General features: G+C 32.6%; 85 protein-coding genes and 4 pseudogenes. 17 read left to right on the top strand and 72 right to left on the bottom strand.

What is annotated here, in order from left to right; genetic code table 11:
- Positions 1-542 precede the first annotated feature (542 nt).
- Positions 543-2,690 carry an ATP-dependent helicase gene (locus CLORY_RS08735; protein ID WP_079423338.1) on the bottom strand — a complete coding sequence of 716 codons (2,148 nt, stop codon included), beginning with the start codon at positions 2,688-2,690 and terminating at the stop codon, positions 543-545.
- Positions 2,691-2,916: 226 nt separating this feature from the next.
- On the opposite strand from CLORY_RS08735, the gene CLORY_RS08730 reads away from it, so the two are divergent.
- Positions 2,917-3,366 (top strand): ferritin-like domain-containing protein, encoded by a 450-nt coding sequence (locus tag CLORY_RS08730; protein WP_079423336.1) that lies wholly within the window; start codon positions 2,917-2,919, stop codon positions 3,364-3,366.
- A 141-nt stretch (positions 3,367-3,507) separates the two neighbouring features.
- On the opposite strand, the gene CLORY_RS08725 is transcribed toward CLORY_RS08730, so the two are convergent.
- The 10 genes from CLORY_RS08725 to CLORY_RS08685 form a co-directional block, all read right to left on the bottom strand.
- Positions 3,508-4,041: an ADP-ribose-binding protein gene (locus CLORY_RS08725; protein WP_079423334.1), complete on the bottom strand. Its 534-nt coding sequence runs from the start codon at positions 4,039-4,041 to the stop codon at positions 3,508-3,510.
- A 253-nt stretch (positions 4,042-4,294) separates the two neighbouring features.
- Complete coding sequence (locus CLORY_RS08720) at positions 4,295-5,056, bottom strand: PHP domain-containing protein (RefSeq protein ID WP_079423332.1); 762 nt, start codon at positions 5,054-5,056, stop codon at positions 4,295-4,297.
- A gap of 138 nt (positions 5,057-5,194) precedes the next feature.
- Positions 5,195-6,169 (bottom strand): DUF4367 domain-containing protein, encoded by a 975-nt coding sequence (locus tag CLORY_RS08715; protein WP_079423330.1) that lies wholly within the window; start codon positions 6,167-6,169, stop codon positions 5,195-5,197.
- Complete coding sequence (locus CLORY_RS08710; RefSeq protein WP_079423328.1) at positions 6,162-6,719, bottom strand: ECF subfamily RNA polymerase sigma factor, BldN family; 558 nt, start codon at positions 6,717-6,719, stop codon at positions 6,162-6,164. Before CLORY_RS08710 ends, CLORY_RS08715 begins: the two co-directional genes overlap by 8 nt.
- A 254-nt stretch (positions 6,720-6,973) precedes the next feature.
- Positions 6,974-7,207 carry a DUF3892 domain-containing protein gene (locus CLORY_RS08705; protein ID WP_079423326.1) on the bottom strand — a complete coding sequence of 78 codons (234 nt, stop codon included), beginning with the start codon at positions 7,205-7,207 and terminating at the stop codon, positions 6,974-6,976.
- 148 nt (positions 7,208-7,355) lie between these two features.
- On the bottom strand, positions 7,356-8,732 hold the full coding sequence (locus tag CLORY_RS08700; RefSeq protein ID WP_079423324.1) for an alanine/glycine:cation symporter family protein: 1,377 nt from the start codon (positions 8,730-8,732) through the stop codon (positions 7,356-7,358).
- A gap of 253 nt (positions 8,733-8,985) precedes the next feature.
- Positions 8,986-9,936: a fibronectin type III domain-containing protein gene (locus CLORY_RS08695; protein WP_079423322.1), complete on the bottom strand. Its 951-nt coding sequence runs from the start codon at positions 9,934-9,936 to the stop codon at positions 8,986-8,988.
- Positions 9,937-10,201: 265 nt separating this feature from the next.
- Entirely contained in the window at positions 10,202-10,345 is a 144-nt protein-coding gene (locus tag CLORY_RS23255; RefSeq protein ID WP_169911573.1) for a hypothetical protein, read from the bottom strand.
- Positions 10,346-10,372: 27 nt separating this feature from the next.
- Positions 10,373-10,897: a 3-isopropylmalate dehydratase small subunit gene (gene leuD / locus CLORY_RS08690; protein WP_079423320.1), complete on the bottom strand. Its 525-nt coding sequence runs from the start codon at positions 10,895-10,897 to the stop codon at positions 10,373-10,375.
- 15 nt (positions 10,898-10,912) lie between these two features.
- Positions 10,913-12,199 carry a 3-isopropylmalate dehydratase large subunit gene (locus CLORY_RS08685; protein WP_079423344.1) on the bottom strand — a complete coding sequence of 429 codons (1,287 nt, stop codon included), beginning with the start codon at positions 12,197-12,199 and terminating at the stop codon, positions 10,913-10,915.
- Positions 12,200-12,668: 469 nt separating this feature from the next.
- Between CLORY_RS08685 and CLORY_RS08680 the strand changes: the two genes are divergently transcribed.
- Positions 12,669-13,319 carry a Crp/Fnr family transcriptional regulator gene (locus tag CLORY_RS08680; RefSeq protein ID WP_079423318.1) on the top strand — a complete coding sequence of 217 codons (651 nt, stop codon included), beginning with the start codon at positions 12,669-12,671 and terminating at the stop codon, positions 13,317-13,319.
- A 64-nt stretch (positions 13,320-13,383) separates the two neighbouring features.
- Here the strand turns inward: CLORY_RS08680 and CLORY_RS08675 are convergent, their stop codons facing one another.
- The 4 genes from CLORY_RS08675 to CLORY_RS08660 all read right to left on the bottom strand — a co-directional run bounded on the left by CLORY_RS08675 (position 13,384) and on the right by CLORY_RS08660 (position 16,240).
- Positions 13,384-13,815, bottom strand: a complete 432-nt coding sequence (locus CLORY_RS08675; protein WP_079423342.1) for a threonine/serine exporter family protein — start codon at positions 13,813-13,815, stop codon at positions 13,384-13,386.
- A 37-nt stretch (positions 13,816-13,852) separates the two neighbouring features.
- Positions 13,853-14,602 carry a threonine/serine exporter family protein gene (locus CLORY_RS08670; RefSeq protein WP_079423316.1) on the bottom strand — a complete coding sequence of 250 codons (750 nt, stop codon included), beginning with the start codon at positions 14,600-14,602 and terminating at the stop codon, positions 13,853-13,855.
- A 141-nt stretch (positions 14,603-14,743) separates the two neighbouring features.
- Positions 14,744-15,133: a DnaA N-terminal domain-containing protein gene (locus CLORY_RS08665; protein ID WP_169911572.1), complete on the bottom strand. Its 390-nt coding sequence runs from the start codon at positions 15,131-15,133 to the stop codon at positions 14,744-14,746.
- A 168-nt stretch (positions 15,134-15,301) separates the two neighbouring features.
- A complete protein-coding gene (locus CLORY_RS08660) occupies positions 15,302-16,240 on the bottom strand; it encodes a tRNA dihydrouridine synthase (RefSeq protein ID WP_079423313.1) in 939 nt (312 codons plus the stop codon).
- 373 nt (positions 16,241-16,613) lie between these two features.
- Here CLORY_RS08660 and CLORY_RS08655 point away from each other — a divergent pair, with 373 nt between their 5' ends.
- Positions 16,614-17,135, top strand: coding sequence for a cell division site-positioning protein MapZ family protein (locus CLORY_RS08655; protein WP_079423311.1), 522 nt, complete (start codon positions 16,614-16,616; stop codon positions 17,133-17,135).
- A gap of 115 nt (positions 17,136-17,250) precedes the next feature.
- On the opposite strand, the gene CLORY_RS08650 is transcribed toward CLORY_RS08655, so the two are convergent.
- Together CLORY_RS08650 and CLORY_RS08645 are read right to left on the bottom strand one after the other, a co-directional pair.
- Positions 17,251-19,020, bottom strand: coding sequence for an oleate hydratase (locus tag CLORY_RS08650; protein ID WP_079423309.1), 1,770 nt, complete (start codon positions 19,018-19,020; stop codon positions 17,251-17,253).
- Positions 19,021-19,147: 127 nt separating this feature from the next.
- Positions 19,148-19,729 carry a TetR/AcrR family transcriptional regulator gene (locus CLORY_RS08645; RefSeq protein ID WP_079423307.1) on the bottom strand — a complete coding sequence of 194 codons (582 nt, stop codon included), beginning with the start codon at positions 19,727-19,729 and terminating at the stop codon, positions 19,148-19,150.
- A gap of 266 nt (positions 19,730-19,995) precedes the next feature.
- On the opposite strand from CLORY_RS08645, the gene CLORY_RS08640 reads away from it, so the two are divergent.
- On the top strand, positions 19,996-20,460 hold the full coding sequence (locus tag CLORY_RS08640; protein WP_079423305.1) for a redoxin domain-containing protein: 465 nt from the start codon (positions 19,996-19,998) through the stop codon (positions 20,458-20,460).
- Positions 20,461-20,744: 284 nt separating this feature from the next.
- Here CLORY_RS08640 and CLORY_RS08635 read toward each other — a convergent pair whose 3' ends face one another.
- Positions 20,745-22,112 (bottom strand): MATE family efflux transporter, encoded by a 1,368-nt coding sequence (locus CLORY_RS08635; RefSeq protein ID WP_079423303.1) that lies wholly within the window; start codon positions 22,110-22,112, stop codon positions 20,745-20,747.
- Between the two features lie 442 nt (positions 22,113-22,554).
- Here CLORY_RS08635 and CLORY_RS08630 point away from each other — a divergent pair, with 442 nt between their 5' ends.
- The gene (locus tag CLORY_RS08630) at positions 22,555-24,789 is read left to right on the top strand and encodes a leucine-rich repeat domain-containing protein (RefSeq protein WP_079423301.1); all 2,235 of its coding nucleotides are present in this window, start codon (positions 22,555-22,557) and stop codon (positions 24,787-24,789) included.
- 262 nt (positions 24,790-25,051) lie between these two features.
- Here CLORY_RS08630 and CLORY_RS08625 read toward each other — a convergent pair whose 3' ends face one another.
- The 7 genes and pseudogenes from CLORY_RS08625 to CLORY_RS08600 form a co-directional block, all read right to left on the bottom strand.
- Positions 25,052-25,426 (bottom strand): hypothetical protein, encoded by a 375-nt coding sequence (locus CLORY_RS08625; RefSeq protein WP_079423299.1) that lies wholly within the window; start codon positions 25,424-25,426, stop codon positions 25,052-25,054.
- A gap of 16 nt (positions 25,427-25,442) precedes the next feature.
- A pseudogene (locus CLORY_RS08620) lies at positions 25,443-25,625 on the bottom strand (nucleoside triphosphate pyrophosphohydrolase family protein); the annotation flags it as partial.
- A 30-nt stretch (positions 25,626-25,655) separates the two neighbouring features.
- Positions 25,656-27,008 carry a TldD/PmbA family protein gene (locus CLORY_RS08615; protein WP_079423297.1) on the bottom strand — a complete coding sequence of 451 codons (1,353 nt, stop codon included), beginning with the start codon at positions 27,006-27,008 and terminating at the stop codon, positions 25,656-25,658.
- A 16-nt stretch (positions 27,009-27,024) separates the two neighbouring features.
- Positions 27,025-28,404 carry a TldD/PmbA family protein gene (locus CLORY_RS08610; RefSeq protein WP_079423295.1) on the bottom strand — a complete coding sequence of 460 codons (1,380 nt, stop codon included), beginning with the start codon at positions 28,402-28,404 and terminating at the stop codon, positions 27,025-27,027.
- A gap of 207 nt (positions 28,405-28,611) precedes the next feature.
- Positions 28,612-29,619 (bottom strand): AAA domain-containing protein, encoded by a 1,008-nt coding sequence (locus CLORY_RS08605; protein ID WP_242954376.1) that lies wholly within the window; start codon positions 29,617-29,619, stop codon positions 28,612-28,614.
- Positions 29,620-29,933: 314 nt separating this feature from the next.
- The gene (locus CLORY_RS23960; protein ID WP_278335309.1) at positions 29,934-30,068 is read right to left on the bottom strand and encodes a hypothetical protein; all 135 of its coding nucleotides are present in this window, start codon (positions 30,066-30,068) and stop codon (positions 29,934-29,936) included.
- Positions 30,069-30,157: 89 nt separating this feature from the next.
- Positions 30,158-30,733, bottom strand: coding sequence for an RQC-minor-1 family DNA-binding protein (locus CLORY_RS08600; protein WP_079423294.1), 576 nt, complete (start codon positions 30,731-30,733; stop codon positions 30,158-30,160).
- Between the two features lie 477 nt (positions 30,734-31,210).
- Here CLORY_RS08600 and CLORY_RS08595 point away from each other — a divergent pair.
- A pseudogene (locus tag CLORY_RS08595) lies at positions 31,211-33,442 on the top strand (DEAD/DEAH box helicase family protein); the annotation flags it as partial.
- On the opposite strand, the gene mutT reads toward CLORY_RS08595, so the two are convergent.
- The 3 genes from mutT to CLORY_RS08580 form a co-directional block, all read right to left on the bottom strand.
- On the bottom strand, positions 33,440-33,823 hold the full coding sequence (mutT, locus tag CLORY_RS08590; protein WP_079423291.1) for an 8-oxo-dGTP diphosphatase MutT: 384 nt from the start codon (positions 33,821-33,823) through the stop codon (positions 33,440-33,442). The pseudogene CLORY_RS08595 and the gene mutT overlap by 3 nt on opposite strands.
- Positions 33,824-34,000: 177 nt before the next feature.
- Positions 34,001-34,303 carry a ribosomal maturation YjgA family protein gene (locus CLORY_RS08585; RefSeq protein ID WP_079423289.1) on the bottom strand — a complete coding sequence of 101 codons (303 nt, stop codon included), beginning with the start codon at positions 34,301-34,303 and terminating at the stop codon, positions 34,001-34,003.
- Positions 34,263-34,613, bottom strand: coding sequence for an MmcQ/YjbR family DNA-binding protein (locus tag CLORY_RS08580; RefSeq protein ID WP_079423287.1), 351 nt, complete (start codon positions 34,611-34,613; stop codon positions 34,263-34,265). The genes CLORY_RS08585 and CLORY_RS08580 overlap by 41 nt, the downstream gene beginning before the upstream one ends.
- Before the next feature lie 55 nt (positions 34,614-34,668).
- On the opposite strand from CLORY_RS08580, the pseudogene CLORY_RS24195 reads away from it, so the two are divergent.
- Positions 34,669-34,820 (top strand): annotated as a pseudogene (locus CLORY_RS24195) (type II toxin-antitoxin system YoeB family toxin); the annotation flags it as partial.
- Here CLORY_RS24195 and CLORY_RS08570 read toward each other — a convergent pair.
- A complete protein-coding gene (locus tag CLORY_RS08570) occupies positions 34,821-36,584 on the bottom strand; it encodes a BglG family transcription antiterminator (protein ID WP_079423285.1) in 1,764 nt (587 codons plus the stop codon).
- Positions 36,585-36,802: 218 nt separating this feature from the next.
- Between CLORY_RS08570 and CLORY_RS08565 the strand changes: the two genes are divergently transcribed.
- The 4 genes from CLORY_RS08565 to CLORY_RS08550 all read left to right on the top strand — a co-directional run bounded on the left by CLORY_RS08565 (position 36,803) and on the right by CLORY_RS08550 (position 40,261).
- A complete protein-coding gene (locus CLORY_RS08565; protein WP_079423283.1) occupies positions 36,803-37,114 on the top strand; it encodes a PTS sugar transporter subunit IIB in 312 nt (103 codons plus the stop codon).
- A gap of 22 nt (positions 37,115-37,136) precedes the next feature.
- The gene (locus tag CLORY_RS08560) at positions 37,137-38,390 is read left to right on the top strand and encodes a PTS sugar transporter subunit IIC (RefSeq protein WP_079423281.1); all 1,254 of its coding nucleotides are present in this window, start codon (positions 37,137-37,139) and stop codon (positions 38,388-38,390) included.
- Positions 38,391-38,421: 31 nt separating this feature from the next.
- Positions 38,422-38,757, top strand: a complete 336-nt coding sequence (locus tag CLORY_RS08555; protein ID WP_079423279.1) for a PTS sugar transporter subunit IIA — start codon at positions 38,422-38,424, stop codon at positions 38,755-38,757.
- A gap of 61 nt (positions 38,758-38,818) precedes the next feature.
- The gene (locus CLORY_RS08550) at positions 38,819-40,261 is read left to right on the top strand and encodes a glycoside hydrolase family 1 protein (protein WP_079423277.1); all 1,443 of its coding nucleotides are present in this window, start codon (positions 38,819-38,821) and stop codon (positions 40,259-40,261) included.
- 602 nt (positions 40,262-40,863) lie between these two features.
- On the opposite strand, the gene CLORY_RS23250 is transcribed toward CLORY_RS08550, so the two are convergent.
- The 23 genes from CLORY_RS23250 to CLORY_RS23745 form a co-directional block, all read right to left on the bottom strand.
- Positions 40,864-41,028 (bottom strand): hypothetical protein, encoded by a 165-nt coding sequence (locus CLORY_RS23250; protein WP_169911571.1) that lies wholly within the window; start codon positions 41,026-41,028, stop codon positions 40,864-40,866.
- A gap of 497 nt (positions 41,029-41,525) precedes the next feature.
- Positions 41,526-42,434 carry a DUF4351 domain-containing protein gene (locus CLORY_RS08540; RefSeq protein ID WP_079423275.1) on the bottom strand — a complete coding sequence of 303 codons (909 nt, stop codon included), beginning with the start codon at positions 42,432-42,434 and terminating at the stop codon, positions 41,526-41,528.
- Between the two features lie 129 nt (positions 42,435-42,563).
- Positions 42,564-43,331: a phage replisome organizer N-terminal domain-containing protein gene (locus CLORY_RS08535; RefSeq protein ID WP_079423273.1), complete on the bottom strand. Its 768-nt coding sequence runs from the start codon at positions 43,329-43,331 to the stop codon at positions 42,564-42,566.
- Positions 43,332-43,578: 247 nt separating this feature from the next.
- Positions 43,579-44,013 carry a hypothetical protein gene (locus CLORY_RS08530; RefSeq protein WP_079423272.1) on the bottom strand — a complete coding sequence of 145 codons (435 nt, stop codon included), beginning with the start codon at positions 44,011-44,013 and terminating at the stop codon, positions 43,579-43,581.
- A gap of 126 nt (positions 44,014-44,139) precedes the next feature.
- Positions 44,140-45,123 carry a helix-turn-helix transcriptional regulator gene (locus CLORY_RS08525; protein ID WP_079423270.1) on the bottom strand — a complete coding sequence of 328 codons (984 nt, stop codon included), beginning with the start codon at positions 45,121-45,123 and terminating at the stop codon, positions 44,140-44,142.
- A 145-nt stretch (positions 45,124-45,268) separates the two neighbouring features.
- Positions 45,269-45,442: a hypothetical protein gene (locus CLORY_RS23245; RefSeq protein ID WP_169911570.1), complete on the bottom strand. Its 174-nt coding sequence runs from the start codon at positions 45,440-45,442 to the stop codon at positions 45,269-45,271.
- 377 nt (positions 45,443-45,819) lie between these two features.
- Positions 45,820-46,764, bottom strand: coding sequence for a hypothetical protein (locus CLORY_RS08520; protein ID WP_079423268.1), 945 nt, complete (start codon positions 46,762-46,764; stop codon positions 45,820-45,822).
- Between the two features lie 87 nt (positions 46,765-46,851).
- Complete coding sequence (locus CLORY_RS08515) at positions 46,852-47,160, bottom strand: hypothetical protein (RefSeq protein WP_139376000.1); 309 nt, start codon at positions 47,158-47,160, stop codon at positions 46,852-46,854.
- 115 nt (positions 47,161-47,275) lie between these two features.
- On the bottom strand, positions 47,276-48,793 hold the full coding sequence (locus CLORY_RS08510) for a UvrD-helicase domain-containing protein (RefSeq protein ID WP_079423264.1): 1,518 nt from the start codon (positions 48,791-48,793) through the stop codon (positions 47,276-47,278).
- Complete coding sequence (locus tag CLORY_RS08505) at positions 48,790-50,475, bottom strand: ATP-dependent nuclease (RefSeq protein WP_079423262.1); 1,686 nt, start codon at positions 50,473-50,475, stop codon at positions 48,790-48,792. Before CLORY_RS08505 ends, CLORY_RS08510 begins: the two co-directional genes overlap by 4 nt.
- Positions 50,476-50,711: 236 nt before the next feature.
- On the bottom strand, positions 50,712-52,727 hold the full coding sequence (locus CLORY_RS08500) for an ATP-binding protein (protein ID WP_079423259.1): 2,016 nt from the start codon (positions 52,725-52,727) through the stop codon (positions 50,712-50,714).
- 121 nt (positions 52,728-52,848) lie between these two features.
- Entirely contained in the window at positions 52,849-53,505 is a 657-nt protein-coding gene (locus CLORY_RS08495) for a hypothetical protein (RefSeq protein ID WP_079423257.1), read from the bottom strand.
- A gap of 48 nt (positions 53,506-53,553) precedes the next feature.
- Positions 53,554-56,502, bottom strand: coding sequence for a type III restriction-modification system endonuclease (locus tag CLORY_RS08490; RefSeq protein WP_079423255.1), 2,949 nt, complete (start codon positions 56,500-56,502; stop codon positions 53,554-53,556).
- Between the two features lie 11 nt (positions 56,503-56,513).
- Positions 56,514-58,373: a site-specific DNA-methyltransferase gene (locus CLORY_RS08485; RefSeq protein ID WP_079423253.1), complete on the bottom strand. Its 1,860-nt coding sequence runs from the start codon at positions 58,371-58,373 to the stop codon at positions 56,514-56,516.
- Between the two features lie 43 nt (positions 58,374-58,416).
- A complete protein-coding gene (locus CLORY_RS08480; RefSeq protein ID WP_079423251.1) occupies positions 58,417-59,175 on the bottom strand; it encodes a DUF4391 domain-containing protein in 759 nt (252 codons plus the stop codon).
- 11 nt (positions 59,176-59,186) lie between these two features.
- A complete protein-coding gene (locus CLORY_RS08475; protein WP_079423249.1) occupies positions 59,187-62,441 on the bottom strand; it encodes a helicase-related protein in 3,255 nt (1,084 codons plus the stop codon).
- 482 nt (positions 62,442-62,923) lie between these two features.
- Positions 62,924-63,253 (bottom strand): hypothetical protein, encoded by a 330-nt coding sequence (locus tag CLORY_RS08470; RefSeq protein WP_079423247.1) that lies wholly within the window; start codon positions 63,251-63,253, stop codon positions 62,924-62,926.
- Between the two features lie 101 nt (positions 63,254-63,354).
- Positions 63,355-66,600, bottom strand: a complete 3,246-nt coding sequence (locus CLORY_RS08465) for a DEAD/DEAH box helicase (RefSeq protein WP_139375999.1) — start codon at positions 66,598-66,600, stop codon at positions 63,355-63,357.
- 37 nt (positions 66,601-66,637) lie between these two features.
- Positions 66,638-66,820: a hypothetical protein gene (locus tag CLORY_RS08460; RefSeq protein ID WP_079423243.1), complete on the bottom strand. Its 183-nt coding sequence runs from the start codon at positions 66,818-66,820 to the stop codon at positions 66,638-66,640.
- A gap of 132 nt (positions 66,821-66,952) precedes the next feature.
- A complete protein-coding gene (locus CLORY_RS08455; protein ID WP_079423241.1) occupies positions 66,953-67,318 on the bottom strand; it encodes a hypothetical protein in 366 nt (121 codons plus the stop codon).
- A gap of 141 nt (positions 67,319-67,459) precedes the next feature.
- A complete protein-coding gene (locus tag CLORY_RS08450; protein ID WP_079423239.1) occupies positions 67,460-69,034 on the bottom strand; it encodes a tetratricopeptide repeat protein in 1,575 nt (524 codons plus the stop codon).
- Positions 69,035-69,195: 161 nt separating this feature from the next.
- Positions 69,196-69,435 carry a hypothetical protein gene (locus tag CLORY_RS08445; protein ID WP_079423237.1) on the bottom strand — a complete coding sequence of 80 codons (240 nt, stop codon included), beginning with the start codon at positions 69,433-69,435 and terminating at the stop codon, positions 69,196-69,198.
- 127 nt (positions 69,436-69,562) lie between these two features.
- On the bottom strand, positions 69,563-70,363 hold the full coding sequence (locus CLORY_RS23745; protein ID WP_079423235.1) for a YecA family protein: 801 nt from the start codon (positions 70,361-70,363) through the stop codon (positions 69,563-69,565).
- A 496-nt stretch (positions 70,364-70,859) separates the two neighbouring features.
- Between CLORY_RS23745 and CLORY_RS08435 the strand changes: the two genes are divergently transcribed.
- Positions 70,860-71,672 carry an AAA family ATPase gene (locus CLORY_RS08435; RefSeq protein ID WP_079423233.1) on the top strand — a complete coding sequence of 271 codons (813 nt, stop codon included), beginning with the start codon at positions 70,860-70,862 and terminating at the stop codon, positions 71,670-71,672.
- Positions 71,673-71,842: 170 nt separating this feature from the next.
- On the top strand, positions 71,843-72,226 hold the full coding sequence (locus CLORY_RS08430) for a MerR family transcriptional regulator (protein ID WP_079423231.1): 384 nt from the start codon (positions 71,843-71,845) through the stop codon (positions 72,224-72,226).
- A 229-nt stretch (positions 72,227-72,455) separates the two neighbouring features.
- On the opposite strand, the gene CLORY_RS08425 is transcribed toward CLORY_RS08430, so the two are convergent.
- The gene (locus CLORY_RS08425) at positions 72,456-74,396 is read right to left on the bottom strand and encodes an NAD(P)/FAD-dependent oxidoreductase (RefSeq protein WP_079423229.1); all 1,941 of its coding nucleotides are present in this window, start codon (positions 74,394-74,396) and stop codon (positions 72,456-72,458) included.
- 184 nt (positions 74,397-74,580) lie between these two features.
- On the opposite strand from CLORY_RS08425, the gene CLORY_RS08420 reads away from it, so the two are divergent.
- Positions 74,581-75,801, top strand: a complete 1,221-nt coding sequence (locus CLORY_RS08420) for a PucR family transcriptional regulator (RefSeq protein WP_079423227.1) — start codon at positions 74,581-74,583, stop codon at positions 75,799-75,801.
- 36 nt (positions 75,802-75,837) lie between these two features.
- Here CLORY_RS08420 and secA2 read toward each other — a convergent pair whose 3' ends face one another.
- From secA2 to CLORY_RS08400, 4 genes are all read right to left on the bottom strand, one after another.
- The gene (gene secA2, locus CLORY_RS08415) at positions 75,838-78,189 is read right to left on the bottom strand and encodes an accessory Sec system translocase SecA2 (RefSeq protein ID WP_169911569.1); all 2,352 of its coding nucleotides are present in this window, start codon (positions 78,187-78,189) and stop codon (positions 75,838-75,840) included.
- 33 nt (positions 78,190-78,222) lie between these two features.
- The gene (locus tag CLORY_RS08410; RefSeq protein WP_079423223.1) at positions 78,223-78,633 is read right to left on the bottom strand and encodes a peptide deformylase; all 411 of its coding nucleotides are present in this window, start codon (positions 78,631-78,633) and stop codon (positions 78,223-78,225) included.
- Positions 78,634-78,838: 205 nt separating this feature from the next.
- Positions 78,839-79,294, bottom strand: a complete 456-nt coding sequence (locus CLORY_RS08405; protein WP_079423340.1) for a GyrI-like domain-containing protein — start codon at positions 79,292-79,294, stop codon at positions 78,839-78,841.
- Between the two features lie 65 nt (positions 79,295-79,359).
- Entirely contained in the window at positions 79,360-80,268 is a 909-nt protein-coding gene (locus CLORY_RS08400) for a helix-turn-helix transcriptional regulator (RefSeq protein ID WP_079423221.1), read from the bottom strand.
- Between the two features lie 130 nt (positions 80,269-80,398).
- Between CLORY_RS08400 and CLORY_RS08395 the strand changes: the two genes are divergently transcribed.
- On the top strand, positions 80,399-80,725 hold the full coding sequence (locus tag CLORY_RS08395) for a hypothetical protein (protein ID WP_079423219.1): 327 nt from the start codon (positions 80,399-80,401) through the stop codon (positions 80,723-80,725).
- Positions 80,726-80,778: 53 nt separating this feature from the next.
- Here CLORY_RS08395 and pepF read toward each other — a convergent pair whose 3' ends face one another.
- A complete protein-coding gene (pepF, locus tag CLORY_RS08390; protein ID WP_079423217.1) occupies positions 80,779-82,587 on the bottom strand; it encodes an oligoendopeptidase F in 1,809 nt (602 codons plus the stop codon).
- A gap of 324 nt (positions 82,588-82,911) precedes the next feature.
- Here pepF and CLORY_RS08385 point away from each other — a divergent pair.
- Positions 82,912-83,643 (top strand): annotated as a pseudogene (locus CLORY_RS08385) (MerR family transcriptional regulator).
- Between the two features lie 35 nt (positions 83,644-83,678).
- On the opposite strand, the gene CLORY_RS08380 reads toward CLORY_RS08385, so the two are convergent.
- The 12 genes from CLORY_RS08380 to CLORY_RS08325 all read right to left on the bottom strand — a co-directional run bounded on the left by CLORY_RS08380 (position 83,679) and on the right by CLORY_RS08325 (position 99,649).
- Entirely contained in the window at positions 83,679-85,424 is a 1,746-nt protein-coding gene (locus tag CLORY_RS08380) for a methyl-accepting chemotaxis protein (RefSeq protein WP_079423215.1), read from the bottom strand.
- A 231-nt stretch (positions 85,425-85,655) separates the two neighbouring features.
- Positions 85,656-86,627 (bottom strand): LacI family DNA-binding transcriptional regulator, encoded by a 972-nt coding sequence (locus CLORY_RS08375; protein WP_079423213.1) that lies wholly within the window; start codon positions 86,625-86,627, stop codon positions 85,656-85,658.
- Between the two features lie 107 nt (positions 86,628-86,734).
- Positions 86,735-88,198, bottom strand: a complete 1,464-nt coding sequence (gtfA, locus tag CLORY_RS08370; RefSeq protein ID WP_079423211.1) for a sucrose phosphorylase — start codon at positions 88,196-88,198, stop codon at positions 86,735-86,737.
- 20 nt (positions 88,199-88,218) lie between these two features.
- On the bottom strand, positions 88,219-89,178 hold the full coding sequence (locus CLORY_RS08365; RefSeq protein WP_079423209.1) for a carbohydrate kinase family protein: 960 nt from the start codon (positions 89,176-89,178) through the stop codon (positions 88,219-88,221).
- A 36-nt stretch (positions 89,179-89,214) separates the two neighbouring features.
- Positions 89,215-90,888, bottom strand: a complete 1,674-nt coding sequence (locus CLORY_RS08360) for a glycoside hydrolase family 13 protein (RefSeq protein ID WP_079423207.1) — start codon at positions 90,886-90,888, stop codon at positions 89,215-89,217.
- A 46-nt stretch (positions 90,889-90,934) separates the two neighbouring features.
- Positions 90,935-91,762, bottom strand: coding sequence for a carbohydrate ABC transporter permease (locus tag CLORY_RS08355; RefSeq protein ID WP_079423205.1), 828 nt, complete (start codon positions 91,760-91,762; stop codon positions 90,935-90,937).
- A gap of 1 nt (position 91,763) precedes the next feature.
- Positions 91,764-92,648 carry a carbohydrate ABC transporter permease gene (locus tag CLORY_RS08350; RefSeq protein ID WP_079423203.1) on the bottom strand — a complete coding sequence of 295 codons (885 nt, stop codon included), beginning with the start codon at positions 92,646-92,648 and terminating at the stop codon, positions 91,764-91,766.
- An 89-nt stretch (positions 92,649-92,737) separates the two neighbouring features.
- Positions 92,738-94,045 carry an ABC transporter substrate-binding protein gene (locus CLORY_RS08345; RefSeq protein WP_079423201.1) on the bottom strand — a complete coding sequence of 436 codons (1,308 nt, stop codon included), beginning with the start codon at positions 94,043-94,045 and terminating at the stop codon, positions 92,738-92,740.
- Between the two features lie 258 nt (positions 94,046-94,303).
- Entirely contained in the window at positions 94,304-95,275 is a 972-nt protein-coding gene (locus CLORY_RS08340; protein WP_079423199.1) for a carbohydrate kinase family protein, read from the bottom strand.
- 56 nt (positions 95,276-95,331) lie between these two features.
- On the bottom strand, positions 95,332-96,939 hold the full coding sequence (locus CLORY_RS08335) for a glycoside hydrolase family 172 protein (RefSeq protein ID WP_079423197.1): 1,608 nt from the start codon (positions 96,937-96,939) through the stop codon (positions 95,332-95,334).
- A gap of 45 nt (positions 96,940-96,984) precedes the next feature.
- Positions 96,985-98,475 carry a glycoside hydrolase family 32 protein gene (locus CLORY_RS08330; protein ID WP_242954375.1) on the bottom strand — a complete coding sequence of 497 codons (1,491 nt, stop codon included), beginning with the start codon at positions 98,473-98,475 and terminating at the stop codon, positions 96,985-96,987.
- Positions 98,476-98,665: 190 nt separating this feature from the next.
- Positions 98,666-99,649 (bottom strand): LacI family DNA-binding transcriptional regulator, encoded by a 984-nt coding sequence (locus tag CLORY_RS08325; protein ID WP_242954377.1) that lies wholly within the window; start codon positions 99,647-99,649, stop codon positions 98,666-98,668.
- A 380-nt stretch (positions 99,650-100,029) separates the two neighbouring features.
- Between CLORY_RS08325 and CLORY_RS08320 the strand changes: the two genes are divergently transcribed.
- A complete protein-coding gene (locus tag CLORY_RS08320) occupies positions 100,030-100,365 on the top strand; it encodes a hypothetical protein (protein WP_079423191.1) in 336 nt (111 codons plus the stop codon).
- A 141-nt stretch (positions 100,366-100,506) separates the two neighbouring features.
- Here the strand turns inward: CLORY_RS08320 and CLORY_RS08315 are convergent, their stop codons facing one another.
- Positions 100,507-100,752: a hypothetical protein gene (locus tag CLORY_RS08315; protein WP_079423189.1), complete on the bottom strand. Its 246-nt coding sequence runs from the start codon at positions 100,750-100,752 to the stop codon at positions 100,507-100,509.
- 147 nt (positions 100,753-100,899) lie between these two features.
- Positions 100,900-102,345 (bottom strand): hypothetical protein, encoded by a 1,446-nt coding sequence (locus tag CLORY_RS08310; protein ID WP_079423187.1) that lies wholly within the window; start codon positions 102,343-102,345, stop codon positions 100,900-100,902.
- Between the last annotated feature and the right edge of the window lie 229 nt (positions 102,346-102,574).

Genomic DNA, 102,574 nt, shown 5'->3' with positions numbered 1-102,574 from the left:
ATAGGATATAGTCATAATGCCGTTATGCAACAAATAATCTCAACAATAATTTCGTTTCTATTACTAAAATTAATACAACAAGAAAAACCAGAATATTCACTTACTAATATACATCGAAAAATAAAGCATTGTATAAGCAAGCAAATTGACGACAAATTGTTCTCGTGGAGAACATACTTAGGTAGTTAATCAAAAAATATCCAATATACATTAAAGTATTTTATTGGACAACTATACTCTTTTCTTATGGCAATATATTGATAAATATATCTAATATTCATGTTTATATAATTTGTGGTTACTGCATTACTTTTTTTAAACAATGTTTTCCATTCTCTGAACACCAGTGTAGTTTCCTATAGACTAAAAAATGGTTACACCTTATGTCGGCTAGTTCCGCTGCGTTAAGCAATTTCACCGCATCTTTTGGACAAACTGCTTAAGTCACAAAACGTAAACTAAATAAAATATACGATACCATATAATGAAATTGGCTCCTTAAGGAGGCTATTTCTTCCTTCTCTTTACTCTTTACTCTTTATTTACTCCTCTATAGGCGTGATGATTCCGCTATTTACTGTTAATTTTAATAAAAACTTTTTAACTCCATAGTGTTCTTCATTGAACCTAATAGCAATAGATTCTTTATCTAATTCTACTATCGTACCTTCCCCAAACTTCCTGTGAAAAATCCTGCTTCCTTCAGTCATACCTTCTACAGACTCTCTTTGCTTTTGCCTGAATTCATTTTCCACTTGTTTTACGTCCACATTTCTCTCTTCAGCAGGCTTTATTAATTTAATTGATTCATAAAGGAACCTTGAATAAACTACTCTTTTAAAACTTTTTCTTTTAATTCCAAATAGAGTTAGTTTCTGTTTAGCCCTAGTTATAGCTACATAATATATCCTTCTTTCTTCTTCCATATCTTCAAATTTTCCTTCTTGAAAACTTTTGATTGCTTCCCTTCCTGGAAAAATATCATCGATAAGATTTACTAGATATACTTGCTCAAACTCTAATCCCTTAACGGAATGTATCGTAGAAAGTGTTACTGCATTTTTGCTTTTATTAAATTTACTGTCGCTCATCTTATGCTGAAGTTCCTCAAGTCTATTAATAAAATCCTCTAAACTATCGGTCTGCTCGGCAATAAGTTCTAATGTATTTAATATCTCAGTTAAAGTATCAATAGAATAGCCAAACTTTTCTGCATTCTTTTCGATATATTTACTATAGTTAAGGGAGGATTCAATATGCTGAATCGCTTGAACAGGCTTTAAATTATTAAGTCTTTCAAAACCAGCCCTAAGTTTTTTCACCTGTGAAAGCATCCTCCAGTTTCCTTCATAGTACTTGTCCAAACTGTCAAATACTATGTCGTCACAGTGTTCTTCAACATATCTAATAGCATCTCTTTTAATATAATTTTCGGTTTTAGCATAAATTCTGCTATAAGATTCTACATCTTTAGGGTTCAATACTACGTTCAAAAAAGCAATAATGTCTTGTGTTACCCAATGCTTAAAAAATAGGCTTTTAAAATCCCTCAGATAAAAAGGTACATTATTCCTATCAAGTAGATCAGCCATAGCTATAGATGATATATTATTTCTATATAAAACTGCATAATCGTTTAAATTATCTCTTTGTTTTATTTCCTTTAGTATGTACTGAAATTGAGTGTCCTCGGCAAGTTCTACTAACTCAACAGCTGGACCCTCCTGATTATTCGTAATAATATTTTTATCGTATCTGTTAAGATTTGATTTTATAATATTATTAGCATGCTTAACAATATTCTTTGTCGAACGAAAGTTTTCATCCATATAAAATATCTCTGCATTACTAAATTTCTTTGGAAAATCTAATAAATATTCTGGACAAGCACCTCTAAAACTATATATGGCCTGATCGTCGTCGCCAATAAGAGTAATATTGTAATTAGGATATGCTAACTGTTCTATTATTTCATATTGAACTTTACTAGTATCCTGAGCCTCATCAACAATAATATATTTGAAATGCTTTCTATATAAATTTAGTAGTGATTTATCCTTTTTAAGATAATCATTTGCTAAAGTTAGCATATCGTCAAAATCTATTAAATCATGCTGCCTTTTATAGCTTTCGTATTCAGAATAAATTGCTGAAAAATTCTTAATATCTTTATCATATTTTTCAAATTGCTCAGATGTAAGCAGCATATTCTTGCAATATCCTATCCTGCTTATAAGTTCTTCAAGTTTATCATCATTAATAATTCTGTTATTTATCTTTCTATACAACTCTTTAATAAGTGAAGTTTTTGAAACTGTCGAGTCTTCACTTTCGATAAATTGAAATTTAATTTCATGTCTGCCACTATAATTTCTAACAATCGTATAAGCAAGTGAATGTATTGTGGAAAACTTCACCGATTTTTCGATTATATTACTAAACATCTTTTTAAATCTGGATCTCATTTCTATTGCAGCTGCTTTACTAAATGTAACAGAAAGTATGTTTTCGGCATTAATTCCATGTTCTATAATTAAATTTGCACATTTTATTATATTAACTGTGGTTTTACCACTCCCCGCACAGGACAATACCAAAGCTGGTCCATCAGTGTGTTCTGCTATAGCTTTCTGTTTATCTGTTAATTTAATTTTGTATGATTTTTCTAAACTGTCAATAAATTTACTCATGTGTATTATCTAAAGCCTCCAATAATTTTGAATTATAATTTTATGCTGCAATATACTATTGTATCATAATTACTATAAGAAATGTTGAAATTTCTAAATTGGAAGGAAGATAACTTACCGAAATTCAGCACAGCTCACCTACCCTTTTCTCTTTACTCTTACAAGTGTCACATCTGAAAGTATAACATATACTAAAATTGCGGAAATAAATTTGGAGGTAATTTATTTGTATTATACTAACCCTTTCTACAGATGTTCAGACGACGATTATGAAACTCCTGAAATCATAGATTTAATTACGGAGGCACTGCGTGATGAGAGGAGTGACAGAGCAAAATACGGAATGATGATGGATATGACCGATGATCCGGAAGTGCAGCGACAAATTAGATTTGCTTATGATGATGAAGGCAAGCATTATAAACTTTTTCAAAACTTGTATGAAGAGCTTACCGGAAGTACAATAGATATGCCAATGCCAGAGCCTAAGAAATATCCTACTCTATTAGATGCTATTCAAACAAGCATTAATGGAGAACTTGCAGCTGTAGAACTTTATAGAAAGATAAAAGCTATGCTGCCCACTCAAGTTATGAGAGATACACTATATGAAATAATTACCGATGAACAGGAGCATGCTACCAGATTCACATATCTATATGCCATGCTAAAATAATTAAGGGCGGGAGACCTTCGGCTAAAAATACCTTTTCCGGTCTCTCGCCCTTAATCTAACTCTACACTTCTATTCTATGTTACTGTTTCAATTATTTAAATAAAATAATCAACCAAACAATTTAACATGTTCAATATATAATTAGACAGTTGCAATTAATAATGCGATATAGAGATTGTATGTTTCCTCGTCGAAGCAGATAAACCTTACCTCGTCTATTTCTTTATACGTATTAAGGCTTTGTAATACCGTAGAGAATGCTACTTTAGCTGCTTGTTCCTTAGGATACCCGTACACTCCAGCGCTTATACACGGAAATGCAATAGTCTTTATTCCCTGCTCTGCTGCCAGCTTTAAACTATTTTTATAAGCGTTAGTTAAAAAAATTTCTTCGTTACTGTTTCCACCTCTCCATATAGGCCCTACAGTATGAATTACATATTTAGCTTTAAGGTTTCCGCCAGACGTTATTACAGCTTCGCCTGTTTTTAGTGAACCAATCTTACTTATTATTGCCTTACATTCTTCTAGTATCTTTCTGCCGCCTGCTGCATGAATTGCACCATCCACCCCACTTCCGCCGAGTAAACCGTTATTAGCAGCATTGACGATTGCATCAACCTCCTGCTTAATAATATCGCCTTTTACAATACGAATTTTATCTCTATCGAGCATAGCTTTATTCCTCCCAATTAACAATACATTGTGTATTAAGATTACATCCTTGTATTAACAGTATATCCCTGCTAAGTTTATTCATACCATTTAATCTATATAAGTTGCAATAAGGTTCTTACATCGTGGCTTCTAAAATATCACTACTGAATCGGTTCGACCCTAGGATCTTTTAGAAGTCAGAATGTATTAGAACTTTCACAACTTATATATAAACACTTGAATAAACTTAGATAGTCTCATTTTTACTGTTTTATATCTCGTAAGATTTACCTAAAACCACCCTGTTGAAACATCCTACCCATTCTCCTGTGATTCTATTGAAATCCTCGGCATTTTTTCCTTCTGCTATCAATTGCTTTATAAGTTTTTCTCTTTTTCGCACTTTTTCATTAAAACTATTTATTCTCTGTTCATCTTCCCCAATAATAATTTCCTCATTAAGAAGTGTATTAGCAAGTTCTTGCTCGCTCTTTGGACTTGAAGATAATACGTTGTAGAACAATCCAGTATGTAAGTACGAATGAGCATCTGAATTTCCAATAAGTTTACTGCCTAATCTGGCCGCTAGTGTTTTTATTAAGTTGCCATCACATCTTCCTATATTAGTTGAATGTATTTCAATAGCATCCGGCACAAATGTAGCTATGTCAATATTAACCGTATTTTCATATCTATAAGGATGGCACAGTGCTATGAACCCTCCCCTTGCTTTTACATACTTATATAGCTTCTCGTAACTCCATTTTTGTTCTTCTAATATGCTATCTATTACTCCTATTACAAGAACATCATCGCCATGTGGTTCTGTTGTGACTTCTATTCCTCCAAATATTCTAAATGGATAATATTTCTTATTTAGTTCCTTTAAATGCTCCTCCGGTACTAACTTATTATGGTCTGTGATCACTATCGCATCTAGACCATGCTCAATAGCTGATTCTATATGCTCCTGTTCTGTAGAAATAGAACAATTTGAACGTTCACTGCAATGGACATGCATATCTATCTTCATCATAATCCTCCTGACCTATTTATCTTTTACAATCAACATTTTATCATTTTTTTCACATATTAACTATCTATTTACTGCAGAAGAAAAGCTGCCCTCATAATAATATGCGGACAGCTTACAAACAGGCATAATATGCAGTTATTTAACAGGTATAGATTCAGCTACCTTTTTAGCTTCATCTGCTGAAATTCCATGTGCGTTCATTCCAAAAAGAACTTTATCAGTCTGCCAATCAATGTTTATACAGTTTTCTAATGTCATCAATGAAGCATCCAAATCGTTAATTTTAATCTTTTCAACAGGTGCATCAGAGCCATCAACGTATGCTGTTTCTTTACAATTTAAACGTTCTTGAATATATATATCTTTGCAAGTTTTAATATTAGTAAAATGTATATCGATATACTTGCCGCTGACTTTTCCTTTTTCATCTTTATAGAACTCAGCGCGATCAAACACATAGCCATCAGGTAAATAGGAAGGAACAACGGCTTTAAATTCCGTATATTTGTTAATATCATTTATATCCTTAGTTACTAATCTGCTGTTTTTCTCTTGCGCCTCAGTCATTATTGAACCATCAGCAGAAAAATATGCGATTTTTTCTCCCTTAGCCGTATAGACATTATTATAATTTTCCTTTGTAAGTTCTTTTACTTCCTTACCATCTTTGTCAAATAATTTTCCCTTTAATGCATCAGGTACTGGATAACTTTGCTTACTTTCATCAACATTCGGTTTCTTATCTTGGACAACAGTTATATTACCTAAAGGTATTATTTTTTCAAATTGATCCGATATATCCTTTGCGAAAGGCGTCTGCATAATAGCTGTTCCTGCTACAACAATAACTATGCAAGCGGCAGCAATTTTTGAAGCTATTTTAATCTTTTTCATAATATTATCTCCTTTATCTCCATTAATTCTCTTTAACCATTCTCTATAAACAGTATCATTATTAATATTTTTACTAAAATCTTGATTGGCTAGAGACTTAGCTACTCGAAAAAGCTCGTTATACTGTTCATCTTCAGATACCTTAATCTTTTCTATACCATCAAGATAATCATCAATATCTGATGAAAAATTCTCTTCTATACTATTTCTATTCATACATATAACCCTCTTTCTCCATCAGAATTTTCAATTTTTTTATTATACGAAACAGCATTACCCCAACGTTATTACTGCTTGTGCCTAAAACTTCAGCTATTTCAACATTTTTCAGGTTAGCACCAAATTTTAGTGCAATAATATGCCTTTCTTCTTCACTTAAGCTCTTTAAGCAATTTAGAAGTTTATTATTAGCTTCATTAGCTATCATTTTTTCTTCTGGGCCAGGCTGCTTTGATATCAAATCTCTAATTATATCAAGAGAGAAAAATGTATGCCTTTTTAAACTTCTAAAATGATCGTTTAAAACGTTTCTAGCTATAGCGAATAACCAAACTTCGAAGGAGGCTTTCTTTTCCGAGTAAGAATCTATTTTAAGCATTATTTTTTCAAAAACCGTACTCATCAAGTCTTCTGCTGTATAATGACTGTTGACACGGTAATAGATGTAATTATAGACTCTTTGAGAATAATTCTCAAAGATATACGTAAACATTTCTTCTCGGTTAGCACTCTTATTCAGATAACCATGTATATCTATGTGTTCCATTGTTTTATCAGCCTTCCTTCTATTTACTTAGCTAAGTAATTTCACTAGTTAATACGCTCAACTTCCAATTCCATTACACGCATTTTCAAAAATAATAGATTGTAATGCTAACTTTACCATGCAAAACCAAAGTTGTAAAATAAAAAAGTGGAGCAATCTCTATCGGCAAAACCGCCTTCTTTGATTGCTCCACTTTAATTTAACCCTAAATTAATTAGCACAGTTAATTTTATAAAAAATCAAGTAATTGTCTTTTAAAATTTAGGCATGCTATCTAAATTGTCATTCTCCTCGTCGTTAGGATTACTTCTTAAATACTCTCTCCCATTTTTTGCTTTTCCAACATTGACGCCTTCTATTAAATGGTCTTTTGTCATCATAATAGCCTCATCAATAGAATAAACATTTCCGTTTTCAAGCATTACATCTGTAATATCGCCATCATTGTTCTTTTTAACCTTAATAATTTTTGATTTGTTGTTTTCCATGAATATCACCCCTAAATATATTATTTGTATTATCTTTAGTGATATACATGTAACACAATATCAGTGCTATTTCTTAGTCATAGTAAAAATTAAATTAAAAGCTCAAGCCTCTTTCTGAAAGTCTCCTCTTCTTATAATTATATACTCTCTATGATGCCTTTTCAACCATCGGCACCTTCTCATCCGAGGGTTTTTCTATGTCATTAATATACTTCTTAGTCTCTGCAGCAATAACACCACTGAGAAATAACATTGCTATCACATTCGGAATTACCATTAACGCATTTAATATATCTGCTATGGTCCATACAAGATCAAGACTCATAAGTGTCCCTATTAATGCAACTATCACCCATAAAATTCTATAAGGTTTTATAATCTTAGGCCCGAATAAGTATTCTGCAGCTCTTTCACCGTAGTATGACCACCCTAAAACAGTAGAAAGTGCAAATATAGCAAGTGAAATTGATAATACAACAGAGCCAACTATCGGGATTTGATGCCAAGCTGCATTAGTAAGAAGAGAGGAAGTTTTTGTATCAATTGCAGGATTTTTAATTACACTGCTCACAATTACAAGGCCAGTCATTAAGCAAATCACTACTGTATCCCAAAATGTTCCTGTCATAGAAACAAGCGCCTGCTTTACAGGATTCTTTGTTTGTGCAGCTGCCGCTACAATTGGAGCAGAGCCCATGCCTGATTCATTTGAGAACAGACCTCTTGCAGTACCATAGCGACATGCTACTGCTACTGTGGAACCTACAAACCCTCCGCCTGCTGCTTTTGGAGTAAATGCTGCTTGAACTATAGTTACAATGGTTTGCCCTAATACATCAGCATTCATAATTAATATAATAAAACATCCTACTAAATAAAATATAGCCATAAATGGCACTAAAGCTTCACATACTTTAGTAATGGACTTTACACCGCCAATGATAACAGCACCTACAAATAAAGTAACAACAATTCCTGTTACCCAAACTGGTGTTCCAAAACTATCCTTTAGAGTTGAAGCAATTGAATTTGTTTGTGTAGAACAGCCTATGCCAAAGGCAGCAACTGCAGTGAAAATAGCAAAAATGACACCAAGCCATTTCATCTTTAATCCTCTTTCAAGCGCATACATAGCTCCACCAAGCATAGTCCCATTTTCAGTTTTCACTCTATATTTTACTGATATAAGTGCTTCACTATACTTTGTAGCTATACCAAATACTCCTGTAAGCCACATCCACAATACTGCACCAGGCCCTCCTAATGTTATTGCTGTCGATACACCGATGATATTACCAGTACCCACTGTAGCTGCAAGTGCAGTACTGAGAGCTCCAAACTGAGATACATCACCTTCACTATCTTTATCTTTAGCAACAGATAATTTGATAGCAGTAAAAATTTTCCTTTGAATAAATCCAGTTCTGAAAGTTAAAAAAATATGAGTTCCAAAAAGAATAACTATCATTGGCACACCCCATAAAAGACTATCAGTACTTTTAAGAAAACTAATTAGATATTCCACTTACTCCACCTCTTTTATAATAAAATTTTAGAAATAGCAGAAATTATTGGGCAATTTATCAATAATTTCTCTGCCCTATTATTAATTTATTTTATTATATCATCATTTTCTAAATAGTTTAATATATGTAGTTGATTGCATAACTTTTAACAAATTAATAATTTATTTAGAACTATTTTAAAAAACTTCACATAATAAAAAGCATTGGCAATTCCTATTTAAGAATTACCAATGCTTATCAGTCAACTATTTATTATTGCCATAATGACCCATATATTATGAAATACGTATCATCGTAAGCTATGTATATTTTTTTGCTTCCGTTACTATAAATATAGATTTTAAATCCATCACTTTCCTGCTTATCTACATAAGACCATCCATTATCCTGCAATAAACTATCGTAATTCGATACAGTATTTCCTGTCAAATCTGATACCTTGTATTGATAATATACTGTTGTTCCGTCTTCTGAATACTTTGTTGTATATTTCTTATTAGGTATCACTGGAACATTAGAAAGCTTTGGAAAGCATTTTGCTTTATCTTTTTCTATTTTGACAGAGGTACTAGAGCTTTTCTTAGATTCCATTTTATCTTTTACAGCTGTAACTCTAAAATGCCAAGTTTCTCCTTCATACATTCTGAAGTTTTGAGCCTTTAAAACAGCTGATGTCTTTTTAAATTTCATTGGCATGCCTTTTGAGTCGCTGATTATTTTGTATCCTAAACTTTTATTTGAGGAACAGTACACATAATAACTGCTAGCCTTACTAACTTTCTTCCATTTTATAGTTACCTTACCGGTAGATTTGCTGTATGTAGCCTTTAACTTTTTAGGAGCACTTGGACAACTTTTTATAACTATACTAACAACTTTACTAAAAGCTGAAGAAGTTCCGCCTTTGAATGCTTTTACTTTAACATACCATTTTTCACCCTTTTTAACTCCAGAAAGACTTCTACCTGTAGAAGATAATTTTATGCCTTTATGATATTTTCCATGTAAGCTATGGCTATAATATACACAATATGAACTAGCTCCTTTTACGCTATTCCAGTATACTGATAAAACTCTTTGTGAATCAGCAGTAACAGTGACTCCTTTTGGTGCTGCTAACTTTGTTTTTGCAAACGTGTCCACTTTAAACGTACATAAGAACAGCAAGCACATAAACATTGCAATTGACTTTCTTAATTTCATTTTTACATTCCCCTTTCTTTTGTTGGTACTATAATCTACAACAAGAAAATAGTAGAAATATCGTACCCATGTTCTATTTTAAGCAATATATAGCAATAATGTCAATGCTTAAATATAAAAGAATTAAAATCAAAATTAAATTTCTATTATAAGTATAATTTTATTCATATTTACTTAATATTTATAAGAAATACATTTTATATAGAAATAAGTAGTTAAATAGAGTTTTTATTCCTTGGAAGGTTCAAACGCTGCTAAAAGCTAGCTACATGACGTCTTCAGATTTAAGTATGTTTTGTTCTTTTACAATTATCTTAGCTTCTTTTTCCGTAAATCTTTTAGTCAAATTTACTAAAGAGCAAACAAAGAAACTCTGTAAAGTTTCAAACTTTACAGAGTTTCTTTTCATTTGCTATAATCTTTTGATTACTACATATTAATAATTCTTATCAGCGTATCCAACCCAGCCGCCTTCTTTAACAAGTGTTTTGTCAAAATCACCTACTTTGAAGCCGATGGTTTCTGATTTCTCTGTTGATGTTACTATAATCTTATCATTCTCAACATCAACCTCTATTGAAGTATCTTTACCTGCATAGTTATCGAAAAGATAATCTATCTTATCTTTTGGCAATTCGATTGCAAGCATGCCGCAGTTATACATATTCTGTCTGAATATTCTAGCAAAATTTTCTGCTATAACCACATTGATACCATTTACTTCAAGAGCCCATGGCGCATGTTCTCTTGAGGAACCACAGCCAAAATTTTCTCTAGTTACAATCACGGCCTTGTCCTTAACATCTTTACTGTTCTTGAAATTAGGAAGAGACAAGTCTTCTAGCAAATAAGGCTTTAATGCCTCTTTTGTGATTTCTGTAAGATACTTTGCCGGAATGATTTCATCAGTATTTATATCACTTCTATCTAAGAATAAAACTTTTCCGCTAAATTTCTTCATATTATCCTCCACTATCTAACCTTTATAAATTTCAGAGTTAGTTATTTTTCCTTCAATTGCTGAAGCTGCAGCGGTTGCAGGACTCATAAGATGAACTTTACCGCCCTTACCCATTCTGCCGTTAAAGTTACGGTTCGTTGTAGAAGCACAGGATTCACCGCTAGCAAGGACACCATTACTCATGCCAAGACAAGCTCCGCAGGTTGGGTTGGTAACACAGAAACCAGCATCCTGGAAAATTTCAATAATTCCCTCTTTTAATGCTTTTGAATAAATAGCTGGCGTTGCTGGACTCACAATTGCACGAACGTCATCGCTTATTTTCTTACCCTTAAGAATGCTTGCCGCAATTCTTAAATCTTCTATACGCCCATTAGTACAACTTCCAATATAGATCTGATTAATTGGAGTACCAGTCATTTCTCTAACTGACTTTACCTGATCAGGCTTATAACCAAAAGTAACCATCGGCTCTAAATTTGAAACATCATATTCACATACTTTTTCATATTCTGCATCCGCATCAGAAACCCATTTTGAGTATTCCTTTAATGCATCTTCCTTAGAAGCAAATTCATCTTTAATGTACTCCCATAAGTACTCCACTGTTGTCATATCTGGATAACATACTCCACAAGTTCCACCAGCTTCTATAGCCATATTGCAAAGTGTCATACGGGATTCCATCGACATCTTGTCGATGACTGGCCCTGTGAATTCTATTACCATGTTGGTTGCACCGTTAACTGTAAGCTCTTTAATGATGAAAAGTATAAGGTCTTTTGCATAAACCCCTGGCTTTAACTCTCCGTTAAGAACAATCTTTAATGTTTTGGGAAAGTGAAATGCACAGACTCCTTTTAATATTCCAACTTCAAGGTCTGTAGTACCTACACCTGCTGCAAAAGCTCCAAAGGCTCCATGTGTACAAGTGTGAGAATCACCCATGATAACTGTATAGCCTGGTCTTACAAAGCCTTTTTCAGGGAAAATAGCATGACACACACCATTTTTTCCTACATCAAAAAAGTCTTTGATACCATTCCTCTTAGCCCAATCACGAAGTATCTTGCCTTGCTCTGCAGTTTTTGAATCTTTTGCAGGCGTTACATGGTCAATAACAGCCTTTATCTTTGTTGGATCAAAGACTCTATCCATACCTCTTGCCATAAGGTCTGTAATCGCAATAGGAGTAGTAATTTCATGACAAAAAACCCTGTCCAATTTTAGAACATGCGTATCCGGAAATGGATTGTCTACTCTGTGCGCATCAAATATTTTTTCAGCTAATGTCTTACCCATATTATTCTCCTTTTTTCCATAAATTTTTTTATTATAAAGTTTCAGTATTTTGTATACGTTTAGCATAATTTATTTGAATAAATAACTAAAAACCTCTTTTAATCGTAACAGAAATCTGCAAAAGCTATCCTTAAAGATGAAACCTGTCACGAGCAAATACTGAAATAGGTTTCTTCTTAATAGACAAAACGTTAAAAACTAAATAGCTTTCCAAGGTCATCTCTATTAAAAAGAAAGTTAAATTTCAGTAATCCTTATATAAATGCCCCCCAATAATAGTGCTTCATATGCTTATTATTACATAAAACTTTGATAAAGAATGTATACTATGATACAATTGTAAATAAACATTACAAAAACTTAATACACAGATGCTGAAATATCAAATTTTTACAGGTTCCTGAGCACCTTTAGATTAATAGCTCAAATTGGTTGACTTTATAAAACAATTATTAGGGAGATGCTTACGTTGAATAAATGGGAATTGTTTTTAGATCATAAAATAGACATGCCTTCTGAACTATTTCATGCCTTCAAAGCCAAACCTGCACAAAAATATAAAAGTAATCAAATAATTTACAGACAAGGTGAAATGCCTAAATACTTTTATTATTTAAAGAAGGGCATAGTTCAGGCTTTTGTAAACTCACCGGAAGGTATGGAAAAGGTTTTGAATACCTATAAGGAAGGTGACATTTTTGGAGAAGCTTCTTTTTTTGACGGATTTCCAAGGATATCCTCAGCTAAGGCTTTTTCAGATTCAGAAATAATTTCTATAAGTAAAGCTGATATCATATCCTACTTTCAGCAGGAGCCCTTTCTTGCTTTGAATTTCATAGAGTTTTTAGCACGTAAAGTCCGAATGTTATCAAATGAAATAGACAATATCTCCTTTTTACCTGCAGAGAAAAGAATCGCTCAATACCTTTTGAATATGAATGTAAATAGTGATTCTTCAGTGAACTGCACTCATGAAAGCATCGGAAGAGCTGTAGGTGTTGGCAGAGTTACGGTAAGCAGAACACTAAGTAAATTTTCAAATTATGGATGGATTGATACTAAATATAGAAAAATTGTTATAGTGAATAAGGAAGCTGTATTAAAATTTTTAAATGAGTAATTATATATTTTTCTAAGAGTAAAAAACACCTGCCTCCAAATTATAAATGACTAAACGGATGCTTCTAACTATTAACGCAGTATTTTCGCAGCTTAAATATATATTCGATTACAGAAGATGATATCAAAATTCCAAATCCTATAGCACCGGCAATGCCAAGCGTTAAAAGTCCCTTGCTCTGAGCCATATTAAAATTTTTATCAACAAAATATGTGATTGCACTATAGGCTGTTATTCCCGGAACAAGTGGAAAGATTCCAGGTATGCAGAACATTGAAGCAGGAGTTTTTAAAATACGTGCCATGCATTCACTGTATATATTGAGTGCCAGCGCACCAAAAAATGAAGCCATAATTGCACTTCCTGTTTTATCAAAAACGATGCTATAAGCAATCCAGCCTAGCGCACCTGCTATTCCTGTAAAAATAATTTTCTTTCTGTCTATGTTAAACAATACAACAGGAAAAGCACTGCCGAAAAAAGCTAGTAAAACCATTTTGATCAATTTAACGTTCCCCCTTATAAGTACCTTATCATCTGATTCTAAAAAACAAAGCAGTTCCAACACCTGCAGCAATGGCAGCAATTATTACGATTGCTCTGAAAAAATCCGATATTCCAGAAGAAAAATGTCCATAAATAACATCCTTAATTCCATTAGTAAGCAATACACCCGGAAGAACGATCATAATTGAACCTGTTATCACATTTCGTTCGCTTATATACGAAAACGACATACTGGCAAATAAACTCGCAAAACCTATAACTGCTCCAGCTATATAATACTCTGTAAACTGAAATAATCCAAGTTTTGAAAGCTTGTCTATTAATATATAGGTAAACAGACAAATAACTATTGAACAGATACCATCAGCTATGGAGCCGTTAAAAAACAGTGTATAAATAAATCCAGTCATGCAGGAAGCTGCAATCCTCACAGGCAGGTTAAAATTCGGTGCATTTTTAATATCATCGAGAACTTGTTTTGCTTCATCGAAGGTAAGCGGAGTTTTTTTTAGGTTTCTTGAAAAAGAATTAATGAGTTCTATTCTATATAAATCGATATTCCTATTGTCCACTTTCTTCATTGACGTTATGCATTTTGAATCCTCACCTTTTATAGATAGAATAACTCCATTTGATATAGCCAAGCATTCTGCTTCGATTCCATATGCATCACAGATTGAAGAGATAGTTTTTTCTATTCTGTAGGTCTCGGCACCATTTTCAAGCAGTATAGTGCCTGCAGTAAGCGCAATTTCACTTACATTCTCTATATTCATATTAAGTAACCTCTTTATTTCAAAATAATTTCGTAAATTTCACACTTTTAAGCTAAAAGTTTATAATATCAAAAATTCATTTTTTATTTAATGGCACAAAGTAAGAGAGAGCCTCTGGTGCTCTCCCATAGTTTCTGCTGTCTATTTTATTAAAAACTTCACGCTATCTATAAGCTTATTATCAAAATTAACAGCTGTTACTATTAAATCTTTATATCTAGTTTCCATCATTTCCTTCTGCATAACAGTCTGAGTCGTGAATACTAATGTTCTGCCTTCCAATTTATAAATTTCTAAAGGTGTTATTAAGGAATTGTAGGAGCCTTCAGTCATTTCAGCTTTAATTAATTTCTTTGCTTTCTCCCAACTTTCCATAATTGCATTATTTATCCCATTATGTACAAGATTCTCTTGTTGCCTATCACTAATAACCTTACTCTTAATCGCTCCATTATTCAGATTAAGAGCTTTTTCTATCCCCTCAACCTTTTGAAGGATTTCTTCTAACATACTTATCATTTGTTCACTCATTAAATGTTTTCCCCTTTCGTATATATTGCAATATAATATTATCATTTTTAATTATAACAACTAAAAATGTTAATTTCTACTATAAAATACAAAAAGGCCTCTATTCCTCCAGATTCTATACAAAAACCTTAGCACAAAGGTTAATATTGTCCAGCGCTTATTCTAATATTATACGATATCCTGTTCTCTAAATAAGCTTAAAACAGCTAAATCGTAATCAGTTAATCTTTCTGCTTTTCTAATTTTTTTAGCATATTTTTCACTATTGGAAAACATCTGAATCATATAGGTCCATATATGTTTCATTTTGTATAGCACATTTCTATCTCCAGAAAGTATTTGCCTATAGTCCTGATAAATTTTATCATGAAAATGCTTTAATAATTCTTTTTCCAGTTTAATGCTGCTTGTAATACTGTTAATGAGTCCTGGATTAGTTATTAAGCCTCTTCCAATCATCATTTTGTCTACACTTCCGAACCCCTCGGTAAAATCTTTATAATCCTTAACCGTAAAAATATCACCATTATAACAAACAGGATTTTTACTTAAAGTCAAAGCTTCCTTAAAAATCTTTAGATTAGGCTTATTGTTATAAAAATCTTTTTGAATTCTCGGATGAATAATAAGCTCTTCCATAGGGTATTTGTTAAATATTTCGATCAATTTATAGAACTCTTCCGGCTGATCTCTGCCTATCCTAGTTTTCACTGATATTTTAGCTCCTGAGCAAGAAAAAATTTCATCTAAAAATGCATCAAGTTCTTCTAGTTTTGAAAGGAATCCCGCTCCTCTATTTTTTGCAACCACTGTCCCAGACGGACAGCCTAAATTCAAATTTATCTGATCATACCCCAGTTGAATTAATTTATTTGAAGTGTTTATAAAATCTTTTGCATTATTGGTTAGTAACTGAGGGATCAAAATTAACCCCTGATTGTTCTCAGGTAAAATATCGTTCAACTCTTTTGTCTTAAAACTTTTACTTTGATTTGCAACAATAAAAGGTGAAAAATATTTATCTATGGTATTATTAAAAAAAGCGTTATGAGCATTTCTGTAAATATACCCAGTCAAGCCTTCCATAGGTGCGAAATAAAAATTCATAATTATAGCTCCTTATTGAAATTTACACTATCATGATGTTATACCTAGTTTTTTCTACTATTATATCACTCAACTTCTAGAAGTTTGTCAAGCGTATTAAAATGGTATATCCCATACTTTACCTCTAAATTATTTTGTCTTTTGATTATATTATTTATCTTCTCATATTCTGCCTTTCCTTTGCAATACTTTTATATTCATACATGCGTTCATCTTCAAATTTTACTAGTTATTTGAAAAATATACTATAAATATCCTCTTAGTATGTTATAATTGTACAATACTAATAAATATCACTTATATAGGAAATGTATGACTGCAGTAATTATAAATGATATGAACTAATATTTTTTACACAAAGGAGGACCAAAAAATGAAAAAAATCATCCCACTTTTGTTAAGTATTTGTTTGCTGACTCTATGCTTAACATTTAACTCCACAGAAGCTCAAGCTGCAAGCTATGACAAAGCCTATGCAGCAGAATCTCTTACAGTAAAATCTTCAGCAGGAACATCGTATAAAACATTAGGAACAATTAATGCCGGTACAACAGTGAAGGTATATGGCGGTGTAGCTATCGGTAAGGATCAAAACGACTGGTATTCTTGTAAACAATATGGCTGGTCCAAAATCAAATATAAAAATAAATATGCCTGGGTCAAAACACATGAACTAAGCTTTGCTAATCCATATAGTTGGGTGCCAGGAATTAAATCAAAAACAATCAATAAAATTATGAAAGACTATGTTTCAAAAAAAGATAAAACAAAATTAGAAAAGTCCTATGTATCCTCAAATCAAGGCTACTACACTCTGTATATAAAATTTAACGGAAAAGGCGAATGGAACCAGCTTGTGGTTATTAATTGTAAGACAGGCTGGTATCACGGATAATTTTTTAAATGTCAAGTGCCAAATGTCAAGTGCCAGGCACTTGACATTTGGCACTTGACATTTAAAATACATTTTAATCAAAATAACTTTTTGCTAAATCAATAATGGTATCAAATTAAATTACATTATAACGTCTCAGCAAATCTTCAATAACTGTTCCTGATACCTTCTTCATAGCTTTTTTTTCAATTAAATTCAATATAAATGGAAGCTTCATATCAGTAAGCTTTTTGCCATCCATCATTTTTGATGTAGAATCCAGAAGCACACGGATATCATAACAGGAGTTAAATACCTCAGGTACTCCCCTGTCTACATTAAGCAAAGTATAAACTGCTTCCATAGCTGTTCTTACAGAATATTCAGTAGTAAATACAGTATCTCTAACAGTGTCAGCAAACTGTCCTATAAAAGCAAAATTCACACTTCCATCTGGAACAACCTTTGGCCTGTCACCTTTCGTTCTCGGCATGAAAAATGCTGTAACATATGGCATCATGCATGGAACACATCGAGCAGATTTTGCCGCCATATCATGTATTTTAGCTTCAGGTACCCCCATGTGATATAGCCATTCTTCAGTAATCTCCATACCTGTACATTCTTTCATAGGCTTTTTAATAAAATCACCTGGTACATCCGTAAACAAAGCATATACCCATACCACAAGTTGATTTCTAGATTGTTCTTTAAAATGCGGCTGACGATTTAAAGTATAACTCATAAGCCACTTTGAATCTTTCACTGTAATAATACCTCCAGTTACTACTTTACCACTGAAAGGATCTCGCTTACAAATTTTCTCAATGTATGGAGGAATTCTATCGTCAAGAGTAGTAATTGTTGCAGATTCCCAGTTTGTTGCCTTGGTATTTGTACAGAATTTATCCGGATGTCCAAAGGAAGAATCCTGTTTAGCAATATTTCTCCACAGCTCCCAGCATCCGCCCAGAGAATTATTAAATTTAGGTGCATGATTATTGTCTCCTAGAGAAGAATTCTCGGTGCAGCTGCCATTTGTAATAAATACTAAATCCTCCTCAATTAGATCAATGCATTCTTCCTGATTATTATGCTGACAAATAATTTTCGTAGCAACTTTCTTATTACCTTTAATATTAAAAATAATATTCTTTACTCTTGTATCATACTGAAACTGAACATTATGTGATTCGAGATATTTTATCATGGGTAAGATTAGTGACTCATATTGATTATACTTTGTAAACTTTAATGCAGAAAAATCAGGCAAGCCACCAATATGATGAATGAATCTTTGAATATATAGTTTCATCTCTAAGGCGCTATGCCAGTCTTCAAAAGCAAACATAGTTCTCCAATAAAGCCAGAAGTTAGATGAAAAAAATTGTTCTGTGAAAACATCAGAAATCTTTTTATCATATAAATCCTCATCACGAGTCATAAATAATTTAACAATTTCCATTGACGCTTTCTCACTCAATCCAAACTTTCCATCAGTATGAGCATCTTCGCCTCTATTTACAGTTGCTCTTATAAGCGAATAGTTTGGATCCTTTTTATTAAGCCAATAATATTCGTCTAAAACAGAAGCACCCCCTTTCTCAATTGAAGGTATAGAACGAAATAAGTCCCACAGGCACTCAAAATGATTTTCCATTTCTCGTCCACCACGAACAATGAACCCTTTTTGAGTATCCTTAACACCGTCACAAGCACCTCCTGGGAGATTAAGCTCCTCCAAAATATGAATATGTTCACCTTTCATCTGACCATCACGCACTAAAAAACAGGCAGCAGCCAAAGCTGCTAAGCCAGAGCCCACAAGATATGCTGACTTTTTATCTACACCTTCAGGTTTTTGTGGTCGTGCAAACGCTTCATAGTTTCCATTACTATAATACATTGTATCTACCCCCGATACCTTAATTTATACTTATATACTATAAAATACTTGAAACGTACTCAATAGACAATATAAGCCATGTGTTGAAGGTTTCAACACATGGCTTATATTGTAAAAATTTTGCACATCAGCATTGGTTTGTGTAAACACCATGATCGACTCTAAAGTTTTCAAGTGCCTTTGTAATATCACCATGAATAATAATATTTAATCGTTCTACAATAAGGGCTGGCTTTTCTTTCATGCCTGTCCGAATCCATTCAAACATAAGTCCTACAAATGCGCATTTATAAAAATTGGCTATGAAAGCCTTATCATCATCCCTAACAGTCATATGTTGTGCCTTTTCTTCTATAACATCAATTAAAAGATTATATGTCTCATTGTAAAGAAAGCGCTCCAAATGCTCTCTGCTAATTGAATGATAAGTGCTAACTACAAAAGCCTTATTTTTAAGTACATATTCAAAAATCTGCAAAATACCTTGCTGCCAGGTTTCATAAGTTTTTTTACCGTCAAGAGCCTTACTGGCTTCACTAGTATAAATCCATTCAACGAGATCGAATATATCTTTAAAATGGTAATAAAACGTCTGTCTGGTTACTTCGCAATCCTCTACGATATCAATAACTGTAATTTTATCAAATGATTTCTGCATAATTAACTTTTTAAACGATGATGCAAGTGCTTTTTTAGTCGTTTGTGCCATAAACTCCCCTCCAATTCAAACACATATACTCTCTAGAAAGTATCAGTGCTGCTTAAAACATAAAAATGATGGACAAGTATTATTTCACCTATAGGAAATTGTTTCCAATAGTTATATTATATCATTTTTAAATTTATTTTCATCTTAGACACTTTCAAAATAGAATATTTATTTACTTTTGGAATTCTACTCTTTTGTAAAAATTTTTGTTTAGGGAATCCTATATGAATGAATGGTAAATAACTAAAAATGAAAGGAAGATTACAATGAATCCAATTCAAATAGGTGCTGATGCCCCAGACTTTACTGCAAAAGATAATAAAAACCAAAATGTAAGCTTATCTGCTTATAGAGGAAAAAAAGTACTTCTTTCCTGGCATCCATTAGCGTGGACTCCGGTATGTACTGATCAAATGAGAGCATTAGAAACAAATTTAGAGAACTTTCAAAATCTCAACACCGTTCCCCTCGGATTTAGTGTAGATTCTCAACCTTGTAAAGAGGCATGGGCAACAGCACTGCAGATTAAAAATGTTAGCCTCCCAGCTGATTTTTGGCCTCACGGCAAAATAGCCCGTGATTATGGAATATTCGATGAAACTGAAGGGGTATCAAAGCGGGCAAATATCATTATCGATGAAAATGGTACGGTACAATGGATTAAAGTTTATCCAGGGGAACAGCTGCCAGATATCAACGAAGTTCTGCAGGTTTTATCCAGCAGTAAATAAAAGAACAATTTACGCAGTAAGAATATATAATAAAATTTCATTATCTGTATACCAATAGTGCTGGTAATTTGTATTTACCAGCTCATAATTATAATATCTTCTGTCATATCATAGAAGGAGTAGATACCAGGATATTTCCATTCATCTGCAATTTCAAGGGCAGTCTTTTGATCCATTTTTTCTATTTTAAACATTCATACTCACCATCTTTTCTCTTTTTAATATTTGAACTTTAAATCAACTTTTGCAATAGAAGGTCAATTTAATATTTAAAATTTACACTCCTACTGTCTTAAATTCAGCGCTGGATGCCTCCGAATCTGGCGCCTTGCGTAAAAGAAGATACCTACTTGTCCAATTCCCGCTAATGCCCAAGTGACTGGATAGCAGGTAAAAAGCATAATCTCTGTAGGATGCCAAGCAAAAACCGTATCTAGCCAAACTATCCTCATAATGCAGGCACCTACCAGTGTAGAAATCATAGGCATTATTGAATAGCCCATCCCACGCGTAATACCCGGATATACGTTCATGACGCCGCAAGTGAAGTATGCAGCCATCATGATATTCATTCGAAGCTTTCCTAGTTCAATTACTGACCTATCAGAGGTATAAATACCAATCATCTGTCCTCCAAAAAGCAGTATTGCACCGCCCAAGAGAATCCAAGTAGCAAAGATCAATACAGTACATACCTTTGCAATAGTGTCAATTCTATCATACTTCCTCGCACCCATATTCTGCCCGGTAAAAGCGATAGCCGAGTTATAATATGCATTCATTGTAGTGCCAACATAATTTTCCACATTGGACGCAGCAGAACTAGCCGCTACCATAGTAGAGCCGAAGGAATTGATAGCAGACTGAATCAAAACATTTGAAATAGAAAACATCAATCCCTGCATTCCAGCAGGCAGCCCAATTCTTACAATAACCTTTAGCTTATTAACATCTATATGCAGCTTCCGTGGAACGAAGCGTATAGCTCCATCACACCTGTACAAGCAGAGCATAATAAGAAGTACAGAAAGATACTCTGAAATAACCGTAGCGCATGCTACACCAGCTACGCTCATGTGAAACACTATTACAAAGAGTAAGTTGAATATCACATGCAAAGTTCCTGTAACCAAAAGATAATACATGGGGCGTCTACTGTCACCTGCAGCACGTAATATACCTGCAGCAAAATTGTACACCATGGTTGCAGGAGTGCTTATAAAATATATTTTCATGTACAGTACCGACAATCCGATAATATCCTCAGGAGTACCCATCATGTTCAGCAAGGGTTTACAGAGAACTATGCCCATTATCATAACAATCAACCCGCCGATGATGCTAATGGCAATGGAAGTATGAACGGATTTGCTTACATCAGCTAGCTTGCCAGCACCGTAATCTTGTGCCACGATAACGGTGGTACCTACCGATAAACCCATAAACAGATTGACGATCAGGTTAATAAGAGCGCCTGTAGAACCTACTGCAGCCAGCGCCTTGCTGCCCGAAAAATGTCCTACTACTACCATATCAGCAGTATTGAACATCAGCTGCAAAATATTCATTGCCATGATAGGCAAAGCGAAGATCAGTATTTTCTTGAACAGTGGACCGCTGCTCATATCCATGTTACGATTTCGTGAAGTCATAATAGCATTCGCTTCCTTTTCATTCCATTCTTATGTTTGTTAGAAAAATTTAAAACCATTTGTATTATTACAGTACACCAATCATAAATTTCTGTGGTGATTTATAATTCCTATACTAATTGTACCAAAATTTCTTAATCATACAAACAAGAAAACAGTCATAAGACATTATCTACTATTTATAAGCCTTATGACTGCTATTAGCTTCTAAGTTCTGTCTTAGATTTTTCATCAATTTTTTTCGCCGCATTTCAAAGTGGCGGCTATTATGATTTTACAATTTTGAGACAACTTGCAGATATTCATTCCAAATCTGTATGATACAATAATTTCGTATAATTTACACCTGGGAGATTTTCCGTTAAGAACTTTTTAAGATTATTAACGTATTAAAATGTGATATTATATATTTACAAGCAATATCAGTAAAGGAGACAATCAAATGAGAAACAAAAAACTACTCAGAAAAGTAGGCATAACTTTATTAGCAGGAATGCTTATTTTTCCAACCTCAGTAAACGCTGTTTCGCTAAATGGACATGACAGCTTTATAGTTGAAAATGGTATATTAGTCAAATACGTAGGAAGTGAAAAGAATATAGTAATTCCAGATGGAGTTAAAAAGATAGGTGCAGACGCATTTTCTTATGATTCTTCCATACAAAGTGTTACTGTTCCAAAAACAGTAAAAGAAATTGGATTTGATGCATTCGCAGATTCAAACGTAGAAAAAGTGACTATAGAAGATGGAGTTCAAACTATTGATGATGATGCTTTTTACAACTGCAAAGAGCTTAATTCAATTTCCATTCCAAAGTCAGTAACCAAAGTCGGAATTCAAGCTTTTGATAATACAAAGTGGTTTGATAATTTTACCAATGATTTCTTTGTTGTCGGAGATGGCATTCTTCTCCAATACAAAGGAACAAGTTCAGAAGTTACTCTCCCTAATAATGTTAAAACTATATATGAAGACGCCTTTAAGGATAATACGAAGCTCACAAAAGTCACACTACCAGACGGTGTCACTGAAATTGGTACAAATGCTTTTTACGGCTGCAGCAATCTAAAATCAGTTACTATTCCAACTTCAGTGACTTCTATCGGAGAAAATGCCTTTAAAAATACACAATGGTTAAGCAAGAATACAGATGAGTTTCTTATTGCAGGCAACGGTATTCTAATGAAATATAACGGCACTTCAAAGGATGTAACTCTGCCAGCTAATGTAAAAATAATAACCAAATCAACTTTCTATAACAATAAAACCCTGCAGAAAATCAATTTACCACAAAGCTTAAAGAAGATAGATGAATCTGCCTTCAGCGGCTGCACCAATCTGCAAACAGTTGTATTTCCAGCTTCAATAGAGACTATTGGAAATAGCAGTTTTTCAAACTGCACCTCTCTTTCTAAAGTCAGCTTTGAGAATAATTCAAATTGCAAAGAACTGGGTGGTGCAGTATTTATAAACTGTAAAAAGCTTAAGAGCATTAAGCTTCCCAATAAATTAACTATAATCTATGGCAGCCTTTTTTATGGTTGCTGCAATTTAAATAATGTTGAAATACCAGCTTCAGTAACATCTATTGGTGAAAAAGCTTTTAGTGGATGTGAAAAGCTTGCTTCCATTATACTTCCTTCTTCACTAAAAAGTATCGAATTTAATGCTTTTGGCAATTGTAAAAGCATTAAATCATTAAACATTCCAAATGCAGTCAAGACTGTCAATTCAGATGCATTTAAAAACTGCAGCAGCCTTAATAGAATCACAGGTGGAAAAGGACTAACCACAGTAGATAAATACTGTTTTGATGGAACTAGTTGGCTAAAGAATTACAAAGGAGATTTTGTCATTCTAAGCGGAAAACTTCTTAAATATAAAGGAACTAAAGCATGTGTGAATATACCTTCAACTGTTTCAGCTATAAGCCGCTATGCTTTTTCAGAAAACAAAAAAATTACTAAAGTAACTATTCCCGGAAGCGTTAAAAACATTGGTGAGGAAGCTTTTATGAACTGCAGTAATCTAAAAAGCGTATCTATAAAAAATGGAGTAAATACCATAGGTGCTATGGCCTTTTACAAATGTCCAAAGCTTGTATCTATAACCTTACCTAACTCCTTAAGAAAGCTTGAAGGTGCAGCTTTTATGGATTGTACAAAGTTAAAATCTGTGAAGCTGCCAAACTCCGATGTAGATTATAAGGACGGTATTTTCAAAGGAACAGCATGGCTTAAAAACTATAAAAAGGACTACGTAATCGCGAGCAACGGAACCTTACTTAGCTACAAGGGGAATTCTTCCAAAATAACATTACCATCTAGCATAAAAAGAATAGCTGCTGAAGCATTTTCAGATGCAAAAGGTGTAAAAGAAGTAATAATCCCTTCTTCTATAAAAGTTATTAAAGATGGTGCTTTCTCAGGTACAAATATTAAAAAGGTTACAATCCAAGATGGAGTAAAGGAAATTGAAGCAGGAGCCTTTGTTAATTGTTACATGCTAACTGACATAACAATCCCAGCTAGCGTATCAAAAATTGATACAAGCTCTTTTGGTTCTGATGAAGAACAGTATATGACTATTAACTGCAAAAAGGATTCTACTGCTTATCAGCTTGCTTTGTATTACTCAAAAGATTCTGGAAATAAAATTATTATTAATACAATTTAACAGATTTCTATTTAAAAAAAGTCAGGTTGAAATTGTTCAGCCTGACTTCTCTATCTATCACAGATATTATAAACACTTTTAACTCCGTTCACTTTCTGATTATCTAGGATGCTTTCATATAGGATTAAAATACTTTTCAAATCACTCCATCATATTTTTTAACAAAAAATAGAAGGAATTTTCCCCTCTATTCTTATCTACTGTTTATCGAACATACTTGCTTATGTTTTGTGAGTTTGCTTAAAGCTGCAGCTGCTTAATTCTAATAAGGAGCTTTATCAATATAATCAGTAAAAACAACTCCACAAGAAGCACAAAAGCTATCATTTTCTTTAATCTTCCTATTGCCGCAATTTTGACATTCTAAAATACCGTCCTCTAATTGCATTTTAGAATTTCTATGATTTTTGTAGAACATATCTAATTTTCTATCCTGTCTAAATTCGATAATTAATATTATGATGGAGAAAAAAGAAATACATCCACCTATTACCAAACTTATAATTATCAGTATTCTAGCTGGTATAAAACCAAATAATTTTCTTAGCAAATAGCAGAGCACTGGAACTATAAAGCAAAACATAACAATAACCCCAACTACTTTCCCACCAAGATCATTTGAGTTTATTTTTTTCATTTTAACACCCCAACATGTATCCTAAAGCATTAGCAAGTCCAACTGCAATCTCTAATACATCGGCTAATTCCTCTAGATTTTTATCTTCTAGGAATTCTCCAACTTCCTCTTGAAGCTTTTTCTCTAACAGCTTGTATTTTTCTTCCTTAGATACTATTTCAATATTGCATTTCCTGGTGATTAATAATAGTGAAGCCATACTGAAATGGTACTTCGTCAACACTCATTCCTACTCTCCAGCTATAGAAAGTTCCTTAACTATTAAGGTCGGACTACCAAAATATCCTTTTCCTGAAGGAATGCCGAATCTTATATCTGAACCTACTTCCTCAATATTTCTCAAAAGTTCATAAAAGTTTCCCGAAACTGTAATTTGCTCTACAGGTCTTTCCACGCTTCCATCCTTTATTAATAAACCTTTAGCAGCCAATGAAAAATCTCCGGATACAGGATTTGCACCTGAATGAAGTCCCTGGAGCTCTGTAATAAGGATTCCATTCCCTAGAGCCTTAAGCATTTCTTCATAACTGTTATTCCCTGGTTTAAAGTAAAAATTCGAAGGTGCAACCTCAACTGGTGAAGAATAAGTCACTTTTGAGGCATTTCCTGTGCTTTTCACTCCTTCTTTAGCTGCAGTGGTTAAATTATGAAGCAAGGTCTTAAGCTCTCCTTTTTTAACGATTTCCTTAGTGTAAGTTGCAACTCCTTCAGCATCAAAGGGTCTGGAATTTAATCCTTCCCTAAGAAGCGGATCATCCATAATTGTTACTGCCTTGCTTCCAATTGTTTCTCCTAGTCTGTCCTTTAATAGAGACATTCCTTTTTGCGCATTATCCGCACTAAATATACCCGAAAAGGTTTGAAGAAGCTTTGCTGCTATATCATTTTTCAGAGCGACTCTATACTTGCCTGATTTTACTGTTTTAGCTCCCTTGTATGCTAATGCCTTGTCAACTGCTTCTTTTGCAAGCAACTTAGAATCTATTTTCTCAAGATCTCTAACTGCTTTGAAAGCATAGTCTGAATTCATTCTTTCACCATCTTTAACAACTGCCTCAACAACACCAAATATAACATTTGATTTAAAAGATAAATTAAGTCCCTTAGAATTTATTATCTGAGTAAGGTCCTCTCCTTCCTCGATTTCGCTTTCTACTCTTATAACGCTCTCATCCTGGTTCTTAGCTTCAGCTTCCAAGTCATAAGCAAGCTTTATCTTTTCACTCACCGCAGTTTTAGAAAGTTTCTCTCCAAAGCCTTCAAACTGAGTGTATTTTTCATCTCCTGCATATATTATTTCTTCATCCTCTTTTTCGATAATAAGAGCATTTTCCTTTGCCGAATTTACAACAAAATAAGCAGCCGACTCGTCCAATATCTCAGTATACGCATAGCCCATTTTGCCGTTATATAATCCTCTAAAACTTAGTCCCTGACTTCCGCTTACAGTGTACTTATCAATTTCTCCTTCAAATACTTGTACACCAAGAGAAGTTCCATTTGAATAATATATTTCATATTCACTAAAGCCATTTTCCGCTGCCAATTTAAATACCATTTCTTTAAATCCATCTAATGTCATCTTAAAACCCCCTTTCTTACCTTCCGCCAACAGTTATTTCAGAAACTCTTATCATAGGCTGTCCAACATTAGTAGGAATGCTTCCACTGCTGGAACCGCACATTCCTTGACCTTGCTGCATATCTTTTCCTACCATATCTATATTCATAAGAATCTCGTCGCCTTTACCTATTAACGTAGCGCCTCTAACTGGCTTATCAATTTTTCCATTCTTTACAAGATATCCTTCAGCTACTGCGAAGTTGAATTCTCCAGTGACTGGATTTACAGAACCCCCACCCATCTTTTTAGCATAGAGTCCGTTATCTATAGAAGCTATAATATCCTCATTAGAATCCTCACCGGCTGCAATAAAAGTATTGGTCATTCTTGAAGTAGGGGCGAATTTATAAGACTGCCTTCTACTACTTCCTGTGGATTCCATGTTCATTCTTCTTCCATTAAGTTTATCTACCATATATCCTTTTAATATGCCCTTTTCAATAAGAATCTTTTTCCTTGTAGGTGTTCCTTCGTCATCAATATTAAGTGAGCCCCAAAGATTTGGCATAGTCCCATCATCGATTGCTGTTACCTTTTCTGAGGCTATCTTTTGTCCTAATTTTCCTGCAAAAATAGAATTTTCTTTAGCTACAGATGATGCTTCTAAAGCATGTCCACAAGCTTCGTGGAATATTACTCCCCCAAAGCCATTATCAATTGCAACAGTCATTTTGCCAGCAGGGCACGCATCTGCATGGAGCATAGTCACCGCAGTTTTACTTGCTTCCCTAGCATAAAAAACAGGATCTATAATTTCAAACATTTCAAAACCCATTCTTCTTCCTGGTCCTTCAAAGCCTGTCTGGTTTTCATTTCCACTGCTGGCAACAGAGTTTATCCCAAGCCTTGTTCTTACTCTTCTGTCCTCTGTTAATAAGCCTTCACTATTTGCAATAAGCACCCTTTGCTCCTCATCAAAATAAAATATCTCTACCTGAGCAATCTCACTGTTGTAATCCTTAGCAGCTCCATAAGCCTGCTTTACTATATTTACTTTTTTAGAATTTGTTATTGAGGAAGGCATATATATTATTGGGTGAATATTTGAGTTTATTCTTTCGATAAGATTAATTTCCTTTTCTTCCTTACCTTCTCCTAAAGCGCTGGCCGCCCTATAAGCAGCTTCCAGCAAACCTTCCCTGCTTTTATCGTTAGTGTAGGCATATACGCATCTCAAGCCTTTGAATATTCTAATTCCAACACCAAAATCTCTGCCTGAAACGGCATTTTCAATTTTACCATTAATCATATTTATAGTATTTTTTATGGTATCTTCAACAAATATTTCAGCGAAATCCCCGCCGCTTCGTAATGCCTTTGATAATACTTCTCGAAGTATATCTTTTGAAATCATACTAGCATCCCCTTTCTACTTCCAATATTAATATTCTGTATATTGTTGTGAAATTCCTTCCAAAATTTTTTATCTGTTTTCAACAAATAGCTATTCAACAGATTTTATTAGCCTCGTGCAGTTGTTTCACCTTATTTATAAGTTGATCAAATTTTATTATAGCTAATCAACCAAAGGACCAAGCTGCAACAACACTTTCATTCTTACCTAAAGAGATATCTCCATCAGTGAAGACGCATACTTTTTTTCGAAATGACCATTTTCAGTGATTAAATTTGATTTTTTCATATTCAAAAGAGCTAATCTATTCTTCTCTTCTAGCTTTTCTTCAAGTGATTTTTGAGAATTTACTAGATCATCTTTTATCTTTTGACCCTTTTCACCATCCAATTTATAACTGCTAATATCAGGATACTTACCACCCTGATTCTCAAAAAATTCAGTCCTATTTTGCTTATTTCCTAAATATGCTGCTATAAAATCAATCTTATATTTCTTAAGCTTTTCAAAAACATTTAAAGTAGCAGAACTATTGTTAGAAACAACTGCCACTGTTTTCTCTTCCATAACAGCATTTGCAATAATATTTAATATAGTCTGAGTCTTCCCAGTCCCAGGAGGTCCTTCAATAACACTAATTTGATTAGTCAAAGCCTTTTCAGCAGCTCCCTTTTGGCTTATGTTAAATCCAAAATGGAAGACTATCTGACTAAAATGCGTTATGCTTTTAATTGTCCCATGCTTCAGGTACTTATATAAAACACTATCAGGACTTATAGCTGTCATATTCTGATACTGCCTGCTTATAAAATCATTATCATTTTGGAAATCAATACTACCTGCAAGTTCTTTTAAATAGGAAAAGCAATCTAAGCAAACTGAATCCTCAAGACTATTCTTTTGTATCACTAGCTCCGCTTTACGATATAACTTATGATATCCAGTTTTAAATATTAACCTAATGTAACTAAGTTCTTCAAATTTAATAATTTTAGTAATTCCTGAGATTGGAATACCTTTTTCATAAACAATTATTGTTTTAGGATTAATTTCTATGCAATTTCTACTCCATTGAACATTGTAGCTGCTGTAAGTATAAGTTTTATTGTTTTTAAACGTTATGTTACGCTTACCACTAGTTGTTGGGCTGCAATTTATGATTTCTTCTGTTTTATCTTCATTTCTTATTAGGATTAGGTTCTTTTCTATGTTCAACGTTGATACGTCTTTAAGTTACATTTATAGATATATATTTAATAAAACCTTTAACTGAAAATAATATTGATACTTTATCCACTTAAGATAGTTATTTATTAACTTTTATTAAAAGTAGCCATTAAAATATAATCATTCTTCTTTACAATTATACCATAAAACGAGTTATACATCCAAAATATGTAATATGTGTTTGCATTATGATTAATTATAATATAAAATCTATTACAGTAGAAAATCTTGAAGAATATAGAAAATTAGTTCTTAAGGCTAAAGATTTATCTTAAATAAATAGCAGCCATATAAGTTATAACTCATATGGCTGCCACTATATATTCCTGAATTTTATAGTTTTTTCTCTTTTTAATGCTGTCTCTTTTTTTCCTTTTCTCAGTTCTAGCCTTTAAAAAGCTCTTCTTCACTATATCCCAAAGCGTCAGCAAGTCCAACAAGAACCTCTAATACATCGATTAATTATCAATGTATTTTTGTGTTGTATCTTTATTTATATTTTCAAACTGCAGTTTATTTTCTTTCCCTAGATAGATTTCAAACTTAAAATAGTTCTATCAATCATTAATCTAACTTTTTTTACCTCATTTATTTGCCATCTTGTTAAAAATCGAATAAACCCTATATTTTTGCTTTCTCCAATTTTAGATAAAAGCATGATAACCACCTGTCTATTAGTTTGTTTAAGTTGTTCAATAAAATCCCAAATAGCATTTGCCTCTAAATTTAATATGCAATTATAAAGTTCATCCACATAAACTGGTTTATAAGTTTCCCAACCGAACTCTGAGAATATAATCATAGGCAACCTTCCATTATATTCTATATGTAAATAATCATTTATAATCATCCAATCTACGATTTTTGTTATTTCCTCTATCGATAATTGCTTGTAGTATCCATAGCTTGGGCATTTGTTAAGCTCTTTCTCCAGAAGTTTCTTATCTTTTGATCCCTTAAGTATCTTGGCTAACATTGTCCTACCACCTGTAAAAATAATTTCGTCCGCTGCTCGAAGTATACTATTGATTTCTTCTCCAGATGGAGATTTAACTCCTCTTAAATCACTTAATTCATAATGCACCCTTGGCTTTCTGCTCATAATTATCAAACCTCATTTATTTCAATTGAATTTTTCCACACGGCAAAGCGGTTTTATAAACCTCCTCACTTTTCAACTCATCTACTTCTACGCTGACAGTTCCATTTTTCATATTTGCTATAAAGTGAAATTCCATATTTTTGTTCATAATTTACATTATATTCAACGTATAAAAAATCCCATTTCGTTTTTCTTACTCCTATTCACAATTCTTTTATTTATGTTAAAAGCACACAGCTTAAATAAAAGAATAATATTAACATTATTTTATTACTTATCTAAAAAATTAGCAATAGCATATTTTTCAATTTTATTCCAAATATCTGGCTTCCCAAGAACTTCCATGAATCATGTCGTAATTTTACATATGTAATTACTCTTTTATTCTACTGAAACAAATTTCTTTTTTGGTGATATAATAAAAACAGCTTATGCTACAATATCAATAGATACAATTTTCTACAAGGAGATACTCATATGGATAACAAGATAGATAATAATAGAAGTTTCTTAGAAGCTGCAATTGATTCAAAATCCATTGATGATGCATCCTCACCAGTCATTGATGATATCATAAAGGCAAGTGAGACTGGTCTTATAAATAATTTAATAGATTCTAATCTTGCACTTAGACCTAGGCTTATTATAAATAATTACAGTAAAGGTGAGAAAGTATTAAGTGAAATAATCTCAGAACTAACAAAATGTACTGAGTTTATGATATCAGTAGCTTTTATCACAAGCAGCGGTATAGTCCCTCTTTTAGAGACCCTTAAATATTTAGCTCAAAAGGGAATTAAGGGCAGTATTTTAACAACTGATTATCTTAATTTCAGTGAACCGAAAGCACTTAAAAAGCTGCTGAAATTTTCAAATATCAGTTTAAAAATGTATAGTAAAGACAGTTTTCATACTAAGGGATATATTTTTAAACATAGCAATCATTATAAACTAATAGTTGGAAGTTCTAATTTAACTCAAACAGCACTGACAAAAAATAAAGAATGGAACATTAAAATATCTTCTTTAGAGGAAGGTGAGTTAACAAAGTCTGTATTAGATGAATTTGAAAATATGTGGCTTGAGGCTGAAGATTTAACCATTGAATGGATTGAAGCCTATGAAAAAATCTATAAAAAGCAGAGACAATCTGTCAGAGAAAGCAAAGTTCCTAGACTTTCTCAATATAAATTAAGACCAAATAAGATGCAGGTTTCTGCTATTCAATCTTTAGATAACCTTAGAGAAAAAGGAATAAATAAAGCATTATTGATTTCCGCTACAGGAACAGGGAAAACTTACTTGTCAGCCTTTGATGTAAGAAATTATAATCCAAGGCGTGCGTTATTTATTGTGCATAGAGAACAGATAGCTAAACAGGCTTTAAACAGCTATCAAAATGTTTTTGGTGATACTAAAACCATGGGAATTCTTTCGGGTACTTCTAAAGATATGGACAAAGATTTGATCTTCTCAACTGTTCAAACATTATCTAAAGAAGAAGTATTGCATAGCTTTGATAAAGATGAGTTTGATTATATTATTATCGATGAGGTTCATAAGGCTGGTGCAATGAGTTACCAGAAGATCGTTGACTACTTTAAGCCTAAGTTTTTATTGGGTATGACTGCTACACCAGAAAGAACTGATGATTTTGATATATTTAAGATGTTTGATTATAATATAGCTTATGAGATACGTCTGCAGCAAGCATTAGAAGAAAATCTGCTATGCCCTTTTCATTACTTTGGCATTACGGATATTTCTATAGACGGAAAAGTTTTGGACGATACTACCGATTTTAGATATTTAGTCAGTGACGAACGAGTTAACCATATAATCAAGAAACTCAATTTTTATGGTTACTGCGGCGATAAAGTAAAAGGACTGATATTTTGCAGTGATAAAAAAGAAGCAAGAGAATTATCTGATAAATTTAATAAACGTGGTTATAGAACAGTTGCATTGACTGGAGATAATAGTCAGCCAGAACGTGAAGTTGCCATCGAGCGTTTAGAACAGGAGGAAAATAGCAATTGTCTAGATTATATCTTTACCGTTGATATTTTTAATGAAGGTGTAGATATACCTGCCGTCAACCAGGTAGTAATGCTAAGACCTACCATGTCCTCCATAGTTTTTATACAGCAGTTAGGTCGAGGACTTAGACGCTTTGAAAACAAGGAATATGTTGTCATTATCGATTTTGTGGGAAATTATAATAAAAATTTCTTAATACCAATAGCACTTTCAGGTGACAGGAGTTATAACAAAGATACAATAAGAAAATATGTGATGGAAGGTAACAGAATTATCCCAGGATGCTCCACTGTTAATTTCGATGAGATCTCAAAAAAACGTATTTTTGAATCCATTGACAAAGCCAATTTTAATGATATAAAACTTATAAAAGAAAGTTATAATGCATTAAAACAGAAGCTAGGAAGAATTCCTAGACTAAAAGACTTTGATATACACGATTCTATTGATCCTGTAAGAATATTTAACAGCAACAGTTTGGGTTCCTACCATAGATTTTTAACCAAGTATGAAAAAGAATATAATATACAGCTTACCCCTACTCAGGAGTCCTTTATTGAATTCATTTCAAAAAAGCTTGCCTCAGGAAAAAGAGTTCATGAATTAGAGCTGATTAAATATACAATTAATAACAAAGTCAAGCTGATAGCTGGATTAAGACGAATATTACATTTCTTTAATTTTCTTAACAACCAATATATCCGCTGGTACCCATCTTAGGTTGTCCAATTCTTCTATCATCACCCATTTTACAGCATTGTGAGCATTTAAATGCATTTCTCCACCACATACATCGCACATAAAACAATGCATTGTAAGATGGAAATTCGGATAATCATAATCAACCGTTGTTATGTACTTAGAAATCTTAATATCAAGTTCTAACTCTTCTTTGATCTCACGAATAAGAGCTTCTTCTCTTGTTTCCCCAGCTTCAATCTTTCCACCTGGGAATTCCCACATGTTTTCAAAATCTCCATAACCACGACGTGTAGCAAATATTTTATTCTCGTGTTTTATAACAGCTGCAACTACTTCTATTGTTTTCATATATATCATCACCTCGAACATGTATATAATTATACTATAAGTTAGTGAGAAAATAAAATTGCAGGATAATTAGCTTCTTTGAGGTTAATCCCAGATAACTTAATCAGATAGTTTTTTGTATTGTAAACTTGTACCTGTAAAAATTTTCACCCCTGGGCACTTGGGCGTGACTGAAAGTCATTCCCTTGCTAACAATGTATTATCTTCCACACCAAGAATTTGCACCAGTTTAAAGTACTGCAAGCACTCAACAAATGCAGCAAATAAGAATATCCACAGCGGAATCAGTTTATTCTTATTCGGAATAATAACTCTGACTGCACAATACAACACCATGACCACCAGCATATCTCCCACATATGGTCTAATAAATGCATCATGCACGTAAATTGCAATCACCGTCTCAATACACATGAACGTAGCAAATACAATCAGATATTTAATTCTTTCTTCTCTTCTGTTTCCCTTTTGTAAGTTCATAACTCTCCTTAATCATTGTTTCTATATCCCTGTTTGATATAGTTCCATCTAGAATAATAGAATTCCAGTGTTCTTTATTTAAATGATACCCTGGCACCACCGATTTAAAAGCACTTCGCCAAAAATCCCGCCACTCTGGATCACATTTTACATTAATCCAGATATGACCCTCTTTTTCATATATCCATGCAAATACTTTCTTATTTTCGCTATGCCGCATCACAGTCCAGTTTGGATCATGAAACGGATAATCTTCATATACATTTTCAAACTTACTGCAAAACGCAATTACTTCTGCTCTTTCTAACATTTCTTCATCTACTCCTAAATGAAATAGTTACCTCTTACCTATTGTACCATATAAGATGAATAAAATTTTTACTGCGAATGGCTGGAAAGACTATGTCTACTGGCAGACGGAAGATAAAAAAACATTAAAAAAAATCAATCAATTAATTGAGGATATTGCTAGGAACGGAAATATAGGAATGGGAAAGCAGAAGCATTAAGTGGAAATTTATCTGGATTCTGGAGCAGAAGAATCAATGATAAAGACAGGCTCATTGACAACTACAAACATACCTGTCCTTATAGCATTCATATGCATAGAATGTGGTATTGCTATACCATTAAATGCTGTAGATGACATAGCTTCTCGTTCAAATACCTCTTGCTTAAAATAAGGATTTATATAGCCCTGTGCTTCCATTTCGCTACACATAAAATCAATTGCTTCTTTTTCATTTTGAAATTCCCTATCTTTTTGAAACAAGGATTTATTAAAAATAGAATGCAAATTTCCCAAAAACTGAAGTTTGTGTTTATGCTTCTTTACCTCTTCTATTTTGTTAGAAATGAGTTTTCGATCTCTTTCAGTTAGAAAGGTATTTATAATGACGAATGGTAATGTAGTAAAATTAGTAAATCGAACTGTAGAAATAATAAAATCAACATTTATATTCTGTAATTGTTTTTCCTTAGTTACTATATTTTTTATTAATAATGAATCACTAAATAATGACGACAAACTCTCTGCTAATTTTATATCCAAATCGTAATATTGAGGAAATAGAATAGCACAGGTGATTTTAGTTTCTAAGTTTTTCTGATTTACCAAAGCAGAGCCGATATGCAATGTAATATAGGCTATTTCATCCTCATTAATTGGGCTGCCCGTGTAGGTTTTTATTATATATGATATATTGACCGCACAATTATAAATGAATGGATAACTGTTTTTTATAGAGTCTTTTAAAGGATTCTTACTATAATGTTTGCTTTTAATACGAATAAGGAGATTTTTTATATGCAAAGCAAAGCGTACCAAAAACTCTGGTTGATTAAAATCAATGTAGTATTCGCTTCTAATTTCTTGTGTCAAATCGTTTACAAGTTTCATACACTCCTCTCCAACTAATTGATCTATATTAGGGTTATTTCCTTTTTCATAATCTATATTCGTTGCATGGCTGATAATTAATAAACTTAGTTCGTAGATCTCATTTTCATTATACTTAATGTCATATGCCTTTTCTAGCTCCCCAGCAATATCACAAGCTATCTCATATTCATGTTGTTTAATTAACATTTTACTGTTTTCCTCTATATAATCATAAATATAATTGTGTTTTACACGATCAATTGAAATAACAACATGCAAAACTAAGTTCATCAGTGAATAACTATTTATATAATAGTGATACTTTTTAAATTCACTTAATATGATTGCTTCAATTTCTTCTATATCATAGTCTACAAATGCATTTTGAATAGTATTAATATCCAACGGGTTATTATTCAGTTTTTCGTACATAATTGAATTTATAATCCTTCTCTTGTTTTTCTCTAGCCCCTCCAAATAGACATTATCTCCGCTAACAATTAAAGTTAAATCAAATTTGTAACATTTACTCTTAACTTTATGTAAATCAGCCTTTAATGTAGCTTCGCTAACATAAATTTCTTGACTAAGCTCATAAATATCAATACTTTTTTCAGCAATTTTAACGAGTTTTATAATAATATAATCAATTCGTTCTTCAGGTGTTTGGGGAATTAAAGAATTCGCAGCTTTTAAAAAGATTTGAACTTCAGGTTTATTCACCTTATATCCATTTCTTGATGAAATAATCAAATCAGGGTTTTCTTTTTTTACTTCTGAAATATAATTTTTAATACTACGTAAAGATACATTCAATTTTAATGATAATTGTAAAGATGTCGTCCAATCATCCTGGTTCTGTAAGTAATTTAATACCTTTAACGCTTTCGCATTTACCATAGAATATCTCTGCCTTTGTTAAAAGATTTATATTAATACATATTTTATTCTATAATTAACTTTCCCAATAAACAAATAATTATTTGCACTCCTATAAGGCAACAAATATTTGCACTTTGAAGGTGTAGCTATTTACTGGAATAGCTTTATGGATTAAGTGATAATATAGACATAACCAAATTTAAACGTTACCAAATATGGTCGGAAGGAGAATACAAATGAAAAAATTAAATGTTCTACTAGTATGCGGCTCAGGTGCAAGCAGCGGATTCATGGCTGCTAACATGAGAAAGGCTGCAAAAGAAAGAGAATTAGATATTACGGTTAATGCAAGAAGTGAGGCTGAAATTGAAAATTATATAGATGAGATTGATGTATTAATGATAGGGCCTCATTTAGCTTATTTGCTTGATGAAATCGATGAAATTCTGCAAGGAACTGACGTAAAAGCAATATTAATGAAATCAGAGTATTATGCTACTCTTGATGGCAATAAGGCTTTAGAACATCTTTTATCAACAGTTCAATAATAAATAAGAAAGGGATGAAATCATGAAAAGTTTGATTAATTGGCTTCAAAATAGTTTTTCTCCAAAAATGAATAAAGTTAATAATAATGTTTGGGTAGTTTCAATTAAAGATTCTATTATGCAGACACTCCCATTTATTTTCTTAGGCTCAGTCTTCTGCCTATTAGCAATATTAAACAATTACTTTCCAAAACTACCAAGCTTTTGGACACCATTTGGATGGACTATGGGTAAGATATCTCTGTTTGTTGCTTTCTTAATTCCATTTAATTTAATGGAAAAGAAACGTCTCCGCAAACAGCGTTTTATAGCTGGTATGAGTAGTTTAATCCTATTTTTAATTGTAATTTCACCTCAAGTTGAAGCTGATAAAATTATTGGGTTCGGACACAGTTCCTTAGGTGCAGGCGGCATGTTTATTGCAATATTCTGTGGTATTTTTACAGGATATATTATGAGTCTGCTAGGTAAGTTCTCATTCTTTAAACAGGATTCTTCAATTCCTGACTTTGTAAGAGCTTGGTTCGATGCTATGCTGCCTATTGCTATTGTTGTATGTACAGGATGGATTGTCGTATTACTTTTTAGAGTTGATTTATATAATATCGTACTTTCAATATTTATGCCATTATCCAAGTTTGTTGAATCCCCGTTTGGATTTATAGCTATAATGTTCATTTATTGCTTCTTATATTCTATGGGTATTTCCAGTTGGGTATTGACACCAGTAACTTCACCAGTATTTTTAGCTGCAATAACTGCAAACATTGCATTAGCAAAAGCAGGAACAGCTTCTGCTGCAAACTTAAATTTAGTTACTAGCAGTACGATTTATTCAGCATATCTATGGGTTGGCGGTATAGGCTGTACATTACCACTTATAGCGATGTTTATACGTTCTAGATCTCAAAAATTAAGTTCTTTAGGTAAAGCTTGTCTTGTTCCAAGTATTTTTAATATCAATGAGCCTCTTGTATTCGGTGCAATAGCTTGGAATCCATATTTAATGATTCCAATGTGGCTTCAGGGAATCATACTGCCGCTTACAACTTATATATTCACAAAAATAATTCCATTTGCACCGATTCCAAAAATACAATTTGAAATGTGGTATTGTCCTTTCCCACTTTCAACATGGTTTACAACTGGAACAATAACAGGAATTATATTACTAGCTATTAATATAGCAATATCAGCAACTATATGGTATCCATTCTTCAAAGCTTATGAAACTCAGGAAATTAAAGCTTTACAATCTCAAAAAGCTGATGAATAAACAAATCGTAAATGACAAGGAGATTTAAAATATGGATGAACAAAAACTACAAACAACTATGGAAATAATTATAAATGCAGGTGATGCACGTGTAAAGTGCAAACAAGCTCTAGATGCCATCGCAGTTTCAGACTTTGTGCTAGCAAAAGAAAATCTTAAAGAAGCTCAAGAAAAGATTACAGTTGCTCATAGAGCACAGACAGATGCTATCCAAAAGGAAAGTGCAGAAGAAACTGCGGATTATTCAATATTGTTTGCACATGCACAAGATACATTGATGACGATTAACAGCGAAATTATTCTTGCTAAACAGATGATTAAAATTTTTGAAAACTACGATAAAAGAATAACTGCACTAGAAAAATAAAAAACAGAGCGTCTTCAGCAAAGCAACCATGAAGACGCTTTTAAAAAGGAGAAGTGATTCAATGAACAGAGTACCAGAAGGTTTTCCAGAAGATTTTCTATGGGGCGGTGCTGTTGCTGCCAATCAATTAGAAGGTGCTTACACTGAAGATGGAAAAGGTTTATGTGTTTCCGATATAAATGAATTTCATGATGATATAGCCTTAGACAAAAAATATAATGAAGAGATAACTTCAACTTATATCAACGAGGCATTGAAAAATGAAGGACGGATATTTCCTAAACGTTGGGGCATAGATTTCTATCATACCTATAAGCAGGATTTAAAATTACTTGCAGAGCTAGGCTTAAAAACTTTTCGTACTTCAATTAACTGGGCTAGGATTTATCCTAACGCTGATGAAAAAGAACCAAATGAGGCTGGATTAAAATTTTATGATAGCTTAATTGATGAGATTATTAAAAATGGTATGGAGCCAATGATTACAATATCCCACTATGAAATGCCGTTGCATTTAACCACTGCCTATAAAGGATGGTATTCAAGAGAAACCATTGATTTCTTTGTGCGATATTGCAAGACACTGTTTGACCGTTACAAGGGCAAAGTTAAGTATTGGATTATAGTTAATCAGATAAACTTAATTATTCATGAATCTTTTAATCATTTAGGAATTGCAGAGGATGTAGTGGATGATTTGGTAAGCGCTAAATATCAAGGTGTGCATAACGAAATGGTCGCTTGTGGGCTGGCAACAAAATATGCACGTCAAGTTGATTCAAATTACCACATCGGTATGATGCTGTGCGGCGGACCTGCATATGCTGCAACGTGCAAACCAGAAGATGTGTTTGCTACCGTGAGAAGGAATCAGATGGAATACTTCTTTTCCGATGTATTACTGCGCGGTTATTACCCAGGTTATGCTTTCCGTTATTTCGAAGACAATAATATTAATGTTAAATTTGGTGAAGGTGATGAAGAAGCTCTTAAAAACACTGCCGATTTCATGTCTTTCTCCTATTACTATACGAGAATCTGCGATGCTCAAAGTGTAAAACAAAAGCAAACCGCCTATCGTAATCCACAACTTCCTGCTAATCCATGGGGATGGACTATTGACCCCATTGGTCTTCGTACGTTTTTAAATTTATTTTATGATCGCTACCAATGTCCGATTTATATCACTGAAAACGGCATAGGCTATTATGATAAATTAGAACCAGATGGTTCAATTCATGATTTATATCGTATTGAATTTTTTAAAACGCATATTGAACAAATGAAGGAAGCAATTAAAGATGGTGTGGATTTACGTGGATATTACACATGGGCTCCTATTGACATAGTAAGCTGTTCTTCTAGTGAAATGAGCAAACGTTATGGTTTTATCTATGTAGATATAGATGATTATGGCAAAGGTAGCGGAAAACGTTATTTAAAGGATAGTTATGAATGGATGAAGAAAGTTATTAAAAGTAATGGAGATGATTTGAGTATATAAGTTGTGAAAACCTTGAAAGACTCTTTCATAGTAGTCAACTATAGGGTTTCTACTGCAACTATTAACTTATACACGCCGAATGAGTGTTGAACCGTTCGATAATTTGACATGTATAAGTTAAGTTTTCATATAGAATTCCTATACAATATTAAACATGTGGCTGCCTCATTAATTACTTTATTCAGCAGCCACATATGGATTTCAAGAATTTATGGTAACCATAATCCTAATTCCTATCAAAAAAACTCACAGCAGCTTTTAATAGAATTCTCAACCATATCGCTAACTACATGATCAGTGAAAAACGCGGTAGCAAGTAAAAATTAGTCACTACGTTCCAGTTTTTACAATGAGATCAGGTACACAACACAAAAAATGTAAATTAAGAAAGATACTCAAAAATTAAGAGTATCTTATTGCTTTAATATCTTATTTATGTTTACAATAAAATCATTTGGTTATCATTATAAAAGATAAATAAATGATCTGAAAGAATACTTTCCTGCTTTAAAGATAATGATAAAAGAAAATTATATAAGGACTTTATAGAAAGTACTATAAGTTTAAAATCACATGCTATAGCAGTTACCTGTGACTATTGGTTATCCCAAATAAGTTAGATTCAAAACAACCTTTTTAACCATTATAGCCCAAGGCATTTTTATTATAAATACCAACCATTCTAAATCTTTTACAGTTTCTATATCCAATATATCTTCAATAATTAACTTCAAACTACTGCTATCTAATACTCTAATCTTTTCCATTAGGACAATTGGGCCATTAGATTAAAGTAGCAAAATAATCCTTTTCAAATCTATTTAAATAATATATTTTATCCTCATAATTGTTTATTATGGATTCAATAAAGGCTTCATTATATCAAAATATGCATTTTTTATCATCTAATTCTAATTATTTGCATAATATTTTTTCAGTCTGAAATTTAAAATTTACACCTCGAAGGCTTTAGCGAGACCCATGGTTGAACTTGGTACTGTTCATTTTTCCGTACCATTCATAAATACCTAATAAGATGCATCCAATTCCAGTGTTCTTTATTCAAATGATATCCTGGCACCACCGATTTAAAAGCACTTCGCCAGAAATCTCGCCACTCTGGATCACAGTTCAGTTTGGATCATGAAACGGATAGTCTTCATATACATTTTCAAACTTACTGCAAAACGCAATTACTTCTGCTCTTTCTAACATTTCTTCATGTACTCCTAAATGAAATTTACTAGTCAAAGACGCTCTACGATTAAAAATACTTTTTCAAGTCCTCTACCTTCTCCAATTCAAATATATCCGTAGCTATAGCATCTAAAATTTCCTCAGAAAGTGACTTTATTTGATTTATATACTCATCAGGAACTTTTTTAAACTTCTTCAAAAGCTGCTTTATTAAAAGATTTGCCTTGCCTTTTGTTTCTCCCTCTTTAAGTCCCTCTTTAATACCTTCCTTGATACCTTCTTTAATTCCTTCTTTTAAAGCCTCATCTCTAATCATTTTACCTATTTCGGTCAATATAATCACCTCTTTTAATTTTTTCTTACTCACTTCATCTCCAAATTTATCCATTAAGGCATATAACATGCTCATACACTGCATTTTTATATTTTCTTCTGCTATATCTTCAGCCATTTCAATACTTTTTATTGCTCTTTCACCTTTACTGATTTTACTACTCATTAGAGGCAAAAAAGTTAAAGAGAGAATATCTTCATTACTCAATGATTTCTGATTACTTATCTTGTTTTGTAAATATTTTAATTTTTCATCACCATCCAAATTTTTCATATAAAATGGTTCGATTTTATATTGTATTGTTCCTGCATCAACATATTTTTCAACATCTTCAATATCTGAAGAATAAACAACAATAGTTCGTACCTTCCTCTTTTCCTTGTAAAACAGTGATGCATCGTAATAAAGAAATCTCTTTATGTCATCTTTCTTATCAGTAGTTTGAAACTCAAAGTGAAGGTAGTTCCCATCTTCAGTATAAAATAAATAATCTGTATAATTTGTTTTAATTTCAATATTTTTAATTTCGGTTTCAGCTACTGAAATAATTTTTGCATCGATACCGAAAAAACTAACTGCACTTTGCTTAAATACTTCCATTGCTTTTTTCAAGACTGCATCTTCAATTTTATTATAATCCATATGTATCACTTCTTTCTACAATAACTTTTCCATTTTATATTATTCCTTAAAATGCCAAATATATACGTACAGATGTTCCTATCTTATGTATGTCACTTGTCACGTGCCAGGCACGTGACAAGTGACATATCAACCAAAGGACCAAGCTGCAACAACACTTTTCTCCTCACCTGAAGTGACATCTCCCTCAGCAAGACTACATACTTCATCATCTATAGCTTCACTGTTTAAAATTTCTTGAGCTTTTGCATTAATATTTATTAAATTATTCTTCTTATTCCTATTCCGTTTCTTATTCTTTTTAGTTTCCAATACTAAAGTGTCATTTTTATGTAAGCTATCTTCCTTAAGACTATTTTCCATAATATCCTCATCTATAGCAGCCGTTCCATTTTTACTAGTAACCTCTAAATCTGCTGTAGCTGCCACAGCGTTTTCTGCACTATTTTCTACTAGCTTATTTTCTGATGTTTTATCTTTATCATTAACTATTTCAAGCTTTGGATTATCGCTTAAAGCTGCAGTAGTATTTAATTTGCCTTCTATATTATCAGATATTTCTTTTTCCTCTGCCTTAATATTTTGGTGCTTGGCAAAGTTCCTTACCTTATATACTTTGTCTTCAGTAAGCTCAAGCATTTCTAATTCTATAAATGTATCAAGAGCTAATTTAACTTGAGAAATATCCCTGTTAAATTCTATTGCTAAAGTCTCAATAGTATATGGAATATTTTTAGAAAGATACAGCTCACCCACCAAATTAACTTTTCCTGCTAACAGCACGATTCTGCTCCATATATAAAAAATAACATCTCTTTCCGGCTTTGAGTCCATTATTTTGAATTTAGTATCCTCGTACATATCTACTCTTAATTTTACATATCTTCTCTCTCTCATGTGCAACACTCTCCTAATATTTATATTCTTTATAAGGTAACCTTGCATGCTTTTGCATTAAAGCATTCACTAATTAGAAACCTCATATTTAATATATGCACTATTTAGCAAAGTTACCGGAAAGTTTTGCAATAATCATGAGTTTATGAGAACTTTCCTTGACTTGGAATATATAAGAAGATCAATGCTTATTTGAAATTTACACCCCTAGGGTTTTGCAAACTAATTCCTCTTCATTTTCAAAAGATTATTTCTGAAAATCATCCAAGCTTTCATTTGCAGCATCTAATACTTCATTTACAATACACAGCAAAAAATAAATTAACTCTGAAACGCCAAGAATTAAAAGTAAAATAAATGAAATGTTTGATATAACACTATTATTAAAAACAAACTGTGTCATTAATAATAGTGAAGCTATACTTAAATAGGACCTAACTGTCTCAGTATTTCCCTCTGCATATGGTTTTTTATGATGAACTATACTTATGAAAAAAAGGATTATATTTATGGTAAATTGCATAATTATTAATAAAAATACTAAATATGTAATAATGGATAATACCTTTAAACTCTTTACTTTCACCAAAATTGCTGCAAATATCCATAATAACCCTGCAAAGTCATTAGTAATAAACTCCATTAAAATGACTTTTAAATGTTTGTTGATAAACTTTTTCATAATAACTTTATCTCCTTATTCAAATTTAATAATTACAAGATATCATAGTCACTGTACAATAAAACGTACTTAGATATTCTCATAAAAAAATAGCAGCCATATAAGTTATAACTTATACGGCTGCCACTATGAATACTGCTCCAGCAGTTTCCTAGCTTCCACTCTCATTTGTTCCACAACATTTTCTGGTTCTAGTATCTTAGCACCTGTTCCAAGCCCAAAGACCCAAGCCAAGAACTGCTGACTGGCTGACACCCTCACATTAATAGTAAAATGTTCATCGTCTTCAGGAACTAGGATTGTATCTTGTCCAAATCTATCAAGAACAACTCCCACTAGATTATTTGTAAATTGTATCTTTACATCTTCTTCTTTTCCTGCAAACATACCAAACATTTTCTTCGAATACGACGCAATATCAAACTGTTCAAATACTTCCCGTCCATCACGTTTTAGATTATTTACTTGGATTTCAGTAATCTTATCCACCCTATAATGTTTCATTATTTCTGCTTCGCTGTCATAGGCAATGAGATAATAATTTTCCTGATCCCATGACAACGTCCAAGGGCTCACTACATATTCTTTTCCTTCCCTTCGAAGCTTCATTTTCTTATTTACATTCCACTCATAGTATTTAAATTGGATTTTACTATTAGAATTTATTGCCGTATGTATAGCATCAACATTATAATAGATGCTCTCATTCATGGTCTTTACTCTATTACCTACATAAACTTGTCTCTGAAGCTGAGAAGCTTCATAAGAACTAACAAGGCTTTCAATTTTCTTAATTAATTTCTGAGACTTATCTACTGTAATAAACTTTGAGCATTGAACTGCATCCACCAAAAGCTTTAGTTCTGCCAATTCAAATTCACGACTAACAAGCCTATATTGAAAAGTTCCATTCTCTTTACTACCAACAATATCTAATCCATAATTTCTCAATGCTTCAATATCATCATAAATGCTTTTTCTTTCAGCCTTTATCCCTTGGTTTTCTAAATACAATAAAATTTGATTCATATTTATTGCATGTTCCTCATCAGTCTTTTCATAAAATAATTTCATCAAGTAAAGTAACTTTAATTTTTTTGATGACTGCATTTACACTTTCTCCTCACGAGTGGCAGCCACATAAGTCATAACTCATGTGGCTGCCATTAATTATAATACTTCTCTAAATCTTTTACAGTTTCTGTATTTATTCCTTTTTATATCTTTTAAGTTCATATTTATTCCCAGAAATATTCTATTTATTCATAACGTAATATCCACCTGTTCTTTTACTACCCTTTCGTTCTATCAAACCTTTACTAACCAATTCCTTAATTTGATTTTCAATAGTTTTAATTGATCTATTATTCAATAATAACGGCGTATCTTTGGCCTTAACTCCAGGATTTTTTTCAATAACGCTTAACAATGATTTTAATTCCTCATTTAATTCCTCATGTTGTATTGTTTTAATAACACTCTCTATATTTCAGCTAATAAATCAGCCTTCAATGGCTTTTTAGCTTCACCTTGTGGTACTTCTACCCCTTGTATTTATCCCTCTTTATAATAATTATAATTCATCTATGCTAGCTTATTCAACCTCAAAATGGTTGCCACTATATATTCTGATCACAAAAATTAAATTTTGGAATTAAAATTCATAAATTCTATCTATGAAAAATTTGTTTCCCTAGGGTTCTAGCGAGACCGCATGGTTGAGCTTGCTAATAACATAGATTTTATGATTTGTTTCTCTCTACTTTTCATCAACTTTCTAACCGTTTCCTAACCTCTCATTGAACTTTATTTAACCCTAAAAGCCAATAAATTATATAAAGGTAATAATATTTTTACTTTTTCTATCACAACTTTACTAGCACTATTAAGATCTTTTAAATTATCATCATCAGGTTCTAAATAATATGCTAAATACGATTCTCTTCCTTCCTTATCATACTTTTTATAAAATGAAATAAAGTCTTCGCTTTTTTGATTATCTATTTCAAATATATAATCTTTATCTTCTACATTATCATGAATTATCCATTCTAATCCTTCTCCCTTAAGTCTATATAACTCCTTTAAAATTTTGCTTTTAAGACTATTAATATTCCCATGAATAAATTTTCTATCTACAGCATCTCTTCTTACTGCATGAAATAAACTGATTTCAAATCCACTTGAAGTAATACAAAACTGTAAGCATGAATGTTTTTGGAATCCTAGTTCTTCATCTTTCTCTGAACCTGTATTTAAAATATCAATTTCATCTTTATGTTTTCCATATCTTACTCCTACCCACCCTACTCTTCCAAAATTAAATTCACATGGTCTTATTAAAGATGTTATATTTTCGGGTCTCCAATGACAATGAATATTCTCTTTATTTAAAGTTAAATATACTTTCTTATGTATTTTTAGTATTTTGTCTTTAATTAGCTTTCTTCTAACATTTATTGTTGCATCATTTAATGCTTGGTTTCTCAAAAATAAGGTTTCGTAATCTTGGTACGTAAAATACATTTCATCTAAGTTATAATCACCTTCTTCAAATGCATCGTTTCTTCTTTCATATGAATATAAAGCCTTGTTAATTTTTCTATTAGTATTTTTTAATTTATTAAATTCATCTGCTTTATCCTTATAAAATTTAATTATTTTCTCATCCACTAATTCACTATTATCATTACAATATTTAAAAAACATATCCAATTTTAATTCATCATTTTTATCAATTTCACTAACCATATCAAATTCAATATTATCAGTAAAGCCGCCCTTAGTAAAATTTGATGATCCAAAAATTAATTTGCTTTTGCTACTTGATTTTAACCACTACACTTTCGGGTGAAATCTAATATTAAATACAATGTATACATTGCAGAATTCTTTTAATTCCTCAAGTAGCTCATGAGGCTTATCTATTGAAAATTCTGGTGATAAATATAAATGAATATTTTGCTTTTTTAATAAATGCTTATCTCTAAGCTCTTTTAAAATTTCCAATCCTTCTTTTGAAAAATATGCAGATGCTATTCTTACAATACTAATTTTATCTAAACCAAATAATTCTTCTTTTAATGTATTTCCATTTTCAACTTTTGAATGCCAGTAAAATAAACGCAACACCCTATCCCCTTTCATATCAAATATATATACCTATATATTACTTCAATTTTATTTTGCAAACAACAAAAAGACCAGCTAATTAGCCAGTCTTCCAATCTCTGTATCGGCAATCAATAGATATCATACATTCTTATCTTCTATCAACTACTGTCACCACATCTTCTATTCTTAACTGTGAATCACCAAATATTGATTCTAATCTGTCATGGTATATATTATCGTTATATTCTCCTAAATTAATGATAATCAATTTTGTCTTTGCCCTTGTTACTGCCACATAGTGATTATAAATACTTTCTGCATCTGATAACCTATAATCACTAGCAAACACAATGACCTGTTCAAATTCTAATCCCTTGGATGAATGAAATGTAATTGCTATTCTGTTCAACTGGTCAACATTAAAAGCTGGGTGAAACGATTCGTCTACTATTGTAGTATATAATTTATCAATATGCTCTCTTTTTGTATTATAACTAAAATAGCTGGCGAAATTGTCCATCTGTTTTTCAAAATTATCTATATCCGCTTTCTTGATACATTCATCCAGAACAGCTAATGTCTTTTTTACATATGAAACTACTTTCTTATTTCCAATAGCCTCATCTGGAACCTCTTCCAACAAATCATATGCAGAATACGTATCTACAATAAAATAATTGGCTATGGCATTATAAAGCCATGCTACATCCGTTGTTATATCGGCAATTGGTGTTGGTGGTATATAAACAAATTTAGTACCCTTCAACGATAATTTATCTGCTCCTTCTTTTGCATTTAACTTACTATATCTCAGTAATGCTGTTTTTTCATTTGTGTCTATATATTCCAACACAGCATCCATCCATTTTGCCTTCGTTGTATTTATCAAATAGATTGACTGTAAATTTGTCACTTTCTTATATAATCCTCTGGTTTCTTTACATAATAGATTTGAGTAATTTTGTATTTGCTGGCAAGAGCGAAAATTATCTCCCATAAATTCTTTATTAAAGTCCTCTCTTTTCCATATACTCAAAAAAGCATCTGGATATGCTCCTCTCCATATATATATAGATTGCTTTTCATCTCCAACGACAAATGTATCTATCTGTAACTTTTCACAAATATACATAAAAAACTCATGCATATCTTTATCACAATCTTGATACTCATCTACATAGATTTTAAAATACTTAGCCTGCAAATATAACTGGCACACCTTTGACTTTTTCAATATATCCAGTGCAAGTTGAAATATAAAATTTTTCTTGTTATCTTTATATGAACATAAAACTTTATCTACCCTAATTTTATCTATTCCCTCTTGAAAAGTCCGTACTTTTGCGGAATAATCTGTACTCATATCAACTTTATAGTCATTGCCATACACATCTTTCATAAATGGCTTTATTATTTCCTCTATAGCAAAGCTATTGTTAGTCCCTATAAACTGACGATCTATATCTATTGTCAAACGATTCTTTATTTCCCTTGCAGCTTTAATTGTAAATGTAATTGCAGCAATCACCTTATGTGAATGATGTTGTCCTATGTCATATGTTATTTTTGAGACCATAGTATGTGTCTTTCCAGTTCCTGCGCTAGCTCGTACAATTAGATTTCCTGGTAATTTCACAATTTGTTTTTGGACAGGAGATAGTTTCATGACATAACCTCCTTCAGGCACTCAAAATTGTAATGCTCATATATTTTCCTGCAATCATCATCCGTCAATTTTTCTACAAGTTCTACCATATGATAGTTTTTTGCTTCATGTAAATATCCTATAACATCATTATCTGCATTAGTCAAATATTTAACCATCTCATCATGTATAACCTCATCTAAATCTTCTTCAAGACTACATCTTGATAAAAAAATTGAATATTTCTCGCGAATTTCATTAAGTGCATCCTTATTATCATCATAAAGTGCTCTTTTAGCTTCAACTCCATCCTTTTTTATTGGTGTAGCAGGAAGCTTGCTTTCTCCAATATAACCATTTACTCTTGAAAAACCCAAAACACTAAATTCCTGTTTTCCTTTTATTTTTCTTAAATCATTATCAGTTTTTATTACATTATCTATTCTTAACGTATCCAATATTTCATAGTATGGTTTAAATCCAAATCCACCAACCGGTAAGATATACACACCATCAGCCTCATATAATGGATTGATTACCGATAACACCTTTCCAAACAGAACATTTTCAGAAGGTCCCTCTACCAACAAAACTTTATCCGCAAATATTGCTTCTGTAAGTCCACGATTAAGCATCTTTCTTTGGTTCTTAAATTTGTCAGGCACTTTATAAAATACACTTTTACTATCAATCTTTGTTTCATTATATATGCGCACCAAATTTACATTATCCATTTCAGATAACACAAACGGAGAATGTGTTGTTAAAAACAAGTAACTATACTTTTTATCAACAAAAAGTATATGCGAAAGAGCTATTTGCATTGACCTGTGCAAATGATTTTCCGGCTCCTCTATTAGAAAAATATTTATCTTTTTCTCTTCTGTTTCCTCAGACAATAAATCAAAAATCGAATATACTAATAACTTTTTCCTACCTTCTCCAGAAGTTGGATACAGTAAATCATCATTCTCCTGTTTGATATATGGCACAATGTTAGAATATAAACCTTTTACAGCTATTTCTGATTTGACAGAGACAGAAATTTTATCATTCCTAAACTTTTGGTATTCTGGAGCTATCTTTTCTTCAAAAGATTTGATACCAGATAATGAAGAAATATTTGTATTAAGATCATCTACTGTTGTTTGAATCTGCTCGAGAATATCTTTATCCTTCTCATTGTCATTTACGATTAGTGTATTTGTATTTTTCTTAAACAACGAATATAAGTCAACATATGAGTCAATATATAATACATTGACAACATAATCAATTTCATAAAAATATCCTCTTGTTTTCATTTCTTGTAAATCGTTAATCTCTCCACCCCAATACAAAACTGGAAGAGCCATAAATTCTTGCTTGTCATATGCCGCTAATAATCTAATATATACTTTATCATGTGAGCTTAATAATGCCCCTTTTAATTGAGCACGAAGTTTCTGACTGTCTGAATCTTGAGTATCACTTATATCTATAGTTATTGTGATATCTATGGGATTTTCCGTATGTTTTTTATAGAAATCTGTATCTAGCAAATTTTGTTTTCTGACTTCTCTGTCGAAAACATATCTCAGAGCATATAAAAAATTAGTTTTTCCAACGTCATTCATTCCAAAGAACACATTTTTATTTGCCAGATCTATTTTAATATCTTCAAAATTTCTAAAATTTTTTATTGATATTGATTCAAATTTCATAAATATACCCCATCCTCTCTAGATTAAATTTTCTTTTTATCTCTACCACTATTTCATGCACCGTTGAACACAGATACATCCCCGATAGTTTGTTTTTACTTTTTCGTATACGCTGGTCGTCTTTTGCTTTGCAATCTTATAGATTTTTTCATACATCGGCTTTTAAATATTTATGTACAGTTTTTGTTGCTAATAGCATTATGCGTCTTTAAAATTAATTATTATGTTTATCATTACTATCTAGTAGCCTTTTTAGGTATAATAGGAGGTTCCATTGTCGCTGCATTTTCTTTTATTGCATCAACCACTTCATCAGCGGAAGCATGCTTTTGTAACCATATTTCTTCTTTTGTTTTGAGTTTATCCATTAAATAACTATGCTTTCTAGCAAATTCATCGAATACGTCACTCCATTTTAATACATATATTTTATGATTTCCATTAGCCTCACTATGTACTAGATGCTGCTCTCCCCATGACTTATGTCCTTCAATTTCACCTTCCATATATCCATTAGAGTTAAACTTATTTCCAACAAGATAGTAAGTCCATTTAACACTGTCAGAGTTAAATCTATCATCTGATTTTATAACACGCATATATTTTTTGACTTGCGATAATTGCTCTTCACCAAGAGTTACAGTTGGCCTTTTAAGCTCAACTACTACATTTTCAGTAACATTTCCCATATGGTCTTGCCGAAGCATATAGATATCCATCTCTTTATTTTTATCTTCATGATTAAGATATATTTTTTTCGTTTCACCGGTGCTCATTTGAATTAATCCCTTTAGTGCTAGTTCAAAATCTGGCTCTGCTGCAGTAATCAAATTATATTGTTCACCAAACAGCCAATAGTGATTTTCTACTATTTCTTGTATATGCGGAACTTCTTTTACAAACAAATCTTTATCAAAAACTAATTCCTTTAACCCTTGTACTACCTTAATTCTGTCTTCAATGAGCTTAATCACCTTAGTAATATTATTAAGTGAAGTGTACTTTAAAACATCTGATAGTTCCTTAATTTCATCTTCGTCTAATTCAATAATTTGTTTTAATACATTAAACAATTCTGGCTTGTTACTATTATCCATTATTAAATTTAACAGATGAAGAACTATCTTTTTATTTTGATCATTTAGCCCTGTAAATATTTTAGGCTGAGCTGTATATAGTGTTTCAACTAAGTTATCTAATTCTCGTTTTCTATAAGTATCTATAATATTTGAAGTGTTAAATTCAGGATATACTTTTTTGTCAATAAGTAAATTGATGTAATTATTAGATGCCATTTTCAAATACTTTTTTCTATAACTTAGCAAATACTGGTTTAATGCATAAACCAGCCCTTTATATTCTGTATCGTTCCTATTAGAAAACATACCTATTTGATTTTCAGATTTTGGCTTTTCAAAATGTAAGTTATCAAAATATTTGCTTTTAACGAATACACTATGGAAGAAATCGTCCGATTTTTTGTTTAACTTTGTTGGTTCCTTATATCTCTCTATGTTATCTGATCCTATATAATAAATTTTTGAATACTCATTTCCTAAACTCTTATTCCATTGAACAATTTCAACTTCATATTTTTGATTAAGTCCATACGCATTCATATCAATTTTGACTTTCTCAACAATGTATTCATCCCACGAAATTAACTGATCATCTATCCATATTGCATAATTATTAGATCTGTTTAATTCTAAAAACCAGAAAAATTCTTTCTTTACAGTATCAATAATATCCTGTTTTGACATAGTAATAATTTGGGAGAATATTACTTCTGTACCACAATCTTCATTTGTTACAATGGGTTTCTTTCCACCATTGTCATCGTACGTATTTATTGAATCCTTATTCATTCTTAAACAGTATCTATATCTCTTATTTTCTTTTTGATAAACAGTCTCCCATCTAGCAGTTTGTGCAAATGAAAAAAACGTTAATCTTCCAATGCCCTGTCTACCATGAGGAATAGAATGATTAGTTCTATTTATATTTTTAGCCTTCTTAGACTCATTAAATGGTTGAAATTTTTGCTTTAGTTCTTCATAAACAATCCCTGAACCATTATCACAAACAGTTAACATATTTATAAGACCAAATTCATTATAATGCAGCTTAATTTTTACTATATTTGCACTTGCATCAAATCCATTCCAAATATATTCGCATATCGCATCTAATGGTTTAATATTCTTTAAATTTTTTTGTATTCCCTCAGGTGTAATTAATATATTTTCCATTTCATTCGCCTCTGCATTTCTATAATTTATTCCATTTTTATTCTTTTATAGTGCGATAATGTCCAACATAGAAATCATTATACTAGTACATTCAAAATTTTTTCTACCATATCATTTGATTTTAGCAAATCCTTTTTAACCAATCATCTATATATTCAGGCTTTTTATTAAGAACATACATTCTTTTGAAGTCCTGTTTGTTTTCCAGTATTCCTTCCTTAATCAAGACCTTAATTACACTATACACTAATATATTAGGAGACTTTTTATAATTAGTTTCCTTTATAATTTTATCATTCATCAAAGATGATATAGTTGATGTTTTTATAAATTCTTTATTATACCTTGTAAATTGATCCGATATTGTTTTAACAATTTCAGTAAATATAGCTACTGGAATTATATTCGGATAACTGCTGCTATTATCAGGTCTGGTAGTCGTAATCCTTATATTACCATTTTCTTTTGACCATGCTGTTCTATCAGCAACATCCAAGATATCCTTATCATTTTCCTCTTCGTAGGCTTCTTCTTCTATATAGTTGTTCATAGACAGTAATTCTATATAGTTTTTTTGGACTTTCAATACACTATTTCGATTGTCTTCAATTCTTTTAAGAAAATCTGTTGTGTTTCCAATCTCATCTATCTGCCCTTTTTTACTGATTTCAGGAATATATTCCTGCATTATTTTGCTCTCCAAATTATTAAAACCATCCTCAAGTATCTCAAAAGCAGTTCTTATGTCTTCGATTTCTTTATCAAACTCTTTATTCATAACATTCTCCTATTAATAATTTTTAATTATTTTGCATATTATCTACCCTTACACTCCCTCAATAAACTTCTCAAAGTTATCCGTCTCTCTAAATTCAACCTCATTACCCAACGCCTCAAAATGCTTATGTCCGCATTGAATCTTCTTGTACTCCCTTTCTCGAAGGTCTTCTGCAAGAATATTGCCTTTTGTTTCAAGTACAAAATAAAGCTTTTCCACATTATCTTTTTCTACAAGTACTGCCCAGTCTGGATTGTAACTGCCAAGTGGTGTACCTATTTTAAACCAGTCCGGAAGCTTAACATACATTTTTACACTCTCATTACGTTCAAACTTTTTAGCAAACTCTGCTTCAACATCAGAATCATAGATAATATAGTCATATACAGATTTTCCGCTAGGCACCATATTTTTTGAAAGATATCCGCTAAGTTCCTCTGTTTCAAATAACTGTTGTGCATAGAACTCATCATCGCCTATCTTTTCATACTTTATACCATCAACAATCATAAGTCGCATCTTTCTTCGGATTATGCCAGCAACCTCGTCCATAAACTGCTGCGGGTTTTTCTTAAAATCTTCTAATCGCTCAGATCTTTTCAAAATTTTAACTAGAGTTCGCCTTGTTAGATTGGTTTCATTCTGCAAGAAGGTTATAATATCAGGAAGCAAGAAATTCGGATGCTCCACCTCTGTACTCTGCCTTTTATTTTCTTCAGCTGACACCTCTGATTTTCTTATATCAAGTTCTGCTTTTGTATAGATAAGCTTTGCTGCATTAACTATTACATTATGCTTTATTTCCTCAGCACATTTTCTTATGAGCTCATCTGAATCAAAATCCACTGAATAAGTAGTTTTATATTTTATCCTGTCCCAAAGCTCTTCAAATTCAGGACTTAAATATCTTATTTTATTTAATTTTACTATTCTTTTATCATCAGCATTTTTAACATTAAGGTTTCCTGACAATTTCTCAAGCGTTGCGCTTATCTGCGAATAAGCCTCTGAAAACTCTTGTGGTAAATCCACCTTATGTTCCTTCAAATCCTTTTTCAGCTTGTCTGTTATTTTCCCATTTTCATCAATGTAACCCTGCTGCTTCAAGTGATTAAATATTTTTTCTGAGCCTTCCTGCTCTAGATAAAAAGTTTGATCATTCTTCTCAATTATAATATTGGCAAAGGTATGTGTTTCAACGATACCAAATCTTATGCCTTCTTCTTCCTCATATTCATTCTGAAGTTTTCTTGCAAAATCCTCATAACTCTCATTAGCCATCACAGTTAGTGTATTAACATTAAAACCATATACTCGTTCACCATTTTGATTTACTGCTAGTCTTAATCCTCTTCCAATTTCCTGTCTCTTTTTAGTTTCAGATTTTGTTTCATTCAGAGTGCATATCTGAAATACATTGGGATTGTCCCAGCCTTCTCTGAGTGCAGAATGTGAAAAGATAAATTTGAGTTTTGTATCAAAGCTCAATAGTTTTTCCTTATCCTTCATTATTAAACTGTAGGCATCTTCATCAGCTAATGTTGAACCGTTTGTATCTTTAAAAGCTCCCTTTTTATCCTGTGCAAAATATCCATTATGTACAGTTTCTGCTTCAGTATCAACATCTACATCGTTAAAAAGGGTTTTGTATTTTGGATTTTCTATGGCTTTTTTGTATTCCTCTTCAAACCATACTGCATATTTACCCTTATGCACATTTCCATCTTTATCTACCGTTCTATAGTTAGCCACCTTGTCTATAAAAAATAAACTCAATACCTTAATGCCCTGCTTTGTTAATTTCAGCTCCTTATTTAGGTGTTCTTCGATGGTCTTTCTTATCTGTGCTCTTTTGATTATATCGTCATCAATTTCTCCTTGAACCTCTTTCAAAGTTATTGATTCATGCCCAAGAAAAGCTACATACTCTTCTCCTTCTTTAGCATTTATTTCTGTTATCTGATAGCCTTTATAAACATCTCTATATCCTGACAGCTCATAGAGATCGTCATCGACTCTGTATTCTTTAGCTTTCCTTACTATAGTCCCTTTTTTCTTGTCCCATAAATCAATTTCAAGCTTTGCCTTGATTGGGGATTTTTTATTATTTACACTAACCAATTTAAGATAAGCAGTATTGTTCTGATCCTTTGATACAACACTTGCCACCTCTATCTGTTTAACCAGCTGCCGTTCATAAGCATCCACAGCGTCCAGTCTGAACATAAGATTATGCTTGTCCTTATGAGTTGCAGAATATCCAATAGTACACAGTGGATTTAAAGAACTTATTGCCTCCATGGATTTATCCGTACTGGCTGCACTTTGCGGCTCATCTATAATTACAATTGGATTAGTTTCTTTTATAAATTCAATAGGCTTAATTCCATTGGTTTTCTCATGATCCATATTGATTACATTTGTATCCTTATTAAAAGACTGTATCGTCATTACCATTATTCTTATATTGTCGCTGGTAGCAAAGTCTCTAATAATATCAAGCTTCTGCGATTTATATTCATATGCCTTAAAAATAACATTATCATAGAGTTCTTTAAAATGTTCAGTCATTATATCAATTGATTTAACTACACCCTCTTTAATAGCTACAGAAGGAACAACTATTATAAACTTTGTAAAACCGTATTTGCTGTTAAGTTCAAATATTGTTCTTAGGTATACATAGGTTTTACCTGTACCTGTTTCCATTTCTATTGTGAATCTATAGTTGCCTTTCTTTAAATCCTGCTGAGCTGAAAGCTTCAAACCATTTTTAAACTGTATTTCTCGTATATTTTTAAGAATATCATCTTCGTCCAGCTCTAACTTGTTTCCTATTCCAAGGTCTGTAATAAGCTTTCCTTCAGTACCAGCCTTATCTGACATAGCCGATACTGTAAAATTTGACTGAGTAGGGGTTTGTCCTTTAAAAATATCTGCAATAGACGCCACACTTTCCTTCTGATAGTCTAAGTTCTTATTAAATTTAAGCTTCATAACAATCCCCCCTAGATGCTCATTATTTCTTCAACGTTATTTCTCTTTAAAATTTCTACCGTGTTGGTTTTGACAGAATCTGTTTTAAAGCCGTTGTCCTTAAATACAACCCTGCAAGTTTCAGGTTTTAATTCATTTTTTAAGTCGACTATAGCATTTACCAATTCTAAAGTTATCTCATTGTCTAGACATATAAGCAGTGCTCCCATTCCTATACTGTAGACATTTTTATCGCAAACTTGTCTGGTTTTAATAGGATAAGTTAAATCTATGCCATATTTCAACATTATTTCATAGACAACATCATCTTCTGTTCTGTCAGGAATAAAATTATCAACAATATCGTCTAATCTTTGCTCAAGGCTTTCATAATCAGGATTCCAGGTTTTTATATTGGAAGTATCAAGCTTAAATACTTTAAAGCCGATATCAAGGTTTTCTATGCCTTCCTTATCTTTATTTTCTTCAACAATTTTATCGCCGGCTCTTCTGATACGCTCTTTTCCTATTTCACAGATGTTTTTATAGCCTGCTTTGTAGGCTTCAGATGTTTCATCTGTTGGTTCTGGCAATTGAACCATTATGAATTTACGATTGCCTTGATTTTGTGAATTTAACTGCATTATGGCATGAGCAGTTGTTGAAGAACCTGAAAAGAAATCCAAGACTATATCCTTGTTATATTTATTAGTTCCTTGACCGATTAATTGAGCTAGAAGATTAACACTTTTAGGATAGCTGAATATTTGTGCATTTAATGTATCCCTTAGCTCTTTAGTTGCAACAGAATTAATTTGAGTATCCACTAAAGAGCTATATGGTTTCTTATCAGATTTCACTTCAGCTTTATGCCTTTTATACATTGGAGTACCTTTACCATCTCTAGGGAAAATAACTTTATCCTCAGTTATAATTCTCTCCATTCTTTCTTTTTCATAAGCCCAAACTCTATTGCTATTGCAGTTATACGTTATCCCTGTTTTAGGATCTGTAATTGAATAAAATAGATTGGGTCGCTGTGATGCAGTTTTATTACAAGTTAAATTATCAGACATCCATGGTCCTCTAGGATCGTTATCTGGATTTTTATAGTTTTCAAATGTTTTTATCACTCCATTAAATACTGCCTTTTCACTTCTAAAGTATGCCAAAATATACTCATGATCTACACTAACCCCATTTTGAGAATCATTTGATCCAGTTCTCTTTTTCCATATAAACTTTGTAACAAAGTTACTTTCACCAAAAATCTCATCGCAGACTTTTTTTAAATTTGAAACCTCATTATCATCTATACTAATAAATATAACCCCGTCATCTTTCAACAAATTCTTAGCCAGCCTCAACCTTGGATACATCATATTTAGCCAATTGGTATGATACCTGCCACCTGCCTCTGAATTTGTACTAATCTTCTTACCATCATCATCAACCTGTCCAGTAAGCTCAAGATAGTTCTGAAGATTGTCCTTATAATCATCCTTATATACAAAATCATTTCCTGTATTGTACGGAGGATCAATATATATCATCTTAACCTTATTCTGATAGCTTTTCTGTAATAACTTTAAAACCTCTAGATTATCCCCTTCTATGTATAAGTTTTGTGTAGTATCCCAGTTCTTGCTCTCCGCTTTGCATGGTCTTAGTGTACCTCTTGAAGGAGTCTGTGCCATTCTTATGGCTTTTGATTTACCATGCCACTCAAACCTGTATTTTTCTTCCTTATCATCGATATATTCCCCCAAAACCTCTTGTAACCTTTCAAAATCAATCTTATCTTCACAAAATACCTCAGGAAAAATCTGTTTCAGCTTCAAAATATTATCTTTAACAATATCCATACTTTCTCCACTTATTTTATCCACCATTCTGTCATCCTCCTAGTAAATTACTTCATATATTGAACTTATGTTATTCATTAAGTTTCTTTATCAGATTAGTTCTTTCCTCTTCCAGCTTTTTTATTTCTATATTTATATCTATCCTTCTATTAAACTGTACTTCCTGTTTAAGACTTGATCTTAAATTTTCAATATCAGTACTTAAACTTTGGATTTCTTTATTTAAGCTGTTAACTTCCTCGATGTTTTTACTACTGAGTTTTTCAAAATTTCCAGTAATAACAGATGCATTAAACACATTGAGTCTGTCTACAAAGCTGTTATAAAACATATACATATTAACAAAGGAAAAATTTCTTATGTTCAAGGCTTCAAAAAATTGAAGCTCATTTCCCTTTAATGCTGAAAGATTTATCCATGGACTGTATACATAATTTTCTACTGTGTTTCTGCTTTCATCAGCTTTGTTTATTCTTTTACCTGCTGAATTTATTAATATTCTATCTTTATGTGTAAATATCAATATTAACGGATAAGGTATAGTCATCTGGACTATCTCCGCAATTCTCTTATATTTCAGGTCATTTGCTAAGGATATTTCTATAACTGCTATCTCTTCATAATCCAGCTCCTCAGTTATTAGAGGTTTTATATTAAGGTTCTCTTCCTTAAAGGAATATTTCCAAGTTATCTTTTCAACATCCTCTGTAAATATTTTTTTATCGCTGCTGTTCATATTTGCATTTTCATAAAACAGCTTTTTGAATATGGTGCTTCCCACTTCACAGGAAGGCGGTATATTCATCTTTTCATAAAATCCATACTCCACAAATCTCACCCCTATTTAATCACTAAAAACGATATAAGCTCAAAGTCATCTATGCTTTTAAACAGGCTTTTCTGAATAGTTGTCCCGCCTTTGCTGAACAACGAAGCCGCCCCTTTTTCTTCTTTTTTACCGATTATGCTTTCAACAGCCTCTTCCAAACGATTTGAATATTTCCTCATATCTCGTCCATCATTTGTTTCATTATTAAATTCTTTAACTATTTCAGACAGCACATTTTTCTTACCACTGCAAAGTTTTCTATAAAAATCCAGTATCTTTTTAGCATGAATATAATTGTATCCCACCGATCCATCCTCGTAAACATAAACCATATAATATGGGTTTAGTGCATTGCTTTCTTCAGGCTTTACCTCAACATTTACCTGTCTTAACGTAAATATTACACCTGGTTTTATTTCATCCTTTAAATCCTCATCACAGCTTGAAGCAACCGCATACATTCCTAAAGGTGCTCTACCAAGTTCTTCTTTATGCTCTTTCATATACTCCATTAAATCCATCTTAAAATCATTTAAGGTTAAATCAGTTATTGATATTCCTCCAGAAATATCCTCGAGGTCTACAACTTCGTTCTGAAGCTGCTCTAACTGTTTCTTTCTATATTCCAGATCGTTCATCTGATTTTTTTCATCACTAGTAAGCCCGTCGCCCTCTCCAGCACCTGAAACCACTGAAAGCATCATTCTTCCCGTTACTCTTGCCTCTAAATTTATGTATTCGTCCAATTCCATGTTAGGCCAGAAATTTACTAATTTAATATATTCATTTTCAGAACCTAATCTATCTATCCTTCCAAACCTCTGAATTATCCTAACTGGATTCCAATGTATATCATAGTTAATCAGGTAATCACAGTCCTGTAGGTTCTGCCCTTCGGATATACAATCCGTTGCTATTAAAATATCAATTTCATCTGTCAAATTGGGTTTGCTCTTATTTCTCTCTTTTGATTTCGGCGAAAAATTAGTCAATATATCATTTATATCTTTTTTCTTAACCCATGAAAGCGTACATTTATTTTCACCAGATCCTGTTACTAGTGCAGTATGTAGTCCAAACGTATCTTTAATCCATTGCGCCAGATTTTCATATAAATAGTTAGTCGTATCTGCAAAAGCTGAAAATATAATTATCTTCTTGTTACCAGGATTTATTGGATTTTTTATTTTTTCTTTAATGATATCTTTAAGTTTGTTTAACTTGGCATCCCTGTTTTTTACTATCTTTGCTGCATCTATCAATATTTCCTCTAATTTGTTTTTATCGTCTTCCAGATCCTGTTTCCACCTAACCAAATCCATATCCTGAATAAGAACTTTAACTTTATTACCTATGAGTGAGTCCTCAAGACTTACATCATCGATTTCAATATCGTTAATATGTAATGATGTATCAAAATCCAGCTGTTTTTTTTCGATTTTCTCAAGTGCTGCATCAATCTGCTTTAACAGTTTAGCAACTGTTAATCCAAACGAATTAACCGAGCTTTCCATTCTCTTTAGAATATTTACTCTCATCAAATTTACCAGACTTTGCTCTCTGTCTACCTGTTTGAAAACTGATTGTCCATCTTTTACCAGCGTATCATATTTTCTTTCATATTCTCTTCGTTTTTCAGGCAAAACATATTTCAGAGGTGCATATGTACTAAGGTTAAGATTTCTTATAATCTTATTTACATGTTCAAGGCTGTGAAATTCATTCATCTCATCAATATCGCATTTTACATTCTTGGGCTCTAGCTTCTTTGGGAATTTGCCTATTTCAGCCATGCTGTAATACTTTTCAATATGTTTTCTAGACCTAGCTATTGTAAGAGTATCCAAAAGCTTAAAGTAATCCATATTCATCATTTCTACAAAAGTATCTACAGTTCTCTCATTTTCTTCTAATTGAGTCCATTTATTAAATATCAATTGAGCTTTTCTCAGTGTTTTCTCTACACTTGGAATACCTTCAGCTTCAAGTGCATTGTCCTCGCCTTCAGTTATGAAATTAATCTGATTCTTAAGATCATTCATTCTATTATTTACTGGTGTAGCTGAAAGCATTAACACCTTTGTTTCTGCACCACTCTTAATAACATCATTTAAAAGTTTTGAGTACCTCGTTACCTTATCATTTCTTGCATCATTGTTTCTGAAATTATGAGACTCATCAATGACCACTAAATCATAATTGCTCCAGTTTATAGTAGCTAGATTTATTTCTCCGGACATTCCTGATTCTCTGCTTAAATCTGTATGATTCAGCACATCATAATTAAACCTGTCCTTGTCTAGGATATTTCGTTTATCATTCTGCGTGTAAATTGTCCAATTTTCTCTCAACTTCTTAGGTGCCAGCACCAATACTCTATAGTTCCTGAGTTCATAATATTTTATTACTGCTAAAGCCGAAAAAGTCTTTCCAAGTCCTACAGAATCAGCCAATATGCAACCTCTATATTTTTCAAGCTTTTCTATGGCACCAATTACGCCATCCTTCTGAAACTTATAAAGCTTGTTCCACACTACCGTGTCCTTAAAACCTATTCTAGTCTTTACAATATTCTCACCTGTAAGTTCATCAAGATAATCCTTAAAGATGTTATAGAGAGTAATAAAATATATAAATTCTGGAGTATTTTCCTTATATATAGTCTGCATTTGTTCCAATACTTTCTCTTTAACATCCTCAACCAGATTTCCATCGTTCCATACATTATTGAACATTCTAAGAAACTGACTTGTATATTCCTTGCCATACATACAGGTATTCATATCCATTCTGTTAGAAGGCGAAAAACCTAAACCATCTGTTGTAAAATCTACCGTACCATTTATGGAAATATCGTCTTCTTTGTTTTCTATGTAAACAAGTCTCTGTTGAGCAGGATTTGCCTTCTTAAGTGACTTAAATTCAGCTTTACTCTTAATCCACTCTGCACATTCTTTTGCAATACTAGCCTGATTCATCTCATTTCTCATCTTTATTTCAAATTCATTGCCTGAAAGCTTCTGCTCTGAGGTTCTATCTATAAAATACTCTCTATATAGTTCCTTATCTTTCTTTACAAACGTAGGCTCTGTAAACAAGAATCTTAAACTGTCAATTTTATTTAATTCACAACTTAATTCTTTATAGGCAAAAATAGTAAAGTAGGCAGATATTATAGACAGCTTAGATGAATTTCCAATACTGCTCTTAAGCTCTTCTCCCACTTTACCAAATTGCCTGTTGTCTAATATTTTAGGCTGCTGCATATATGTCATCTCCCCTAAGGTACATATACAAGTTCTAATAAAGTTCTTACATTGTGGCTTCTAAAATATCACTGCTAAATAGGTTCGACCCTAGGATCTTTTAGAAGTCAGAATGTATTAGAACTTTAGAAACTTATATAATTCATTTGAAATTTATTTATATTTTATAAACTACAATAATTTTTAATATACTAAATCACATTTTCTTCCTTGTTATTCCATTATATATATTTTACCATAATTTTTAGCGTTTGTTTCTATTTTAAACCATTAACTATAGTATTTTAGCAAAATATATAAATATTTGTATAAAAATCATATAAAGTGCATCTTATTTCTCCTATCCATTAAAGCATCACTAGATATACCAGCGTACAGTATAGCAAACTTATTTTGAGGTTACTTCAGTAGTTTATATACAAAATAACAAATATAATTTCTATTTCCATTTTTCTCCCAGGGGTCTGACTCCGCCTCCATTACTACCTATTTCCCGCAACCCTAGCTCTTCTAATAATCTCATTTACAACGATAACCGCATATCTATCCAATATATCTTCATCCTTATCTAATGAAATAACTCTTTTCTCTTCCTGCCATAGTTTAACCAATCTTTTCTTCGTAATCTCATCTAGACCATTTATTATCTTTTTCGTTCTATCAACATAATCAAAGGCAGCAGCATAATAAGGATATTCATTAAACTCAGGACCCTGTTGTGTCTCGTACTTTAGCTGTTTCCATAGTTCTCTATCATTTTCTCTTATTTCCTTAATTAGTGGGAATAATATATTCTTTTCATCTATATTCATTATATCGACCTCATCTTTCTCTCCATATTATACCACGTTTATCAGTCCTCTTACATTTTTGTGGTCTACTTGCTTATTATCATTTTTCCACTAATTCACTCCTACGAAATCCCCAGCTTCCCTTCCACAAATTCATCATTTCCAAGAAAGTAATTCTCAATGATCTCCCACCTTTCATCATCGTTAAAGTCACCTTCCATAAAGCCCTTCAACACATTTTGGGACTTTCTTCTCTTCCTTTCTATATCCTTTAGAACACCATTGCTGTAGTCTCCATTTGCCAATCGTTTGATCTTCATTGGATCGTTTATTCTAATGAAAATTTCAGTATTCTTGCCGCCCACTAGCTCATAAGTTCCCAGTCTGAATAGCTCAAGTATGGTGGCAAGCTGAATTATATCTGAACGTTTCTCACTCTTTTGTAGGCATATATACGAGGAATGAACGTTGTTTTCTCTGTTGGGAGCGCATTGAATAAGCTCTCTAAGAAGGTAGCTGCCAATAGTGATATAATTCGAATTCATAATACGATACTCTATATCATGCCCCTCTGGTTGGGACTTTCTATACTGAATGAATTTATACTTGTCCACATTTTGATTAAAAGCTGTATTTTCTGAAATATCTGCCACAAACATGTTTAAAATTATATCCGAAAGATCCTGGGAAAATGCTGAACTCTTAAAGGTTTCCTTAAACATGATCTTAAATTCTTCTCTTTTGAAAAACTTGCCGCTGTTTCTGAAGTGATTGAAAATCGAGCTGAGTTTATCTGAATATTCTTTAAGCAGCTCCTTACATTTTTCAAAGTCTTCTTTATAAGTAATTGATAAATGGAGCCTAGGTGATAGCGTTGCTGCTTCCTCAGAGAATCTAAAAAGCTCTCCTTTGAAAAACTTCCATTTAAAATCCGGAAAGGTGATGTCTGAAAAATAAGTACTCCAAATATCTGACATATTCACCTCATATATAGAGCCGGTGTTTGAAATCACTATATCACTGTTATTGAAATTTCCAGGTATGATTCTCTTTGAATTATCCTTTACAGCGATGGCATATTTCCCGTATTTAGCTATAAACTCTTCTTCTATTTCATGTGGTACATTAACAAAGTTCTTAGTAAAAATGGTCTTAGGTCTTACAATGAGCACATTGAAGTTCTTATTTATATCCTTTTGCAATAGCAGCAAGCTTGTTTTAACCTTGTTTTCTAAATTATCGCTGCCAAATAGATAAGAAAAATTATCTGGGCTTATTAATATATTTCTTTTCTTCTTCTCATTATAGATGGAATATATCTTTCTAAGCACCTCTTTAAGCTGGTATTGCCTTATGGAAGATAGACTGCTCAGTACTCTCACGTATTTTAAATCGCTATTAGTATAATCCGTAACGGCATAGCCAGTCATATTCTCATCTCTAGCAGCCCTGCCAATCTCCTGAACATAGTCTGAAAGATTTCCTGTGGGGGCATAATGGTACACCGTATCTATGTCGCTGATATCTATCCCCATACCGAAGGCCTTGGTACAAAGCATGGCCTTATATTTTCCCTCTTTAAAGCGTCGCTGTGCCTCAAGCTTTCTTTCTTTACCGCATTTTGAATAATATTTTCCAACCTTTTCTCTCTCCTCTTCCTTAAGTCTGCCATACAGTTCCTCTATATGGTTTGTATAAGGGCAATAAACAAGAGCTTTTCTACCTTCCTCAATAAACTTTGAAACTCGTTCATGTGCCAGATTGTTTTTATATTCCTCAAAGCCGCCTTTTACTATTTTTTCTCTCACATAGTTTATATTAAATTTGATATTTTTCCTTTTCACATTTCCAAGATGGAGCTTGGGATTATTTAAGGCTAAAGTATTTATAGTATCATTAACGGTATCCTCAGTTCCCATATATACCGCTGTGGCTGTTAAGCAAACTATGGAAAATTGCTTTTCTTTGCATTTTCTAAGCTTCTCAATATAGCTTCCCAAAAACCAGTAATCGGCCCTAAAGTCCCTGCCCCAGGTTGTAACAATATGTGCTTCATCTATAACCAGAAGTCCCAAACGCCTATCAGTACCGATTATGTTATCAAGACTAGTGGACAGCAGCAATTCCGGGGCCATATATAATATTGAAATTTCTCCGCTTTTTATCTTCCTTATACGAGACTCCTTTTCCTCAAAGGATATCTCTGAATTCAAAAACGTTGCAAAGCTTATGCCTCGTTGGTTGTTTAATTGTTCCACCTGGTCTCTCATTAGCGCAATTAAAGGAGTTATTACTATTGTTACAGCCTTCTCTTCTTCTGCCAAATGAATTGCGGGGATTTGAAACAGCAGGGATTTACCTTCACCGGTAGGATCAGTAATGAATATATCTCTAAAATCCTTTTTATCTGCCAGAGCCTTTTCTGATTGATCTATAATTTCAGTTATGATTTCACCTTGAGACACTTCAATGGTTTCATTGGAATCTACAGGGCTCTTATAAAAATTAATATTTCTAAATACCTTATGGCTGCCCCAATACTTCTTTAAAATAGGCAGATACTTATCCTTATCATAAAGATCCTCATCAACAAATCTATCTTTAAGCTCAACACCAAAATCCACCTCTAATTCCTCTGCAACCTTTATCAGAGGCAAAACGTGAGACAGTTCCTCCTTGTTATCCACTAATAGCTTAAAATCTTTTACTTCAACTCCATTTTGCAAAGCTTCTTTAAATTGAAATATATTTAGCTTTGTAACCATATTATTTGATGTCGTTTCTTTATGAATGCTGTCCATATCATCACAATCATAAAATGGTATCTTTTCACAATCATAATCGCTGTCCTTGTCACAGTACTCTACGCCATAACTAGTACTTGAATAATTATAAACATCACAGTAATAGCTAGAGTATAGCTCCATCCTTTCATTTTCAGGCTGTTCAACATCCAAATAGTTATGTATTTTTTTAATTATCTCCTTATCCAAGCTTAGAGGATAATACCTGCTAAATAAATTATTTTCAACTATTACAATCTTTCTGCTTATCTGTTTATCTAAATCAATAATAAGATTGCTTAGAGCTATTAGCTCCTCGTAATAACCCCAAAGGATTTTAATGCCGCTACGCTGAAATAAATTTATAAGCAAACTGCCTTTCTGCTTCTCCAACTCCTCAATATCAATAGACTTATCACTATTTACATACGTTCCGTTGTTTATAGCCTCTGTGCTCCTGCTATCAGATAGTATTGAAAAAAACTCTGCATTAAAGCCCTTAAAAATAACCAACAAGTGTCCATCCACTCCGCATAATTTCTCAAAAACTCTTTCTATATTTTCATTATAAATTCTCTTCATCATTTCCTGCCCCCTGATATTTATCTATATAGATCATTGTTTAAATAGGTTTCTTAGCATACTCATCAATCAGTTCTTCTTCAGTCTTTTCCTTGAAAAGCAAAGCGAGCATTGCTTCTGTAGCCTCTTCTTCACTTCTGTATTCATTTAGTACCTTCACCACTGCAATACTGCCATTATCCAAATCATGCAAAGCATATCCTTCTCTATGTCCAAAATTCATCTTTCAATTCCTCCCATCATTTATTTAACAAATTTTATATAATAAAAATATCATAAAGAGTGTCCTAAAATATGGACTTATAAAATGTAAAAAGCAGTTATCCTCAAAGATAACTGCTTTCTGACTTCTAAACTATATTTCCTTCTTAAGTTCAATTATTTTTTCCATAGAAAGTTCTGTTGCTTCTGCTACTTGATTGACTTCCAGTCCCATTATCAATAAATTTCTAGCTACATTAATTGCCTTTTGCGTTGCTCCCTCTTTTATTCCTTCTTGCATTCCTTCTTTTATTCCTTCTTGTCTAGCTGTCCTTAATCTTGTAACCTGATCATGGCATTCATAAATATCTTCTTCTAATTTCATTTTAGAATTTCTATGATTTTTGTAATAGAAATCTAATTTTCTATCCTGCCTAAACTCTATAATTAATGCTATACTGGAGAATGCTGCAATACAGCTGCCTATTACCAAGCTGATTACTATAAGTAAATCAGCCAACGTAAACCCAACTAATTTTTTAACACATAGAAAAATATTGGGAATATAACGCAAAATCCAATAATAACCGCAACCACTTTTGCTCCTATATCATTTGAGTTGATTTTTTTCATAACAATCACCTCTATCTAACTGTTCAGATCATAAAAATTTACCATTCAATTCTACTTTCCCGATCCTCTTCTCCATTTCATCTTTTAACGCAGTTTTCCTTCGGTTTAGAGACATTATGTCTAGATAATATGTAAAGAACTCATTTTCTTTACCAAGATAGCTTAGTATATCCTTCGCAGTGCTGCAATAATAAGCCGCTCTCACGTATCTTGATCTAGTGCAAGCCTCTATATGGAAAGTCACCATTTCCTTGAGCAGTTCCACTGCAAAAATTAAATAGTGTTCTGGCTTCATCTGCTTCTGATTGTTCAAATCAATATCAGTTATGCCTTCCTCATTACTGCTTTCAATATCCTTCAAAAATTCCTTTAAATTAGTATACTCAACATTTTTACCCTGGAAGGCATGATATATAAGTGCTTTTGATGTATATTTCTCATAGTCATATCGTGATGTCCCGGAATATGTATTCATAAAATCCATCAGTTTTTCAAGCTGGCCTTCATAGGATAAAATCTTTAGACGAATCGTATTTGCATCATAAACTTTTGAAGTTTCGAGAAAACTTAATGTATCATCAATAAATGAGCATAACCCATTAGTTTTACCTGCAAAATGTCTGGTTTTTATATAATATTCATAAGAAGGTCTTTCCTTAAACAATTTATCCATTACCTCAAACGCATCATCAAATTTCTCAAGGCTCTCATAGCAGGATACAAGTCTTATTTTCATATTTGCTACTATCCTGTAATCTGTAATTTTCTCAACAGCTTCCTTAATTACTACTGCTGCCTCCTGAAACCTTCCAGCTTCAAAATATTCTTCACTTAAGTCATCGTTAAAATTAACGCTGTACGTTAAAAAGCTTTCTGCTAGCTTAATTTTATTAGCTTCAGGTTCATATTTTTCCTTAAGATCTCTAAGCAATCCAAAATATGCATGCTGCTGCTCCCAATCAAGATCTTCATTTTCAATAGTGCTCCTTATAGCTTTTTCTACAAGTTCAGTTTCACCTATTAAGTTTATGAAGACACTTGAATATTGCTTTCCGTTTTTTCTCCAAATCTCTAGTGCTTTTTCTACCATTTCAAGCCTATCTAAAATACAATTTTTTACACATATATAGTACTGTTCAAAAACATCTGTCCAATCAACCTCAATATAATAATCAACATATTCTGTACCAAGAATATCAATATCTTCTCTCGCTTCACATATGCAATTAAAAAGTAATTCAAAGGATTGCAAAGCAGTAGTGTATTCTTTATTTCTCGCATGCATAAGGGTTATATTGAAATATTGAGAAAACTCGACCGCCCATTCACACCGCTCAAAGCTGTCTTCTCCATAAGCTCCATAGTAATTTGTATCTTCTATATAATAGTTTCCTTCTAAACATTCCTTACAGAAAACTCTAATTTTCTCTAGGTACTTTTCATCTTTATTTTCATTCATATTATCTAGTGCTAATTGCGAATCAATATTTTTTGATATAAACTTGTTCTTTTCAATTTTCTCAAGCCTTCCTAGCAGTTCAATTACAATATCCACAAGTTTTTCTTTTTCTAGTTTCATCAATGCTTCTCTTTCTGAGTACATAATAAAATTTCTCCCTTAACAAGTTTAGAATCAGTTTGTTGCTACATTCTACCTATAATCATGTATTGCAAATGGAAAAACAGCCATATATATAGATAGCTGTCTTCATTTAAACATCAATATGTCATCTCTATTAGAGTTTCATCCTGCATAAAGTAAATTTATATATCAAGATCTTCACCTTTCTTCTCCATGTTGTATGCCATAAATATATACGTAGGCCCTTCGTACCAAAGTTTACTCTCTTCTCTTTCTAGAATACTGTAGACCTTCGATTCATAAAAATCTATCATAGCTTTTTTCCATGAAATGTTGTACTCTTTAGCTATCATTTCTGTAACTTTCGCAACTTTTAGTGGAATGAAAATATGAACATTTTCCTGAGTAATTTCTGGTAGCATATTTATACCACCTCACTTCCAATATATTTTAATAACTTTATTGCAATTTCCGTATGAAAAGAAATTTGATCGGATAATTTGTAGGTTCTTAGTTCTTCTATTGCCATTTCAAATGTCATAAATCTAGCTAATATTCATGCTCCATGTCCGTTTCCGATGCCTTAATTGTTTCATAGGATATTTCTTTTCTTTCCGGGCAAGGCAATTTCTTACTTCCAAATGTACAAAATTTACAATAACCATTTTTATCATGTTCTATTATGCATTCGTTGTTACATTGCCTTGTACAATTATCTGCAACATAATTAATAAGTGTCTCATATACTAAAGATGCTATTTCGTATGTTGTTTCTTCATCTAATTGCCCACTTAATTCTTCCTGCAATTCAAAAGCGAATCCATTAATGAATTCAATATAAAAAAAGTTCATTGCTGTCCTTTCTTGCAACCCTTTAGGAAGTTCTTCTATATCCAATCCTTTATCTATTAATGATTTAAAATCAATCCTTTTTAGTGGCATTTTTATACATTTATTTTTACAAGTCAAGCATTCCTTATAAAACCCTTTTGAATAACTATAAAGTTTTCTAATTATTGATTTATTTTTAGAACTGCTTGTTTTATTATATCTGTATAAAGTGCTGCCTGTAATATTTAAAATTTCAAGCAAAAAGAAATCAAATCTTACAACTGGATAACCTGATAATTCAATATATTCTTTTACTGAGAAATACTTATCTGAAACAGCTTCAGCCTGTTCAAATAACTGCTCCATACGTTCTTCTTCCTGATCTTTTTTCAAGCAGCAATTTTTATATTTCTTACCACTTCCACAATAACATAGATCATTTCTTCCTATTTTCGCTCTTAACTCCATAACATTAGCTCCTTCTTCATTACTTATTTCAATTTTATTATTCCTCATCATTAACACGTCCTCTTAACTAATCGGTTATATTACTACTGTTTCAGGTTGAATAATCTATACAGTTACTGCCGCATCTGCCTTCGTTGCAAGTACTGATTTCTGTCCAAAAAATAAAATATCTTTCACAATTTTTCTAACCATTTAAATCTCCTCTACTTCGAATAATCAACATTAATATGTTAACTATCAATATTTCTACTTTGCCTCCAGCTAAACATACACTACAAATATATCTTTTCCTTCACATTCTGTTCTTCCTTAAAATCAAAATTTCTTATAAAGTCAGAAAATATTAGCTTCTGCATACACACTTCTCCTAACTTTCTTCACAGTATATTTTCTATTATATACTAATACTATAAACATTAACATATTTATAACGTTTAAAGTTAATACTCTCAGTTAACTTCAGAATAAATTTGCCTAGTACTGTATTTTTTTCTGCTATAATAAATACTATCAAGTTTATACAGAAGAAAGATCAAGGTGATACGAATTGATTTACTTAAATGCTTTTAGATTACCAAACAGAACACTTTCAAATCCAAATATATATCCATACAATGTATTTGCTAAAAAAAACGAAAAATGTCTGTTATTTGACAAGATTACAATTCTATATGGAAATAATGCTTGCGGGAAATCTACGCTATTAAATATCATTGCTAATAGTTTGAATTTAATTGGGAAAGAGGAAGTTAAAGCTTTTGGATTAGTAGATTATTTCAACACTTTTATCAATGAGTGTGCTTATGAACTAGGTGAAGATGATGAAGGGCAGAAATATAGCAGCGTTCCTGAAAACAGTAGTTACATTAAAAGTGAAGATATAATGTATGAGGTTAAAAAGATTCAACAAGAAGCAGTACTAAAAGAAGGATACGTCTACGAACATGCTAAAAAAGGATATAATAAAGAACAGAGGGATGAGTTAAAGAAATCGAAGAAGATGCATAATCAGATAGACATAATAAAATTTTGCCAGGAAAAATATTCAAATGGTGAGATGAGTCTGCAAGTATTTGATGACTATTTACAAGCAAATGCACTCTTTTTATTGGATGAGCCTGAAGTTTCATTATCTCCTCAAAATCAGGTACTATTAGCGGAAAAGATTAATTCGGGGGCAAGATTTTTCAATAATCAATTTATCATAGCTACTCATTCACCATTTATGTTAGGAACCTTAGCTGCAAAAATATACAATTTTGATTCACAAGATATGGACGTTTGCAGCTGGAGCAAATTAGAAAACGTCAGGTATTTTTATGACTATTTTAAAAAGCACCAGAATGAATTTGAAGAATAAGCCTAGTTTCTTTCTTCTCATCATTAACACATAGCCTGTTTTTAATTCCTCGCAAACCAACCATATTGACTAACATCACAAAAAATGTTAAAGTTAGCTTTAAGTCAAACTAATAGGTTTTCTGTATCGAAACTTGATTTATACATGTACCAAAATTGGGGGGATTTTCTTTGGAATATACTATTAAACAAGTTGCAGCTCGAACAAATTTAACAACTTATACACTTAGATACTATGATAAGGAAGGTTTGATTCCTCAATTAAAGAGGACAAGTTCTGGCATAAGAAAATATACTGAACAGGACATAAGCTGGATACAATTAATCTGCTGTCTTAAAAACAGCGGTATGCCTCTGGGAAAAATAAAGGAGTTTATGAAACTGTGTTTAAAGGGCAATTCTGCCTGTGAAGAAAGAAAAAAAATACTTGAAGAACACAAGGCAAACATTCTATCTCAAATAGAAAATCTTAACTCCAGCTTAAATGTTGTGAACTACAAACTAGAGCATTATAAAGAGATAGGTATATTTCATATCGATAACATAGATGAGTAAGCAAACCAAGAGGCAAAAATGAGCATTAAACAAAAAGGATGTAACTATATAATTTACGAAGTAATATAAGGACAACTCTTTAGTAAATACTATGAAATAAATAAACAAGAAAAGTAATTTGTAAGAAGTAATATGGAAAATAATACTTTGCAAATGCATAGAGTCGGTTAAAGGGATGAGTGACCGTCGGAATCATTTTTCAGCCGACAGAGGTCACTCATCCCTTATTTTATAAGCTCATAGCTGCAAAGAATCCCATACGGATTGCAGTGCCAACCTTTCCTACTTTTTCACAATCTCCTACTACTCTTGTTTTAATATGGTATTTAGCTTTAAGCTCTTCAGCTAGTTTGTTATTCTTTCTCATACCAAAAGCTGTAACAACTGTATCTGCCTTGATTAATTCTGAAGTTCCATCAGCTTTTTCAACATGAACTCCCTGTTCATCTATTGATGTAACCTTACAGCTTGTATAGGCTTTTACTCCTGCTTTTTCTAGTGCAGGAATTAATGCTGCTTTGTTTATAAACATAACATCCTTTGCAATTGAATCCATCATTTCAACAATGGCAACATTCTTACCTTCTTCAGTTGCAAGCTCAAGTGCACTGTCACAACCGGAAAGTCCACCTCCGCAGATAACTATATTTTCACCTTTTAATAGTTCTTTGTTCTTATGAGCATCAATTACATTTATAACATTTGAAGAATCTATTCCTTTTATAGGTGGATTAAATGGAACGGCTCCAGTAGCTACAATAATGTTATCGCAATCCATAAGCGCTTTATCTTCAGCATGTATCTCTTTTCCAAGCTGAAGGTCAACTCCAAGTTTCTTTAATTGAAGTTCATACCAGCCTACAAGCCTTCTAAGCTGACTTTTGAATGCTGGTGTAGCCGCAGCTGCTAGCTGTCCGCCAATAACATTTTCCTTTTCAAATACTGTTACATTATGTCCTTCTAAAGCTGCTACTCTTGCTGCTTCCAAACCAGCAGGACCTGCTCCGATAATTACAACTTTTTTAGCTTTGGCTGCAGGTTTTATGGCAAATCTTGCTTCATCACAGGCTTGAATGTTTACTGAGCAGCTTAATTTAGTAAGTCTTCCTGCAATTCTTCCTATACAATCTTCATTACATCTTATGCAAGGTCTAACCTCTTCACGTAAACCGTTCATAAGTTTATTAGGCATTTCAGGATCAGCAATAAGCTGACGGCCGAACATTACAAAATCAGCATTACCAGACTCTATTAGTTTTACTGCTGTTTCTGGAGTATGGTTACCAGAATTTAAAATTGGTATATTAACTGTCTTTCGTGCAGGTTCACAAACATAATCCATGCATGCATCTCCAAGATATGCAGGAGGGAATATATAATCTATAGTTTCATAGGAACCAGCATCAATATCAACTGCATCAACGCCTTCCTCTTCAAGCAATTTGATAAGCGGCATGCTGTCTTCAAGAGTACGTCCGCCTTCGAATCTATGGTCAAGGGAAATACGGAATAATATTGGCATATCAGGGCCAACAGCACCTCTAATTGAACGCACAATTTCTCTAGCGAAACGTGTACGTTTTTCAGGAGTTCCACCATACTCATCCTCACGTTTGTTCCAGATTGGTGATAGGAACTGATCTATTAAATATCCAGCATGTCCATGAATTTCGATTCCATCAAAGCCCGCATCTTTAGCTATTTTAGCTGAATTTGCGAATTTCTTCATAACATCCTGAATATCCTCGTAACTCATTGGTCTGCAGTTTACAGCAGGATTAAAAGTTGAAGGAATTGGTGATGCTGACATAGGTGGTTCCCCAAGCATGTTAGGAAATGCATTTCTTCCTGTTCCGCAGCTGATCTGGGCAATAATCTTTGCTCCATATCTTTGTACAGCCTCGCAGACAGTAGTTAGCTGAGGTATTACATAAGTTTGTTCAAGGATTCCTTCAAGGGAACCCTGTGCAATTTCTTTACTTAGAAACTGACATCCCATGATTATAAGGCCTACTCCGCCTTTTGCTCGTTCTTCAAAGTAATCGATTTCATCATTTGCTATAGTTCCATCAATATGTGATGAATTTGTTCCCATTGGTGAAAAGACAAGACGATTTTTCACTTCCATTTTACCTATTTTGAATGGTGTAAAGAGATTGTTATAATTCATAAATATACCTCCATAGTTCTTTGTGGAATTTTTAACTATCGTATATCTGAATTCTACCAACACCTGGTTATATCGTCAATGTTGGTACTCACAAAAATAGATATAATACTTGTGAATTTGCACAAATGCATTTATAATAATACTATTTAATACTTATACTTAATGATGGCAAGGGGTTGTTTAAGTGGATTTCGAATTGTTTTACGAAAAAATATTTAATGCTATGCTCAAAGGAAATGTTCAGACAATTGTTGATGCAGCCTATGAGGTACTAAAGCTGCCACTCATGGTAATCGATACTGACTATAACATTCTTGCTGCCACAGCAAACACTCAATTTCAAGATACAATATGGGACTCAATTATTAATAAAAAACGTGCATCAGAGGAACTTATATGGTCTTTTTATGAAAATAAATACATTGACCAAGTATGCAAAAGTGCCAAGCCTATCTACATTGATTGGGGAATAATTGGCATTCCAAATTACTGTGGAGCAATACGAATAAACGATGTGGTGACTGGCTATATAGCTATGCTGTGCCCTAAAGACAGATATAAAGAAGAGTATATTGAAGCGCTATCAATAGCTGCGAAAGCACTAACCATAAGCTTTTCCTCCAATAAAAAGCTTAACACGCAGAAAAATCCAATGGTTGAAATATTCTTTAGAGATTTATTAAATGGTATCCTTATCTACGAAAAGCAGCTTGAGAGCTGGAGAACTGATTTTAAATATATTTTTAAGGGTGATTATGTGCTTGCAGCAATCTGTGCTGAAAACAAAGATTCCACGGGTATCTTACAGTATCTTGCAAGTAAGCTTAATAATAAATATCCTAATATGCTTTCAACAATTCTAGCTGGTACTCTTTTTTTGTTATTTTCTTCAGTGCATAGTGAGGAAAAGATTATGGAAATTTCAGATGAGATAAAAAAAGAACTCTCCTCCATGGATTTTCCATATAGCCTTAGCAGTTTTTTTTCTAATATATTAGAGACGCCAAACTATAGATTTCAAGTAGAAAAGGCTATAGAATTGGGTAAGCTTCTTAAACCAAAGCAAAAGCTGCATCTATATGATGATTACTTTTCAGCTGCAATTCTTACCTATGCAATAAAGGAAATGGATGAATTAAGCTATATTCATCCTGCTATCTATAAATTAAAGGAATATGATGCTAAGAATAACACAACCTATCTTGAAACTCTCGAAGTATATATTAACTTAATGCGCGATACCCATCTTTCAGCAGAGAAATTGCATATTCACAGAAATACTATGCTTTATCGAATTAATAAAATCTCTGACTTAACACAGATCAATCTTGATGACGAAAGTATCTGTTCAAAGCTTTTACTTAGCTTTATGATGGTAAAACTAAAAAAGGATTTAGGGAAATAAGAATTGTCAAGTGCCTGGCACTTGACAATTTGACATTTACTTTTTTCTCCTAAAAAATTTATTAATAACCGCTTCAACAGTAATCGCTATTGCAGCTACTGAACCTGCCACTGCTGCTGCACCTCCGCCCATGCCTAACAGCATCATTCCTACTTTATCAAAAAATGAATTATCATTAACAAGATATGTCCATGTTGATTCTAAAGGCGTACATCTCTCACTAATCTCATCAAAGGTTATCTCTGAATTTTCAAGTTTTTCGTAATCTTCCTTGATTTTTTCTTCTATGATTTCCTGTAAAAGCTGAAATTCCTTTACTAATCTCATTTGGAATTCTCTTAATGGATCTTTTCCAGAAATAGCTTCAAGATGTATAGTTTCCTTCAAATTTGATACCATCTCAAGATAATCGGCCCAACACTGCTCCATATGAAAAAGCCTTATATTTTTTATAAATTTTTGGATTTCAATTTCACTATGTTTTTGCTTAAGCTCATCATGTAACTTAACAAAATTATCCTGTAAAAGATTATCCTCAAATTTATCATTAAGTATTTCCATACGTAAATTATACATATGCTGTCTTTGCCTATCTAATATATCTGAATATTTATATAACTCTCTTCGTAAATCTGAATTTTGACCTTGAACAATCCTTTGAACTTGGGCTATTTTCTTTTTAAATATTGGATTTGATAGAGGCTCTTCCTGACTTTGGGGCTGAAATCTCCTAGGAATAACACTGTCTATTCCATACTTAACCATAAGGTCGTCTTCTAAGCTTACAAAAAAGCAAGTAACTCCCGGATCCCCTTGCCTGCCTGCTCTTCCCATTAATTGTTTATCAATCCTTATGCTTTCATAGCGATTAGTTCCAATGACATATAGGCCGCCTAATTCTTTTATCTTTTCTCTATGTTCCCCTTTTATTCCGCCTAATAATATATCTGTTCCCCTGCCAGCCATATTAGTGGATACTGTGACTGCTCCGAGAGTTCCTGCATTTTCAATAATATGAGCTTCCAATTCATCATTTTTAGCATTTAATACCTGGCACTTAACCCCTATATTTGATAATTGAGCTGCTATATAAAGAGATTCTTTGACGCTGCTTGTACCTATAAGTATTGGCTGCCCTGTAGCATGCACCTTTTCAATTTCTTCTACTAAGGCTTTGTGTTTTGCCTCTTTATGTGTAAATACATATGGTTCTAAATCCCGCCTGATAGATGGTTTATTGGGTGGAATTACAACAACCTCCATACCGTAAAATTCAAGGATTTCATTTGCAGCATCTGAAGCTGTTCCCGTCATACCAGCTAAATTATCATACAATTGTATAAAGTGCTGCAGCGTTATCTGAGACATAATTCTTCCTTTAGCTTGAATTTCTATATTTTCTTTACTTTCCAGCGCTGCTTGAAGCCCGTCAGGCCAATGTCTATTTTCCGCAACACGACCGGTAAATTCATCCACCATTTCAATTTTGTCTTTTCTTACAATATAGTCTACATCCTTTTGAAGAAGTACTTCTGCAAAAAGTGCACTATTTACCTGTGCAAATAAATCTATATTTCCTTCTTCGAAAAGATTTCCGCAGCCTAATTCAGCTTCAATATGCTCAATACCTGTCTCTGTTAGATATACATTTCGGGAATATTCATCAGTTTTATAATCAACTAAAGGTTTTAATACCCTTACAGCACTACTAACTCTTTGAAGACTATTCCCTTTTTCCTCAGTACTTACAGCTATAACTAACGGGATTCTCGCTTCGTCTATAAGTATGGAATCCGCTTCATCTACAATTGCATAATAAAATGGTCTGTGAATTAAATCTTCCTTATCATAGCAAAGAGAATCTCTGAGATAGTCAAAGCCTGCTTCTTTAGCAGTAACATAAGTAATGTCGCAATTGTAGGCTTCTCTCTTTTCTTTCCTTTCCATTGCTTCCTGAACAAACCCCACAGATAATCCCAGCATTTCATACACAGGCTTCATCCATAATGCATCTCTACGCGCAAGATAATCATTAAAGGTGAGAATATGTACTCCTTTTTTATATAGTCCATTCAAATAAGCTGGAAATACTGCTGTTAAGGTTTTTCCTTCTCCAGTTTGCATTTCTATTAAATTATTATTGTTAAGAGCTATTGCACCTAGCAATTGAACATCGTAAGCTTCAAAGCCTAATGTTCTTCTAATTGCCTCTTTAACCAGTGCAAAACCTTCTATAATAAGTTTATCTGTTTCTATTCCACCAAGTGCCTGTTCCTTTAGTTTATTTGATCTATCTAGAAGTTCATTATCACTTATACATTTTAATTGCAATTTATTAATACTATCCACTATGGTTTTATAGCTATCTAATAACGTGTTTTTTTTCAATAGAATCGTACCCCTTTTAATTTGACTCCACCACTAAATCACAATTCCTTCACAGTGGTCAATCTCATGTTGAATAATCTGTGCAGTCCATCCGGAAAACGTCTGTTTCTGCTTTGCAAAATTCCTATCCATATACTCAACTTCTATAATTTCATATCGTATTGTCTTTCTAACACCAGTTAAAGATAGACATCCTTCCTGGGTTTCATAGGGTTTAGATTTCTTTATAATAACTGGATTAATCATAGGTATTCCAATACCGCACACGCTATACACAATAATCCGTTTGTTTATTCCTATCATATTTGCAGCCATACCTACACAATCAGCTTCATTCGCTTTCAAGGTATCAAGCAGATCATCAATAACTGCTGCATCTGCCTGCGTTGCAAGTACTGATTTCTGTCCCAAAAATAAAATATCTTTCACAATTTTTCTTACCATTAAAATCCCCTTCCTATCACTTGCCATCCTAAATTAACTCTTCAATATAATTGTTAATTAAACTAGGAAAACTATTACTGCTATTTAAGGTGCCATTAATAATATGATAGCATAAAAGAGTTATATTGGCTCCACTGACAAGATAAAAAGTATCACAAATTATAAAATGTCAAGTGCCTGGCACTTGACATTTCACAAAATTATACTACTTCAACCCGATATAGATATGTATTTCTGCATTTTCCATATCGCTATTCTGATACTCTTCAAAATCGCAGATAAAGTTTCTTGGCAGGTTCATATTCCATAACTGCTGCCAGAAAGCTGCTACTGCTTTGTGCATATCACCTTTTACAATAAACTTTGCATATTTTCCTGTTGGTATTGTTCCCTTAACCGCTCCCTCTGGAATAGCCTCAGCGTCTGTTACCTCACAGGCAACTATAACAGTGTAATCATCCTTTTCGTTTCCTGCATAATCCGTATATATTCCAAGTGCTTTATCATTCTTTTTATTTTGAACAGCCTCATAAACACTGTTTGAATAGAACTGCTGCCATAGCCCTCCTATAACTATTCCCATGTCTGGCGCCATGTTGTTGGTGCGTGCCGACAACCCTACAATAATCTTTTCTTCTAAATTAACAATTTCATATTCCATAATAGTTAATACCTCTCTTCCTTTCGATACACACACTATATCAAAGGAAACATGACATCTGTATGTCATCTTCTATATTTATCACTTATCTGATTAATAATTTGCATAAATTCCTCTCTAAGCTCCTCAGGTTCTAAAAGTTCCACACTATTTCCAAAACTTAAAAGCCAAGTGAATAAATATTCTTTATCCGCGAAATCAAAACAAAATAGCAATTTACCATCTTGCTGTTCCTTGAAACTCCATAAGCCAAACTGCTCAATCAATCTCCATTTCATCTCATGTTCAAAAACTGCCTTTATCGTAATCTCAGCAGGAAAGATTCGCTTTGCAGATAAATCTAGAGGTAATACCTCTCTTAATTCATACTTTTCACCGGTATTGATTAAATCTATTATTCTGTTAAGTTTAAACAAGCGAAAGCTTTGCTTATTGGTGCAATATCCATATACATACCAGGATGCCCATTGGAATACAAGCATATTGGGTTCAATAGTTCGCCTGCTTTCCCCTTTGGGGGAATAATAAGTGAAGCTTACTTTTTCTGCTCTCTCAATTGCTGTCTGAATTAGTTCTATTTTAGGAGCAAGAGTATCTTTGTACCAAGAAGACAAGTTAATTATTATGTGGTTATTAGAAGCCAGCACCGAAGACTCACCTACAGACAGCTTTTCCATCAGCTGCTGATACCTATTGGTACCTGACACACTGTCAAGACTTCTAAGTCCAGATAAAATTGACTGCATTTCGGAAGAAGTGAGCAGGGTTTTATCAATGCAGTACCCTTCCATTATTGATATGCCTCCGTTTTGCCCTTGGGTTGTAACAATTGGAATTCCAGCCTTACATATATCTTCAATATCTCTATTAATTGTTCGTCTTGATACTTCAAATTTCTCTGCCAAGTAAGGTGCTGTCACCTTTTTCTGCTGCAGTAAAATTGATAGTATTCCTATTAGTCGTTCAATTTTCATCTCAATAATCCTTTCAGCCTATCTCTTTTCAATTGTTTATATTATATATCTTATCACACGTAAGCCATAAAGTGTAAAACTTTCCAGACGATATGTAAAATGTATATATTTAAAGAAAGGAAGCGACAACATGGATACATCAATGATTATTTCAACACAAAATCATTCTTCGGTTAACACTAAAATATCACAGTTGGAAATGCAGTTGTCTTCATTTGACGTAGAGCTTCAACAAGCTATAAAGCAAAGTAACACTCATGAAGCAAATGCAATTCAAACACTGATTTCAAAGTTAAGCAAGGAGATTTCACAGCTGAAGAGTGTTAGCGAAATACAAGGAGTTTCACAGCAAGCTCAAATTTCTAATGTTTTAAACAACAATAATCCTTCTTCCTCATCTTCTGCAAAAATGGCAGTAGATACATTAAGGGGTACGGGCATAGACACTTCTGTATAGTATTAATGGTAAAAGCAGTCATCTATTCAGACAACTGCTTTTATCTACTAAGATTACTCTTCTATTTCATCAGTAAGTTCAATTATCTCCTGAATTATACGGCCAATGTAATCAATAGTATCAAGAAGAGGTTTATCAGTGGTTATATCTACTCCCGCCATTCTTGCAAGTTCTGCTGGTGTCTCTGTTGAACCTGCTCTAAGGACTGCTTTCCAATCTTCTATAGCTGGCTGCCCTTCTTTTAAGATTCTATTGCTGACTTCTGTTGCTATGGTAAGTCCTGCGCTATAAGTATAGGAATATAGTCCCATGTAATAATGAGGCTGTCTCATCCAAGTCAGCTCTGCACCATCAATTATTTTCACGTCGTCTCCCCAGAACTTTTCGAGGACACTCTTCTTTATTTCACAAAGTGTTGATGCCTGAACGCTTCCGCCTTCATCAATTATTCTATAAACTTCCCTTTGATATGCAGCCTCTAAAAGGTGAGTTACAAAATTATGATAATAGGTATGACTAATCATTGAAGATAAAACCCATCTTCTAAATCTTTTATCCTTATTACTCTTTAGAAGATAATTAGCCATAAGAAGCTCATTCATCGTAGAAGGTGCCTCTACGAAGTAGGTAGAAACATCCGTATCAAATATATTTTGGTTTTCATTGCATAACTTGAAGTGTCCTGCATGTCCAAGCTCATGAGCTAAGGTAAATACCTCTGACATTTTCTCACTCCAGGATAATAATATGAAGGAGTGAGTTCCATAAGGACTTGAACAGAAACCTCCTGTAGATTTTCCCTTATTTTGTGCAAAGTCAATCCATCTCTCATCATAAGCTTTTTTGACCATTTCTAGATAATCTTCACCTAATATAGCTAAAGCACCTTCAATATACTTTTTAGATTCTTCTATAGTTACATTAGGATCGTATTCAGGATCGACCGCAAGCTTCAAATCCGCAAAAGTCATTTCATCTAATTTATGTATTTTCTTAAGCAATTTTGCATACTTTCTCATGTGAGGCGCCAATTTCTCAGTTATCAAATCTATCTGTCTGTTATATAGTTTCCTATCAACCTTTTGCGGAAATAACAAACTATCTATTACTGAATCAAAACCTCTTAGTGCAGCCATAGTTTTTTCCTTTTGCACTTGCACCTGATAAGCTGCAGCTGTAGTATATTGATATTCTCTTAATTTTGCAGAAAATTTCTCAAAAGCAGTTCTTCTTACCTTTGTATCATTTTCATATTCATATACATTTTCAAAAAGTGCATAACCAAGAGGATATTCTGTTCCATCTACTGTGAAACTTTTAAAATCCATATCTGCATGCTTTGCCTGCTCATAAATGCTGTAAGGCGCTTCTAAAGTTCCCGATAAAGCTGCTAATACTCTTTCTGCTTCCGGATGAAGTTTATGTTCCTTTTCTCTTTTTATATTCATTAAATAGTTGCTGTTTTCCCTTGATTCACTTATTGCAGCATTAAGAATTTTTTCATCAGCCTCAATAATCTCACTATCGATAAAGCTCATTCTACTTTGGATGTCAGAGGTTATATTGGCTAATTTAAAAGCTCTTTCCTGGTTTTCATCATTCGTGTAATCCACAGAAACAGAAAGCTCTGCATAAGAATTTGTAAGATACAATATTTCAGTTAATTTTCTCATTTCATCTAAGCACTCATTAATGTTCCCTGCAGTGTTCAATTTACCCTTATAGGCCTTTTCAATACTCAAGGCAAGTTCTTTCATCTCATTTACAGCTGCCTCATATTTTTCATCTGTTGAATAAATGGCCGATAAATCCCAGGTAAGTGCTTTATCTACATCTTTTCTTTCCATTAAAACTTTTCCCATTTACAACGCCTCCTATATTAAAATATTGTTTATAAATACTTCCTTTAGTTAATAAGTTTACTAGAAATAATATTTGTTCTATTTATAGAATACTTATTTACAACAATAGAAAATACTTCATATCTGTTAAATTTCTAGAAATATTATACACCCTTTCTGCACCGGCTTACAATGTACATATTAATTATAGTGCAAGACAAACTTCTTGAAACAGGAATTTACTATTGAATTTAATATTTAAGAACCAATTTGCTATTGACTCTGACGTTACGTAATAGTGTATTGTATAAGTATACTAAGACGAAAGGAGAAAAATGAAATGAGATGAAAATCAATGAACTAGCAAAAATAGCAGGAGTTACCGTTAGAACACTCCATTATTATGATGAGATAGGTCTGCTTAAACCAAGCTAGGTTACTGAAACGGGATATAGGCTATATGGTGAAGAAGCTCTTGCTGTGCTGCAGCAAATATTATTCTTTAAAGAATTGGATTTTCCGCTAACTGAAATTAAAGATATTATGATCAATCCATCATTTAATAAATCTGAAGCACTAAAAAAACAAAAGGAATTGCTTATTAAAAAACGTGAACGAATTGATAAGCTTATAAAGCTTGTAGATAGTTCAATAAAAGGAGAGGTAAACATGAGTTTTAAAGAATTTGATATGACAGAAATTGAAAATATGAAAAAAAAGTATGAAAAAGAAGTTAAAGAGCGTTGGAGTAAAACTGATGCTTATGCTGAAAGCGAAAAAAGAACTAGCAAATACAATAAAGAACAGTGGCAGCAAATAAATGAAGAAGGCAAATATATACTAAAAGCGTTTGCAGACAATATTGATAAAGCTCCAGACAGCAGTGAAGTTCAAACTCTTGTTAAAAAATGGCAGAATTTTATTACAGATAACTTCTACAACTGCACAAACGAAATTTTGCAGTGCTTAGGCACAATGTACATTGGCGATGAGCGCTTTAAGGAAAATATTGACCGTAACTGTGACGGAACTGCCGAATTTATCTCCAAGGCAATTGAAATTTACTGTACAAAATAATTAAATGTCAAGTGCCAGGCACTTGACATTTGAGCTTATTCCACTTTTTTAAATTTATTAACCTCATTGTTCAGCTTTTTGACAATCTCAAGGTTATTAGCAGCCTCATCTGTAATGCTTGAAATTGATGTTAACAATGTGTTTGTATCTTCACTAGAATGAATAACAAAATTTACACTTTCATCAATTGCCTGTGAAATCTCTTGGATTCCATTAGTTATATTCGTTGCAATGCTTCTTAAGTCGGATGATTCTGAGCTGAAACGAGTGAGCATTTCATTCATCACATCTGCATCCTGTTTGTAACTGTTAGCTACCTCTACAAATCCATCGTAATCAGGCAGCACCTTTTCTGTTATATAGGACATAATTTCATTAGAATTTCCTACAAGCTCTTCTACAGCACCTAAGACCAATTTGCTGATATTTTGAATATCATTTGCCGTCTTCTGAGTACTCTCAGCTAATTTTCGTATTTGGTCGGCAACGACAGCAAAACCTTTTCCCGCCTCCCCTGCTCTTGCAGCTTCTATGGAAGCATTTAGGGCCAGCATATTAGTTTCGTTAGAGATACTTAAAATATTTGCAGTAAGTTCACTGATTCTTCCAACAGAACGGCTGCTCTCTATTGAAGCAGTCATAGATTTTTCAATGTTTTGAAGAACGCCCTGTGTCTGAACTTTACTCTGATTAGATTGAGTTCGGATTCTTTCAGCACGGTGGGCTATATTTCCTACATGCTCAGAATTTGATTCTGCTGAATCTGCAATGATATTAGCAGATGAAAGAACTTCCTGTGTACCATTTCCAATTGTCTGTAAAGTACTGCTGATTTCTTCCATGCTTGCCGAAAGCTCAGTTAACGCATTTGATACGCTGGATGTAGAATCTTTACTTTCCGATATATGTTTGCTTATGACTTCCGTAGATTTATTGATGGTATTTGAACCAGATTTTATTGAAATCATCGCATGTTGCAGCGTTTCTAAAAAGCGATTTATACCTTTTGCCATCTGCCCGACTTCATCCTCGGATTTGATGTTAATGCGTGCAGTTAAATCACCGTCATCTTTTTCAAGCTTTCGGATTATTTCACGCAGACTGCTGTTTACCTTTTTCAAAGGAATAATTATTGTCTTCATAGAAATATAGAAAGCTAAGGCAGCAGATATTATGAATATAATTGCCATAACCCAGATAATGACTGTTGACCTGTCAACCCTTGAATGTACAAGTCCAACCTCATGACCGATTCTGCCATTTAATATCTTTTGAAAATCGCTTTCCGATTTCATCATTGAGTTTGATAAAGTCTCATAATCTTTGTTTTGCTGCTCAGCAGACGTAATGTTGCCGCTTTTAATATTCTCTGCTATGGCTTCTGCCTGCTTCAGTAAGGTCTTGATATTAGACTTATATGGTGCATAAGCATCATGAAGAGTGCTGTTCATTGCTTTGCTAGAAAATTTATCGCAAATAGCTTCAATTTTATTGTTGCTAGAAGCTGCTTGCTTCACTGAATGTTGAATTGTCTGTGAAACCTGTTCTGCAGTGCTGCTTTTATCGCCTAAGATGTATGTCTTAATCGACAAATGAATCTGATCCATATCATTCTTTAGCTTTACCTGCTCGGCTTCAAGACTGACAAAAGAATCAGAAATCAAACTAGCCGATAGATGTACCTGAGAATTTGTTACTCCACTTAGTACTGTGTTTAATGTGAAAATAAAGGTTAAAAAAATAAGAATAAACAAAATACGATACACTATAGATTTACGCATAAATACTATCTCCCATAATTTACATAATATATTAATTTCGTCTATAATATAACATATTAGTATTATTAATATCCATAAACAAAAAGTTTACATAGCAAACAATATATTTAATCCAATATTTTCCTAATGTTACATAAATCCCTTCTTTACACCTAGCTGTAAAGAAAAAACAGTGAGCTTAATATAGTCTAAGCTCACTGCTTTTGATATTTTCGGTAAAATAATAAGTTATTACGTTGTTTTTCTTTCAACGAGGCTTATAGGCAAAATACTTTCTGTATTAACTGGCTTACCATCTATTATTTCTAGTAAGATCTTTAATGACATTTTTCCAATTTCTTCTATGGGTTGTTTTATTGTAGTCAGTGGCGGAACAATCATAGACGCTAAGCTGATATCGTCATATCCAACTATTTTTAAATCCTTTGGTACTTCTTTACCCAGCTTATTAGTAACATGTATTATTGAAGCTGCTATCATATCACTGCTGGCAAAGATTCCATCAATATCTGAATGCTCAGAAAAAAGACTATACGCAAGTTTTTCGTAACTTTCAAATATATCTAATTTTGCTTGCTTTATAACATATTCAACATTTCTCTCAGTGGCTACATCTATGAACGCCTGATATCTTTTGTTGGCTGGTGTATTAATTTCCAAAGGACCGCTTATATGTGCTAACTTTTTACATCCTTTATCAATTAAAAGATTGGTTGCTAAAACGCCTCCATTGTAGTTATCTGAAGTAACATAAGGAACACCATTAGATAAATTTCTATCTAATGCTACTATCGGCAAATCCGAGGTTATATAGTCTGACGTCTCAACAGTATGACTACCCATTATTATTCCATCAACCTGGTTCCTTTTCAGCATAGCTACATAATCTTTTTCCTTATCACTATTCTGATAGGAATTACATACGAGAACTTTATAGCCTTCCTCATACGCATAATATTCTATATAATTTGTTAACTCTGCAAAAAACGGGTGTGATACATTAGGAACTATTACTCCGATTATGTTTGATTTCCTTCTATGTAAGGAACGTGCTATCTCATTTGGCTGATAGTTAAGTTCTTCCATAGCTGCATGTACTTTTTTTCTTGTTGCATCACTAATATATCCTCTGTTATTTAACACTCTCGAAACAGTCGTAACAGTTATTCCCGCCAATTTAGCTACATCTTTTATCGTTGCCATTTTAATCATCCTCTGACTAACCTTATATTTATTATGCCAATTGATTATATTATATGATACTGCCCTTGTCCAGTTATATTATACAATTAAATCTAAAAGATGTAAATTTATAAAGAATAGTTAATTTTTTTACCATTTTCATCTATATATTCAATTATTGATTTATTTGTAATAAGGTTTACGTTTAGCTGACAACATTTATCCTCTTTCTGCCAGAACAATTTTAATTCATTATCATTAGAATCCATTACTTTAAAGTCTCCATCGAAGGCTTCATATTTATTTCTAAATCTCATTAATTTTAACAATCTCTGTACAACCTGTGTATTAACAGCTTCTTCAATTTCATCCAAAGTATAATTATGACGGTTATTTCCTCTACCATCACCAGTCGCTTTCAGCATTTCGTCATCATTTTCACCAGCTAAAGCTCCTACATAATATACTTGAGGTATTCCTGGAGTAAAGAATTGAATTGCTCTCGAAGCAATATAAGCATCATCATCTTTATTTAACAGAGAATAATAAGTTCCGTTTATTTGATGAACATCAAAACCGTCCTTATCCTTGTGTTCTTCTGATAAAATACGACTGAGATTCGCTCCTCTTTCAACAGACTCATTTACTATCTTTCTTGCTACGCTTGTATCTATAAGTCCATCAACGTCCGGTTTAACTGGGACTCCATCGTGACAGTCAAGAGTTGTAAACTGATTTTTCGGTCTGTTACTCAGGTATTTCTTAATACTTTTACTGGATTTATTTGATAGTGCTTCTAGTACTGTGTAGGGAAGAATAAAATCATATATCCAGAATCCATGTTCTGCCAATCTGTATTGAATTTCATAATATGCATGTACTTCAGGCAGCAATTCAATTCCGTAAGAATTAGCAATATCTTTAATCCAATTCATAAATTCATATATATCAGGTTCTACGAAGAAACAGCTTGTGCCTAATTTTTTTATAACATATCCAACAGCATCAAGTCTGACTATCTTAACATTATTTTCACTGAATTTCTTAAAGAAATCTGAAAATAGCTCTTTGAAAATCTTAGACTTAACATCTAAATCTATTTGTTCTGAAGCCTCTGATTTTCCAAAGGTAGTCCAAACTTTTTCCTGTTTTCCTGCTATTTCGAAAGTAGAATATGGTTTTTTTCTTCTTAAGAACATCTTATCGATATCTTCTTGTTTAGGTTCTCCATTTTCCCAATATTTATCAAGAGTTATAAACAGATCTGCATATTTTGATTGTCTTCCCTTTTGAAGAAAGTCTTGAAAATATTCTGATTGCCTGGAAATATGATTAACCATAACATCTAATACTACATCAAATTTTTCTCCTATAGATTTCACATCATCCCAAGTTCCAAACTCATCATTTATCTTCATATAGGTGAGCGGTGCAAAACCCCTATCGCCTGAGGAAGGAAAAGGAGGCAGAATGTGAACGCCGCCTTCAAATACATCAGCGAAATATTTATTCAAAACATTATTAAGGCTCTTTAAATCACCCCCAAGGGAATCAGGATAAGTTATAAGCTGTACCTTATTTTTTAGTGCCATTTTTATATCCTCCACAAATTTTATATTTCGTATAGTCTGCTTATTTCTTCAAGCTTCGGTAAATCAACTACTGCACCGGTATATTTTAATTTGAAGGCGCAAACTGCAAAACCTAGCTTTAAAGCATCAATAAGCTTGTATCCTTTTACAACTGCACTATAAAATCCAGACCAGAAAGCATCGCCAGCTCCAGTGGTATCTACGACTTCCTTTGCTAAAGTGCTGAATTCAATTTTTTCAGTTCCGTTTGATACTATAGCTCCATCTTTTCCAAGCGTCATAATTACTAGCTTAGCACCTAATTTTAAAAACTTGTCCATTTGATTTTCAGGTGTATCTTTTCCAAAAATCCTCTCAGCATCATCCTCAGATGGCTTAATAATATCTGTATATTTAATTATTGATTTTACGTATTCAACTCCATCTTTTCCTTTTTCCCACAGCATCGGATGGTAATTAGGGTCAAAACTAATTAGAACATTATTAGCTTGACATACACTGATTGCTTTTTCTAAAGTACTTCTTGAAGGTTCCATTGAAATGGGCCAACAAGAAAAATGAAATATTTTTGATTCCTTTATTGTATTCTCAATTTTAAGAGAATAATTCAAATGATAATCTGCTTGTCTATAAAATATAGGAACTGGTGTGCCTGTACTTTTAGTTATTAAAACCATGCTGGTTGAATAATCATCTGCTCTATTAATGCAACTTGTATCAATATTAAGTCTTTCTAAATTTGATACAAGAAATTTTCCTAAGCCATCTTTTCCTACTGACGAAACTATTATAGGATTAATTCCTAATTTTTTTGTATTCATAGCTATGTTGGCCGGTGAACCTCCAAAGAATCTATTAAAGGTATTACAGTTAAAATCGTCACCATAATCCTCTGATATCATGTCAATAAGCATTTCCCCAAAAGTTAAAACATCATTCTTTCTCTCCTGCAATAATACTTTGTCATTAAATTTAAACATTACATTTCCTCCATTGCCAAAAACGAAATTTCAAGGCTAGTTTATTAAAACAATACATTCGTAAGGTCTTAATTTAAGCTGCTTTTCGCTTTTATATTCTCTATTATAATTGCTTATTAAAGTTTTAAATTTCAAATGATTTATGTTTTCAGGGAAATCAAATACTGATTCATTTTTTGTGAAATTACATATAACTATCAGCTTTTTATCTTCTAAAGTCCTAGTGTAAGCATATATTTCCTGATGATCTTCAAGTAACAAATCGTAATTTCCATATACTACAATATCATTTTCTTTTCGTATTTGTATAAGCTTTTTATAATAATTTAATATGGAATTATCATCTTCAATCTGGTTTTCTACATTTATGCTCTTATAGTTTGGATTTACGTTAATCCATGGGGTGCCAGTAGTAAAACCTGCTTCATTTTCCCCGTTCCATTGCATTGGAGTACGTGCATTATCTCTTGAAAAATTATAAATATACTCCATATAATCTTCATGCTTCATTTTCTTAATAAGTACTTCATCTTTGTAACCATTAAATACACTGATATCTCTATAGTCATTTAAATTATCAAATTTTACATTAGTCATACCTATCTCTTCACCTTGATAAATATATGGTGTCCCCTGCTGCATGTGAAGACATGTTGCCAGCATCTTCGCTGACTTTTCCCAATATTCTTTATCATTTCCGAACCTAGATACTACTCTTGGCTGATCATGATTGTTCCAGTAAAGACTGTTCCAACCCTTACTCTCTAATCCTTTTTGCCATTTAGTGAAGGTTTTCTTTAAATCAACTAAATCTAATGGTTTCTTAGTAAGATGCTCAAAATCTCTATCTATATCCATTAGTTCAAACTGAAATACCATATTCAGTTCTTCCCTATTCTCACCCACGTACTGTTCAGCTATTTCAGGCGTTACATTGGGTGTTTCACCAACGGTCATAACATCGTAATGACTGAGTACATTTTTATTTAATTCCTTTAAATACTCATGTATTCTAGGTCCGTTCATAACATTTGGAGATAAATCTCCGTAAAGTTTTCCTTCTGGTTTAGGACCGTTAGGAAACTCTTGGTTTTTGGATATCATATTTATAACGTCCATTCTAAAACCGTCTATACCTTTATCCAACCACCATTTTACAATAGCCTGTACTTCTTTCCTGACATTTGGATTTTCCCAATTAAGATCTGGCTGTTTTTTTGAAAAGCAGTGTAAATAATACATTTGAGTTTCTTCATCAAATTCCCAGGTTGAACCTCCAAAGGACGCTCCCCAGTTGTTAGGTTCATGTCCATCTTTAGCTTCTTTCCATATATAATAATCTCTATATATATTGTCTTTTGACTTTCTGCTTTCAATAAACCACTGATGCTCGTCTGATGTATGGTTGACAACTAGATCCATCAAAAGTTTCATGCCTCTTTTATGGATTTCCTTTAGCATTAAATCAAAATCTTCTATAGTTCCAAACTCGTCCATAATCTGTCTGTAATCGCTTATATCGTACCCGTTATCATCATTAGGTGATTTGTATATTGGACACAGCCATATAACATCTATTCCTAGATTTTTTATATAATCAAGCTTCTGAACTATTCCATTTATATCTCCGATTCCATCTCCGTTTGAATCCATAAAGCTCCTGGGGTATATCTGATAAACGGTGCTTTCCTTCCACCAAGATCTTTTCAAGTTAACCATCTCCTTTTATATAAAGCCGTCTTCAAGCATATTCTTATTATTTTATAGATCCCTGTAATACTCCATTGATTATATGTTTCTGAGTAAATAGATAGAATAATATTACTGGTAATATTGTAAGTATTAAACCTGCCATAGCTAGACCATAATCAACTGTATAGGTTCCGTAAAAATAGTAAGTTGAAAGCGGCAAAGTTCTTTGATCTGGCTTAATTAGAACCAAGGATGGAAGTAAGAAATCGTTCCATATCCAAAGAACATCTAATATAGTTATAGTCATAGTTATTGGTTTCAGTAATGGAAATACAATCTTTGCAAAGGTTTGGATTGTTGTACATCCATCTATCATAGCTGCTTCTTCCAGTTCAACCGGAATACTCTTAATAAAGCCGTGATACATAAACACCGCAAGAGATGCACCAAAACCAACATACATATAAATAAGTCCCCACTTGCTATTTAAAAGGCCAACAGCTCCGTATATTTTTACTAAAGGTATCATTATACCCTGGAAAGGAATTATCATTGATGCTACAAACACATAGAACATGATTTGATTTATCTTCCATTTCTTTCTAACAAGAATGTAGGCTGTCATAGAAGATAATATAACGATTAAAATAACACTAAAGATAGTAATAACTATTGAATTTATAAATGCGTGAGAGTAATCCATTTTTTCAAATGCATTTCTGAAATTATCCAAACTATAACTCTTAGGCAATTTCAGTGGATTCATAATAATCTGCACTCTATCTTTAAAAGAATTTATTAATACCAATATGAAAGGTACAACATATAATATAAGTAATATAGCCATAACTACTATTTTAATAGCATTTAAAATTCTTTTTGTCCTCTTCATTTTATGCTTCCACCTCCATCTTTTTACTGAAATAAACTTGAACTAAAGTGACAGCAGCTACCATTAAGAATAGGAAAAATGCTTGAGCCTGACCTACTCCATAATTTTGTGATAAGAAAGCTTTATTATATACTGTCATTGATATCAACTGTGTACTACCGAATGGTCCTCCCTTTGTAAGAGACAAATTCACGTCATAAACCATGAATGTTCTTTGTAAAGATAAAAATGTACAAACAGTAAAGGATGGTATCATCATAGGTAAGATTACATTTATCATTCTTCTGAAAACGCTTGCTCCATCTATGCTTGCAGCTTCTATGATATCCTTAGGTACATTCATGAAACCAGCAATATATATAATCATCATATATCCTGAGTACTGCCAAACTCCTACTATTACTATAGCCCAAAACGCTTTATTAGGATCAGAAAGCCAGGAAGCAGATAAAGCATCTATATGGAAGCTCTTTCCTAGGTAAACTAAAACATTGCTGAAAACGAATTGCCATATAAATCCAAGTAATACTCCACCTATAAGATTAGGTGTGAAAAAACCGCTTCTGAAGAAACTTTGTCCTTTCATTCCGCTAGTTAAGATAAATGCAAGTAGAAAAGCAACTACATTAGTGAGTATTACTGTAAAAAACACATACTTAATTGTAAGTAAAAATGAAGTCCAAAAAGCCTTATCATTAAATACAGAAAGATAATTCTTTCCTCCAACAAATGAGTGGTGTGAGGATATTCCATTCCAATCAGTAAAAGTTAAGTATATTCCAAATATAAAAGGTAATAGTATTACGGTTACAAATATAAAAGTTGTAGGTCCGGCAAATATTAGATATGTTTTTAATTTATCTAAAAAACATTTTTCATGTTGCATATTTAACCTTCTTTCCATATTTCATTATTTTATATTTACTAACGGATAAGTAAAACTACTTATCCGTTAGTATTATTATGCATCAGTTATTATTTTCCTACATTTTTCCAATAGTTTTGAATTTCTTTAGCAAGTTCTGCTCTATCTATTTTGCTTGCTAAATATTTCTGCATAGATACTCCAACTTTTGACCAATGGTCAGATGGTGTAGTAGTAATAAATTGAATAGTCTTTCCATCTTTAATGTACTGTTTAATAGATTTAGCTAATGCACTAGATGGTTCTAAAGTTATGTTCTTAAATGCTGGTATTATATTAGATTTGTTAACTAAGAAATCTTGTCCATTTTTATCGTAAACAATCCAGTTAAGGAATTTTTCAGCAGCAGCCTTTTGTGCTTTAGTACTAGTTGTGTTATCTACACCAATGTATTTAGTAACGCCGGCTGGTATGCCTGAATTTCCGTAATCAGAAGCATTATTACTTACTGGTACAGGTATAAATCCGAAATTGTCATTATCTCCTGCAAATTGTTTTATTTGAGGCCATGCCCAGTTTCCGTTAAACCAGAATGCAACTTTTCCAGTTCCTACTTGCTGTTGATTGTTTTCATATGTTGCTGATAGCGGGTCTTTTTTATCTATGTTATATTTTTTCATAACATCAAAAGTATCAATCAAACCGTTAAATGGCTTATTTTTAGTTAAATCAACTTTTCCAGCCTTTAACTGATCGAAAAATTCATTAACCTTTGCAGGGTCATTGGATTGATCAGCATAAGCTATTGATAGAAAATGTCCTGCAAGAGACCAGTCTGCTGAACATATTGCCAAAGCTTCTGAGCCCTTAGCTTTTATCTTGTCAAAAGCACTCTTTAAATCATTGAGAGTTTTTATAGAAGCAGGATCTACACCAGCTTTGTCTAAGATTGTTTTGTTATAGATAAATCCTGCACCTTCAATAGTAAATGGGAAAGCTGGTACCTTACCATCGCTTGTCTTAATTGTGTCCAAACTATTATCTACTGTATCTGCAATCCATTTTTGTTTTGATAAATCTTCAAATTTATCATTAAGCTTTATTATATCTGTTGGATCCAGCATTGCTAAAGTAGGTGCATTACCAGAAGCATACATTGCAGATATCTTTTCAAATGGTGATTGACCATTACCAGTTACTACTACATCTAATTTAATATTAGGATTAGTCTTTTTGAATTCTTTTGCAGCATCCTCTAACTGAGATTGAATTTCCCCTTTTGAATTTAGCATTGTTATTTTTACTTCTTTTGATTTAGTACCGCTACTGCTTCCGCCACTTTTGCTGCTGCAGCCAGCTAATACACCACTAATTAATACTACTGTTGCTACTAATGATAATACTTTTTTACTCTTCATAATTTCCCCTCCATTTAATATATTTATTCTCTTCAACGAATGTTGAAAACATTTACGTTACAATATCATTATAAACGATTGACATACTTAATGTCAATCGTTTAACATATAAAAAATTATAATTTTTTATCTTTTTATTACGTTTACATATGTATACTTGCACAATATCAATCGTTTAATATGTGAAATATAATTCATGTTAGTTTATACACAAAAGGCAGCGAATCATCGTTAACTTTTTGATTCACTGCCTTTGGGTTAATAATCCGATATCAATTTTATTATTTCGTCTTTAGACGGCATAGATCTTATTGCTCCTCTTCTCGTTGTTATAATTGAAGATGCCGCATTGGCAAACGTAAGCATTTCTGTAAGTTTGGTTTCATTTAAATCTGTTATACCGTGTTCTAATACATAGTTCAAAATGCACCCGCAAAAAGTATCTCCAGCTCCAGTTGTTTCTATAGTTTTCTTTTGTATGAAGGCTTCTCTTTCAACAGCTATATTTCTATAAAAGGCCTTACTTCCTAATTTGCCTCTTGTAACTAATATTAATTGGACGTTATAATTCTTTTTAATAAAATCTACTCCCTGCTCTATATCCTTACAGCCTGTAATAAATTCTAACTCCTCATCAGCAATTTTTAAGATATCACACTGGCTCACTCCGTATAATATTCTTTCCTTTGCTTCATCTAATGATTTCCAAAGCGGTGGACGTAAATTTGGATCAAATGATATCAATAACTTATTATCTTTGGCAATTTTAACAGCCTTTTCGGTAGCTTTCCTTACTCCGTCATCTGTCATGGATAATGAACCAAAATGAAATATTTTTGCTTGCTTTAACGCTTCTTCATTGACTTCAGATTCGTTAAGCATCATATCTGCACCAGGTTTTCTATAGAACGAAAAGCTTCTATCTCCATCAGGAGCGGTGTGAACAAAAGCTAAAGTTGTATTTATTTCATTATCAATAATTAAGTTTTCCGTTCCTATGCCTATATCTTCGAGAGTCTTCTTAAGTAAAAAACCAAATTGATCATTTCCCACTTTTCCTATAAAAGAAGTTTTCTTTCCTAGATTGTGAAGCATGGATAAAACATTGCAAGGAGCTCCCCCAGGATTTGCTTCAAACAATTTATTTCCCTGTTCGGTTATGCCATTCACTGTAAAATCTATAAGTAATTCTCCTAGTGCCGCCACATCTATTTTCCTATCGCTAATCATATCGGTTACTATCCTCCTATTAAACATAAATCTATTTTATCGTTAAAAGTTCTATGCTACATATTAGTTTCTGTCTTATCATATAAGTCTTCTTCTCCAGGCATTTGATACCAATAACAGGTCGCAGCATACAAGCATCTATTCGTTTTCTCCCAAACATCATCTTTATATTTTTCAATAAAGCCTTCAAAAGATGAGTTAAAAGGTATATTGTCACAAATATGAAACCTGCTTACTGATGTATGCCCATTTCCGTCAATTGGTGTAAATGGTTGACAGGCAAAAGCGCTATCAAACATTGAAAAAGGAGGTTCAGCAGCCCAAGCATATCCTATATAATCTTCGCTTCCTGTACCGAAGGTTGAAGGAAACTTTTCACCATCTACAAAAAACTTTTCGTCTCCTTCACCCCACCACCAATCTATGGTTTTTCTATCCCAACGTCCATACCACCAGGACTCTGGTTTTTCTGCAGGTTTTTCCCATGTATTTAACACGTGAAGATGTACACCACAAAAACGTCCCTTGCCTTTTGTAAGCAGCAGAGGCCAATCTGGCCATTTATCTCCGCCTTCAGCATATCTTTTTTTATCAAGATAAAGGAAATCATTTTTATGCCATTTTGCATGAAAACGCATTAAACTATCTGCTGGCTTGTCAAGAGCCTGAAACACTATCTCTATTGGCAAGTTTACATCCTTATCTCCTTCGTTCTGTATTTCTAGTAATACCCCTTCTCCAAAAGGCATATACCAATAACAGTAAAATAATTCCTCTGACATTCCAATAGGAAGAGAACGATATGGATTAATTCCAGGAGCGCTTCCAAAGAAATCTCCCAATGGCGCCCACACTGCTGGTTTAGCATCATTATCCCATTTTATAGATATTGTAAGATCTCTAAGGACTTTAGCAATATCTATTCCTTTTTCAAAATTAGGTTTTACCTTTATAGAAGCAATTGCTCCGCTTCCTTTTTTATCGCAAATGACCGTTTTGCTGCCAGCTTTAACATTATATACACCATTTACAGTACAGTCACCTTGTTTTTTCTGATACGGATATCTTCCTCGCTGCTGTAAAATTCTATCTGCTTCAGCTAAAGCTATAGTAGTATTATTATCAAATCTTCCGTTATAAGACGGAAGCACAGTATCCTCAGGAAATTTTGAATAAGTTATATGATAATAATTTCCCCATCCTTCTTCTAAAAGTATTTTACAGTTTTTTTGAAATGCTATTGGAATATACGAATTTCTTCCTCTCGATAATATTGGCGTAAGATTAGGAAAATTTATAGGACATCCTTCTCCGTTAAATTTTTCAAAATAATCCTTAAAAAGCTGATCTAGAACAAGTTCCTCATCTATATATATTTTTATGTGTCCTTGATCTGGATAAGCTGACCATACACGCCAAATAACGCCAGGGCCGTCAGCTTCAAAAGCTACTATGCTTGTGCCTTCTTTTCTTATATAGCCGCTTCCGTCGTCATTTGCTCCCCAATTTTCATACATATCTGTTTCTTCATTATATACTGAAGAACGATCATAGCTTGAAAAATTACCAGATGTCTCCCCATCCACAGGCGGAACTGCTAGTGCCTCCAAATCATATAATCTTTTTATTAATTGTTCATAACTTAATACATACTTGTTATCCATAATGATATGTCTCCTCTCTCACTCCACATATTTATAAAAGTATTTTTATAATACTATTTTCCATTTGTTAAGTTCATTAATTAATACTTCTCCGTCACTGAAAAATTCTATATTCCTTGAAGCCGACTTAGGATATACTGTCGATGTAATAACCTTCTCGCCGTCTTGAATAAATATTTCTACTGAAATTCTGTCAACAAAAATTCTAAGTTTTAGTTTATTCTCTATCAGATTTATACCTACTTTTCTTACATATTTTATATCCTCATCAGCTTTACTATCAGATATGTCTACCCCACTTTTAGAGCGATCAAATACAAATTTAGCTTTTTCTTTGTCATAATACATAATAGTTTCTTGCTGCTCACCCTTTAGTATTTTAAGTCCAAAGATATTTGCTTCCAAAAAATCTATTTTCATGTCTAATTCAATATTTTGGCCTTCAATTTCCTTTAGGCTAAGTGAGTTTTCAAAAGATATATCACTATATTTTACTAAATTTGTTCTGTACTTTTTAATCTCTTCTACTGGAATTTGATATAACTTATTATTGATTACTCTCAATTCTCTTGGAAGTGTCATGGCACCTGCCCATCCATGATTTTCCTCGTTAGTAGGTATTCTTCTCTCCCACATTTGAATCCACGCAATCATAATTTGCCTACCATTATCATCTTGCAGCGTTTGCGGAGCATAAAAATCAAATCCTCCATCTATTTCATCAATAGCTGAAGTTGTATAATTGCAGGTTTCTATATCGCCTTTTCCAAGAATATATACACAGGAATGTGTATTGCAATATTTGTCTCCCTGCCTTTTAATATATTGCGGAGAAATAATTACTACATCCGTATCTCCAATCTTAAACAAATCAGGACACTCCCACATTTCGCCGAGTTTGTTTTCACTTTTTAGGAGTACCCCCAAATAGGTCCAATCAGATAAATTATTTGACTTATATACTAGCAATTGACCGCTGCCATCTGTATTTCTTGAAGCAATTATGGCATAAAAACTATCGCCTTTTCTTAAAACTTTAGGATCCCTAAAATCCTGCGGTAATGCATTTGATGGCAAATCCTTTGTATCTATCACAGGATTATTTATAAACTTAGTAAATTCTATACCATCATCAGATACAGCTATATTTTGAAGCTGCCTTATATTTTCGGGTTTATCAGGATTAGGACTAATATTTCCTGTATACATCAAATATAACTTTCCGTCGATTTCAATGGCTGTGCCTGAAAAACAGCCATCGGCATCATAATTCATGTCTGGTGCTAAAGCCACAGGCAAGTAATCCCATTTTATCAAATCCTTACTCTTAGCATGTCCCCAGTGCATAGATCCCCAATAGCTTCCATAGGGGTAGTACTGATAAAAAAGATGATATTCTCCGTTATAATATGAAAATCCATTTGGATCATTTATCCATCCTATTTCTGACATGAAATGATACTTCAGTCTATACTCCTGGTTTATTTTATTTTTATTTTCTTTTATGTATTCTCGTGCTTTTGAAAGTTTATCCATTATAATCCTCCTCTTAGTAATTATCTTCCATAAACTAAATTTAGTTTTCTTCTTCTGAAGCATATTCTGCTAGTTTACTTATCACAACGATTACAAGAAAACAGCAGTAAATTATACACGAGTATGGTTTGTGAATACTAGAATTCGTATTCACAAATACAACTTCTATAAAAATTCATTTTACAGTAAGCTAATACTCTATCGACTTTAAACTAGACTCCCTAATAACCAGTCTTGGTTCTAAAACTATATGCCGCTCCTTTTCCTCATCCACCTCATTTATTTTATCCATTAAAATTTCAACAGCTCTTGTTCCAATCTCATCTATAAGCTGGGCTACACTGCTTATGCTTGGACTTACTTCTTTTGATATATATATATTATCAAATCCTACTAATGCCGCTTTGTCAGGTATCTTTACTTTCAAGTCCTTTAAAATATGAAGTACCATTAAAGCTTCGATATCATTGTGTGCAAAAATACCAATACCCCTATCACTGAAGCTTCCAAGCAAAAGTTCTTTTAACCCGTCTGAAATATGCTTTTTTTCTTTATTGATTAAAACATAATCATTATCTATATCAAAACCTGAATTCTTTATTTCTTCTTTAAAGCCTATTTCTTTATCATCACCTTCATAACCTATAAAAGTAAATTTTGAATACCCCATATCTATAAAGTGTCTTGCTACTTTTTTACCCCCAGAAATATGAGACATTGATACGCAGCTAAAGCCGTCAACATCCTGAGTAATAACAACTATAGGCGTACTGCTGTTTGCTAGACTCTTAAAATGTTTATCCTTTGCGTTGCTTGGAACTATTAATATACCATCTACTTTATAGCTTTTCAGTATATTTATATATTTCTTCTCTTTTTCTGTATCCCCATCTGTATTGAACAATATAATACTATAGCCATAATTTGACGTCTCATTTTCAACTGCTTTAATTACATCTGAGAAGAAGGGATTCGAAATATCTGTAATTATAACCCCAATAAGTAAAGTTCTATTTCCAACTAGGCTTTGAGCAATAATGTTAGGCTGATAATCTAGCTTACGAATCCATTGCATTACCCTTGCTTTTATTTCAGGATTCACAGAAGTATTACCGCTTATTACTCTAGAAACTGTAGCTTGTGATACTCCTGCCATTTTGGCAATATCTTTCATTGTGACCAATTTAACATCATCCTCTATTCAAGAATACGTATTCTGATTTATAAGTTATATATTATCATCGGTAATATGTTTTGTCAACGATTCCAATGCCTCAATATCTTATATTGCATTAAAATCAATACTTGAAAATTTTTAAGCAGTTGTTAATTCAAGGTCTTTGCCTCAATACTGCCACAGAATTGTAGTTATTCCATTCGATAAATATATTGTAAGCTTTTTATACGCATCAGAAAGTTTACATGATAAATATTTTGTTAAGCAATATTAATTATACCTATAAATCTATTCAGTATCATTAAATTCCGGTATTTCCTAGCTACTGGTGCTTAATAAAATATTTATCTATATTTTTAAGAAAGGAACGTGATATTATGGATATTTCTTCTATTTCATCATCAGCTTCAGGTTATTCTGTAGGCAACAATGAAATATCACAACTAGAAAGCCAAAAAGCTACTTTGGAAGGAGAACTTCAGCAAGCTGGACAAAATAGCGGCAGCAGCAAAAGTACAATTCAAGCGAAAATATCTCAGATAGAAGCTAAAATTCAGCAGTTAAAAGCTAAGAGTACCAGAAGTGCACAAAAAATTTCAAATAGATATGAAACTACTGCCGCAGCTACAGGTGGTGATTCATCAAAGACTACTATGAATACTAAAATGGCTGTAGACACTCTAAGAGGTACAAGCATTGATAAATCCGTATAATTCTTATTAGTTTAATAAACGCTCTGATTCAAAACTTTTTCTGATTATAAAAATAAAAGTTGCAGCCTAGTCGACTGTTTTAGTTAAAGATTTAAATGACCTTTAACCAGTTTTCAGCCGATTCAGGTTACAACATTTCAATTACCTCTTACTCATTTCCAATCTTTTAATGCTTTTTACATCAAAAGGCTTTCCTCGTGTATATGCTGTGTCTTCATCTTTCCTTATTGTTCCTGTTACTTCAACTTCACAATCTATTGATTCATTAAGGTCTGTAATATCACCGAATAAAACATAAATTTCATTTCCTGACTTGAGTTCATAATGTAGTATATCTGTCTGGTTGGCTTTTACTATTCCTCTTAATGTAACCATTTCACTCTTCATTTTATCACCCCAAGTTATTATATTAATTATTAGCTAATGCTTTAATTGCATACTTTCTATTTAATTTTCCCTGAAGATAATAATTCTATGCAAAAAGTAAAAGTAGAAATTCAGCTCTGCTGAATTTCTACTTTTACTTTACTCTTATTAATATAAATAGCCGTAAGTCTTAGGAGATACCATCGCAAAACCAAAAGCGTCCTTATATTGACCTTTATGCTTTGATTTTTTCGATATGTTTCTGATATGAAGTACTTTTCCTTTATAATCGCCAGCCTGATTGTCACATACATAAGCTTCAGTGTAGTTTCCTTTTTTTACCCAACCCATAAATATATAAGCATGTGTTGGCTTTCCATTGCCGCCCCAAGGATCTTTAGTGAAGCAAATACTTCCAGGAGTCAATTTTTTATAGTTAGTTACCTTCTTCCATCCCATCCTTCTTAATTTACTTGCAAATTTATTCGTGACACAGGTTGATGTTGGAATCCTTACTCCAACTTCTCTTAGTGCCTGAGAACTAAAATACACGCAAGAGTTATGAGCACTGCCATAATGAAGTGCCTTAGCTCTGGCAAAAGTTTTATTTCTTGCTCTAAGGCTGCTTAAATGAGAAAAAACTTTTAAATTTGTAGTACTTATTTTTGTTACACTTGTAGGTTTTACTACCTTTGAAGTTGTAATCTTAACTCCATTATCTGTTACAGCCACTTTTCCTTTAAGCTTTATAATAAAACTCTTATACTTGCTTGCTGATTTAGCTAATGTATATTTGCCTATCTTTAAGTTGTTACTTACAAAGCCTGTAGCCTTTACACTTTTGTAATGAATTTTATATGTAAGTTTATATTTTGATGAGTAAACCTCATTTAATTTTGTTGTACTGTTATTTCTTAGATCTTTTTTATATTTTTGTTTTCCTGTAATAGTAACATATCTTTTATTGTAAGTTTTATATTTTTTTGCAATTGAACTGCTGTTAAAGAAAACCTTATATTGCTTGTCCCCAACTTGCACATAACTATTATTAGCTGTTATTTTTACTCTTCCTTTTAGTGTTACAGATTTATAAGAATAGTCGTAAGGACTTCCTTCCTTAATATTTATAATCTGCTGTTCCGGTATAACTATAGTTCTAGTACCATTATCAAACTGATACTTAGTCTGCTCTACTATAAAATCACAGTATTTATTAACATAGTCATTTAAATCCACCTTACTTGTTACTTCTATATTTTTGCTGTCATGCTGGTAATAATATTTATCATCGATGGATATTATTTTTACGTTTGTATACGAGCTACTTACAGAAATTTTAGACGACTCTTCTTTAACGAGGCTGTCTGTTTCTACACTATCGTTTGTTTGTCCTGAAGACGGAAAACTTACTACTTCTCCAACTAATGTGCTAATATCCTCAGTACCCTTATAATCAAGTTTATATTCTTTTGTGTCTGTGATGAGGAAATATTCAGAATTTCTATTTATTAAAACTCCATACATTTTTTCATCAGCTTTTACTGTTAGTGGTACTACTGCTATCATAAATAAAACAAGAAAAATAATTGCGATTTTAGATTTTACTAACTTCATTAATTTCACTCCCTTAAAATATTTCTCATCTAATAAAAACTCTGCCTATCATCATTCCCTTCATGTCCAAAACACAATAATTTTGGTAATTTATTTATATTTATGTTAAAATTGTTACATTTTTAATGCAACTTTATATAATATTATAACGTATATATATATTGTCTCCAATTTTGCTGACACCTCATTCTCGGAGATAAATTCCAAAATAGTTAATAATACTATGATT

Source organism: Clostridium oryzae, assembly GCF_002029235.1.
Classification (GTDB): domain Bacteria; phylum Bacillota; class Clostridia; order Clostridiales; family Clostridiaceae; genus Clostridium_AE; species Clostridium_AE oryzae.
Note: the sequence above shows the minus strand (reverse complement) of the source record. Positions and strands in the feature narration are given on the sequence as shown.

Coding starts and splice junctions, on each gene's coding strand:
- CLORY_RS08735 (WP_079423338.1), bottom strand. CDS start 2,690: ATGAGTAAATTTATTGACAGTTTAGAAAAATCATACAAAATTAAATTA.
- CLORY_RS08725 (WP_079423334.1), bottom strand. CDS start 4,041: ATGCTCGATAGAGATAAAATTCGTATTGTAAAAGGCGATATTATTAAG.
- CLORY_RS08720 (WP_079423332.1), bottom strand. CDS start 5,056: ATGAAGATAGATATGCATGTCCATTGCAGTGAACGTTCAAATTGTTCT.
- CLORY_RS08715 (WP_079423330.1), bottom strand. CDS start 6,169: ATGAATAGAAATAGTATAGAAGAGAATTTTTCATCAGATATTGATGAT.
- CLORY_RS08710 (WP_079423328.1), bottom strand. CDS start 6,719: ATGGAACACATAGATATACATGGTTATCTGAATAAGAGTGCTAACCGA.
- CLORY_RS08705 (WP_079423326.1), bottom strand. CDS start 7,207: ATGGAAAACAACAAATCAAAAATTATTAAGGTTAAAAAGAACAATGAT.
- CLORY_RS08695 (WP_079423322.1), bottom strand. CDS start 9,936: ATGAAATTAAGAAAGTCAATTGCAATGTTTATGTGCTTGCTGTTCTTA.
- CLORY_RS23255 (WP_169911573.1), bottom strand. CDS start 10,345: ATGAAAAGAAACTCTGTAAAGTTTGAAACTTTACAGAGTTTCTTTGTT.
- leuD (WP_079423320.1), bottom strand. CDS start 10,897: ATGAAGAAATTTAGCGGAAAAGTTTTATTCTTAGATAGAAGTGATATA.
- CLORY_RS08685 (WP_079423344.1), bottom strand. CDS start 12,199: ATGGGTAAGACATTAGCTGAAAAAATATTTGATGCGCACAGAGTAGAC.
- CLORY_RS08675 (WP_079423342.1), bottom strand. CDS start 13,815: ATGGTTTTACTAGCTTTTTTCGGCAGTGCTTTTCCTGTTGTATTGTTT.
- CLORY_RS08670 (WP_079423316.1), bottom strand. CDS start 14,602: ATGAATATAGAGAATGTAAGTGAAATTGCGCTTACTGCAGGCACTATA.
- CLORY_RS08665 (WP_169911572.1), bottom strand. CDS start 15,133: ATGAGTGAACAAATGATAAGTATGTTAGAAGAAATCCTTCAAAAGGTT.
- CLORY_RS08660 (WP_079423313.1), bottom strand. CDS start 16,240: ATGAATTTTTATTTCGCACCTATGGAAGGCTTGACTGGGTATATTTAC.
- CLORY_RS08655 (WP_079423311.1), top strand. CDS start 16,614: ATGAAAAAAATCATCCCACTTTTGTTAAGTATTTGTTTGCTGACTCTA.
- CLORY_RS08650 (WP_079423309.1), bottom strand. CDS start 19,020: ATGTATTATAGTAATGGAAACTATGAAGCGTTTGCACGACCACAAAAA.
- CLORY_RS08645 (WP_079423307.1), bottom strand. CDS start 19,729: ATGGCACAAACGACTAAAAAAGCACTTGCATCATCGTTTAAAAAGTTA.
- CLORY_RS08640 (WP_079423305.1), top strand. CDS start 19,996: ATGAATCCAATTCAAATAGGTGCTGATGCCCCAGACTTTACTGCAAAA.
- CLORY_RS08635 (WP_079423303.1), bottom strand. CDS start 22,112: ATGACTTCACGAAATCGTAACATGGATATGAGCAGCGGTCCACTGTTC.
- CLORY_RS08630 (WP_079423301.1), top strand. CDS start 22,555: ATGAGAAACAAAAAACTACTCAGAAAAGTAGGCATAACTTTATTAGCA.
- CLORY_RS08625 (WP_079423299.1), bottom strand. CDS start 25,426: ATGAAAAAAATAAACTCAAATGATCTTGGTGGGAAAGTAGTTGGGGTT.
- CLORY_RS08615 (WP_079423297.1), bottom strand. CDS start 27,008: ATGACATTAGATGGATTTAAAGAAATGGTATTTAAATTGGCAGCGGAA.
- CLORY_RS08610 (WP_079423295.1), bottom strand. CDS start 28,404: ATGATTTCAAAAGATATACTTCGAGAAGTATTATCAAAGGCATTACGA.
- CLORY_RS08600 (WP_079423294.1), bottom strand. CDS start 30,733: ATGAGCAGAAAGCCAAGGGTGCATTATGAATTAAGTGATTTAAGAGGA.
- mutT (WP_079423291.1), bottom strand. CDS start 33,823: ATGAAAACAATAGAAGTAGTTGCAGCTGTTATAAAACACGAGAATAAA.
- CLORY_RS08585 (WP_079423289.1), bottom strand. CDS start 34,303: ATGAACTTACAAAAGGGAAACAGAAGAGAAGAAAGAATTAAATATCTG.
- CLORY_RS08580 (WP_079423287.1), bottom strand. CDS start 34,613: ATGTTAGAAAGAGCAGAAGTAATTGCGTTTTGCAGTAAGTTTGAAAAT.
- CLORY_RS08570 (WP_079423285.1), bottom strand. CDS start 36,584: ATGGTAAATGCGAAAGCGTTAAAGGTATTAAATTACTTACAGAACCAG.
- CLORY_RS08565 (WP_079423283.1), top strand. CDS start 36,803: ATGAAAAAATTAAATGTTCTACTAGTATGCGGCTCAGGTGCAAGCAGC.
- CLORY_RS08560 (WP_079423281.1), top strand. CDS start 37,137: ATGAAAAGTTTGATTAATTGGCTTCAAAATAGTTTTTCTCCAAAAATG.
- CLORY_RS08555 (WP_079423279.1), top strand. CDS start 38,422: ATGGATGAACAAAAACTACAAACAACTATGGAAATAATTATAAATGCA.
- CLORY_RS08550 (WP_079423277.1), top strand. CDS start 38,819: ATGAACAGAGTACCAGAAGGTTTTCCAGAAGATTTTCTATGGGGCGGT.
- CLORY_RS23250 (WP_169911571.1), bottom strand. CDS start 41,028: ATGGAAAAGATTAGAGTATTAGATAGCAGTAGTTTGAAGTTAATTATT.
- CLORY_RS08540 (WP_079423275.1), bottom strand. CDS start 42,434: ATGGATTATAATAAAATTGAAGATGCAGTCTTGAAAAAAGCAATGGAA.
- CLORY_RS08535 (WP_079423273.1), bottom strand. CDS start 43,331: ATGAGAGAGAGAAGATATGTAAAATTAAGAGTAGATATGTACGAGGAT.
- CLORY_RS08530 (WP_079423272.1), bottom strand. CDS start 44,013: ATGAAAAAGTTTATCAACAAACATTTAAAAGTCATTTTAATGGAGTTT.
- CLORY_RS08525 (WP_079423270.1), bottom strand. CDS start 45,123: ATGCAGTCATCAAAAAAATTAAAGTTACTTTACTTGATGAAATTATTT.
- CLORY_RS08520 (WP_079423268.1), bottom strand. CDS start 46,764: ATGGTTAGTGAAATTGATAAAAATGATGAATTAAAATTGGATATGTTT.
- CLORY_RS08515 (WP_139376000.1), bottom strand. CDS start 47,160: ATGAAAGGGGATAGGGTGTTGCGTTTATTTTACTGGCATTCAAAAGTT.
- CLORY_RS08510 (WP_079423264.1), bottom strand. CDS start 48,793: ATGAAACTATCTCCTGTCCAAAAACAAATTGTGAAATTACCAGGAAAT.
- CLORY_RS08505 (WP_079423262.1), bottom strand. CDS start 50,475: ATGAAATTTGAATCAATATCAATAAAAAATTTTAGAAATTTTGAAGAT.
- CLORY_RS08500 (WP_079423259.1), bottom strand. CDS start 52,727: ATGGAAAATATATTAATTACACCTGAGGGAATACAAAAAAATTTAAAG.
- CLORY_RS08495 (WP_079423257.1), bottom strand. CDS start 53,505: ATGAATAAAGAGTTTGATAAAGAAATCGAAGACATAAGAACTGCTTTT.
- CLORY_RS08490 (WP_079423255.1), bottom strand. CDS start 56,502: ATGAAGCTTAAATTTAATAAGAACTTAGACTATCAGAAGGAAAGTGTG.
- CLORY_RS08485 (WP_079423253.1), bottom strand. CDS start 58,373: ATGGTGGATAAAATAAGTGGAGAAAGTATGGATATTGTTAAAGATAAT.
- CLORY_RS08475 (WP_079423249.1), bottom strand. CDS start 62,441: ATGCAGCAGCCTAAAATATTAGACAACAGGCAATTTGGTAAAGTGGGA.
- CLORY_RS08470 (WP_079423247.1), bottom strand. CDS start 63,253: ATGAATATAGATGAAAAGAATATATTATTCCCACTAATTAAGGAAATA.
- CLORY_RS08465 (WP_139375999.1), bottom strand. CDS start 66,600: ATGATGAAGAGAATTTATAATGAAAATATAGAAAGAGTTTTTGAGAAA.
- CLORY_RS08460 (WP_079423243.1), bottom strand. CDS start 66,820: ATGAATTTTGGACATAGAGAAGGATATGCTTTGCATGATTTGGATAAT.
- CLORY_RS08450 (WP_079423239.1), bottom strand. CDS start 69,034: ATGTACTCAGAAAGAGAAGCATTGATGAAACTAGAAAAAGAAAAACTT.
- CLORY_RS08445 (WP_079423237.1), bottom strand. CDS start 69,435: ATGCTACCAGAAATTACTCAGGAAAATGTTCATATTTTCATTCCACTA.
- CLORY_RS23745 (WP_079423235.1), bottom strand. CDS start 70,363: ATGATGAGGAATAATAAAATTGAAATAAGTAATGAAGAAGGAGCTAAT.
- CLORY_RS08425 (WP_079423229.1), bottom strand. CDS start 74,396: ATGAATTATAACAATCTCTTTACACCATTCAAAATAGGTAAAATGGAA.
- CLORY_RS08410 (WP_079423223.1), bottom strand. CDS start 78,633: ATGGTAAGAAAAATTGTGAAAGATATTTTATTTTTGGGACAGAAATCA.
- CLORY_RS08405 (WP_079423340.1), bottom strand. CDS start 79,294: ATGGAATATGAAATTGTTAATTTAGAAGAAAAGATTATTGTAGGGTTG.
- CLORY_RS08400 (WP_079423221.1), bottom strand. CDS start 80,268: ATGAAAATTGAACGACTAATAGGAATACTATCAATTTTACTGCAGCAG.
- CLORY_RS08395 (WP_079423219.1), top strand. CDS start 80,399: ATGGATACATCAATGATTATTTCAACACAAAATCATTCTTCGGTTAAC.
- pepF (WP_079423217.1), bottom strand. CDS start 82,587: ATGGGAAAAGTTTTAATGGAAAGAAAAGATGTAGATAAAGCACTTACC.
- CLORY_RS08380 (WP_079423215.1), bottom strand. CDS start 85,424: ATGCGTAAATCTATAGTGTATCGTATTTTGTTTATTCTTATTTTTTTA.
- CLORY_RS08375 (WP_079423213.1), bottom strand. CDS start 86,627: ATGGCAACGATAAAAGATGTAGCTAAATTGGCGGGAATAACTGTTACG.
- gtfA (WP_079423211.1), bottom strand. CDS start 88,198: ATGGCACTAAAAAATAAGGTACAGCTTATAACTTATCCTGATTCCCTT.
- CLORY_RS08365 (WP_079423209.1), bottom strand. CDS start 89,178: ATGTTTAAATTTAATGACAAAGTATTATTGCAGGAGAGAAAGAATGAT.
- CLORY_RS08355 (WP_079423205.1), bottom strand. CDS start 91,762: ATGAAGAGGACAAAAAGAATTTTAAATGCTATTAAAATAGTAGTTATG.
- CLORY_RS08350 (WP_079423203.1), bottom strand. CDS start 92,648: ATGCAACATGAAAAATGTTTTTTAGATAAATTAAAAACATATCTAATA.
- CLORY_RS08345 (WP_079423201.1), bottom strand. CDS start 94,045: ATGAAGAGTAAAAAAGTATTATCATTAGTAGCAACAGTAGTATTAATT.
- CLORY_RS08340 (WP_079423199.1), bottom strand. CDS start 95,275: ATGATTAGCGATAGGAAAATAGATGTGGCGGCACTAGGAGAATTACTT.
- CLORY_RS08335 (WP_079423197.1), bottom strand. CDS start 96,939: ATGGATAACAAGTATGTATTAAGTTATGAACAATTAATAAAAAGATTA.
- CLORY_RS08330 (WP_242954375.1), bottom strand. CDS start 98,475: ATGGATAAACTTTCAAAAGCACGAGAATACATAAAAGAAAATAAAAAT.
- CLORY_RS08325 (WP_242954377.1), bottom strand. CDS start 99,649: ATGAAAGATATTGCCAAAATGGCAGGAGTATCACAAGCTACAGTTTCT.
- CLORY_RS08320 (WP_079423191.1), top strand. CDS start 100,030: ATGGATATTTCTTCTATTTCATCATCAGCTTCAGGTTATTCTGTAGGC.
- CLORY_RS08315 (WP_079423189.1), bottom strand. CDS start 100,752: ATGAAGAGTGAAATGGTTACATTAAGAGGAATAGTAAAAGCCAACCAG.
- CLORY_RS08310 (WP_079423187.1), bottom strand. CDS start 102,345: ATGAAGTTAGTAAAATCTAAAATCGCAATTATTTTTCTTGTTTTATTT.